The sequence below is a fragment of the Halomonas sp. A3H3 genome (assembly GCF_000982975.1).
In the GTDB taxonomy this organism is placed as follows: domain Bacteria; phylum Pseudomonadota; class Gammaproteobacteria; order Pseudomonadales; family Halomonadaceae; genus Vreelandella; species Vreelandella titanicae.
Map to the genome: position 1 here is coordinate 4191329 of NZ_HG423343.1, position 115343 is coordinate 4306671.

The 115343-nt window shown below is 53.7% G+C and carries 112 protein-coding genes and 3 pseudogenes (1 of these 115 cut by a window edge); 81 read left to right on the plus strand and 34 right to left on the minus strand.

The genetic code is table 11. From position 1 onward, the window contains the following. Both HALA3H3_RS27455 and HALA3H3_RS18960 read left to right on the plus strand, forming a co-directional pair. On the plus strand, positions 1–220 hold a 220-nt coding region (locus HALA3H3_RS27455; protein WP_238326095.1), incomplete at its 5' end, for a hypothetical protein. A 12-nt stretch (positions 221–232) separates the two neighbouring features. Then, the gene (locus HALA3H3_RS18960; RefSeq protein WP_022523142.1) at positions 233–826 is read left to right on the plus strand and encodes an OmpW/AlkL family protein; all 594 of its coding nucleotides are present in this window, start codon (positions 233–235) and stop codon (positions 824–826) included. Between the two features lie 143 nt (positions 827–969). On the opposite strand, the gene pepQ is transcribed toward HALA3H3_RS18960, so the two are convergent. From pepQ to HALA3H3_RS18995, 7 genes are all read right to left on the minus strand, one after another. After that, positions 970–2268 carry a Xaa-Pro dipeptidase gene (gene pepQ / locus HALA3H3_RS18965; RefSeq protein WP_022523143.1) on the minus strand — a complete coding sequence of 433 codons (1299 nt, stop codon included), beginning with the start codon at positions 2266–2268 and terminating at the stop codon, positions 970–972. 25 nt (positions 2269–2293) lie between these two features. Further along, positions 2294–3205 carry a LysR family transcriptional regulator gene (locus tag HALA3H3_RS18970; RefSeq protein WP_022523144.1) on the minus strand — a complete coding sequence of 304 codons (912 nt, stop codon included), beginning with the start codon at positions 3203–3205 and terminating at the stop codon, positions 2294–2296. A gap of 49 nt (positions 3206–3254) precedes the next feature. After that, on the minus strand, positions 3255–4328 hold the full coding sequence (locus tag HALA3H3_RS18975) for an ABC transporter ATP-binding protein (RefSeq protein ID WP_022523145.1): 1074 nt from the start codon (positions 4326–4328) through the stop codon (positions 3255–3257). Then, positions 4325–5341: an ABC transporter ATP-binding protein gene (locus HALA3H3_RS18980; RefSeq protein WP_009287009.1), complete on the minus strand. Its 1017-nt coding sequence runs from the start codon at positions 5339–5341 to the stop codon at positions 4325–4327. The genes HALA3H3_RS18975 and HALA3H3_RS18980 overlap by 4 nt, the downstream gene beginning before the upstream one ends. A 7-nt stretch (positions 5342–5348) precedes the next feature. Next, positions 5349–6305 (minus strand): ABC transporter permease, encoded by a 957-nt coding sequence (locus tag HALA3H3_RS18985; protein ID WP_022523146.1) that lies wholly within the window; start codon positions 6303–6305, stop codon positions 5349–5351. Further along, on the minus strand, positions 6302–7351 hold the full coding sequence (locus HALA3H3_RS18990; RefSeq protein WP_022523147.1) for an ABC transporter permease: 1050 nt from the start codon (positions 7349–7351) through the stop codon (positions 6302–6304). Before HALA3H3_RS18990 ends, HALA3H3_RS18985 begins: the two co-directional genes overlap by 4 nt. A gap of 189 nt (positions 7352–7540) precedes the next feature. Then, the gene (locus tag HALA3H3_RS18995; RefSeq protein WP_022523148.1) at positions 7541–9121 is read right to left on the minus strand and encodes an ABC transporter substrate-binding protein; all 1581 of its coding nucleotides are present in this window, start codon (positions 9119–9121) and stop codon (positions 7541–7543) included. A 297-nt stretch (positions 9122–9418) separates the two neighbouring features. Here HALA3H3_RS18995 and HALA3H3_RS19000 point away from each other — a divergent pair, with 297 nt between their 5' ends. Continuing rightward, positions 9419–9964: a hypothetical protein gene (locus HALA3H3_RS19000; RefSeq protein ID WP_022523150.1), complete on the plus strand. Its 546-nt coding sequence runs from the start codon at positions 9419–9421 to the stop codon at positions 9962–9964. Positions 9965–10031: 67 nt separating this feature from the next. Here HALA3H3_RS19000 and HALA3H3_RS19005 read toward each other — a convergent pair whose 3' ends face one another. After that, positions 10032–10418: a glutaredoxin family protein gene (locus tag HALA3H3_RS19005; protein WP_022523151.1), complete on the minus strand. Its 387-nt coding sequence runs from the start codon at positions 10416–10418 to the stop codon at positions 10032–10034. Between the two features lie 287 nt (positions 10419–10705). Here HALA3H3_RS19005 and mpl point away from each other — a divergent pair, with 287 nt between their 5' ends. Genes mpl through HALA3H3_RS19020 form a run of 3 tightly spaced genes read left to right on the plus strand, consistent with a single transcriptional unit; the run spans position 10706 to position 13368 of the window. Next, a complete protein-coding gene (gene mpl / locus HALA3H3_RS19010; RefSeq protein ID WP_022523152.1) occupies positions 10706–12100 on the plus strand; it encodes a UDP-N-acetylmuramate:L-alanyl-gamma-D-glutamyl-meso-diaminopimelate ligase in 1395 nt (464 codons plus the stop codon). Next, positions 12097–12741, plus strand: coding sequence for a flavin prenyltransferase UbiX (locus HALA3H3_RS19015; RefSeq protein WP_009287003.1), 645 nt, complete (start codon positions 12097–12099; stop codon positions 12739–12741). The genes mpl and HALA3H3_RS19015 overlap by 4 nt, the downstream gene beginning before the upstream one ends. Positions 12742–12744: 3 nt before the next feature. Then, complete coding sequence (locus tag HALA3H3_RS19020; RefSeq protein ID WP_009287002.1) at positions 12745–13368, plus strand: LysE family translocator; 624 nt, start codon at positions 12745–12747, stop codon at positions 13366–13368. Positions 13369–13386: 18 nt separating this feature from the next. Here the strand turns inward: HALA3H3_RS19020 and HALA3H3_RS19025 are convergent, their stop codons facing one another. Genes HALA3H3_RS19025 through HALA3H3_RS19035 form a run of 3 tightly spaced genes read right to left on the minus strand, consistent with a single transcriptional unit; the run spans position 13387 to position 16608 of the window. Further along, entirely contained in the window at positions 13387–14784 is a 1398-nt protein-coding gene (locus HALA3H3_RS19025) for a bifunctional DedA family/phosphatase PAP2 family protein (protein WP_022523153.1), read from the minus strand. A gap of 43 nt (positions 14785–14827) precedes the next feature. After that, positions 14828–15757 (minus strand): diguanylate cyclase domain-containing protein, encoded by a 930-nt coding sequence (locus HALA3H3_RS19030; protein WP_009287001.1) that lies wholly within the window; start codon positions 15755–15757, stop codon positions 14828–14830. Next, positions 15754–16608, minus strand: coding sequence for a hypothetical protein (locus tag HALA3H3_RS19035; RefSeq protein ID WP_009287000.1), 855 nt, complete (start codon positions 16606–16608; stop codon positions 15754–15756). Before HALA3H3_RS19035 ends, HALA3H3_RS19030 begins: the two co-directional genes overlap by 4 nt. Positions 16609–16806: 198 nt before the next feature. Here HALA3H3_RS19035 and HALA3H3_RS19040 point away from each other — a divergent pair, with 198 nt between their 5' ends. From HALA3H3_RS19040 to lipB, 11 genes are all read left to right on the plus strand, one after another. Then, entirely contained in the window at positions 16807–18114 is a 1308-nt protein-coding gene (locus tag HALA3H3_RS19040) for a glutamate-5-semialdehyde dehydrogenase (RefSeq protein WP_022523154.1), read from the plus strand. 9 nt (positions 18115–18123) lie between these two features. Continuing rightward, positions 18124–18783, plus strand: a complete 660-nt coding sequence (nadD, locus tag HALA3H3_RS19045) for a nicotinate-nucleotide adenylyltransferase (RefSeq protein ID WP_022523155.1) — start codon at positions 18124–18126, stop codon at positions 18781–18783. Positions 18784–18861: 78 nt separating this feature from the next. Next, complete coding sequence (rsfS, locus tag HALA3H3_RS19050; RefSeq protein ID WP_022523156.1) at positions 18862–19248, plus strand: ribosome silencing factor; 387 nt, start codon at positions 18862–18864, stop codon at positions 19246–19248. Next, positions 19245–19712 (plus strand): 23S rRNA (pseudouridine(1915)-N(3))-methyltransferase RlmH, encoded by a 468-nt coding sequence (gene rlmH, locus HALA3H3_RS19055; RefSeq protein ID WP_009286999.1) that lies wholly within the window; start codon positions 19245–19247, stop codon positions 19710–19712. The genes rsfS and rlmH overlap by 4 nt, the downstream gene beginning before the upstream one ends. Positions 19713–19800: 88 nt before the next feature. Continuing rightward, on the plus strand, positions 19801–21708 hold the full coding sequence (gene mrdA / locus HALA3H3_RS19060) for a penicillin-binding protein 2 (RefSeq protein ID WP_022523157.1): 1908 nt from the start codon (positions 19801–19803) through the stop codon (positions 21706–21708). 3 nt (positions 21709–21711) lie between these two features. Then, complete coding sequence (gene rodA, locus HALA3H3_RS19065) at positions 21712–22872, plus strand: rod shape-determining protein RodA (RefSeq protein WP_022523158.1); 1161 nt, start codon at positions 21712–21714, stop codon at positions 22870–22872. 78 nt (positions 22873–22950) lie between these two features. Further along, entirely contained in the window at positions 22951–24012 is a 1062-nt protein-coding gene (mltB, locus tag HALA3H3_RS19070) for a lytic murein transglycosylase B (RefSeq protein WP_009286996.1), read from the plus strand. Continuing rightward, on the plus strand, positions 24009–25025 hold the full coding sequence (locus HALA3H3_RS19075) for a septal ring lytic transglycosylase RlpA family protein (protein WP_022523159.1): 1017 nt from the start codon (positions 24009–24011) through the stop codon (positions 25023–25025). Before mltB ends, HALA3H3_RS19075 begins: the two co-directional genes overlap by 4 nt. Before the next feature lie 96 nt (positions 25026–25121). Next, positions 25122–26336 carry a D-alanyl-D-alanine carboxypeptidase family protein gene (locus HALA3H3_RS19080; RefSeq protein ID WP_022523160.1) on the plus strand — a complete coding sequence of 405 codons (1215 nt, stop codon included), beginning with the start codon at positions 25122–25124 and terminating at the stop codon, positions 26334–26336. Between the two features lie 95 nt (positions 26337–26431). After that, the gene (locus HALA3H3_RS19085) at positions 26432–26740 is read left to right on the plus strand and encodes an HP0495 family protein (RefSeq protein ID WP_022523161.1); all 309 of its coding nucleotides are present in this window, start codon (positions 26432–26434) and stop codon (positions 26738–26740) included. A gap of 2 nt (positions 26741–26742) precedes the next feature. Then, on the plus strand, positions 26743–27405 hold the full coding sequence (gene lipB / locus HALA3H3_RS19090; RefSeq protein WP_022523162.1) for a lipoyl(octanoyl) transferase LipB: 663 nt from the start codon (positions 26743–26745) through the stop codon (positions 27403–27405). A gap of 112 nt (positions 27406–27517) precedes the next feature. Here lipB and lipA read toward each other — a convergent pair whose 3' ends face one another. Next, on the minus strand, positions 27518–28582 hold the full coding sequence (lipA, locus tag HALA3H3_RS19095; RefSeq protein WP_022523163.1) for a lipoyl synthase: 1065 nt from the start codon (positions 28580–28582) through the stop codon (positions 27518–27520). Between the two features lie 178 nt (positions 28583–28760). Further along, on the minus strand, positions 28761–29747 hold the full coding sequence (locus HALA3H3_RS19100; protein WP_022523164.1) for a LysR family transcriptional regulator: 987 nt from the start codon (positions 29745–29747) through the stop codon (positions 28761–28763). Between the two features lie 235 nt (positions 29748–29982). Here HALA3H3_RS19100 and HALA3H3_RS19105 point away from each other — a divergent pair, with 235 nt between their 5' ends. The 6 genes from HALA3H3_RS19105 (at position 29983) to HALA3H3_RS19130 (ending at position 37715) form a co-directional block, all read left to right on the plus strand. Continuing rightward, complete coding sequence (locus HALA3H3_RS19105) at positions 29983–32526, plus strand: DUF3141 domain-containing protein (protein ID WP_022523165.1); 2544 nt, start codon at positions 29983–29985, stop codon at positions 32524–32526. 314 nt (positions 32527–32840) lie between these two features. Continuing rightward, a complete protein-coding gene (gene topA, locus HALA3H3_RS19110; protein ID WP_022523166.1) occupies positions 32841–35468 on the plus strand; it encodes a type I DNA topoisomerase in 2628 nt (875 codons plus the stop codon). Next, positions 35465–35926 carry a DUF6586 family protein gene (locus HALA3H3_RS19115; protein WP_022523167.1) on the plus strand — a complete coding sequence of 154 codons (462 nt, stop codon included), beginning with the start codon at positions 35465–35467 and terminating at the stop codon, positions 35924–35926. The genes topA and HALA3H3_RS19115 overlap by 4 nt, the downstream gene beginning before the upstream one ends. 46 nt (positions 35927–35972) lie before the next feature. After that, positions 35973–36437 carry a ferritin family protein gene (locus HALA3H3_RS19120; protein ID WP_022523168.1) on the plus strand — a complete coding sequence of 155 codons (465 nt, stop codon included), beginning with the start codon at positions 35973–35975 and terminating at the stop codon, positions 36435–36437. 154 nt (positions 36438–36591) lie between these two features. Beyond that, complete coding sequence (locus HALA3H3_RS19125; protein ID WP_022523169.1) at positions 36592–37221, plus strand: L,D-transpeptidase family protein; 630 nt, start codon at positions 36592–36594, stop codon at positions 37219–37221. A 230-nt stretch (positions 37222–37451) separates the two neighbouring features. Then, positions 37452–37715 (plus strand): Lpp/OprI family alanine-zipper lipoprotein, encoded by a 264-nt coding sequence (locus HALA3H3_RS19130; protein WP_022523170.1) that lies wholly within the window; start codon positions 37452–37454, stop codon positions 37713–37715. Between the two features lie 177 nt (positions 37716–37892). Here the strand turns inward: HALA3H3_RS19130 and HALA3H3_RS19135 are convergent, their stop codons facing one another. Then, a complete protein-coding gene (locus HALA3H3_RS19135; RefSeq protein ID WP_022523171.1) occupies positions 37893–39062 on the minus strand; it encodes a L,D-transpeptidase family protein in 1170 nt (389 codons plus the stop codon). A gap of 111 nt (positions 39063–39173) precedes the next feature. After that, complete coding sequence (gene mfd / locus HALA3H3_RS19140) at positions 39174–42623, minus strand: transcription-repair coupling factor (RefSeq protein ID WP_022523172.1); 3450 nt, start codon at positions 42621–42623, stop codon at positions 39174–39176. Between the two features lie 231 nt (positions 42624–42854). Between mfd and HALA3H3_RS19145 the strand changes: the two genes are divergently transcribed. From HALA3H3_RS19145 to sthA, 9 genes are all read left to right on the plus strand, one after another. Then, complete coding sequence (locus HALA3H3_RS19145) at positions 42855–44309, plus strand: glyceraldehyde-3-phosphate dehydrogenase (protein ID WP_022523173.1); 1455 nt, start codon at positions 42855–42857, stop codon at positions 44307–44309. Positions 44310–44615: 306 nt separating this feature from the next. Further along, a complete protein-coding gene (locus HALA3H3_RS19150) occupies positions 44616–45965 on the plus strand; it encodes a Na(+)-translocating NADH-quinone reductase subunit A (RefSeq protein ID WP_022523174.1) in 1350 nt (449 codons plus the stop codon). 2 nt (positions 45966–45967) lie between these two features. Next, positions 45968–47191, plus strand: a complete 1224-nt coding sequence (locus HALA3H3_RS19155) for an NADH:ubiquinone reductase (Na(+)-transporting) subunit B (RefSeq protein WP_022523175.1) — start codon at positions 45968–45970, stop codon at positions 47189–47191. Further along, positions 47191–48012, plus strand: coding sequence for a Na(+)-translocating NADH-quinone reductase subunit C (locus HALA3H3_RS19160; RefSeq protein WP_009286986.1), 822 nt, complete (start codon positions 47191–47193; stop codon positions 48010–48012). Before HALA3H3_RS19155 ends, HALA3H3_RS19160 begins: the two co-directional genes overlap by 1 nt. Before the next feature lie 2 nt (positions 48013–48014). Further along, positions 48015–48683, plus strand: coding sequence for an NADH:ubiquinone reductase (Na(+)-transporting) subunit D (locus HALA3H3_RS19165; RefSeq protein ID WP_009286985.1), 669 nt, complete (start codon positions 48015–48017; stop codon positions 48681–48683). 1 nt (position 48684) lies between these two features. After that, complete coding sequence (nqrE, locus tag HALA3H3_RS19170) at positions 48685–49302, plus strand: NADH:ubiquinone reductase (Na(+)-transporting) subunit E (RefSeq protein WP_009286984.1); 618 nt, start codon at positions 48685–48687, stop codon at positions 49300–49302. Between the two features lie 72 nt (positions 49303–49374). Next, the gene (gene nqrF / locus HALA3H3_RS19175; protein WP_009286983.1) at positions 49375–50607 is read left to right on the plus strand and encodes an NADH:ubiquinone reductase (Na(+)-transporting) subunit F; all 1233 of its coding nucleotides are present in this window, start codon (positions 49375–49377) and stop codon (positions 50605–50607) included. 232 nt (positions 50608–50839) lie between these two features. Beyond that, positions 50840–51094, plus strand: a complete 255-nt coding sequence (nqrM, locus tag HALA3H3_RS19180) for a (Na+)-NQR maturation NqrM (protein WP_022523176.1) — start codon at positions 50840–50842, stop codon at positions 51092–51094. A 60-nt stretch (positions 51095–51154) separates the two neighbouring features. Beyond that, positions 51155–52546 carry a Si-specific NAD(P)(+) transhydrogenase gene (sthA, locus tag HALA3H3_RS19185; RefSeq protein WP_009286982.1) on the plus strand — a complete coding sequence of 464 codons (1392 nt, stop codon included), beginning with the start codon at positions 51155–51157 and terminating at the stop codon, positions 52544–52546. A 63-nt stretch (positions 52547–52609) separates the two neighbouring features. On the opposite strand, the gene HALA3H3_RS19190 is transcribed toward sthA, so the two are convergent. The 6 genes from HALA3H3_RS19190 to leuS form a co-directional block, all read right to left on the minus strand. Continuing rightward, positions 52610–53815: a GGDEF domain-containing protein gene (locus tag HALA3H3_RS19190; protein ID WP_022523177.1), complete on the minus strand. Its 1206-nt coding sequence runs from the start codon at positions 53813–53815 to the stop codon at positions 52610–52612. A 288-nt stretch (positions 53816–54103) separates the two neighbouring features. Next, positions 54104–55042, minus strand: coding sequence for a PA2778 family cysteine peptidase (locus HALA3H3_RS19195; protein ID WP_022523178.1), 939 nt, complete (start codon positions 55040–55042; stop codon positions 54104–54106). Between the two features lie 13 nt (positions 55043–55055). Beyond that, entirely contained in the window at positions 55056–55454 is a 399-nt protein-coding gene (locus tag HALA3H3_RS19200) for a PA2779 family protein (RefSeq protein WP_009286979.1), read from the minus strand. A gap of 86 nt (positions 55455–55540) precedes the next feature. Further along, positions 55541–56608: a DNA polymerase III subunit delta gene (holA, locus tag HALA3H3_RS19205; RefSeq protein ID WP_022523179.1), complete on the minus strand. Its 1068-nt coding sequence runs from the start codon at positions 56606–56608 to the stop codon at positions 55541–55543. Beyond that, entirely contained in the window at positions 56605–57099 is a 495-nt protein-coding gene (locus tag HALA3H3_RS19210) for an LPS-assembly lipoprotein LptE (protein ID WP_009286977.1), read from the minus strand. Before HALA3H3_RS19210 ends, holA begins: the two co-directional genes overlap by 4 nt. After that, entirely contained in the window at positions 57096–59681 is a 2586-nt protein-coding gene (gene leuS / locus HALA3H3_RS19215) for a leucine--tRNA ligase (protein WP_022523180.1), read from the minus strand. Before leuS ends, HALA3H3_RS19210 begins: the two co-directional genes overlap by 4 nt. 161 nt (positions 59682–59842) lie before the next feature. Here leuS and HALA3H3_RS19220 point away from each other — a divergent pair, with 161 nt between their 5' ends. Continuing rightward, on the plus strand, positions 59843–60364 hold the full coding sequence (locus HALA3H3_RS19220; RefSeq protein ID WP_009286975.1) for a zinc ribbon-containing protein: 522 nt from the start codon (positions 59843–59845) through the stop codon (positions 60362–60364). Between the two features lie 4 nt (positions 60365–60368). Here the strand turns inward: HALA3H3_RS19220 and HALA3H3_RS19225 are convergent, their stop codons facing one another. The 3 genes from HALA3H3_RS19225 to HALA3H3_RS26755 all read right to left on the minus strand — a co-directional run bounded on the left by HALA3H3_RS19225 (position 60369) and on the right by HALA3H3_RS26755 (position 63015). Beyond that, the gene (locus HALA3H3_RS19225) at positions 60369–61682 is read right to left on the minus strand and encodes a hypothetical protein (RefSeq protein WP_022523181.1); all 1314 of its coding nucleotides are present in this window, start codon (positions 61680–61682) and stop codon (positions 60369–60371) included. Between the two features lie 369 nt (positions 61683–62051). Further along, positions 62052–62141, minus strand: a complete 90-nt coding sequence (locus HALA3H3_RS27670) for a hypothetical protein (protein ID WP_272946853.1) — start codon at positions 62139–62141, stop codon at positions 62052–62054. 316 nt (positions 62142–62457) lie between these two features. Beyond that, positions 62458–63015 (minus strand): phage integrase N-terminal SAM-like domain-containing protein, encoded by a 558-nt coding sequence (locus HALA3H3_RS26755; protein WP_022523182.1) that lies wholly within the window; start codon positions 63013–63015, stop codon positions 62458–62460. 310 nt (positions 63016–63325) lie between these two features. Between HALA3H3_RS26755 and HALA3H3_RS19235 the strand changes: the two genes are divergently transcribed. From HALA3H3_RS19235 to HALA3H3_RS19260, 5 genes and pseudogenes are all read left to right on the plus strand, one after another. Then, a complete protein-coding gene (locus HALA3H3_RS19235; RefSeq protein WP_022523183.1) occupies positions 63326–64183 on the plus strand; it encodes a tyrosine-type recombinase/integrase in 858 nt (285 codons plus the stop codon). Next, positions 64176–65329 (plus strand): annotated as a pseudogene (locus HALA3H3_RS27985) (IS91 family transposase). Before HALA3H3_RS19235 ends, HALA3H3_RS27985 begins: the two are co-directional and overlap by 8 nt. Before the next feature lie 332 nt (positions 65330–65661). After that, on the plus strand, positions 65662–65976 hold the full coding sequence (locus HALA3H3_RS19245; RefSeq protein WP_022523186.1) for a hypothetical protein: 315 nt from the start codon (positions 65662–65664) through the stop codon (positions 65974–65976). A 104-nt stretch (positions 65977–66080) separates the two neighbouring features. Continuing rightward, on the plus strand, positions 66081–66677 hold the full coding sequence (locus tag HALA3H3_RS19250) for a hypothetical protein (protein ID WP_022523187.1): 597 nt from the start codon (positions 66081–66083) through the stop codon (positions 66675–66677). Positions 66678–67128: 451 nt separating this feature from the next. Continuing rightward, positions 67129–67935 (plus strand): S1 family peptidase, encoded by an 807-nt coding sequence (locus HALA3H3_RS19260; RefSeq protein ID WP_053857044.1) that lies wholly within the window; start codon positions 67129–67131, stop codon positions 67933–67935. Between the two features lie 468 nt (positions 67936–68403). On the opposite strand, the pseudogene HALA3H3_RS19265 reads toward HALA3H3_RS19260, so the two are convergent. Next, positions 68404–69438: pseudogene (locus HALA3H3_RS19265) on the minus strand (IS110 family RNA-guided transposase). A gap of 180 nt (positions 69439–69618) precedes the next feature. Between HALA3H3_RS19265 and HALA3H3_RS19270 the strand changes: the two are divergent. The 5 genes and pseudogenes from HALA3H3_RS19270 (at position 69619) to HALA3H3_RS27685 (ending at position 72906) form a co-directional block, all read left to right on the plus strand. Continuing rightward, positions 69619–70572: a hypothetical protein gene (locus HALA3H3_RS19270; RefSeq protein WP_022523194.1), complete on the plus strand. Its 954-nt coding sequence runs from the start codon at positions 69619–69621 to the stop codon at positions 70570–70572. A 94-nt stretch (positions 70573–70666) separates the two neighbouring features. Beyond that, positions 70667–70897: a hypothetical protein gene (locus HALA3H3_RS19275; RefSeq protein ID WP_022523195.1), complete on the plus strand. Its 231-nt coding sequence runs from the start codon at positions 70667–70669 to the stop codon at positions 70895–70897. Between the two features lie 308 nt (positions 70898–71205). Then, positions 71206–71714, plus strand: a pseudogene (locus tag HALA3H3_RS28005) (transposase); the annotation flags it as partial. 480 nt (positions 71715–72194) lie between these two features. Then, positions 72195–72635 carry a stringent starvation protein B gene (locus HALA3H3_RS19285; RefSeq protein WP_022523197.1) on the plus strand — a complete coding sequence of 147 codons (441 nt, stop codon included), beginning with the start codon at positions 72195–72197 and terminating at the stop codon, positions 72633–72635. A 142-nt stretch (positions 72636–72777) separates the two neighbouring features. Next, on the plus strand, positions 72778–72906 hold the full coding sequence (locus tag HALA3H3_RS27685) for a hypothetical protein (protein WP_258955966.1): 129 nt from the start codon (positions 72778–72780) through the stop codon (positions 72904–72906). 104 nt (positions 72907–73010) lie between these two features. Here HALA3H3_RS27685 and rlmF read toward each other — a convergent pair whose 3' ends face one another. Further along, positions 73011–73955, minus strand: a complete 945-nt coding sequence (gene rlmF, locus HALA3H3_RS19290) for a 23S rRNA (adenine(1618)-N(6))-methyltransferase RlmF (protein ID WP_022523199.1) — start codon at positions 73953–73955, stop codon at positions 73011–73013. Positions 73956–74466: 511 nt separating this feature from the next. Here rlmF and HALA3H3_RS19295 point away from each other — a divergent pair. The 13 genes from HALA3H3_RS19295 (at position 74467) to HALA3H3_RS19350 (ending at position 82147) form a co-directional block, all read left to right on the plus strand. Beyond that, the gene (locus HALA3H3_RS19295) at positions 74467–74874 is read left to right on the plus strand and encodes a VOC family protein (RefSeq protein WP_022523201.1); all 408 of its coding nucleotides are present in this window, start codon (positions 74467–74469) and stop codon (positions 74872–74874) included. Positions 74875–75026: 152 nt separating this feature from the next. Then, complete coding sequence (locus HALA3H3_RS19300; protein WP_022523202.1) at positions 75027–75773, plus strand: DUF899 domain-containing protein; 747 nt, start codon at positions 75027–75029, stop codon at positions 75771–75773. Positions 75774–76171: 398 nt separating this feature from the next. Beyond that, a complete protein-coding gene (locus HALA3H3_RS19305) occupies positions 76172–76627 on the plus strand; it encodes a GFA family protein (RefSeq protein WP_053857045.1) in 456 nt (151 codons plus the stop codon). Beyond that, positions 76608–76904: a DUF1993 family protein gene (locus HALA3H3_RS26330; protein ID WP_199105099.1), complete on the plus strand. Its 297-nt coding sequence runs from the start codon at positions 76608–76610 to the stop codon at positions 76902–76904. Before HALA3H3_RS19305 ends, HALA3H3_RS26330 begins: the two co-directional genes overlap by 20 nt. Positions 76905–76976: 72 nt before the next feature. Next, the gene (locus HALA3H3_RS19315) at positions 76977–77306 is read left to right on the plus strand and encodes a DHCW motif cupin fold protein (protein ID WP_022523204.1); all 330 of its coding nucleotides are present in this window, start codon (positions 76977–76979) and stop codon (positions 77304–77306) included. A 65-nt stretch (positions 77307–77371) separates the two neighbouring features. After that, positions 77372–77992, plus strand: a complete 621-nt coding sequence (locus HALA3H3_RS19320; protein ID WP_022523205.1) for a SagB/ThcOx family dehydrogenase — start codon at positions 77372–77374, stop codon at positions 77990–77992. A 17-nt stretch (positions 77993–78009) separates the two neighbouring features. Continuing rightward, complete coding sequence (locus HALA3H3_RS19325) at positions 78010–78624, plus strand: LysE family translocator (protein ID WP_053857046.1); 615 nt, start codon at positions 78010–78012, stop codon at positions 78622–78624. Positions 78625–78789: 165 nt separating this feature from the next. Next, complete coding sequence (locus tag HALA3H3_RS19330; RefSeq protein ID WP_022523207.1) at positions 78790–79386, plus strand: GNAT family N-acetyltransferase; 597 nt, start codon at positions 78790–78792, stop codon at positions 79384–79386. 124 nt (positions 79387–79510) lie between these two features. Beyond that, the gene (locus HALA3H3_RS19335; protein WP_022523208.1) at positions 79511–79888 is read left to right on the plus strand and encodes a hypothetical protein; all 378 of its coding nucleotides are present in this window, start codon (positions 79511–79513) and stop codon (positions 79886–79888) included. Between the two features lie 115 nt (positions 79889–80003). Beyond that, positions 80004–80627, plus strand: a complete 624-nt coding sequence (locus HALA3H3_RS19340; protein WP_022523209.1) for a peptidase E — start codon at positions 80004–80006, stop codon at positions 80625–80627. Between the two features lie 110 nt (positions 80628–80737). Beyond that, positions 80738–80869, plus strand: coding sequence for a hypothetical protein (locus HALA3H3_RS27690; RefSeq protein WP_258955965.1), 132 nt, complete (start codon positions 80738–80740; stop codon positions 80867–80869). 144 nt (positions 80870–81013) lie between these two features. Next, on the plus strand, positions 81014–81436 hold the full coding sequence (locus HALA3H3_RS19345; protein ID WP_022523210.1) for a GFA family protein: 423 nt from the start codon (positions 81014–81016) through the stop codon (positions 81434–81436). A 165-nt stretch (positions 81437–81601) separates the two neighbouring features. After that, positions 81602–82147 carry a macro domain-containing protein gene (locus HALA3H3_RS19350; RefSeq protein ID WP_022523211.1) on the plus strand — a complete coding sequence of 182 codons (546 nt, stop codon included), beginning with the start codon at positions 81602–81604 and terminating at the stop codon, positions 82145–82147. A 113-nt stretch (positions 82148–82260) separates the two neighbouring features. Here the strand turns inward: HALA3H3_RS19350 and HALA3H3_RS19355 are convergent, their stop codons facing one another. Beyond that, on the minus strand, positions 82261–83163 hold the full coding sequence (locus HALA3H3_RS19355; protein WP_022523212.1) for a LysR family transcriptional regulator: 903 nt from the start codon (positions 83161–83163) through the stop codon (positions 82261–82263). Positions 83164–83321: 158 nt separating this feature from the next. On the opposite strand from HALA3H3_RS19355, the gene leuC reads away from it, so the two are divergent. The 15 genes from leuC to HALA3H3_RS19430 all read left to right on the plus strand — a co-directional run bounded on the left by leuC (position 83322) and on the right by HALA3H3_RS19430 (position 100289). After that, positions 83322–84773, plus strand: coding sequence for a 3-isopropylmalate dehydratase large subunit (gene leuC / locus HALA3H3_RS19360; RefSeq protein WP_022523213.1), 1452 nt, complete (start codon positions 83322–83324; stop codon positions 84771–84773). A 3-nt stretch (positions 84774–84776) separates the two neighbouring features. Further along, positions 84777–85424 carry a 3-isopropylmalate dehydratase small subunit gene (gene leuD / locus HALA3H3_RS19365; protein WP_009286958.1) on the plus strand — a complete coding sequence of 216 codons (648 nt, stop codon included), beginning with the start codon at positions 84777–84779 and terminating at the stop codon, positions 85422–85424. A gap of 99 nt (positions 85425–85523) precedes the next feature. Next, on the plus strand, positions 85524–86603 hold the full coding sequence (gene leuB / locus HALA3H3_RS19370; RefSeq protein ID WP_022523214.1) for a 3-isopropylmalate dehydrogenase: 1080 nt from the start codon (positions 85524–85526) through the stop codon (positions 86601–86603). A gap of 213 nt (positions 86604–86816) precedes the next feature. Beyond that, entirely contained in the window at positions 86817–87929 is a 1113-nt protein-coding gene (gene asd, locus HALA3H3_RS19375; RefSeq protein ID WP_022523215.1) for an aspartate-semialdehyde dehydrogenase, read from the plus strand. Positions 87930–88109: 180 nt separating this feature from the next. Further along, the gene (locus HALA3H3_RS19380) at positions 88110–89930 is read left to right on the plus strand and encodes a type IV pilus assembly protein FimV (protein WP_022523216.1); all 1821 of its coding nucleotides are present in this window, start codon (positions 88110–88112) and stop codon (positions 89928–89930) included. 9 nt (positions 89931–89939) lie between these two features. After that, positions 89940–90878, plus strand: coding sequence for a tRNA pseudouridine(38-40) synthase TruA (truA, locus tag HALA3H3_RS19385; protein WP_022523217.1), 939 nt, complete (start codon positions 89940–89942; stop codon positions 90876–90878). Beyond that, complete coding sequence (locus tag HALA3H3_RS19390) at positions 90875–91513, plus strand: phosphoribosylanthranilate isomerase (protein WP_022523218.1); 639 nt, start codon at positions 90875–90877, stop codon at positions 91511–91513. The genes truA and HALA3H3_RS19390 overlap by 4 nt, the downstream gene beginning before the upstream one ends. A gap of 190 nt (positions 91514–91703) precedes the next feature. Next, positions 91704–92891: a tryptophan synthase subunit beta gene (gene trpB, locus HALA3H3_RS19395; protein ID WP_170834129.1), complete on the plus strand. Its 1188-nt coding sequence runs from the start codon at positions 91704–91706 to the stop codon at positions 92889–92891. A 24-nt stretch (positions 92892–92915) separates the two neighbouring features. Then, positions 92916–93719, plus strand: coding sequence for a tryptophan synthase subunit alpha (gene trpA / locus HALA3H3_RS19400; protein ID WP_022523220.1), 804 nt, complete (start codon positions 92916–92918; stop codon positions 93717–93719). A gap of 94 nt (positions 93720–93813) precedes the next feature. Next, on the plus strand, positions 93814–94833 hold the full coding sequence (accD, locus tag HALA3H3_RS19405; protein ID WP_022523221.1) for an acetyl-CoA carboxylase, carboxyltransferase subunit beta: 1020 nt from the start codon (positions 93814–93816) through the stop codon (positions 94831–94833). Beyond that, complete coding sequence (gene folC / locus HALA3H3_RS19410; RefSeq protein WP_022523222.1) at positions 94811–96169, plus strand: bifunctional tetrahydrofolate synthase/dihydrofolate synthase; 1359 nt, start codon at positions 94811–94813, stop codon at positions 96167–96169. Before accD ends, folC begins: the two co-directional genes overlap by 23 nt. Further along, on the plus strand, positions 96156–96878 hold the full coding sequence (locus HALA3H3_RS19415; protein WP_027957478.1) for an SPOR domain-containing protein: 723 nt from the start codon (positions 96156–96158) through the stop codon (positions 96876–96878). Before folC ends, HALA3H3_RS19415 begins: the two co-directional genes overlap by 14 nt. Before the next feature lie 3 nt (positions 96879–96881). Continuing rightward, entirely contained in the window at positions 96882–97457 is a 576-nt protein-coding gene (locus HALA3H3_RS19420) for a CvpA family protein (RefSeq protein ID WP_009286953.1), read from the plus strand. Between the two features lie 87 nt (positions 97458–97544). Further along, positions 97545–99065 carry an amidophosphoribosyltransferase gene (gene purF / locus HALA3H3_RS19425; protein WP_009286952.1) on the plus strand — a complete coding sequence of 507 codons (1521 nt, stop codon included), beginning with the start codon at positions 97545–97547 and terminating at the stop codon, positions 99063–99065. A gap of 12 nt (positions 99066–99077) precedes the next feature. Further along, positions 99078–100289 carry an O-succinylhomoserine sulfhydrylase gene (locus HALA3H3_RS19430; protein ID WP_022523224.1) on the plus strand — a complete coding sequence of 404 codons (1212 nt, stop codon included), beginning with the start codon at positions 99078–99080 and terminating at the stop codon, positions 100287–100289. A 113-nt stretch (positions 100290–100402) separates the two neighbouring features. Here the strand turns inward: HALA3H3_RS19430 and HALA3H3_RS19435 are convergent, their stop codons facing one another. Then, a complete protein-coding gene (locus HALA3H3_RS19435; RefSeq protein WP_022523225.1) occupies positions 100403–100681 on the minus strand; it encodes a hypothetical protein in 279 nt (92 codons plus the stop codon). A 353-nt stretch (positions 100682–101034) separates the two neighbouring features. Here HALA3H3_RS19435 and HALA3H3_RS19440 point away from each other — a divergent pair, with 353 nt between their 5' ends. The 3 genes from HALA3H3_RS19440 to HALA3H3_RS19450 all read left to right on the plus strand — a co-directional run bounded on the left by HALA3H3_RS19440 (position 101035) and on the right by HALA3H3_RS19450 (position 103713). Then, positions 101035–101592 (plus strand): cytochrome b, encoded by a 558-nt coding sequence (locus tag HALA3H3_RS19440; RefSeq protein ID WP_022523226.1) that lies wholly within the window; start codon positions 101035–101037, stop codon positions 101590–101592. Positions 101593–101700: 108 nt separating this feature from the next. Continuing rightward, positions 101701–102285 (plus strand): YceI family protein, encoded by a 585-nt coding sequence (locus HALA3H3_RS19445; protein WP_022523227.1) that lies wholly within the window; start codon positions 101701–101703, stop codon positions 102283–102285. 93 nt (positions 102286–102378) lie between these two features. Then, on the plus strand, positions 102379–103713 hold the full coding sequence (locus HALA3H3_RS19450) for an MATE family efflux transporter (protein WP_039859217.1): 1335 nt from the start codon (positions 102379–102381) through the stop codon (positions 103711–103713). Here HALA3H3_RS19450 and HALA3H3_RS19455 read toward each other — a convergent pair. The 4 genes from HALA3H3_RS19455 to HALA3H3_RS19470 all read right to left on the minus strand — a co-directional run bounded on the left by HALA3H3_RS19455 (position 103710) and on the right by HALA3H3_RS19470 (position 107794). After that, on the minus strand, positions 103710–105194 hold the full coding sequence (locus tag HALA3H3_RS19455) for a hypothetical protein (RefSeq protein WP_022523229.1): 1485 nt from the start codon (positions 105192–105194) through the stop codon (positions 103710–103712). The genes HALA3H3_RS19450 and HALA3H3_RS19455 overlap by 4 nt on opposite strands. A gap of 137 nt (positions 105195–105331) precedes the next feature. Further along, positions 105332–106522 carry an amino acid aminotransferase gene (locus HALA3H3_RS19460; protein WP_009286948.1) on the minus strand — a complete coding sequence of 397 codons (1191 nt, stop codon included), beginning with the start codon at positions 106520–106522 and terminating at the stop codon, positions 105332–105334. Beyond that, positions 106523–106861 carry a 4a-hydroxytetrahydrobiopterin dehydratase gene (locus HALA3H3_RS19465; protein ID WP_022523230.1) on the minus strand — a complete coding sequence of 113 codons (339 nt, stop codon included), beginning with the start codon at positions 106859–106861 and terminating at the stop codon, positions 106523–106525. A 30-nt stretch (positions 106862–106891) separates the two neighbouring features. Beyond that, positions 106892–107794, minus strand: a complete 903-nt coding sequence (locus tag HALA3H3_RS19470; protein ID WP_022523231.1) for a GGDEF domain-containing protein — start codon at positions 107792–107794, stop codon at positions 106892–106894. 243 nt (positions 107795–108037) lie between these two features. Here HALA3H3_RS19470 and cobA point away from each other — a divergent pair, with 243 nt between their 5' ends. The 4 genes from cobA (at position 108038) to dcd (ending at position 111786) form a co-directional block, all read left to right on the plus strand. Then, positions 108038–108859 carry a uroporphyrinogen-III C-methyltransferase gene (cobA, locus tag HALA3H3_RS19475; RefSeq protein ID WP_051430467.1) on the plus strand — a complete coding sequence of 274 codons (822 nt, stop codon included), beginning with the start codon at positions 108038–108040 and terminating at the stop codon, positions 108857–108859. Positions 108860–109063: 204 nt separating this feature from the next. After that, positions 109064–110233, plus strand: coding sequence for a coiled-coil domain-containing protein (locus HALA3H3_RS19480; RefSeq protein ID WP_022523233.1), 1170 nt, complete (start codon positions 109064–109066; stop codon positions 110231–110233). A 174-nt stretch (positions 110234–110407) separates the two neighbouring features. After that, a complete protein-coding gene (gene apbC, locus HALA3H3_RS19485; RefSeq protein WP_009286945.1) occupies positions 110408–111208 on the plus strand; it encodes an iron-sulfur cluster carrier protein ApbC in 801 nt (266 codons plus the stop codon). Between the two features lie 11 nt (positions 111209–111219). Beyond that, positions 111220–111786 carry a dCTP deaminase gene (dcd, locus tag HALA3H3_RS19490; RefSeq protein WP_009286944.1) on the plus strand — a complete coding sequence of 189 codons (567 nt, stop codon included), beginning with the start codon at positions 111220–111222 and terminating at the stop codon, positions 111784–111786. An 83-nt stretch (positions 111787–111869) separates the two neighbouring features. Here dcd and purN read toward each other — a convergent pair whose 3' ends face one another. Then, entirely contained in the window at positions 111870–112625 is a 756-nt protein-coding gene (gene purN, locus HALA3H3_RS19495; RefSeq protein ID WP_009286943.1) for a phosphoribosylglycinamide formyltransferase, read from the minus strand. Then, positions 112622–113689 carry a phosphoribosylformylglycinamidine cyclo-ligase gene (gene purM, locus HALA3H3_RS19500; RefSeq protein WP_022523235.1) on the minus strand — a complete coding sequence of 356 codons (1068 nt, stop codon included), beginning with the start codon at positions 113687–113689 and terminating at the stop codon, positions 112622–112624. Before purM ends, purN begins: the two co-directional genes overlap by 4 nt. Here purM and HALA3H3_RS27695 point away from each other — a divergent pair. The 3 genes from HALA3H3_RS27695 to hda all read left to right on the plus strand — a co-directional run. Beyond that, a complete protein-coding gene (locus tag HALA3H3_RS27695; protein WP_255200381.1) occupies positions 113688–113810 on the plus strand; it encodes a hypothetical protein in 123 nt (40 codons plus the stop codon). The genes purM and HALA3H3_RS27695 overlap by 2 nt on opposite strands. Positions 113811–113973: 163 nt before the next feature. After that, complete coding sequence (locus tag HALA3H3_RS19505) at positions 113974–115104, plus strand: AI-2E family transporter (protein ID WP_009286941.1); 1131 nt, start codon at positions 113974–113976, stop codon at positions 115102–115104. Further along, positions 115101–115343, plus strand: the 5' portion of a protein-coding gene (gene hda / locus HALA3H3_RS19510; RefSeq protein WP_009286940.1) for a DnaA regulatory inactivator Hda. 465 nt of this gene lie beyond the right edge of the window; 243 of the gene's 708 nt are visible here — the first part of the coding sequence; its start codon is at positions 115101–115103; the stop codon falls past the right edge of the window. Before HALA3H3_RS19505 ends, hda begins: the two co-directional genes overlap by 4 nt.

A 115343-nucleotide genomic window follows, 5' to 3' on the forward strand; every position in this document is an offset into this window, starting at 1 on the left:
GTGTGGCAGGGGACCGGTCAGCCATGCTGACCGCCCCTATGCCGATATGCCCGGATTTTATGCCAGAGCTCACCACATAGGAAAAACTATCAGGGCGCAGTTTCTTATAACAATATTTTACAAGCAATTTGGAAACAGTGTTCTTATACTATATTCTGTACAGGTAAGTTGGATAGCAAGTACCGCAATCCCCAAGCGCAAGGAACTGCGCGCTGCATAGAGGACGACCCTGATGAGTAATATGAAATTGATTTCTGCCGCTGTAATCACTGCTGGTTTCGCACTGGCAAGCCAAGCGGCTCTCGCTTACAACGCTGGTGACGCATTCGTCCGTGGCGGCGTTGCCCAAACGGATACGGGTTCAGGTAACGGTAACGTAGCAGGTGACTCACTAAGCGTTGATGAAGCTCGTGGATTAACCTACGGCGTGGGCTATCTGTTTACTGACAAAGTGGGCATTGAGCTCAATAGCTCTGAAGAATTTGAGCACGACTTGAGCGTTAGCGGTGTCGACGCGGGTAGCATTGACCGCCTGCCGATCAACCTGCTGGTCAACTACTACCCGTTAGGTGGTTTGGATTCACGTGTACAGCCTTACGTGGGTGCTGGCCTTAACTACACCCATTTTTCCAGCGAGCCCAGTGGTCTAAGCGTCGATGAGAGCTATGGCGCGATCGGCCAAGTAGGCGTGGATCTGGCCGTTACTGATAACGTTATGCTCAATGGTTACGCAAGCTACGCTGACGTGAACGCAGACATCAACGTCGGTGGTGAAGTTGACATCGAACCCGTCACCATTGGCGGTGGTGTTACTTATCGCTTCTAAGTTTTACTAGATTTTAGCTTTGCCTAGATTTTAGCTTTGCCTAGATTTTAGCTTGGCTAAGTCTTCTGAAATATTACTACGCCCGGCCTTGAGCCGGGCGTAGTGCGTTGTAGAGTGTCGATTAGCGCAACGTTATAGAGGGCTTATGGCGTTAAGTTATCAAAGCCGCTTTCTGTCACTGCTACGTTATCTTCGATACGAATACCGCCACAGGGGGCGAGTTGGTCGACCAACCGCCAGTTAATGGGCAGTGAGGTGTTGCGCAGCGGGTCGAGCAGCATTGCGATAAAATAGAGCCCAGGCTCAATGGTAACGACCATACCAGGGCGCAGCGTGCGCGTAAGCCGTAGCGCTGGGTGCTGCTCTGGCGCGGGGGCGGGTGTGCCATTCGGGTGGCGTAACCCGGCCACATCATGCACTTGAAGGCCCAGCGAGTGGCCCAGTCCATGAGGGCAAAATGCCCGGGTTACACCCTCGACAACCGCTTGTTCTGCTGTGCCTTTAAACAGATCATTAGCCACCAATATTTCACCCAGGTGGTGATGCATCTGCTCGTGGAGTGCTAAAAAGTTAACGCCTGGGGCTACGCCTTTGACTAACTCATCTTTCAGCCCATGCATGGCGGTGACCAGTTCGCTAAACGCGATGGGTGCATCAGGGCCAGCGTAGGTGCGGGTAATATCAGCGCAGTAACCACGAAAGCGGCGACCCGCATCGACTAGCAGGCTATAGCGCTGTTTAGGTGCGTTCAGGTCGTAGTGTTGATAATGCAGCACGCCAGCATGCTCATTTAAACCAATAATATTTTGGTAAGGCACGTTTGATTCGCGCTGACGACTCGCTGCTAAGTACGCCAACTGAATATCCAACTCACCGGATGCGCCAATAAAGGCGGCCTGGGACGCCTGATGGCCCGCTATCGCTAAGCGGTTGGCTTCACGGATACAGGCGATCTCATAGGGTGTTTTAAACAGCCGTAATTCATCAAGGGCATGGACTATTTGCTCAGGGTGATGCTCTGCTTTTAGCGCCTGCTGGATGTTGGTGGCAAGACGCTCAATATCGCCAATGACGGCGGCATTCCCCGAAAGCGGTGGGGTGGTTTTCTCGCTGCATAAGTGGATATCAAACGCGTCTACCCAGGGCTCTTCGGGAAGGTGAGTAGGCAAGTGCCAAAAATCGGCGGGCGCATACAAGTACAGCTGCGGGCGCTTTTCTGGCTGAATAATCAACCAGCTATGCTGCACATCAGCTAAACCCACCCAGTGCATAAAATGCCCGTAAGTTTGAAAAGGGGGCGCGTGGTCATCAGCAAAGTGTACGCTGGTATGACCACTGTAAATCGCCAGACTATCAAACCCGTGGTCGGTCAAAATATCTGAATAAGCACGCTGCAGGTGCGCTAGATGCTCACGTTGCAGATTGAATAGGGTGGTTGACATACAAATGCGTCCTTTATCAATTCGTTCATACGCGTGGTGGCGCGAGTTCGCTCCAGAGGCTATCCAGCTCCGCGTGGCGATGATTTTGATGACGGTATAGCCGTAGCTCCATAGGCACATCCCAGCGACTATCGCCCGCTCTTACCAGCGTGCCTTGAGCAAGCTCTGCTGCGACGTTGCGCTCTGGCAGCCAGCTCATGCCGTAGCCAAGTAGCACCAGCTCTTTAATACCCGCCGCGTAGAGGTTTTCACTCTGCGCGGTTAAATAGGTGGTTTGGGGGAGCCTGGCTAGGTGTGCTTTCACCGCAGACCCCAACAACCCACGCTTGGGGTAGGCAAGCCACGGCAGTGGTTGATGGCGTGACCCAGGCAGCAGGGCGCGTGGTTCTCCCTCTGGGGTTAACCCGGTCACTGGAATCAGCCTTTCATGACCAATCACACGATAATTACAGGCGCTGGTGTCGATCTCCAGATCGCAGCGCCCAATCGGCCAGTAACAGATAGCCAGGTCGCACTCGGCACGCGCCAAGGCTTGAAAGTAGTCATTGGCCACCCAGCCGGTCGCCCGCAAATAGGGCTGTACGCGATCTTGCCACCCTGTCGCCGATAGCCACTCCGGCAAGAAGTGCGGCAACAGGCTCTGCGGTGCTGCGACCATGATGCGCCGCTGCTGGCCAGCGTTAATTTCGCGCACCCGGTCACGGGTCAGCCGCACCCGGTCGGTTACCTGTTCGCACAGGGTCAGAAACTCCTCCCCGGCCGGGGTGAGCGAAAGTGGCAGCGTTTGGCGATTAATCAGCGTTACGCCCATCTCCTCCTCGAGCAGTTTTATCCGCCGGGAGAAGGTGGGCTGGGTAACGTTTTGATCATCTGCTGCGCGTGAGAAGTGCCGCGTTCTGGCCAGGGCGATAAAGTCTTCTAGCCAGCGAATTTCCATGCTCTACCTCTCAGCACCTGGGGTCGCTGTGTCGAATATGACACCCGCTTCATAGGCGCCCCTCCTCAACAGCGTGGCACGCCACACGGGTTCCGTCATCCTGTGTTTGCAGCACGGGAATTTCTTGCTTACAGCGCGCATTGGCGTGGGGGCAGCGGCCATGAAACACGCAGCCGCTAGGCAGGTTAACCGGGGTCGGTACTTCGCCGGTGAGACGGATATGCTGGGGGCGGTCATCCTTCAAGCGTGGAATCGCCGAGAGCAGCGCCTGTGTATAGGGGTGGCGCGGCTTATCAAACAGCGTCGCCGTGGTGGCAACTTCACACACTGTGCCTAAGTACATCACCGCTACGCGGGTGCCAAAGTGCTCCACGACGGCTAGGTCGTGGGTAATGAACAGATAGGTTAGGTTGCGCTCTTGCTGGGCTTCCATCAGCAGGTTGAGTACCTGGGCTTGAATCGAGACATCCAGCGCAGAAATAGGCTCATCGGCAACGATAAACTCAGGGTCGACGGCCAAAGCGCGGGCAATGGCGATACGCTGACGCTGACCGCCTGAGAATTCGTGACCAAAGCGCTTGCCCCAGTCGGGGTCGATGCCCACCGAACGCATTACCTCTTCAACTTTTTGGAGAATCTGCGGCCGTTTCCAGTCAGGGTGGTGCAGGCGTAGCGGCTCTTCAAGTGTTTGCTGAATGGTCATGCGTGGGTTGAGCGACGCATAAGGGTTCTGGAAAATCATCTGCATCCGCTTGCGATACGGCAGCAGTTGGCGCGAGCTTAAGTTATCGATGCGCTTGCCGTCGTAGCGAATTTCACCCTCTGTTGGGGTCAGTAGCCCCATGACGGTACGCGCCACTGTGGACTTACCGCAGCCGGACTCGCCAACCACGCACAGGGCTTCGCCGCGCTTGATATCCAGATTCACACCATTAATGGCATGCACGTGCTCTTGGTGGCGAACCAGCTTGCCGCCCTTGAAGCGCAGCTGATCGAGGAAATCTCCAGAGAGCGAGAAGCGTTTTTTCAAGTCGCGAATCTGCAGCAGCGAATCAGCGCTCTCTTCGTTCTGACGGGGAGTAGAATTATGGCTTTCCGTTATGGCCTCAGCGTGCGCACTCATGAGGTTTCCTCCTTCAAACGGCGATCTTCGAGCATTTCAGCCACCATATGACACGCCACACGGCAGTTGCCGGATTCGACGAATTCAGGCACCTGCTGCGTACAGGCCGGGCGGGGCTGGCCATCGGCACGATTGATAAAATCGCAGCGCGGATGAAACGCGCAGCCGCTGGGCAGGTTAGAGAGTGACGGCATGCTGCCGCGAATCTGATTGAGCTTTTCACCCGGCGTTGCCATCTGCGGCAGGGCGTTGATCAACCCCTGGGTGTAAGGGTGCTGCGGGTCGTTGATAATCTCCCGCGTTGGCCCTTGCTCAATGACTCGGCCAGCGTACATGACCAGCATGCGCTGGGTGACCTGGCTGACCACACCCAGGTCGTGGGTGATCAGAATAAGCCCCACATTGTGCTGCTCGCAGAGGTCAAGCAGCAGCGCCATGATCTCGGCTTGAATGGTCACGTCGAGCGCCGTAGTGGGCTCGTCGGCAATGATAATATCCGGGTCGAGGAGCAGCGCAATGGCGATAATAATCCGCTGGCGCATACCGCCTGAAAGCTCGTGAGGGTACTGATCCAGACGCGTTTCAGGTGAAGGGATTTGCACCTGCTGGAGTTTGTCCAGGGCGATCGCACGAGCCTCTTTGGAGGAGATACGTCGGTGCGCTTTTAAGCACTCGACCATCTGCTCGCCAATGGAGAGCACCGGGTTCAGCGTCATCATTGGGTCTTGGAAGATCATCGAGACGCGGTTGCCACGTACCTTACGCAGGCCGCGCTCAGACATGCGGTTAAGCACCTGACCGTCAAACGTCACCGTGCCGCCGGCGATAAAGCCCGGTTTGGCAATCAAGTTGAGCAGCGAAAACGCGGCAACCGATTTGCCTGCGCCGGACTCACCGACAATACCCAGGCGTTCACCGCGCTCAAGGCTGAAACAGATATCGCGCAGGGCGTGTACTTCGCCCTGGCGCAGCGCAAAGCGTACATCGAGGTTGTTGACTTCAAGTAGTGCCATGGTGTCCTCAGCCTTTATAGAGTCGTGGGTTCATGACATCACGCAGCCAATCGCCGAGTAGATTGATCGACAGCACCAGCACCACCAGAACTGCGCCCGGGATCAAGGTGATCCACCAGGAGCCGGACTGAATGTAGTCAAAGCCCGATTTGATTAGTGAGCCAAGCGAGGGGTGGGTCTCTGGCATCCCCAGGCCCAGAAACGACAGCGCCGCTTCAGAGATAATCGCGTTGGCAATCTGCACGGTAGAGATAACGAAGATTGGAGACATGGTGTTAGGCAGCACGTGGCGGAACATAATCCGTTTGCTGCGTAGGCCCATCACGCGGGCGGCGTCAACGTACTCTTTGTTTTTCTCTGCCAGCACTGAGGCGCGCACGGTGCGGGCATACTGGGGCCATTCGGCCAGGCCGATAATCAGGATCAGCATCATCACCGCGTACTGGCTATAGAAAGCGCTGCCCATGGTCGCTTTGACCAAAGCGCCCACCACGATAGCGACCATTAGTGTCGAGAAGGAGAGCTGAATGTCTGCCAAGCGCATCAATATCGTATCGACACGACCGCCCAGGTAGCCCGCCATTAGGCCAAAGGTGACCCCTATCAGCGCCTGTAAAATAACCGCACCGAAACCAATCAGCAGCGAGACACGGGTGCCATATAGCACAACTGACCACAAATCGCGCCCCTGGGCGTCGGTGCCCAAGGCGAAACGGTCATCGGCGCCATCAATCCAGAAGGGCGGCAGTTCAGATGACATAATGTCGATTTGAGAGAGGTCGTAAGGGTTCGTGGGCGCCAGCAGCGGTGAGGCAAAGGCAGCGATGACCATGCAAATAAACACGGCCAAGCAGAGCTGGGCGGTATAATCGCGTTTGAAGCTGTACCACATGTAGGAGTCGCGCAGACGTTCCCAGCGGCTGGGTGAAGCGCTCGCTTGGGAGGAATTGTTTGTGGTGCTCATGCGGGCTTCCCAGTCAGTTTAACGGTGGGGTTCACCAGACCGTAGATCAGATCCACAATCGTATTGGTGACCACAAAAATAACGCCGACAATCATCAGGTAGGTCACAATCAGCGGAATATCGGCGCGGTTTATAGCATCCAAAAACATCAAGCCCATGCCAGGCCATTGGAAAACGGTCTCGGTCAAAATGGTGTAGGCCACCATGGTGCCGATCTGCACGCCCCCCACGGTAATAACGGGCAGCATGGTGTTTTTGAGCGCGTGAACGAAATAAACCCGGCGCATAGAGATCCCTTTCGCGCGGGCATACTTCACGTACTCCGATTGCATGACTTCCATCATTTCGGCACGAATCAGGCGGATAAACAGCGGTAGCATAATCGAGGCCAATGAGACCGCCGGTAATACGAGATGCTGTAAACCGTTCCAAGTCGCCAGGTTGGTATCCCAGTGACCCACCACGTTAACGAGGTCATAGCCACGGCCGAAGGAAGGCATATTGCCTTCGGTGGAGAAGAAGTCGTTTAGCCATGCGCCCCAGCCGGTACTTTCTGGGAACAGCGTGACGGTGACGCCGATGGCGAAGATTTGAATCAGTACGATCGCGGTCAAGAACACCGGAATCGAAATGCCGACAATCGACACACCCATAAAAAGGCGTGAAATCGGTGAGCGCGGTTTGATGGCGCTATAGACCCCAATGGGGACTGAAAACAGCACAATAATCAGCGTCGCGGCAAATACCAGCTCCAGGGTGGCGGGTAAATGGCGAGCAATTACTTCTAACGCCGGTTCGCGATAAAAGTAGGAGTAGCCGAAATCGCCTTGAACGGCGTTTTTAGCAAAACGAACGTACTGCACCAGGAAGGGGTCATTGAGGCCTAAACGCTCGCGAATTGCTTCACGCTCGCTTTCCGGCACTGACTGGCCAACCATCTGCTGTACGGGGTCACCCAGGTTATCCTGAATGGCGAAGGCCAGCACGCTGATGACAAACATCACCAAAATTGCGTGCATCAGCCGCTTGATTAAAAAGGCAATCATGGCGTACGCCACCTATGTGAAGGGTTCATCAAAGGAAGTGGGGGCATGTTATGCAGAGTTCTCTCAGCCTAGAACCGCCATACAAAAGGCTTCGCCCCCTAAACGCTTAGGGAGCGAAGCATCCTTGCGGTTAATGCATAAGTGACTCTTTTGATTTAATGCAAGGCACTTAATCAGCGGTGTTAATGCTTAGTCATCGCTGCGATTAATCACTAAGTCACCCAGGTAGGGGAAGTCAATAGCGTTGACTATTGGCTCTGCTTCAACGCCGTCTGCCGCGGCATAAGCCAGGTTCTGCCAATGCAACATGATAAAACCAGTGTCTTCATAGAGCATCGCTTCGGCTTCACGCAGCATTTCATTGCGCTTTTCTAGGTCGGTTTCGCTATCCGCTTCGGTTACCAGTGCGTCGATCTCTTCGTTGCAGTAGCCACCGTAGTTGTACTGGCCAGCACCCGTCTCTTCATCAAAGCAGAAGGTTAGATACTGGAAGAAGTTAGCGGTATCTTCGGTATCCGCGTGCCAGCCGATCATCGCCATATCGGACTGGCGGGTATCGTATTCCGGCCAGTACTGCGCCAGGGGCATGGTACGCAGGCCAACGTCAATATTGATTTGCGCCAGCATGTTGGCGACCGCTTGGGCGATCTGGGCATCGTTAACGTAACGGTTATTAGGGGCAATCATTTCAACACTGAAGCCGTCTTCGTAGCCCGCCTCGGCCATTAGCTCTTTGGCGCGCTCAATGTCGTAGCGCGGCGTTAAGTCCGGGTTATGGCCTGAGTAACCCTCAGGTGAGAATTGCCCCGCTGGGTTAGCAAATCCACGCATTAAACGGTCGGCAATGGCTTCCTGATTAATCGCTAAATCAACCGCTTGGCGAACGCGGGCATCCTGGAAGGCTTCAACGCGATCTTCGTTCATCTGGAAGCCAATGATACGCGTGCCGTCAATCTCAATGAGATTAACGCCATCTGCTTCACTTACGCGATCCAAGTCATTGGGTGGTACGGCATCAATAAAATCGACGCCGCCGGAGAGCAGAGCAGCTACTCGTGAAGCGTTTTCAGCGATGGGCGTCAGCACGATGTCGGTAACGTTGCCTTCGCTTTCAGTATCCCAGTAATCTTCAAAGCGTTTGAAGTCAACGCGTACGCCTTGGCGGCGGTCGGTGACGATAAACGGGCCAGTACCGGAAACATTGCGCGAAGCATAGGAGTTGCCAGCTTTGACGATTTCAGCTTTGTCGCTGCCTTCGTCGGTTTCGCCGCTATAGAATTTGCTATCCATCGGGAAGATGTAGGTAGCTAGGTTGAGTAGCAGCGGGTAAGGTTCGCTGGTGACGATCTCAACGGTGTAGTCGTCAACGGCTTCGGCGCTGGCCACTGGCTCAAAAATAGCGCGATAGTCAGGGCTCTCTTTCAGACGCTCAATGGTCCAAACCACATCTTCGGCGGTGAATTCGTTGCCGGAGTGGAAGGTAACGCCTTCGCGCAAGGTCATGCGCATGGTGGTTTCGTCGACCTGTTCCCACTCGGTGGCTAAGCGCGGTTCAAACTCAAAATCTTTTGTCCAGCGTACCAGCGGGTCAAACGCTAGGTGAGAGAAGCGCAGCATGCCGCCAGAAAGCTGCTCATGGATATCGAGGGTTTCAGGGTCGGCAGCGTAGCCAATGCGTAGCGTTTCAGCGCTTGCGGCCATCGGCAGTAACGTTGTACCCGCAAACACTGCACCAATAACGGAAGCCAGTAAGGTTTTTTTGAGCGTCATTATCGTTCCCTTAGGTCATTGTTTATTGTTCGTTTTACCGCCGCTTTCTTGGCTAGAAGCAGCCTTCCCGCCAGGAAAGCGTCAGTAAAACAGACACGGTCAGTTGGTAAGCCTATTTACAACACAAGCGTACAACCTAGGCTTACAACATAGAGAGTGCCTATCGCGTCATACAATCGAAATAATGACAGGCATCATTCGTCTACTGAATGATGTGGCTAATAGCGGTATGCTGAAGGCTTGTTTTAAGACGAAAGTAGTAAGCGAAAAGCGACACATAATAGGGCGGAAAATCTTATGTGGAAAAAAATTGGGATAGCGTTGATGGGGGGTTGGCTACCTATCACTGGTTTTGCCACTGAGCCTGTGGGGCAAAGTCCTCCTCAAGGTGGCTCTGAGCGCGCGGCGCCTGAAATAGCAGGGTCGTTGGATGATGAGTTGCGGGAGTGGTTTATTTTACACCATGGTAATGACTCAAATGCCTCATTCGTAGAGCTAGGCGACGATATCAATATTGATATCGCTGGCTCTGTTGACGATGAGAAGTGGGACGGCGAGGAGGCGCTCTCTATTAGCCTGACCGTGAACGAAGGGCAGTTGATCAATGCAGTGGTTATTTATTCCATTGGGGCTTCTATTGCCCCGCCGCTGTTCACCTCTGAAGGGGGGGAAGTAGTAGTAACACTGACTCACTATGACCGTACCAGCCAAACGGTTCGCGTAGCTGGGAAAATTGAGGGGGCGCTGGGACTGCAAGTCGAGCTAGGTGAACCGCCAAGCCAGGAAGAGGGCATTGAGATCGACGTGGTGTTCGATGTAGAGGCGCAAAAAGTAGAGTTCTAATGCCTAGGTCGACGTTTGCCGACCTGGTGACAAGACCTCAGTGGCTATCCATGTCCATCAAAAGCGCTTAACCGAACTGCTGGTGCAGCCAGGCATTAATAGTGTCAGATTCGTACATCCACTCTTCACGCCCATCGTCGTGGGTGATTCTCAAGCAGGGCACTTTGACTTTGCCACCCCCTTCCAAGAGCGCCTGCTTATGGGCAGGATCAAGTTGAGCATCACGTACCTCAATGTTTAAACCCAGCCGCGCTATCTCTTTGCGCACCTTGATGCAGAAAGGGCAGGTGCGAAATTGGTACAGCGCAAGGTTCTGGCACGCTTGATCCACCTTGGCTTGCTCTTCAGGCGTACGCTCTACTGACTTAGGCGTGGAAAGCTTCTCGGAAATCAGCATGACCGGGGCGAGCACCAAGCGAAGACCACGAAAGAAATAGCGAATTAAAATGCGCATCGAAAAAGGCTCCTGTGCTGAGATGTTGGCTTACATCAGCGTGACAAATGGGAAGAAAGGGATCGTCATCATTAGTAAACAGTGGCCGCATCCTGCAACAACTAAAGGGATTTGTCACTTGAGTGGTGCTTTGTCAGCGTTTATGGCGATGAATAGATGAGCAAATAGCCTCAACATGCTAGGCTGCTTAGCTATTTTTTAAACCGGTTTTTAAACCGGTGGCTATTTTTACGCCATTTTTTGGCTTTTAGTAAATTGGTTTACGGGCGATTAACGGGGCGAGAGCCATGCATCTGCATATTATGGGTATCTGCGGCACCTTTATGGGTAGCCTGGCACTGCTGGCGCGTGAAATGGGGCACCAGGTGAGTGGCTCCGATCAGAATGTTTACCCACCCATGAGCACCCAGTTGGTTGATGCGGGCATCACCTTAATGGAGGGCTACCACGCCGAGCATCTGTCACCAGCGCCGGATCTTGTCGTGGTGGGCAATGCCTTGTCACGGGGCAATGAAGAGGTTGAAGCGTTACTCAATAGCGGCCTGCCGTATACCTCGGGGGCGCAGTGGTTGGCGGAGCACGTGCTGCCCGGCCGACGCGTCATTGCCGTGGCAGGTACCCATGGTAAAACCACCACCGCCAGCGTATTAGCCTGGCTTTTAGAGAGTGCCGGCTTAGCGCCGGGGTTTTTAATCGGTGGCGTGCCACGTAATTTTGGCGTATCGGCGCGTTTGGGTGATCCGCAGGCGCCGTTCGTGGTGGAAGCTGATGAGTACGACACGGCTTTCTTCGATAAACGTTCCAAATTTGTTCATTATCGTCCGCATATCGCCATCCTCAACAATCTTGAGTTTGACCACGCCGATATCTTCCCCGACTTGGCAGCCATCGAGCGCCAGTTCCATCACCTGGTGCGCACCGTGCCTAGTCGTGGCCACTTATTAGTTGCTGATGAGCAGCCTGCCCTTGAACGTGTGCTGAGCCAGGGCACCTGGACGCCGGTAGCGCATTTTGGCGATCAGGCCGCGAGCGAATGGCAGCTTAAACTAGAGCGCGCCGACGCCAGTCGCTTCCAGGTGATTTATAGCGGTGGCGAGCCCGGCCTGGATGAAGACGGAGTCGTTGAGTGGGCGCTTACCGGCGAGCATAACGCACGCAATGCGCTGGCAGCGCTGGCAGCGGCGCATTTGTGTGGGGTTGATCTAGCCCGTGGCTGTGCGGCGCTGGCGCGTTTTGAAACGCCCAGGAGGCGTCAGGAAGTGCGTGGTGAAATCAATGGCATTCAGGTGATCGATGATTTCGCCCACCACCCCACGGCGATTGCCGCGACGCTCAAAGGTCTACGTGCGGCCACCACGAAAGGACGCCTGCTGGCGGTCATCGAGCCGCGCTCCAATACCATGCGTTTAGGTGCTCTGCGCGAGCGGTTACTCGAGAGCGTGGCTGACGCTGATGGCGTTTTTTGGTTTCAGCCCGCCGGGCTCGACTGGTCGATGGACGAGCTGGTTGCCACGCAAGGTGCGCATGCCCAGCTGTTTAGCGATATTGATACGCTGGTGGCAGCAGTGGTCACTCAAGCGTCACCGTTGGATCGCATTGTGGTGATGTCCAACGGTGGCTTTGAGGGCGTGCATGAACGCTTGCTCGCCGCATTAGCCGCAGCCAAGGAGGGGAATGCGTGACAGATAGAGCCGACGCATCGTTCAAAAAACCGATTACCGTGGCACTCACCGGCGCATCCGGGGCTCAATACGGTTTGCGCTTGATCGATGTACTAGTCGCCGCAGGCCATGAAGTGTGGGTCATGATTTCGAAAGCTGCGCACATGGTCATCGCCACAGAAACAGATATTGAGCTACCCGCCCAGCCCCAGCGTTTAGCCGAGGCGCTGAGTGAGCGCAGTGGGGCACAGCCTGGTCAGATCCGCTGCTTTGGCCGCGAAGACTGGATGGCGCCGGTGGCATCAGGCTCTGGCGCGCCCTCCACCATGGTGGTGTGCCCGTGCTCTACCGGCACGCTTTCTGCCGTCGCAACGGGGGCTAGCAATAACCTGATTGAGCGGGCGGCGGACGTGGCGATTAAAGAGCGCCGAACGTTGGTGCTGGTGCCACGAGAAAGCCCGTTTTCGCCGATTCACCTAGAGCACATGCTGACATTGAGTCGCTTGGGAGTGGTCATCTTACCGGCAGCCCCAGGATTTTATCACTGTCCACAAACCATTGATGATCTGATTGATTTTATTGTCGCGCGTATTCTTAACCAGTTGGGAATCGAGCATTCGCTGGTGCCTCGCTGGGGAGAGGTTGGAGATAAGGATGAGTGATCTATGATGTCGTGGGCCACGCTGTCGGTTTTTGTGCCAACGTTTCTGTTTGTCTCGCTGACCCCAGGTATGTGCATGACCCTCGCCATGGTGCTGGGCATGACCCAAGGCGTTAAACGCACGCTGTGGATGATGGTGGGCGAGCTGCTGGGCGTTGGTTTAGTGGCTGCCGCCGCAGGCGCGGGGGTAGCTGCGTTGATGCTGCGTCAGCCAGAGCTGTTTGTGCTGTTTAAGTGGGTGGGCGGCGCTTACCTGGGTTATTTGGGTATTATGATGTGGCGTTCCCGTGGGCGCATGGCGATTCCCAGCGAGCTGGATGCGGGTCCACCCGCTAGCCCCCTGCAGTTAGCCATGCAAGGGTTTGTTACCGCGGTGGCAAACCCGAAAGGGTGGGCATTTTTTATGGTGCTGCTGCCGCCTTTTTTGGATAGTAGTCGCCCACTGCCGGGGCAGCTCAGCCTGCTGATAGCGGTCATTTTGACCATTGAGTTTGTCAGCATGCTGGTCTATGCCACCGGCGGCAAAACGCTACGCAATGTGCTCGGTAAAAGCGGCAATGTCCGGCTCCTGAATCGCATCGCCGGAACACTGATGATTGGGGTAGGCCTGTGGCTTGCCTTGGGGTAAAGCGGTGTCGATTTAAAGCTAAACCGGTGGGAATAAGCCGACGCGAGCGCTGATAAGCACTAGCGATGCCAGGCTGAGCAGAAGCCACGGGCAGGGTCGCATCGACGGGCGCGACTGCTGCTGCCAATGAAGTAGCGTGAGTGCGCAAACGACCAAGCCGAGTAGCGCGCCTCCCACCAGATCACTGAACCAGTGCACGCCCACCACCAGTCTTGATAGCGCCATGGGCAGCGCAAGCGCTAGTGCTATCCAGTACACCCAAAAGCGTTTTTGACGGGGTATCTCGGCCGCAACGAACGCCGCTGTAAGGCCAACGAGCACCACGGCGGTGGAAGTGTGGGCGCTGGGGTAGGAGAACGAGCCCATTAAGTAGTCCGGTGTCTCTGGGCGAGCACGACCAAACAGCCCTTTGCCTACTGTGTTTAGCAAGGCGACGCTGGCAAAGGCGCCACTCCAGTGCAGTAAAGCCTCCCATCTCTTGCTCACCAGCATCCATGCTGCCCAAGGCAGTGTTAAAGCGATAATGCCTAGGGTGTCGCCAATGCGTGCAAAAACATTCCCCGCTCGGTACAAAACATCGCTTTGCAGCCAGGAGAACAGTTGCTGAATGAACAGATCAATCTCAAGCGGTTCATGGTGGGCGATGACCAGCAGTGTCCAGCCAGACAGACTGCCTAGCGCTATGACCAGTAACAGTAGTGAAGCCAAGGGGACATCGCCGGTTTGACTCATGGCCAGCCATGGCCTGCGTAGTAGCGGCATACGGCGAACGCTGACAGCAATAGCCCGGTAAAGTCGCCCATGCCGTGTCGCTTGATGCCGACCCCAGGAGAAAATCACCGCGAGCACGACAATGATCGCTGCGAGGATAAGCAGCGCAGCCTCTATGCCTGGCGGTAGATTCAAATGGTGCTGCCAGGTACGCCCCAACAAATATCCGGGCAGTATATAGGCAGGCGCCCACAGTGCTGCAGAAGTGACGTTAGCCCAAATAAAGGTGCGTGGTGGCATACGCATCATGCCTGCTACCAAGGGAATAATCGGTCGCACTGGACCGACAAAGCGGCCGATAAACACTGACCAAATGCCATAGCGCTCAAAGAACCGTGCCCCGCGGCCCAACCATTCGGGATGCAGGGAAAGGGGCCATCTCTGAGTGACCTGCTCGTGATGTTTAAAGCCCAGCGAAAAACTGACGCCGTCGCCTAAAATAGCGCCTATGAAGGCAGCACCGATTAACCATGCCAAGCCAAGATCCTGATGTCCCGCCAGGGAGGCTGCGGTAGTGATTAACACCACGCCCGGCACCAGCAGCCCGATCAAGGCAAGTGATTCTACTAATGAAATCGCCAGCACCAGACAGACGATCAACGCAGGCGATGGCGTTAATGAGTGGAGCAGATCGGCTAGCGGCAAGGAGAGTACTCCAGCGTCAGATAAGAGACATTGAAAAGGCAGACTAGAGGTTGGCGAGGGCGGCGCCGCGGGTTTCCAGGCGCTTTACATAGTGTGCAAAGTGCTCGGTGCGACTGGGTAAGCAGGCGGCAATGCGCGCTTCCAGTTGACCGGTTTCTACCAGTACACGCTGTGAAAGAGCTCTTTGTAAACGCTCGCGTACCAACAGAGCGCCGCTTTCACTAGTGTCAGGTAGAACCAGCCAAAAAGTGGCGCTGTCCGCGCGCCCCAGCACATCATGATCGCGACAACGGCTATTCACTTCACCGCATAGCGCTCCCAGCAGCGCCGTTTGCGCACGATGGCCAAACTGCTCTGCTGCCATATCCAACTGCGGTAAATGCAGTACCAGCACTGCCAGTTGCTGATTGAGCATGGCAGCGCGCTGGAACTCGCTGTGTAAGCGCTCTTTTAGCGTGTCCATGTGGAAAGCTTCACAGTCGCTGTCGTTGGGGTCGGTAGCTCTTAAGAGTGCACGGCGACGAGCATGCTCCCAGCGGGGGAGGGCAAGTAACAGTGTTAAAGCAGCATAGCCCACGATAATCGCCGGTGGCGCAGAGGCGACCGAAGGAAGCAGCCACCACAATGGCCCAATGGCAATATTAATCAGCATTGCGGCCCATAGCGGTAGCAGTAAAAACGCGGCGGTAATCGGCAGGCCTAACCATAGAGGTGATACCTGCGGCTGAAAATAGAAAGCGCCGAGCACTACCGAGTAGGTACTGCAGAGTAAAATAATGCGCGGCAGGTAGCTTTTCACGCCCTGCCCTATATGCATTAGCAGGGCGGCCATTAGCAGCAGGGTCATAAAGGTGGGAATCAGCAGGTCGCGGTAGTCACCCATGGCATACAGCCATAGCGCGTAGCCCACCATCAACGCGATACTGGAAGTATAAGCCAGGGTCATTAATCGTTTGGGGAGGTGCTCGATCATACCGTCTCCCGCACCCGCTCAGCCGGAAGTTTGCTGATCTCAAACACCGAAAGCGTTGCCGGTTCGATATCGATTAATTCAAGGTGTTCACTGGTAATATTGTCGGGTAAGTCGGCGAGTAGTAGGCTGCGTCGTTGAGCGGCTTCTCTAGGTGAGCGGGCAAGAATGAGTGTCACCAGCGTTGTGCTGCTTAAGCGGTAAACGTTTTCAAAATCATAGGTTAATTCGCACAGCTTTTGCGCCATTGGCCACAGTTGGTGGCGTTTTACGTGCAGAATAAACAGTTCCGCATGAACGCCTTCACGCTCGCAGCGCGTTTGTTCACGGGCGATATCGCGCAGCAACTGCTCACCGGCCCAAAGGTTAAGGCCGGGAATCAGTCGCAGGCGTTGGCGAATGGAGCCGTTCATATCAATAAGCTGCTGTGCTCTGGATAAGGCCAGCAGACCAAGCACCAGCAGTGAACAAATCAGCAGCACAAGCGCTGACGCCTCCAATTGAGGTGCTACCATTACAGCGCTAATCAGTGCAGCGCTGAGGTTAAAAGCGGCGACCCCATTGTTTTGGGGCAGCATCAGCATTGCGGCCCACGCCCAGATTAAAATGCCGTGTCGTTCTGGAGCAGTGGCAATTAAACCCAATAGCAGTGCACCCGGTACAATTTGCCATGGCAATCCTCGCGAACGACGGTGGCTAAAATCAAGCATCAGTGCGGTGATGAGTAACCAGCCGACTGATAGCCACAGCACTAGGGCAGCAGCAGGGGGTGTAGCGGGTGTCCATAGTGCCAAAGCGACGGCAGCAGCTAAAAGATTGGCACGTAGCAGGCGGATTTTGTACTTGCTTTGCATGGTGACTTACTATTCATCCTGAATGACCAGATGTATCTCATCAAGTAAAGTAATTGTAGGATAATAAATGTACGCGAGACATATTAGTGCCTTAATCGTCCCCAGTATAACGATGAAATGACGTAACATAAGCAAAACATGTAAAACGCGATACATGGTTAATTAAAAAATTAAAGTATCCTTCCGTACGGAGACACTATGAGCGCTTCAACACCGTTCCAAGACGAGGCCCATCAGCACTTAATTGCCGGGAATGTGCCCGCCTACATGCAGGCCTTGGGGCAAGCGGCGCGCCGTGCCGCCAGTGAACTGCGGCGGGCGGATACCGGGTTGAAAAACCGTGCGCTAATGGCTATGGCGCAGCGCTTGACCGAGGCGCGAGCCAAAATACTGGATGCCAACACCGAGGATTTACAGCGTGGCCGCGAGAACGGTTTGGAAAGCGCGCTGCTGGATCGCTTAGCTCTGAACGACGCGCGTATCGACGCCATGATTGAAGGGCTACAGCAGGTAGCGGGCTTGCCTGACCCGGTGGGTGAAATTGGCGATATGCGTTATCGGCCTAGCGGCATCCAAGTGGGCAAAATGCGCGTCCCGCTGGGCGTCATCGGAATTATTTACGAGTCGCGCCCAAATGTAACCCTGGAAGCCGCCAGCCTATGTTTGAAGTCGGGCAACGCCTGTATTTTGCGCGGCGGGTCGGAAGCCAGCCAGTCAAATGCCGCCATTAGCGCCTGTATCCAAACGGGGTTAGCTGATGTAGGCCTGCCAGCGGGTAGTGTGCAGGTAGTCGCCACCACTGATCGCGCGGCGGTGGGTGAAATGATTAGCATGCCGGAATATGTCGACGTGATTATCCCCCGCGGTGGAAAGTCGTTGATTGAGCGTATCAGCCGTGATGCCCGCGTACCGGTTATCAAACATCTCGACGGTGTTTGTCATGTGTATATCGATACCACCGCTGATCCCGCCAAAGCGCTAGCCATCGCCGTCAATGCGAAAACTCATCGCTACGGCACCTGTAACACCATGGAAACGTTGCTGGTTGATGCGCCGATTGCTGACCTGCTGCTGCCGGAACTGGCCCGCGCTTATGCCGAACATGAAGTTGAACTGCGTGGCTGCCAGCGTACGCAGGCATTGTTGCCACAGGCGGCAGCTGCTGAAGAAGCCGATTGGTATGCCGAGTATTTGGCCCCCGTGCTGGCAATCAAAGTGGTCGATGGTATCGATGAAGCGATTGCCCATATTGAACAGTACGGCTCTCACCACACTGATGCGATTGTCACCCAGGATTATTCACTCGCACGCCGCTTTATGGCGGAAGTCGACTCCAGTTCGGTGATTGTGAATGCCTCTACCCGGTTTGCCGATGGTTTTGAGTACGGGCTTGGCGCTGAGATCGGAATTTCAACCGATAAGCTTCACGCCCGTGGGCCTGTCGGTTTGGAAGGGCTAACCACTCAGAAATACGTCGTATTTGGCGATGGCCAGGTGCGTGAATAGGGTGGTGGCATGAGTCAAACGGAGCAGCGTATCGGCATGTTGGGCGGCACCTTTGACCCTGTTCATCTGGGGCATTTGCGCAGCGCGGTAGAGTTGCATGAGGCGCTGTCGCTTGATCGGCTACATATGATACCGGCTCAACAGCCACCGCTACGTGGGCGACCCCAAGTCTCGGCGAAACAGAGATTGGCGTTATTAGAAGCGGGTATCGGTGCGACACCTGGGCTGATCGCCGATGACCGCGAGCTGCGCCGTGACGGCCCCTCTTATAGCGTCGATACACTGGCTGAGCTGCGTGGGGAAGTTGGCGAACAGGCCCGTCTGGTGATGGCGATTGGTTTTGATGCCTTTTTGCGGCTCGCCCAGTGGCACCAGCCGGAGCGCTTGTTTGAGTTTGCTCATCTAGTGGTGATTGCCAGACCGGGCTATGACGATCCGTTACCGGCATCATTAATGGAACTGGTAGCGCATCGCAGAGTCGATAGCGTAGACGCATTGATGCAGCGGCCTTGCGGCGGCTATCTGCCATTGGAACTGCCATCACTGATGGCGATCTCGGCGACGTATATCCGCGAGCGTTTGGAGGCCGGGAAAAGCGTGCGCTATTTACTGCCAGAAGCCGTTGAATTGGCCATTACGCAGGACGGACTTTATCGACAACGCGAATAGCGCTGGCAGTCATCAAAGAAGCCGTTACAATGGCCGGCTTTATTGACCGATTAACCAATAAGGTTGTCTTTAGGAGTCATGCACATCGATACATTGAAAAATCTAGCGGTTGACGCGCTAGAAGAACTGAAAGCACGTGACATTACACAGTTGGATGTTGCCAAATTAACCGAGGTTACCGACCTCATGCTGATTGCCAGTGGCACTTCGACCCGCCATGTGGCTGCCCTGGCGCAAAACGTCGTGGAAAAAGCCAAGGCTGCAGGGCTTGGCCCGCTGGGCGTTGAAGGTGGCGATAACGCCGATTGGGTACTGGTCGACCTGGGGGATGTCGTTGTCCACGTGATGATGCCCGAGGCACGCACCCTGTATGACTTAGAGCGGCTGTGGGCCGATCTGCCCAGCGACTCGGGTGCCATTGGCGACTCTCTTGAGCGCTTCCAAGAGCGAGCCGGCATGTCATGAAGATCCGGCTGTTAGCGGTAGGAAGCAAAATGCCTGGCTGGGTAGAAGAGGGCGTCAATACTTACCGCAAGCGGCTACCGAGAGATTTTAATCTCGAGATAGAAGAAATTGCCCTCGGTCAGCGTGGCAAAAATGCAGATATCGCGAAGGCGCGTGCCCAAGAGGCGCAGCGAATTCGCGACAAGTTGCGTGGCGACGAGTATCTAGTCGCGCTGGAAGTCAAAGGTAAGCCTTGGACCACCGAACAGTTAGCGCAAGAAGCCGATGCCTGGCGCATGGCCGGGCGAGATATTGTCCTGCTTGTGGGGGGGCCAGACGGTCTCGAGCCCTCGCTCTCTGCGACGGCTGACAAAACCTGGTCGATCTCCCCGCTGACGCTGCCTCACCCGCTGGTGCGGATTATGCTGGCCGAGCAGCTCTACCGTGCCTGGACACTACTGGTAGGTCACCCTTATCACCGCTGACGGCTAACTGAGATGGTGAGCGATCACTGTTATGGACTGCTGCGCCTTTTGTTTGATTTGATTGTTTGATTTGAGAGTCATCGTTACCATGCTCAAGCGCCCCAACACGCTAAAAAACTCCGAGCAAGAACTGCGTATTTTTCGTGTTAGAGCGCTACTCGCGGTGTTAGTAGTTTTTACGCTTGCAGGCTTGCTAACGAGTCGCTTGGTTTATTTGCAGATCGTCCAGCATGATATGTACAGCACGCGCTCCGAAAACAACCGGGTTCGCGTCGAGCCGCTGCCGCCGAACCGCGGTTTGATCTATGACCGTAACGGGGTGCTGCTGGCTGAAAACCGTCCCACCTACAACCTCACGCTGGTTCGCGAGCGTGTCGATAACCTAGATGAAACCCTAGCACTATTGGTCGACCTGCTTGAACTGCCTGAAGAGGAGATCGAGGCGTTCAATGTGCGTTCACGCCAACGCCAGCGTCCTTTCCAGCCAGCCCTCCTTACCAGTGACTTAAGCGAAGCACAAATTGCCCGTTTGGCGGTTAATCGTCATCGTCTGCCTGGAGTCGAAATAGAGGCTCAGCCGCTGCGCTACTATCCCGATGCCGAAATCATGGCACACACACTGGGCTACGTTGGGCGGATTAACGCCGAAGAGATGGAAACCCTGGACGCGGGTCGCTACGCAGGGACTCATTTTATCGGTAAGACGGGGGTTGAGCGTTTTTACGAAGAGGAGCTGCACGGTCAGGCAGGCTTGCGCAAAGTTGAGACAAACGCTCGCGGGCGAGTCTTGCGGGAGCTTGGGCGAACCGATCCGGTGCCTGGTAAGAACCTAACCCTAACCCTGGATAAGTCGCTGCAAACACTGGCTTACGAATTGCTGGATGGTCGTCGTGGCTCCATTGTGGCTATCGTGCCGGGCACTGGTGAGATCCTCGCCATGGTATCGACACCGGGTTTTGACAGTAACCAGTTTGTCACCGGTATTGATGTTGCGTCTTATCGCGCTTTGCAGCAAGACCTTGATCTCCCTCTGTTTAACCGCGCGACTCGCGGTCACTATCCTCCCGGCTCTACGATTAAGCCCTTTCTAGCGCTCGCGGGTTTGGTGGAAGGGGTAATCACTCCAGACAGCACCATAAACGACCCTGGTTACTACCAATTGCCTAATGATTCCCGACGCTATCGCAACTGGCTGCGTTGGGGGCACGGGCGGGTCGATTTAGAACGAGCTTTAGCGGTATCTAATAACACCTATTTTTATACCCTTGCGCACGATTTAGGCATTGATGACTTACATGATCAAATGAGTAATTTTGGCTTTGGCCGGCGTGTAGCCCATGACGTTCAGGGAGAGAGTGGTGCTTTGATGCCTTCGCGAGATTGGAAGCGTGGCCGCTTTAACCAGCCCTGGTATCCCGGGGAAACCCTCTCGGTGGGGATTGGACAAGGCTATTGGCAGGTAACACCTCTCCAGCTAGCCAGTGCTACGGCAACGCTGGCCAATCGGGGCCATTGGGTGAAACCAAGGCTGGCCCGACAGATTGGTGATACCCCTGTGCCGCGTGATCTGCCGGATACGTTAGATGATATTGTGCTCGCCAATGATAGCTGGTGGGATCGTGTATTCAGCGGCATGGAAAAGGTGGTTAGTGGCACGGAAGGCACTGCCCGGCGAACCGGTGTGGGCCTTGAGTACCGCATGGGCGGCAAATCAGGCACCGCACAAGTATTTTCGCTGGGGCAGGATCAGCGCTACAACGCCGATGAGCTGGCCGAACGACTGCGCGACCACGCTCTGTTTGTGGCCTTTGCGCCGTTGGATGACCCCCAGATTGCCGTCTCGGTTATTGTTGAGAATGCCGGTGGTGGCAGTACCCACGCAGCGCATCTGGCCCGTGCAATGACCGATGCCTGGTTACTTGAGGATGAGGCCCCCGACGTAGAGGAAGTGCGTGAAGTGTTGGAAGAAGATGATGCCAATGTGGAGGGAAACTAAGCCATGCCTTGGCATTATATAGCCCGTTCGATGCGTGGCCATCCTGTTCGCCCGCCTGAGAGTGGTATCGCCCGGCGGAAAAGTATCTGGGAGCGAATCCATCTCGACCCTTGGCTGCTAGGTTTGCTATTGCTGCTGATGGGGAGCGGTTTAATCGTTCTTTACAGCGCTTCCGGACAATCTATTGATGCAGTGATTGGCCAAGGCGTGCGTTTTCTTATCGCGCTGGTAGGCATGGTAATTATTGCCCAGTTCTCGCACTCAACCTTTTTGCGCTTTGCTCCATTGGCCTATTGTGTTGGCGTAGCCATGCTGATTGCCGTTGATGTAGTGGGTGATGTGGGCATGGGGGCGAAGCGCTGGCTAGTGATTCCTGGTGTGATACGTTTTCAGCCATCGGAAATGATGAAGTTAGCTGCCCCGTTAATGGTTGCTGCCTATCTAAATCGCTGCGAACTACCGCCCCGCCTGCGCGATATTGTCGTGTGTGGGGTCATTATTGGCGTGCCTGTGGTACTAACCGCGATCCAACCCGATTTGGGTACTTCGCTGCTGGTATCTAGCGCGGCCCTGATTGTCGTGCTACTGGCGGGCTTGTCGTGGCGTTTGATTGGATTTATTACCGCGCTGGGGGCTGCCGCAGTGCCGCTGCTCTGGATGAATATGCATAACTACCAGCGTCAGCGGGTATTGACGTTTCTCAACCCTGAAAGCGATCCGTTGGGGGCAGGCTGGAATATTATTCAGTCGACCACGGCCATAGGTAGTGGAGGGCTATGGGGCAAGGGGTGGCTGCAGGGTACCCAGTCCCAACTAGAGTTTTTACCTGAGCGACACACCGATTTCATCATTGCCGTCCTGGGCGAGGAGTTTGGTTTGGTGGGTATGCTTGTGCTGCTGTTCCTATATCTATTGATTGTCAGCCGAGGTTTGTGGATGGCTAGCTCCGCGCAGGATACCTTTGGGCGTTTGGTGGCAGGCAGCATCATTTTAACTTTTTTTATCTACGTGTTCGTCAATATGGGCATGGTGAGTGGCATTTTGCCCGTGGTGGGGGTGCCGCTGCCATTGGTTAGTTATGGCGGCACCTCTAGCGTGACCTTGTTAGCGGGTTTCGGTATTCTCATGTCGATACATGCGCATCGTCGGTTACTGTCGCGCTAGCGATGCTGTCTGCTTCAGACGCTAATGTTGCTCGGTAATGGATAATTCAGGATTGAATAGCTCAGGAGTGGAGAGCCAATGAACAAGGTTCAAGGGAAGACGAGCAGCTATGTGTTGGCCGCGCTGATGTGCTGGGTGACCCCCATGGCGTTTGCTGATCAGCCTTCACCGCAGGCTCAGTTTGAGACTCCTCACCACTTTGCTCCCCAGCAAAATGCTGACAGCCAAGCGCTGGTGGAAGAGCTGGTCGAGCAAGGGTTGCCGCAAGACTGGTTGGCAGAAGCGCTGGGTCAGGCGAGCTATACCCAAAGCGTATTAGATGCCATGGAAGGAGCTGCTGAGCGGCGTCTGAAGTGGTACGAATATCGTGCTATTTTTCTGACCCAGCAGCGCATTGAAGAGGGCGTGGAGTTCATCGATGCTCATGCCGACGCCTTGGCGCGCGCGGAAAGCACCTATGGTGTGCCCGCTGAAATCATTACCGCTATTATTGGCGTTGAAACTTACTATGGTCGCCATAAAGGCCAGCATCGCGTGCTGGATTCGCTAGCCACACTGGCGTTTCATCATCCGGCAAGGGGGGCTTTTTTTCGCGGTGAGCTAGCGGCCTTTTTACGTATTGCCTACGAACAGCAGGTCGACCCTACCGAGTTGCGCGGTTCCTATGCCGGTGCGATGGGTTACCCGCAGTTTATTCCCACCAGTTATCAAGCCTATGCCGTGGATTTTGATGGCGATGGACGACGTGATCTTTGGGAGAACCCGGTTGATGCGATTGGCAGCGTCGCGAATTACTTTGCCGAGCATAACTGGAAGCCGGGAGCTGATATCTACCACCAGGCCACTGGGCCAGACGTAATGCCCGTAGAGTTACTCCAGGAACTCTCATTTAACCAAACCTCACCTCCTGCGGTGAGCATTGCTCAGTTGGCCACTCATGGGATTGAGCCCAGCGAGCCACTTGATGATAATTTGCCAGTGGTGCCGTTGGCGCTTGAGTTCGCCAATGGAGAGACCCGTTACCGGTTTGGCGAGTATAATTTTTACGTGATTACCCGCTACAACCATAGTCACCTCTATGCCATGGCCGTAGCCGAGTTGGCAGAAGCGATTGCTGAGCTGCACGAGGATGAGGGATGAAGAGCAAATTGAGGATTAGCCAGCGGGCGGTTGGCGCGATTGCCTTACTGGCGCTGGTCAGCGGCTGTGCCAGCAATGACACTCAGCGGGTAGATGCCTCCGGTTCCGCGAATCAAACGGCGGCTCCGGCTTCAACGGCGGCCAACACTAGTGGTGGCCGCTATGCCATGAGTGGTGATGCCTATCCGCTCGAGCCGCCGGATGTTACCAAGGTGCCTGATGCAGAGCCCCGCATCGAGCAGCCTTCCAGAGCGGGCAACCGCTCTAGCTATGAAGTGTGGGGGAAAACCTATCAAGTGCTGCCTGATGCAACGGGTTATGAGAAACGTGGTACGGCCTCCTGGTATGGCGAAAAATTCCATGGCTACGCGACCTCAAACGGTGAAATCTACGACATGTATAAGATGTCGGCGGCACACCGTTCGCTGCCTCTACCCACCTTTGCGCGAGTCACAAACCTGGATAATGGGCGATCGGTCATTGTGCGAGTGAACGACCGTGGCCCCTTCCACAGTGACCGTGAGATCGATCTCTCCTACGCGGCAGCCGCCCGGCTAGGCTTCCTCGACAATGGTACCGGTTCCGTGAAAGTGGAAGCGATCAACCCTGAGCAGTGGCTAGCCGAGCACGGCAAGGGCGGTGGCGGCGCTTCCCCCCAGCCTCGCGTAGCCGAGGCACAGCGGGTTGCTGCAAATGCTTCTTCTATGCCCGTTCCGCCGGCGGCGTCTGCTGCATCTGCGGCTGATCCTTCACCACAGACACAAACAGCGCAGCCGCCAAACGAAGGGGAAGCTGGCGACGCAGTGTATCTGCAGATCGCGGCACTGGGTAATCCGGAAGGCGCTCAGCAGTTGCAGCAGCGTTTACAAGGTGAGCAGCCCCATGCGGTGCGTATTATGAACGACGCTGACGTTTATCGTGTTCAAGTGGGGCCCATCGCTCCGAGCCAAGAACCTCAAGCGCGAGAAACACTGCGCCAAGCAGGGTTCCCCCAGGTCTTTGTTGTGCGATAATTCACCCCCTGTTTATTTCCGGTGGCGCGCCTTACGCGCCGCCGTTTTTTAAAATAAGCTTTTCAAGTAAGCTTTCAAGTAAGTGAGACTGACGTTATGAACGTGTTTACATCCATTGGTCGCTCTGCACGCCTGTGCCTCTTCGCTGCCATGGCGACGGTTGCTGTGCCTGCCAGTGCCCAGCCAACGCCTCAGCCGGTAATTCCGCAGCCGCAAACCATTATCCCTTCAGCCCCTCAGTTAGCGGCAAGTTCGTGGATTCTGATGGATGCTAACAGTGGCCGTATCTTGGCCGAGCATAATTCCGATGAACGTTTGCCACCAGCAAGTTTAACCAAGCTGATGACCGCCTATTTGGTAGAGCGTGAGCTCAATCGTGGCACCATTAAGCTCACTGATATGGTTAATATTAGCGAGAATGCCTGGCGCACCGGCGGCTCGAAAATGTTTATTGAGGTGGGTGATCAGGTTTCGGTGGATGATTTACTCCACGGTATCATAATTGTGTCGGGCAACGATGCCAGTGTCGCCATGGCAGAGCATTTGGCGGGTGGTGAGGTGCCCTTTGCCGATCTGATGAATCAGCATGCCACGCGGTTGGGCATGAATAACACCAACTTCCAGAACGCCACTGGCTTGCCCGCCGACAATCACTACTCAACGGCCCATGACTTGGCGCGTTTATCCCAGCACATTATTAATGATTACCCTGATCACTACGAAATCTACTCCCATCGTACGTTTTCCTATGGCGGTATTGATCAGCCCAACCGCAACCGTTTGCTGTGGCGTGACCCTTCGGTGGATGGCCTGAAAACCGGCTGGACAACGGAGGCGGGGTTCTGTCTGGTGTCTTCAGCTAAGCGTGACGATATGCGCTTGATTTCCGTAGTGATGGGCACCAACTCTGATGAAGCACGCGCTCAAGAAACCCAAAAGCTGCTCAGCTACGGTTTCCGCTTTTTCGAAACCATGAAGCTCTATGAGCGCGGTGCCGTATTGGCAACGCCGCGGGTTTGGGGCGGCGATATCAATGAGCTGCGTGTTGGTGTCGATGAAGAAGTCTTTATGACCCTGCCACGCAACCGCAACGAAGAGCTGCGTGCGCGCCTAAACCTCAATCCAGACCTACAGGCACCGATTGCCATTGGCGACGAGGTTGGTACGCTGGAAGTGCATTTAGGTGATGAAGTGGTCGGTGAGCGCCGCTTAGTGGCGCTGGAAAACATCGAAGAGGGTGGTCTCTTTAAGCGCTTGTTCGATCAGGTGCAGCGCTTCTTTAGTAATCTGATTAGTAATTTTACGGATTGATTATAGACTTACAGCCGGTAGGTTGATGGGTTCTAGCGTATATCTGTGATGAACCCAGTCTTTGTGAAAATCAGTCTTTACGAAATAGGTTTGTTATGAAAAAAGGTGCTCCGGGACTTCGTGATTTGCGCCAACCGGCGGCTCAGGAGCCGCCTAAAATCACTTTCCCATGTGATTACTCGTTAAAAGTTGTCGGCGATGCGGCCGAAGATTTTCCTGCCTGTGTGTGCCAGGTGATTGTGCGCCATGACCCTGACTTCGATGCAACGGCAATGCAGGTGGTCGATAGCCGCAATGGCCGTTTTCAATCGGTACGTGTGGTGATTAGAGCGACCGGAGAGCAGCATATTAAAGAGTTGTTCGACGACCTCAAGGCTACTGGCCGTGTGCATATGGTGGTGTAACCGTGGAAAACACCGTGCCGATTGAGTTGCACGATTTGGGTCACCAAGCCTACCTGCCAGTGTGGGAAGCTATGCGCACGCTAACCGATACACGGGATGCGCAAACCCCTGATCAGTTCTGGTTGGTCGAGCATGACCCGGTGTTTACCCAAGGCCAGGCTGGCAAGCCCGAACACCTGCTGCTGCCCGGCGATATTCCGGTGGTGCACGTTGATCGGGGGGGGCAAGTCACTTATCACGGGCCAGGGCAGGTGGTGCTGTACCCGCTGCTGGATGTACGGCGGGGAAAAATTGGCGTGCGCGATTTAGTCACTGCATTGGAGAATGCCGTGATTGACGTCTTGAGCCACTATGGCGTGAGCGCCCGAGCTTGGCCCGATGCTCCAGGGGTTTATGTGATGACAGAAGCGGGTGAGGCGAAGATTGCCTCACTGGGTCTGCGTATTCGGCGGGGGGCGAGCTTTCACGGCGTGGCGCTGAATGTAAACGGTGACCTGACGCCTTTTTTGCGCATTAACCCCTGCGGCTATGCAGGTATGCCCATGGCGAAGTTGGCTGACCTCGTCTCGTTGCCAGGGGATCATCGGGTGGGTGAGCAGCTGGCCGAGGCGCTAGCTAAACGGCTAAACCGCGAATTGGTCAGTGTCGAGAACACGCCACTGTAAAAATTGGGTCACCTTTATTAAAAAAACGGTTCAAAAAAACGAGGCTTATAAAGCGGGTCTTAAAACCCGCTCCATACATATTAGCAAGCCCCGTAGAACGCTTAATTTAAGCCTATCCTACGTTGAGCGCTGGAATAATATTGGGGTTTGCTTCTTGCTCCTGACCGGGAATCGCGGCAGGTGAGGCGAGCCCCAGATTGTTTTTCTCAAACACGCGATCAGCGCGGTAGCTTGAACGTACCAGCGGGCCAGAGGGCACTTCCATAAAGCCTTTTTCCAGGCCAATCACGCGGTAGCGATCAAACTCTTCAGGCGTTACCCAGCGCTCAACCGACAGGTGATTTTTGGTCGGGCGAAGGTACTGGCCAAGCGTGACAATATCGACGCCGATCTCACGTAAATCATCAAACGTTTGCAAAATCTCTTCGTCGGTTTCACCCAAGCCCAGCATCAGGCTGGTTTTGGTGATGATATCTGGGCGGTAGCGCTTGGCATGAGCAAGGACATCGAGGGTTTTGCGGTAACCTGCCCGCCGGTCACGCACTCGGCCTGTCAGGCGTTCCACGGTCTCCACATTTTGGGCAAATACCTGTAGGCCTGAATCGACGACGCGTTCGATAGCGGCAAGGTCACCATCAAAGTCGGGCGTCAAGGCTTCGACTACCACCTCGGGTGTGCGCGCTTTGATCGCGCGAATGCAGTTGGCGTAGTGGGTTGCGCCGCCATCGTCGAGGTCGTCACGGTCAACTGAAGTCAGTACGATATAACGCAGCCCCATGAGCTCTACAGATTTGGCCGTGTTTTCAGGCTCTTCGTGGTCAAGCCAGCCCTGGGGGTTGCCGGTGTCTACTGCGCAGAACCGACAGGCGCGGGTACATACCGAGCCCATCAGCATGATAGTGGCCGTGCCGTTGCTCCAGCACTCGCCCATATTGGGGCAGTGGGATTCAGCGCAAACAGTGCTTAATCGATGGGTCGCGACGTTTTTCTTGACCGCTTCAAAACGCTCGCCACCTGGAATCTGTGCTCGCAGCCACTTGGGTTTGCGCTCAAGCTCAACAGAAGGGGCCTCTGGCTGCGCTTTGCGCTGCTTCATGCCATCCTTGATCACCGACATGCCATGTTCATTACGGTATTTTTCACCGCTGGACACGCGCTGCGAGGGGTTATTGCTCATAGTGACAGAGCCTCTCTTCTGTGCGGTAGGCCGAAGGCGTAAAAAAGGTTTAACCCTGTTCCAAGCCTGCCTATTGATACCTGGTTAATACGAAGTTTGCTCAATATTTTATCGTGCTAATGATGGCTAATGTAACATATCTCGCTGCCAACAAGACACCGTAAGCCATCACTCGCCTTCAGGAGGGAAGTATCGGCAAACAGGCTACCCCATGGCTGGGTAAGGGGCTGGCGGGCGCCTGAAAGTGACGGCGATAGTCGGGTAAGTGTTCACGGATGAAACTCAAAAATAGCTCGGCGACCGGAGTGGGTAAGCGCTCCCGCGTATAGACCGTGCACCAAGAGCGGTGGATGGGAAAGTCGGGCAACCCCAGCTCAAACAGTAACCCCTGCTCAAGCTCCAGCTGCACCGCCAAACTCGGCAGCACGGCAACACCTAAGTGAGCCATGACGCCCCCTTTAATCGCTTCATTGGTACCTAACTCAATACAGTGGGGAAGGGCGACCTGCTGACTGGCCGCCATCTGCTCAAAAGCGTTGCGTACGCCGGAACCGGGTTCGCGCATTAGCACGTAATGGCGCGCAAAGTCTGCTAAGGAGGGTTGCGGCATCGAAAGTAGCGGATGCTCGGGCCAGACGACGGCGATCAGTTCGTTATCAATAATCGGCATCACTACCAAGCGATCGTCTTCAGGCACCATGGCCATGATAACCAAGTCGTCCTGCTGCTCAGCCAATCGATCGAGTGCCTGGCAGCGATTGCATACCTTTAAGCGGACATGTACTTCGGGATAGTGAGCACGGAAGCGGGCAAGTAAATAAGGCACCACATATTGGGCTGAGGAAACCGCTGCGATGTTGAGTTCGCCGCTTATTTTGCCGTTAATATCCGATAGGTTCATTTCCAGCCGTGACAGTTGGCCAAAAATTTCGCGCGCTGAGTGGGCGAGGGTATCGGCGGCGGGAAGCGTGTGAAGCGTTTTACCCGCATAATTAAACAGAGGCTGACCCAGTGCCAACTCAAGCTGCCGTATTTGCGCGCTGACTGCTGGCTGGGTCAGTCCCAGTTGCTCAGCTGCACGAGAGTAGGAGCGCTGCCGATGCACCGCCTGGAAGACCTGGAGTTGCCGAAATGTTAGGCGATTGAGCAGATTGGGGGATGACATAAAAACCTCGTAGTGAGCACCCTTTAACTAATATCAAAATCAGGCTTCATCGCCAGGGCAAAGCATGCTAACACTGAATCTTTTAGACTGCCTAAACAGGACTTCATTAGTCACATAAGGCGTAATTGCCAGGGTTAAAGATCGACGCCGTGCGCATAGTGGCCTAGACTATATTGCATTGCAGCATCATTGCTTTCGGGTCTGATGCCTGTGCATCAACCCAACGGGAGACCCTATGAACTTTCTTGCTAACCCACTCGCCAAGACTATGTTTCCTGCTAACGCTTTCACTAGCGCATGGTTGAAGCAACAAAATGATTCCACAGCCATACCTGGAAGTGAGGCGATCGCTTCATTATTCGATCCTTTCGGGTTTGGGCGTGCAGCCTTTGGTTACTGGCGCGATAGCATGGAGCGCAGCGTTCTCTATCTGGACGTTATGCGCGAACGCGGTAATCAGTACCTCGAGCATATGGAGCAAACCAAGCCCAATGTGTTGGGGTTCGATACCGAAGTGCTGATGGATGGTCGGACGCTGCCGCGGCCAACCAACTACGAACTGTTGCGTGTGTTGCCCCACGAAGGGACAGAAATTGATCTGCAAAAGCGCCCGTTTGTAGTGGTTGACCCACGTGCGGGGCATGGGCCAGGGATTGGAGGGTTTAAGCCGGACAGTGAGTTGGGCGTGGCGCTTAAAGCGGGGCACCCCTGCTACTTTATTGGTTTTTTACCGTTTCCTGAGCCAGGCCAAACCGTTGAGGATGTGGTCGAGTCGGAGATCGCTTTTTTGCGCCATGTGATTGAGCTGCATCCCGAAACGACTGAAAAACCGATGGTGGTGGGCAATTGCCAGGCGGGCTGGCAGATCATGATGGCGGCTGCCTTGGAGCCTGACGTTTTTGGCCCTATCCTGATTGCTGGCGCGCCACTCTCCTACTGGGCTGGTGAACACGGCAAAGCCCCCATGCGCTATACCGGCGGGATGGCGGGAGGCAGCTGGATTACGGCACTCACCAGTGATATTGGCGACGGCCTGTTTGACGGGGCGTGGCTGGTGCAGAACTTCGAGCGCCTCAACCCGGCTAATACCTACTGGAAAAAGCAGTATCACCTTTACGACAATATCGATACCGAAGCGGGCCGATACCTCGATTTTGAGCGTTGGTGGGGTGGTCACGTCGTATTAGGCGGTGAAGAGATTCAGTATATCGTCGATAATCTATTTGTCGGTAATCGGCTCTCTACCGCGCAGCTGGTCACCCATGATGGCCGCCGAATCGACCTGCGTAATGTGCGTTCGCCGGTGGTTGTGTTCTGTTCGCGTGGGGATGACATTACTCCGCCGCCTCAAGCATTGGGGTGGATTCGTGATTTATATGCAAACACCGATGACATCATTGCCAATGAGCAAACCATCGTCTATTGCCAGCATGATACGACCGGCCATCTAGGTATATTTGTTTCGGGCAGCGTATCGCGCAAAGAGCATACCGAATTCACCGCCAATATGGATTACATCGACGTACTGCCGCCTGGGCTGTACGAAACCTCCATATCTCCGGCAGAGAAGGGTGAAGACGCTGAGCTGTTCGAGCGGGATTATCTGCTCGAATTTATGCCGCGTAACTTTGAAGAGTTAGACCAGGCAGTAATGCACAAGCCAGAGGATGATCGTCGTTTTGCCACCGTGGCGCGGATCTCAGAAATCAATTTGGGGATGTATCGGCTCTTTTTGCAGCCGTGGCTAAAAGCCATCATGACACCGGAGGCTGCCCGCTTGATCCGTCGTATGCACCCTATTCGTTTGGGCTACAAACTGCTTTCTGATCGTAATCCACTTTCGGTGCCGCTACCGGTAATGGCGGAAGCAGTGCGCAAAAATCGTCACCCAGTATCAAAAGATAATCTGTTCAAAACGCTTGAAACCATGGGGTCTGATCAACTGGTCGCCAGCCTCAATGCGATGCGCGATTTGCGGGATAGCAGCACCGAAAAAATGTTTATGGATATCTACGGCCAGCCGCTATTGCAGGCTGCTGTCGGTCTGTATGGCGATGCCCATGTACACCGCCGCCGTCCAGGGGCAGAGCCCGAGCACCGTCGCTTTATTGAACAGCGTCAGGAAGAACTGCGAGAGAAAATTGCTAAGGGCAGTGCCCATGAAGCGGTTATGCGCTCGCTTATCTATGTGCTCGGTGGCGCCCCAGCTACAGATGAGCGTAACTTTAAGCGGCTACGCGCCTCCCGTGCGGAGCTTGAGCCTGGTATCGAACTGAGTGATTTTAAAAACTTGGTGCGCGAGCAGTTCTTTATCTTGAAGCTGGATCGTGAGCAGGCGTTGAATTCGCTGCCTACTTTGCTAGCAGGTAGCAGCAACGATGATGTCGATGGCTATATTAGCCACCTTGAGCATGTGTTTGCCGCCAGCGGCGATCTTTCAGAGCATGCTGCTGAGCGCTTTGCTCAAATTAAAGTGTTGTTTGATAAGGCAAGACCCCGCAAATCGGTAGCGAATAAGCCGGCTGCGAGCAAGCCGACGGCCAGCAAAGCGGCTGCGACAACTAAGCCTGCCGCTAAGCCCAAAGCTGCTACTGCTAAGCTGGCCGAAACGCAAACGACTTCGTCTGCGCCAGTGGCCAAGGAGCAGCCCGTGGTGAATGAGGAGTCTGTGGTTAAGGAGTCATCGTCTAAATCTGCTGCGACTAGCGAGTCGGCCAGTGAGCCGGCGGCTAAACCCACCAGCACTACCAGACGTAAAAAGACGCCGCCTAAACGCTAAATCAGTACATTAGCTCATTGCGCCCCCGCCTATTTGGTGGGGGCGCTTTGTTTGCCTGATTACCTTTTGGGTTGCTGTAATGTCGGTGGCAGTCTAGTGTCTAGCTACTATTTGTCTGAAATATAACCCTGGTTGTCTAAAGTCTATGGATTCTCCCTACGGCTTGGTTGCCACTGGCGCTTAGCTAAGGGCTGGGGTAGGGTAGGCGCATTTTTTCATCCGTATCTTTTTTAACGGGCAGTTTCAGCCCGTCGATACGGCACCGAATTCAGAGCACGCGCTAGACAGTCCGTGCATTAGGAAAGTGGAGCACTATGGGCAAGTCACTGGTCATCGTCGAGTCGCCAGCGAAAGCGAAGACGATTAACAAATATCTCGGCAACGATTTCATCGTGAAGTCGAGCGTGGGCCACATTCGTGACCTGCCGACCAGCGGCTCAGGTAAGGCAGCCTCCGACCCCAAGGAGCGCGCGCGCCAGGCCGCAGCGACACGCAAGATGTCGGCGGAAGAGAAAGAAGAATATAAAAAACGTAAAAGCCAAGATCAGCTGATTCGGCGGATGGGGATTGACCCCAACAACGGCTGGGAAGCCCGCTATGAGGTGCTGCCTGGAAAAGAGAAAGTCGTTGCCGAGCTAAAGAAGCTGGCTGAGAAGGCTGACGCTGTCTACCTCGCAACGGATTTGGATCGCGAAGGGGAAGCCATTGCTTGGCACCTGCGCGAGACCATCGGTGGCGATGACAGCCGTTACAAACGCGTGGTGTTCAACGAAATCACCAAAAACGCGATTCAAGACGCTTTCAAGGCGCCTGGCGCGCTCAATATCCCCCGGGTAGAGGCGCAGCAGGCAAGGCGTTTCCTGGATCGCGTTGTGGGCTTTATGCTTTCGCCTCTACTGTGGGCGAAAGTAGCGCGCGGGCTGTCGGCTGGCCGCGTACAGTCAGTCGCGGTACGTCTAATTGTTGAGCGCGAGCGCGAAATCCGTGCCTTTATTCCTGAAGAGTTTTGGGATGTGCACGCGGATTTGGCCTCTCCTGAGGGTGAACTGGTGCGTTTTGCCCTGGTTCGTCAGGATGGCAAGGCCTTTAAGCCTACCTCCGAAAAAGACACCCTTGCGCGTATTGAGCAGCTTAGAAAAGCCAAGCTGGCGATTACCTCACGGGAAGACAAACCCACCAGTTCAAAGCCCACGGCACCCTTTATTACCTCTACGCTGCAGCAAGCGGCGAGTGGCCGGTTAGGTTTTTCTGTGAAGAAAACCATGACCATGGCTCAGCGCCTCTATGAGGCGGGTTACATCACCTATATGCGTACCGACTCCACCAACTTATCGAAAGATGCGGTTGAGGGTGTGCGTAGCTATATCGGTGAAGAGTTCGGCGAACGCTACCTGCCCGAAGCACCTAATCGTTATAGCAGCAAAGAGAGTGCTCAAGAGGCCCATGAGGCGATTCGCCCTTCCAGTGTCGAGCGTAAGGCTTCCGATCTGGCCGGAATGGAGCGGGATGCCGAGCGTCTCTACGAGCTGATCTGGCGTCAATTTGTGGCCTGCCAAATGACCCCTGCAGAGTACCTTTCAAGCACGCTGAGTGTTGAAGTCGATGGCTACGAGCTACGTGCCAAAGGACGTGTACTGAAGTTTGATGGTTATACCCGGGTGATGAAGCCTAGTGGTAAAAATGAAGATCAGAGCTTACCGGACTTGCCAAAAGGTACGCCTATGGCACTGGAAGCGCTCGATCCTCAGCAGCACTTTACCAAGCCAGCACCACGCTACACCGAAGCAAGCCTGGTCAAAGAGCTTGAAAAGCAGGGCATTGGCCGACCGTCAACCTACGCTTCAATCATCTCAACGATCCAGGATCGCGGCTATGTGAAGCTGGAAAACCGTCGTTTCTATGCCGAAAAGCTGGGCGATATCGTCACCGAGCGGTTGAAAGAGTCCTTCCCTGATTTGATGGACTTCTCGTTCACTGCCCGCATGGAAGATAGTCTGGATGAGGTCGCCGAAGGCGAACGCAACTGGCAGGCGCTGCTGGATGCCTTCTACGAAGAATTCCGTGAAGAGCTGGCCAAGGCTGAGAGCGAAGATGGCATGCGCCCCAATCAGCCGGTGCCAACGGATATCGACTGCCCAAGCTGTGGTCGTCATATGCAAATTCGTACCGCTTCCACCGGGGTTTTCCTGGGTTGTAGTGGCTACAATTTGCCGCCCAAAGAGCGTTGTAAAACCACCATTGACCTGATTCCTGGTGAAGAGGCGGTGGCCGAAGACGCGGGAGAAGAGGCCGAAACCAATGCGCTGCGTGCCAAGCGTCGCTGCCCCAAGTGTGGCACGGCGATGGACAACTACCTAATCGATGAAACGCGTAAGCTGCACATCTGTGGTAACAGCCCCGATTGTGACGGCTACGAAGTTGAAAGCGGCAAATTCAAGATCAAAGGCTACGACGGCCCGATCATCGAGTGCGATAAGTGCGGCTCTGAGATGCAGTTGAAGTCAGGCCGCTTTGGCAAGTATTTTGGCTGTACCAATAGCGAATGTAAAAACACCCGTAAGCTATTGAAAAGCGGCGAAGTGGCGCCGCCAAAAATGGACCCGATCCCGATGCCGGAACTGGCTTGCCAAAAAGTTGACGACCATTACGTGCTGCGTGATGGCGCAAGCGGGCTGTTTTTGGCTGCCAGCAAGTTCCCTAAAAATCGTGAAACACGGCCGCCGCTGGTGAAAGAGCTGAAAGCGCACGCCGATGAGCTGCCCGAAAAGTATCACTTCATTCTTAAAGCGCCGAGTGAAGATCCGGATGGTCGCCCGGCGCAAATCCGCTACTCGCGGAAGAGCAAAGAGCAGTACGTGATGACCGACGAGGAGGGCAAGGCCACAGGCTGGAAAGCCATGTTTGATGCCGGTAAATGGCACGTGGAGGACAAACGCAAGTGAATGCACGGTCACGAACCAACCAGCTGCTCTATCAGGCGGAGCTATTAGTCACCTTGCCCGCGGGAAGTGATGAGCATGCTTCTGCGCGGCAGATGGCGTTGGAAGAGAGTGCGCTGGCGCTTTTTGAGCTGGCGCTTGAGTCGTTACTGCGCGAAGTTACTGAACACGCTCGGCTGTCGGAGCATCGCTGGACTGTATTGCTGGCCCAGGATGGCCCTGCCTTGGCCGAGCTGCAACGTCTGCGCGACTTGAAAGCCCAGCCGGAAAGCTGGCTGAACTGGTTGGAGGGGCAACTTGAGCGCCTACATAGTGACGAAGGTGCTGCGCGGCGCGAAACTCACAACCCCGCTATGATTGCCGTGGGTAATCAGGCCGGTTTGCGCCAGCAGTTACTGGATAATCTTCAGGCGGCCAAGCGTGAAATAGGCGCGCTGCGCGAAACTAGCCTGGAGTGGTAGTGTTTATTGTTATGCATCGCTCAAGTCGTTAAGAAAGGAGATCATGATGCGCTATAACCAGGTGAAAGATTTAATCGAATGGGCGGCGGGTTTTCATGCCCGGATGGCGCGACAGTATAGCGAAGCCGCTGAGGATGCTGAGAATCAGCGCTTAGAGATGGCGTTTAATTACTTGGCCAGCCGTGAGCTAAAAATGAAAACGGGGCTTGAAGATCTCTTCCACGATGGCTCTGACCATTCAGAAGTGCTGGAGTTATGGTTCGATGATTCCAGCGATTTCCCCCAGCCGCCTGAGTTGGATCGCTTGTCGGAACAAACCATCACCGGCTCGATAGAGGATGCGATGAGAACTGCCACATCGTCGCATCAGCGCCTTCAAGCGCTCTACGAGCATCGCGCGGCACGAGCGAAAATTGAGCCTGAAGAGGAGTTTTTCAATGCCCTGGCTCAAGGACATAATTCCGAGATACGCAATATAATGGCGAGTATGGAAGAGTTTCAGGGCGTTTGATGGGGTCTCTACTAGTGGATTATCGGTTACTGCTCTTCGGGGCGTCAGTCGTGTACATGACGAAATTGCTAACGGCGAATGTGGGAATAGGGTATAACAGCCACCAGACGCGCAGAGTCGGTCAATCGCGGGCTAACTTGTTTCGAGAGCTGTCATGTTTTTAGTTAATCGCCGTCGATTTTTAGCCATGGTGTTGAGCTTGCCAGCCGTGGCCAGTGCTGCTGTTACTGCGCCCAGTCAGGATACCGCCACTGATCTCGTAGAAACGATACTGAGTCGCGCTCATGTGCCGCGTCATAGCAACGAACTGTGGGTGCTGGTGGACGATAAAGAGGCCACCCTTAGCGTGTTTCGGGGTAACGCGCTGCTGGAGCGGTTTGCGCCCATATCACTTGGCCGTGCTGGGGCTAAAACCCAACGGGTTCGCGGCGATAATGTGACTCCCATGGGGGAGTTTCATGTCAACCGTTTTAATTACGAAAGCCAGTGGCGTACCTTCATAGGCATTGATTACCCAACCCCAGCGCACGCTAGAATGGCGCTGGAAAAAGGGATTTATACCCAAGCTGATTATGATGACTACTTCGACTACTATCGACGTTATGGTCACCCCCCGCAAAATACCGCACTGGGTGGGGCGATTGGAATTCATGGCCTGGGTAGCGCAGACCCCGATATTCATGGGCGCTATCACTGGACCCAGGGGTGTGTTGCCGTTACCAACGATCAAATCGATCGCCTGGCAGCGCTAGTGGGTGTTGGCACTCGGGTAGTGATCCGTTAAGCTAACGCCGTTGATGGAAGTTCGAGGTTTTAAACAAGTGGCTATAGACAACCGCTGTGGTCTATTATAAAACAGCGTTTGACTTGCGTGCTTTGCAGCACAAGTCACTGAAAAGAACCTGCACCGCAGGTAGACAAATTTAAGCTAAGAACTTATTCTAATTTAAGTGACTAGCCTTACCTTTGTCATACCCTTAACGTAGTACCCAAGGACGACTCAAGGAGAACATTATGACTCTGAAAACTACTCTGAAGATGACTGCTGCTGCCGCTTCTCTGGCAATTCTTGCTGGTTGTGCTTCTACCAGCGCGCTGGAAGAAGTTCGCATGACTGCAGAATCTGCACAGGCTGACGCTGCAGAAGCACGCAGCATGGCTTCACAAGCTATGAACACTGCAAACCAAGCCCAGCGCGACGCGCAGGCTGCTCTGCAGATGTCTGAGCAGAACCGTGAAGAAATGAACCGTATGTTCCAGCGTTCCATGCAGAAGTAATTCTGCTTGGGCTGCTGAGGGAGTCGTCTGACTCTCTCAGCAGCTGCTGGAAGAAAGCTGTAGTTAGTTAATATGCCGTAGTAAGGCGCTGTACGTTAAAGCGTCAGACCAGTAGGTTTTGATACTAGCTACGCAAAAACCCCGCCTTGGCGGGGTTTTTTGTTGCTAGGTGTTCGGTTAAGCGTCTTTATCGTCGTCAGTGGCGGCGCTGAGCTTAAGCTCGTCAATCAGCTCAACAGGCTCTGGTTCTGGCTCGGGAGCCTGAGGGCCATATAGCGCGATAAATTGGCCGTCAGGAGCTTCTACGGCGCGCTGAATCTGATCCGCGTCTATTTCAACGTCACTGCCAGTTAGCTCAGTGACGCGTTCAAGGGCATTAAGCAGTGGCTCAAAGCCTTCCGCGTTCTCTTCCAGCTGTGGGAAAGATTGCACAAACAGCGTGCCATCGGCTGCAAAGCCCGCTTTGAACGGTGCATCCATCAGGTTGACCTGAGTACCGCTAGGCAAACGCTCGTAGAGCGATTTGATATCTTCCGGGTACATGCGGATACAGCCACGGCTAACGCGCATACCGACGCCATCAGGGCGGTTGGTACCGTGAATGAGATAGCTCGGCATGGCCAGCAGAATTGCGTGCTCGCCCAAGGGGTTGTTAGGGCCGGGCGGTACCACGGAAGGCGCTGGTTCGCCGCGTTCGGCTGCTTCGCGACGCATAGATGCCGGTGGAGCCCAGGCGGGGTCTTTAACCTTAACCGTGGTGCGGGTGATGCCTACGGGGGTAGCGAACTCTTCACGCCCCACGCTAACCGGGTAGGTTTCGACGATGCCGGGTTTGTCGGCAGGGTAGTAGTAGAGACGTAGCTCAGAAAGGTTAATGACAACGCCTTCCCGCGGCGCAGGCGGAAGAATGTATTGGGCGGGGATCACCACTTCGGTACCTACGCCAGGTACCCAGAGGCTGACACCCGGGTTGGCCATGCGAATCTCTTCATAGCCAATGTTGTGGCGTCGGGCGATATCGATCAGCGTCTGCTTGGGGTCTTCGACAACGACGGTGTAGCGCTCGCCAATGACATCGCCTTCTTCGGGTAGGCGGAAGTGACCACGGGGTAGCTCATCCTGATCAGCAACCTGAGCGGCGCTATCGACGGCGTCTATGCTGATTTCCTGTGCTTGCGCCTTTGGCGATTCTTCTGAGCTTTCTTGAGTCTGCTGCTCTTGCGCCTGTGTTGGGCTGTCGGCTTGCTCGTTAGCTGGTTGCGCAAAAGCGGGGCTCACCAGGCTAGCGGCGAGTAGCACGGCCAAGCTGGTAGGGCCCCAAAGGGTAAAGGTATTGCGAATGTTCATGATCGTTCCTAATGTGTTAATTCACTGCTGATGCGCGTTGCTGGGCCACTGGGATCAATAAACGGCTGTTGATCAACTGGGCCATGGCTACTGGCAAGTTTGCCCCAAGCTTCACGCCGCCGCTACTTTTTGGTTAAGGGTGCTAAGTAGGTTTTCAAGTTGCTGGAAGCGCTTGTCGACACTTTCCATTGGTAATTCAAACCGTAAGGTGTCAGAGCCATCTAAACGATAGTGCTTTGGTGACGTCTGAATGAGGGTCACCAGGGTTAAGGGATCCACCTGGGTGCTGCTATCAAACAATACTCTACCGCGGCTCTCGCCAGCCTCGATTTTGCTGATTCCCAGTTGCTCGGCACGGTGGCGCAGCTTGGTCTGGCGAATCAGGTTTTTCACCGGGTTGGGCAGCAAGCCAAAGCGGTCGATCAGCTCAACCTGTAACTCTTTAAGTTCGCTATCGCTCTGGGTGTTGGCAATCCGCTTGTACATCACCAGGCGCTGCTGAACATCGTGAATATAATCACTTGGAATCAGCGCAGGCAGGTTGAGGTTGATTTCCACGCCGGTATTGAAGGGGGCATCGATATTGGGCGTTTTACCCGCGCGAATGGCCTTCACCGCTCGATCCAGCATCTCCATATAGAGGGTGTAGCCGATGGTTTCCATCTGGCCGCTCTGTTCATCCCCCAGCAGTTCACCCGCGCCACGGATTTCCATATCGTGGCTGGCCAGGGTAAAGCCAGCGCCTAGATCATCCGAAGCGCTAATTGCTTCCAGACGCTTGATAGCATCACGGGTCATCGCTTTGGGCGGTGGCGTTAATAGGTAGGCGTACGCCTGATGGTGACTACGGCCGACCCGGCCCCGCAGCTGGTGCAGCTGGGCCAAGCCAAATTTATCAGCACGTTCGATAATAATGGTGTTGGCGCTGGGTACATCAATGCCGGTTTCAATGATGGTCGAACACACCAGCACGTTAAAGCGTCGGTGGTAGAAGTCCGACATAATGCGTTCCAGGCTGCGCTCGGGAAGCTGGCCGTGGGCAACCGCTACCCGCGCTTCGGGGATTAGTTCACGAATCTGTTCGGCACTGTTTTCAATGGTTTTGACTTCGTTATGCAGTACATAGACCTGCCCACCACGCAGTATTTCACGTAGCAGGGCTTCCTTGATGATACTGGTGTCGTGCTGCTGAACAAAGGTTTTAACCGACAGACGACGGGCGGGCGGCGTAGCGATAATCGACAGATCACGGATGCCGCTCATGGCCATATTGAGCGTGCGCGGAATAGGGGTCGCGGTCAGCGTCAAAATATCGACTTCGGCACGCAGCGTTTTGAGCTTCTCTTTTTGCGCCACCCCGAAGCGGTGCTCCTCATCGATGATCAGCAGGCCCATTTTGGGCAGCTCAACGCTTTTGGCGAGCAGTTTATGGGTGCCGATGACGATATCCGTTTGGCCGCTTTTAATGCTCTCTAGTGTCTGGGTGACCTCTTTGCCGCTGGTAAAGCGCGAGATCAGGCCAATATTGACGGCGGTGTCAGCAAAGCGGTCACGGAAGTTCTCGAAGTGCTGGCGCGCCAACAACGTAGTGGGCACCAATACCACCACTTGGCGGCCAGACTGTACGGCCAAAAATGCCGCGCGCATGGCCACTTCGGTTTTGCCGAAGCCGACATCGCCGCACACCACGCGATCCATGGGCTGCGGGGAGGTCATATCGCTGATGACCGCTTCAATCGCCGCGTGCTGGTCAGCGGTCTCTTCAAATGGGAAGTTACCCGCAAAACGCAGATACTCCTCGCCTGGCGCCTCATAGACCACCCCTTGCTGGGCTTCCCGGCGGGCGTAGACATCCAGCAGCTCTGCGGCGGTATCGCGAATTTTTTCGGCGGCTTTGCGGCGGGCTTTTTCCCACTGGTCCGAACCGAGCTTATGCAGCGGGGCCAGTTCGTCACCGGCCCCGCTGTAACGGGAGATCATATGCAGGCTGTCGACAGGCACATAAAGCTTGGCACCATCGGCGTAGGAGAGCGCCAGGAACTCATTTGCCTGGCCACCGGCCTCTAAGGTTTCCAGCCCTAAATAGCGGCCCACGCCGTGGGCCTGGTGAACCACTGGCGCACCTTCGCGCAGCTCCGACAAGTGGCGTACTGCAAGCTCATTGTCATCCGTGGCTTTTTCGCGCCGACGGCTCTGACGTACCACGTCACCAAACAGCTCGGTTTCACTAATTACCGCAATACTTGGATTATTTAGCCATAAGCCGCTGTCGACCAAACCTTCCGTAATTGCATAGGTATGATCGCTAGCGAGAAAGTCGTGGAAGCTATCGGTATGCGGAAGCGAGAGCTGAAGTGGCGACAGGATCTCTTCCAGGGCTTCCCGGCGACCCCGCGACTCCGCCACAAACAGCACCCGGGTTTGGGCATGGGAGTGCAAAAATGCTGACAGCTCCGCCAATGGCTGCTTGGCGCGGGCATTAATAGAGAGTGTGGGAAGCGGTGCGGCTTCAGGCTGTTGCGCATGGCGCTGCTCGCTATCCTCGGTTAACTCTATTCGCGGGCAGGCTTTGATTGCCGAGAATACATCGTTGACCGGGAAAAACGCTCGGTGCGGTGGCAGCAGCGGGCGGGTTGGGTCAACGCCCAAGTTTACGTAGCGAGCGTCGATCGACTGCCAGTGCTGCTCGGCGGCAGCAAAAACTCCCGGCAGCAGTGCGACTCGTGTATCGTCGGTCAGGTGGTCAAACAGCGATGCGGTGTGTTCAAAAAACAGTGGTAAATAGTGCTCAAGCCCCGGTGAAGGAATGCCTTTCAACGCATCGTTATAAAGAGGGCATTGCCGCGGATCAACGTCGAACAGGGTTTCAAACTGCTCACGAAAACAGGCAATCGCGCTGCGGCTTAGCGAGTACTCGTGGGCGGGTAGCAATTCTAGCGATTCAAGCTTATCAGTCGAGCGCTGGCTGCCAGGGTCGAAGTGGCGCAGCGAATCGATCTCGTCATCGAACAGATCAATACGGATCGGCTCATCCATACCCATCGCAAACAGGTCAATCAGCGCGCCGCGCATGGCGTATTCGCCGGGCTCATAGACCGTTTCGACAGCGCGATAGCCCGCTCGGGAGAGCGATTCCCGAAACGCTTCGCGATTCAAGCGCTCGCCAGTTTTGAGTGTCATGACCCGCCCGGCAATGTACTCAACCGGGGGCAAGCGCTGCATCAACGTGTTGATCGGCACCAGCACAATGCCGCGCACGCCATCTTGCAGTTGGCGCAGGGTACGCAGTCTCGCCGAGACAATATCCTGATGGGGTGAAAAGCTGTCGTAGGGCAGCGTTTCCCAGTCGGGGAAGGGCAGTACCGGTACGTCGCTATAAAAATAGAGATCTTGTTCAAGACGCTGCGCGCTGGCCGTATTGGGAGTGATCACCAATAGCGGAGCTTTCGCAGCAACGCGGGAGAGTGCCAGCGCAGTCGCGCTACCCGGCGGCGATGTCCAGTAGAGCGTATCGCGAGTCCCTTGGGGCTGGGGCGGTTCGAGCAGAGAGAATGTCGGCATAAGCAAGATATCGTTTTGCGCTGAAACGGAAGGGAGATCATACACGATCACCCGTTTCAGTTAGAGTGCCGCGGCTTAAGGTAGCGGGTTAATCTGTACTGAAAGAGGTTTTGTAGTGAGATTGGCATTTCTGTAATACCCCTACATGTTGTGCGACTATCCAGTCATTGCGACCGCTGCGCTTGCCCCGGATAATACACTCTCCGTTCCCACTACCTGATGAGGCCGCACGTGAGTCAGCAAGCGCTCGAAAACGTTTTTCAAGAATGGCAAGGCAACGAAGCCTTGGCGGAGCAGATGATCCCGTTAGTAGGGCAGCTCTATCGTCAGAATAACGTCGTTGCCACCATGTTCGGGCGTTCACTTATTAAACGGTCGGTCATCCGCATTCTTAAAGACCACCGCTTCGTGCGTAAAATAGAAGGGACTGAGCTCTCCGTTGAGGATACCTACTCTATCGTGAAGGGGATGGTCGCTTTGAACCTTGGCCCCGCCCATGTGGATGTAGGTAAGCTGGCGGTGATGTTCAAGAACCGAGGCGGTGGCGATGTCGAAGCCTTCCTGCGTAAAGAGCTGCAAGAGGTTATTGATGGCTACCAGCCGGGGGCTAGCACCGGTGAGCCGCAAGACGTGGTGCTCTACGGTTTTGGTCGTATTGGTCGTTTACTGGCACGAGTGATGATAGAGAAGGCCGGGGGCGGTAATCTGCTGCGTTTGCGCGCTATTGTGGTGCGTGGCCGTGGCGATGTGGCTAAAGACCTTGAGAAGCGCGCCAGCCTGCTGCGTCGTGACTCAGTACATGGGCCTTTTGACGGCACCATCATGGTCGATGCAGAGGCCCGCACGCTGACGGTCAACGGCAATGTTATTCAGGTTATTTACGCCGATTCGCCCAGTGAGATTGACTACACCGAGTATGATATCGATAACGCGGTGATTGTTGATAATACCGGTATCTGGCGCGATGAAGAGGGCTTGGGCCAGCATCTGCAGTGTAAAGGTGCTGCCAAAGCGCTGCTAACGGCACCGGGTAAAGGCGATATTAAAAACATCGTTTACGGTATTAACCACGAATCCATTGGCGACAGCGATCTCATCGTCTCTGCTGCCTCTTGCACTACCAATGCGATCGTTCCGGTATTGAAGGTACTCAACGACGAGTACGGTGTGGTGAATGGGCATGTGGAAACCGTGCATGCCTATACCAACGACCAGAACTTGATCGACAACTACCATAAAGGTGACCGTCGTGGCCGTAGTGCGGCGCTGAATATGGTATTGACCGAGACAGGAGCAGCCAAGGCCGTATCGAAAGCGCTACCTGAGCTAGAGGGAAAGCTGACCGGCAACGCCATTCGTGTGCCAATCCCTAATGTCTCTATGGCCATTCTCAATCTGACCCTGGATAAAGCGACAGATGCTGTAGCGCTAAATGACTACTTGCGCCGTATGTCGATCGAGTCTGCCTACCAGAAGCAAATTGACTTTGTCGATTCAGCAGAAGTGGTGTCGTCAGACTTTGTGGGCAATCGTCATGCCGGTATCGTGGATGCTAAAGCTACCATCGCCAACGGCCATCATGCGGTCATTTATGTGTGGTATGACAATGAGTTCGGTTATAGCTGCCAGGTTGTACGTATTTTGCAGCAAATGTCTAACGTACGGTTTTTAAAACTTCCTCGCTAGTTAAACTTAGCAAAGCCCGCATGCCGGGTGTTAGAGCTAAGAGAATGCGTTGACGCCACCTTCGGGTGGCGTTTTTTTGGTCTCAATCTCATCTTTTGCCAATGTATATAGCACTTTTGGTGGTCATCAGGGATGTGGTCATTGGACGCGCTTATCTTTATAATACGATGGATTTTTCGGGGTGGTTCAAGTGCTGCTTGGGCCGGACTGGTAACAATCTGAGCAGAAAATAACAATTCGCTGAGCAGAAAATAAGCATTCGAACCCCATACCTTCGTATATCCGATCCAACAACTGGGCGAGACTATGATCGAAGTCAAAAAAGGCCTGGATCTCCCCATCACGGGAGCGCCCGAGCAGCGTATTGAAGATGCGCGGCCTGTGCGCCACGTGGCAATCCTGGGTACCGACTACGTTGGCATGAAGCCGACGATGGAAGTCCAGGAAGGGGATAAGGTCAAACTGGGCCAATTGCTCTTCACCGATAAGAAAATTGATGGTGTGCGCTATACAGCGCCCGCTGCCGGTGAAGTGCTTGCAATAAACCGTGGCGAAAAACGTCGTTTACTGTCTGTCGTAATTAAAGTAGACGAAACTGAGGAAGCGGTCGAATTCGCTGCTCATGATCGTAATGCCTTAGCGCAGCTTGAACGTCAGGTCGTTGTCGACCAACTGGTAGAATCGGGACTCTGGACAGCATTGCGCACTCGTCCTTTCTCGCGCACCCCGGCCATTGATAGCACCCCGGCCGATATTTTTGTAACCGCCGTGGATACCCATCCACTTAGCCCTGACCCTGCGTTGATCATTAACGAGCAGTCGCAGGCATTCGAGGATGGCCTCAAGGTGTTAGCGCGCCTGACCGAGGGCAACGTCTTCTTATGTACGGGCGAAAATGCCTCAGTCCCGGGTGGCGATGTTGACGGCGTAAAAACCGAAAGCTTTGCCGGCCCTCATCCTGCGGGACTTGTCGGCACGCATATTCACTACCTTTCTCCAGTCGCACTGCACAAAAAAGTGTGGCATATCGGCTACCAGGACGTTATTGCGTTCGGTAAGTTGTTTGTAGAAGGGAAGCTGGATATGAACCGTGTGGTTGCCATTGGTGGCCCGCGTGCTGAAAATCCGCGTCTGATTCGTACCCGTGTCGGCGCTAGTACAGATGAACTCCTGACCAACGAAGTCATCAAACCCGAGGACACTCGCGTAATTTCTGGTTCGGTATTCTCTGGCTTTGCCGCTGAAGGTAAGTTGACCTACCTTGGCCGCTTCAGCAATCAAGTGAGTTTGCTGGAAGAGGGCAACAAGCGCACGTTTATGGGTTGGTTGTCTCCTGGTGCTAATCGTCACTCGGTCTTGGGTATTTATATCTCCAAGATTAAGGGGCTCAGCAACTATGCTCCGACGACCTCTACCAATGGTTCCGAGCGTGCTATGGTGCCGGTAGGTGCCTATGAGCAGGTGATGCCGCTAGATATCATGCCGACTCAGCTATTGCGTTCGTTGATCGTGGGCGACATTGAGGTTGCCATGCAGCTTGGGTGTTTGGAGCTGGACGAAGAGGATCTGGCGCTGTGCACGTATGTTTGCCCTGGCAAATACGAATATGGCCCCATCCTGCGTGATAATCTCACCATGATCGAGAAAGAGGCCTGATAATGGGTATTCAACAGACACTCCAAAATATCGAGCCGCATTTCCACAAAGGCGGAAAGTACGAAAAGTTCTATCCGCTGTTTGAAGCGGTAGATACTATTTTTTACACGCCACCGAGCGTGGCTAAAACCACCGCGCATGTGCGTGACGGTATCGATCTTAAACGCATCATGATTACCGTGTGGATGTGTACTTTTCCGGCGATGTTTTTCGGCATGTGGAGCGCTGGTTGGCAGGCCAACACGGCAATTGATGCGGGCTATGCCTCTATGGGAGGCTGGCGCGAAGCGATTATGATGACGCTGTCGTCCGGTCATGATGCGAATAGCCTGTGGGCTAACTTTGTCCTTGGCGCTACCTACTTCCTACCTATCTACCTGGTCACCTTTGTGGTCGGTGGTTTCTGGGAGGTGCTGTTCGCTATCAAGCGCGGTCACGAAGTCAACGAAGGCTTCTTCGTCACTTCCGTACTCTTCGCGCTGGTACTGCCCGCCACCATTCCCCTTTGGCAGGTTGCCTTGGGTATCACCTTTGGTGTGGTGATCGGTAAAGAGATCTTCGGCGGCACGGGTAAAAACTTCTTGAACCCCGCGCTGACCGGTCGTGCATTCCTTTACTTTGCCTATCCCGCGCAAATCTCTGGTGACTCTGTATGGGTTGCCGCTGATGGCTATACTGGTGCGACTGCACTCTCGCTAGCGTTCCAGGACGGTATGTCTGCGTTGACCGACACCTTTAGCTGGTGGGATGCCTTCATCGGTTTTATCCCTGGCTCGATCGGGGAGGTCTCGACACTAGCCATCTTTATCGGCGGCGCTGTGTTGCTGTGGACGGGAATTGCCTCTTGGCGAATCATGCTGGGGGTACTCCTGGGCATGGTGGTGACCAGTACGCTGTTTAATCTAATCGGCTCTGATACCAACCCAATGTTTGCCATGCCGTGGTACTGGCATCTGGTGATCGGCGGTTTCGCTTTCGGTATGGTCTTCATGGCAACCGATCCGGTGTCGGCGTCGATGACCAATCAAGGCCGTCTGCTGTTTGGTGCGCTGATTGGTGTGATGACTGTTTTGATTCGCGTTGTGAACCCGGCTTTCCCGGAAGGCATCATGCTGGCGATTCTGTTCGCTAACCTGTTTGCACCGCTGATTGACCATTTCTTCGTCCAGGCCAACATCAAGCGTCGCGTGAAGCGAACCGCCGTACCGGCCGAGGAGACTGCCTAATGGCACAAGGTAACAACTCCATCAAGAAAGTCCTGATTGTGGCGTTTGCACTGTGTATCGTGTGCTCCGTCATTGTCTCGACCGCGGCGGTCGCCTTGCGACCCATGCAGCAGCTTAACCAGGAACTCGACCGTAAAACCAACATCTTGAACGTTGCCAAGCTTTATGAGCCGGGTATGGACGTTGAAGAGGTGTTTAGCGATGAGATCATCGCACGGGTCGTTGACCTGGATACGGGTGAGTACTCCGATGAGTTCGATCCCGATACCTACGATAGTTTTGAGGCTGCCCGTGACCCGGCCTCGGGTCGCACGCTTTCTGGCGATCAAGACATCGCGGGCCTTTCACGGGTTGAAAACTACGCGACTGTTTATCTGGTCGGCAGTGAAGACGATCCGGAACAGATCGTGTTGCCGATTCGTGGTCAGGGGCTTTGGGGCTTGATGCGTGGCTTCCTGGCCGTAGAGGGTGATGGCAATACTATTGTCAGTATCACCTACTACGAGCACAGTGAAACGCCAGGTTTGGGCGCAGAAGTTAACAACCCGCGCTGGCAAGCCCAGTGGGAAGGCAAGAAAATTTACGATGAAGAGGGCGACCTCTCACCGGAGATTCACCTGACCAAAGGCGGCGCCAGTGACGAATACGAAGTCGATGCGCTATCTGGCGCTACGCTGACCAGTAACGGCGTGACTAATATGCTGCAGTTCTGGTTGAGCGAAGAAGCTTTCGGTCCCTATTTGGCTAAATTCCGCAGTGGCACTGAGCCGGAAGACGCCGAAGAGACCGATACCAACTTCGAAGACGTTGAGGGGGCCTGATCATGGCGGACGTAAATGCAAAAGGCGTTTTAACAGCGCCGATTTTCCAGAACAACCCTATTGCGCTGCAAATTCTGGGGATCTGTTCGGCACTTGCGGTAACCACCAGTATGAGCGTATCGCTCGTTATGGCGCTGGCGGTTATTTTCGTAACGGCATTCTCAAATTTGTTCGTATCGTTGATCAGGAATCATATTCCCTCTTCGATCCGTATCATCGTGCAGATGACCATTATTGCCTCGCTGGTTATCGTGGTTGATCAGATTCTCAAGGCGTATGCCTATGAGATGTCTAAGCAGCTCTCAGTATTTGTGGGTTTGATCATTACTAACTGTATCGTCATGGGCCGCGCTGAAGGCTTTGCGATGTCCAATACGCCGGGCATGTCGTTTTTAGACGGTATTGGTAACGGCCTAGGCTATGGCTTTGTACTCATGGTGGTGGGTTTCTTCCGTGAGCTGCTGGGTTCGGGCAGCGTATTTGGCATTACCATCCTCCAGACCGTGCAAAATGGTGGCTGGTACGTGCCTAACGGCTTGCTATTACTACCGCCTTCAGCGTTCTTTATTATCGGTCTACTGATCTGGGTAATGCGTTCCGTTAACCCTGAGCAAGTAGAAGATAATGAGTTCAAAATGAAGGAAAACACCAAGCCCAAGGAGGCCGTGTAACATGGAACATTATCTGAGTCTTTTTGTTGCCTCGGTGTTTGTTGAAAACATGGCACTGGCCTTCTTCCTGGGGATGTGTACTTTCTTGGCGGTGTCCAAAAAGGTCTCCTCAGCGATTGGCTTGGGCATTGCGGTGATTGTGGTATTGACCGTCACCGTGCCGGTTAACAACCTTGTCTATACCTTCTTGCTACAGGAAGGTGCGCTGACCTGGACCGGTATTAGCGGTGCTGAAAACATCGACCTCTCCTTCCTTGGGTTGCTCTCCTACATCGGTGTCATTGCGGCGCTGGTACAGATCATGGAAATGTTCCTTGATAAGTACGTACCGTCGCTCTACAACGCGCTAGGGGTCTTCCTGCCGCTGATTACCGTTAACTGCGCCATCCTGGGTGGCGTACTGTTCATGGTGGAGCGTAGCTATAACTTTGGCGAAGCCGTGGTCTATGGCTTTGGCGCGGGCACCGGTTGGGCATTGGCCATTGCCGCCCTGGCGGGTATTCGTGAAAAGCTGAAGTACAGCGATGTGCCGGGTGGCCTTCAAGGGCTGGGCATTACTTTCATCACCGTGGGGCTGATGTCGTTGGGCTTTATGTCCTTCTCGGGCATTCAGCTTTAATCGGAGCCGGTTTTTCCCGGCGGTGGCAAACATCGCCGGGTAATAGAAAACCTCCAGCAATAGGAAACCGACATGGTTGATACAACAGTCATCTTGCTCGGTGTTGTCATGTTCACGGTCATCGTTATTAGCTTGACGGCGATCATTCTGGCAGCGCGCAGCAAGCTTGTGAGTAGCGGGGACGTGACCATTGAGGTCAACGGCGACCCTGAGCACACTTTGAAGACCCAGGCCGGTGGTAAGCTGCTAAACACGCTTGCCGCTAACGGCATTTTCCTCTCGTCCGCCTGCGGTGGCGGTGGTTCTTGTGCCCAGTGTAAGTGTCGGGTTGAAGAGGGCGGCGGCTCTATTCTGCCGACTGAAGAGTCGCACTTCACGATGCGTGAGAAGAAAGAGGGCTGGCGCCTCTCTTGTCAGGTACCTGTGAAGCAGGACATGAAAGTCGAAGTGCCTGAAGAAGTCTTTGGGGTGAAGAAGTGGGAATGTGAGGTTATTGCCAACCCCAACGTTGCCACCTTTATCAAAGAGTTAAACCTGAAACTGCCAGAGGGCGAAGAAGTCGCCTTCCGCGCCGGTGGCTATGTACAGCTCGTTGCACCGCCTTACGATATCAAGTTCTCTGATTTTGATATCGACGAGGAGTATCGGGGTGATTGGGAAAAATTTGATATGTTCAAAATTTCCCACAAGAACAACGAGGAAGTGATTCGCGCATACTCCATGGCGAACTACCCAGACGAGAAGGGTATCCTCAAGTTTAACATCCGTATTGCCACGCCGCCTCCCGGCACTGACCATCCGCCTGGCTTGATGTCGACTTATGTCTTCAGCCTTAAAGAGGGCGATAAGGTCACCGTAATGGGACCGTTCGGTGAGTTCTTTGCCCGTGATACTGACGCCGAGATGATCTTTATCGGTGGTGGTGCGGGTATGGCACCGATGCGTAGTCACATCTTCGATCAGTTGAAGCGCTTGAAGTCTGATCGCAAGATTACCTTCTGGTACGGTGCTCGCTCCTGGCGTGAAACCTTCTACAACGAAGAGTACGACCAGTTAGCCGAAGAGTTCCCTAACTTTGAGTGGCACCTGGCGCTATCTGATCCTCAGCCGGAAGATAATTGGGAAGGGCCGACAGGCTTTATCCATAATGTGCTGTACGAAAACTATCTGAAGGATCACCCAGCACCTGAAGATTGCGAGTACTACATGTGTGGGCCGCCGATGATGAACGCCTCGGTTATCAAGTTGTTGCTTGATATGGGCGTTGAGCCGGAAAATATCCTGTTGGATGATTTCGGTGGCTAAACGGTCGGCGTAAGTCGATAGTAGCGTTAAGCGGGGCTGGCCTTTTGGGCTGGCCCCGTTTGTTTATATAACCTTGTGCAGGGAATGACTTATCACCGCGCTGATAAGAGGGGCTTGGCTAAGGTATAATCACTTTAATGATGAATGACCGTGAGGCACTTATCACGACGACTGTTGTCGTCAGGTAAGGCCAATAATTTAAAGCGAAGCAATGTGAAGCGGGGAGGTTGATATGACTATTTGGCTACTGGTATTCGGTTTCATGGCACTGATTATGGGTGCGATGGCCGTGGGCGTCATCATGGGCCGAAAACCAATTGCCGGTTCTTGCGGAGGTTTGAATCAAATCGGCATGAAAGATGGCTGTGATATTTGCGGTGGCAAAGATGAGGTTTGTGAAGAAGAGAACCGCAAGCGCGGAGGTGTGCGCCGCCGTAGCGATGAAAGCCGTGGTGCCGATTTGGGCTATGATGCTACACGTCGCTAACAAGACTGCGTTGTATGCAACGGGATGATTGACCAAAAATAGCAAGGGGACGCAGAGAGCATGGCGGTTCACAATTACGATGTTGTGGTGATCGGTACGGGGCCTGCAGGAGAAAGCGCTGCTATCAACGCTGCAAAGCATGGCAAGCGTGTAGCGATTATTGAGAAGCAGGTTCAGGTAGGTGGCAATTGTACTCACTGGGGTACCATTCCTTCCAAAGCGCTGCGCCATCAGGTGAAACAGATCATGGCGTTCAACACCAACCGTATGTTCCGCGATATTGGTGAGCCGCGCTGGTTCTCCTTCCCCAAAGTGATGGAACGCTCAAGGGGTACCATCGATAAACAGGTAGAGATGCGTACCACCTTCTATGCGCGCAACCGCATTGATCTGTTTCATGGCGTCGCCCGATTTAAAGATGAGCACACCTTGTTGGTGCGTGACCGCCAGGAAGGCATGGAAGAACTGGTGGCGAAGAAAATCGTGATTGCCACTGGTTCTCGCCCTTACCGCCCGGCGGATATTAACTTCCGCCATCCGCGTATTTACTGCTCTGACACCATATTAAGCCTCTCGCATACCCCGCGCACGCTGGTAATTTTTGGCGCCGGGGTGATTGGCTGTGAATATGCATCGATCTTTTCGGGCTTGGGCGTCAAAGTTGATCTCATTAATAACCGTGACAGCCTGCTGTCGTTCCTGGACGATGAGATTAGCGATGCACTCTCCTACCATTTGCGTAAGCACGGTGTGCTGGTTCGCCATAATGAAGAATACGAGAGCGTTGAGGGCGATGAGTCAGGCGTCGTCGTGCGTCTCAAGTCAGGCAAGAAAATTCGCGCTGATGCATTTTTGTGGGCCAATGGGCGAACCGGTAATACCGACAGCTTAGGCCTTGAGAACATTGGCTTAACCGCCAATGGGCGTGGTCAGCTAAGCGTTGATGAGCACTACCGCACTGCGGTTTCCCATATCTACGCAGCGGGCGATGTAATTGGCTGGCCGAGTTTGGCGAGCGCGGCTTACGACCAAGGCTTGAACTCGTGCAATGAGTTGCTCGATAAAGAGTATCGCTTTGTGAGTGATGTACCTACCGGAATCTACACCATCCCTGAGATTAGCTCGTTCGGCCCCAATGAGCGTGAACTTACCGAAGCCAAAGTGCCCTATGAAGTAGGCAAAGCTTTCTTCAAAGATACCGCCAGGGCACAAATTACCGGTGATACTGTGGGTATGCTTAAAATTCTGTTCCACCAAGACACCCTGGAAATACTCGGTATTCATTGTTTTGGCGACCAGGCGTCTGAGATTTTGCATATCGGCCAAGCGATCATGCAGCAAGAGGGCGATGCCAACACGCTCAAGTACTTTGTAAATACCACGTTTAATTACCCGACCATGGCAGAAGCGTACCGGGTGGCTGCGCAGAATGGTTTAAACCGGGTTTTCTAGCCACAGCTTTAGCGAGGGCTTTGTCAGGCGTCTAATCCGAGAAGTTGCCTTTGTCGTAGACGTTTAAGAGTCACTGGATTCGCGAATAAGCGTATGGCCGTAAGCTTGTGGTTTGTTATCAGGTGACGGCTCAGTGGGGGGCAACAGTTTTTCAACGCGGTTGCGCCCCAGTGCTTTAGCTTGATAGAGCGCTTTATCGGCAAACGAATAAAGCTGCTCAAACGTCAGCGAGCCGACTTGGCACGTCGTCACGCCGATGCTAATAGTCGGGTTGGCTTGCTGCTCTATACCGCTCAGCGTATTAACTTCGACCTCTCGGCGCAGCCGATCTGCTACCTGAAGCGCATCATGGGTAGCGGTGTTGGGCATCAATAAACAAAACTCCTCTCCACCAATCCTCGCTAATGTATCCGATGGACGGCTAAGCTCGCGAAGCTGCTTACTGATCTGGCGAAGTACCTCATCGCCGGTTGGGTGCCCGTAGGTATCATTAATTTGCTTGAAGTGATCAAGATCTAACAGCAGCAGGCTAAGCGGTGCTCGATCGCGCTGGGCTTGGGTAAGCGCAGCGGATGCTATATTGACCAAATGGCGCCGGTTATATAGCCCGGTCAGTTCATCGGTTAGCATTAGCTGATGCATGACGTTGCGCTGACGGTGGAGATGAATAACCGCTAGGCAGAGTGTAATTGCAGCGCTGACCATTAACACCAATAGCGCACTCACCGCAATCGAGAGTCGCTGCATCACCAAACGTTGCTGAACAGAGGTGTCGCGCACTTCTTCTAGCAGCTGGTTGTATAGCCAAGCCTGAGCGCCGCCTACCTCCATGGCAACCCGTTGTAACGGATCAATCAGCTCTGGGCGCTGTTGGGCTTGCTGTGACTGCTGGGTTAAGTCTGAAAGGCGATTGTTAAGCTCACTGAAGTGATTATGCAGGTATTCAACGTCCGAGATGAGATATCGGTGGCGTTCAATACTGCTCTGTATGTTATTTAAATGCTGTTTGGAAAGTGAAATAAAATAATCGATGTATTTAATGTGTTCGCTGCTAGGCTGGCGGCTGCCTTCCTCTAATGCGGCCCGTAACTGAGGCGTGGCCTGTTGGGCTAGAACAATATCACTTACTAGCGTGGTGTAATCGGCGCTAGCTTTTTGGCACGCACTGTAAACATAGCTGCCCATTACTGCGGACATAGCGCAAAGAAGGACGGCAAAAATGGATGCTAAGCGCCCACCGGGCTGACGAAGAAAGTGGCGCATCATCATGAGATAATCAGCAAGCAGGCAGTGATGCCGCCCCTCTCTGTATACTGCCGAGCAGGCGAGAGTACGTTTGGTAAAAACACGTAATCATCAAAAGAGTGCTTCCGTTGCAAAGGGCAGTTCTGCATGGCACCTCTCCGTTAATGGGTAGGTAATCCAATGAACAGCTTAAAGACTTCATCCTTATGCAACTTAAGCACTCACCCGCCGAGTCTGCCATCCCACAACTTTACTAATTGCAGGATCATACTTGTGCTCGTTATTATTAATAACGCTGTTAGTGATTGATATTTAATCGTTATTTAGAGAGTTCAAGGCTAAACGCGCTTTTTCCTGCCAGCTCCCTTCAAGCGCAGCCGCTTGCGTTAATGCTTCGCGAGCCGCGTCAGGCGCATCGTTTTGCAATAGTAAAAGGCCCAGATTTAGCCATGCGGCCCCCATCTTTTCATCTAGCTCGGTTGCCCGTTCAAACGCCTTGCGTGCGTTGTCGGGTTGTTGATCTGCGTAAAGCGCATTGCCTAACGCAAACTGCCCCATAGCGTTAGTGGGATGGCGTTTTGCAAACGCTTGCCAGCTTGAAAGCGTGGCGCGTGGCCCATGGGCCTCTTCGTAGGCGCTAAGCGCTTCTAAGGCGTTGCGGGCAGTAATACCTGTAGGCAAAGTGCCTGGTTCGGCCACCACAAATCCCCAGCGCTCAGTGCGTGCCCAAGTGGCATCGAAACGGCTGAACGACATGGTATGGCGCTCAATCTCGCCGCTGCGCAGAATAAGCGTTTCACTGGGCAAATCGTAACCAATGGCCACAGCGTAGTGCCACATTGGATAAATCGGCAGCGACAAATTCTGCATAACGACCACCGGGTCGCCCGCTGCCAAATGGTTTAATAGGGCGTCCATGGTGCCGCGAATAGGAAACGCGAGCTGCTCATGCCGTCTCACCGTTGCCAGCATTTCTGGCTGCACACTGCCATCGCGTCCGGGCAGAAATACTTGAGGAATCAGCTCCTCAACGTCGGTGTCGACACCCTGGTGATTGAGTACCATTGCCAGCGTGGCAGGGCCGCACTGAAATTCTGTTTGGGCGTAAAACGGTACGCTGGTGATTTCTGTATGGGGCGGTAGGGCTTGATAGGTGCTTTGCAGTAATACCGGATTACGCGCACAGCCGCTGAGCAGTAGCAGCATAATAAAAACGCCCGCAAAGCGGGCGTTGGAAAACAGGTAGGTCATGAGCGGCCTTGTATTAGCGAGTAAACGGGTAAACGTCGGTTAGGCCGAGAATGTCGGTTACCAGCAAAATAATGAAAACGGCAAATAAAGCGCCTACAACGCCGGCACCGGCTGGCAGTTGCTCAAGCTGATCAGCCATTTGCTGTGCTTCAGCATCACTGAGTGATGCAACGCGAGCCTCGACTTCGTCCAGATCAACACCCTGTTTTACCAGCTGATCTTGCACATCGGCGCGGGCCAGGATCTCGTTAATCCGTTCGCGATCAGCGCCAGCACGGTCAGCTGCCAAAACAGATTGGGTGGAGACTAAATCCATTGATTGGGGCGCAGTGGGTGCAGCGGCAACGGGTAAGCTGGTAATAACCAGCGCTGCAATCAGTAGGGTAGAGAGGTAAGCACGCAATGTTTTCATCGTCTTCTTCCTTATAGACTAGTCGGGGTGGTAAGGAATGAGTATAGAAACAAATGGTTTGATTTTTAAGCGTAATATGCAAAGTGCTAATTATTTGCACTAATGCGATAGGTCCAGGCGGATTCTGAGAGCAGTCCACGGCCCCCGGCCATGGTCATGGCCAGATCGTGTAGGCCGGGCCATAGCGGTACAGTTGCCGCGCCCTTGACGGCTAAATCGAGCCGCTGGGCCATTAATAGCAATTTATGTAGTCGTTTCATGGGCAGGCGGCCAATGGCTTTCTGGTAAGCGGGGCGGCGCTTATCAAAAATCATCGGCTTTTGGGTTTTGCAGGCGTGCTCAAAACTCTGCCCTTGATCCAGGTGCTGATGCAGCGAGAGTAGCGTGCGTAGCTCTCGGCTAAGTGCCCACAGCACGATAGGCGCCTCAACGCCTTCACTGCGTAAGCCATTCACAATGCGCGAAGCGCGGCTGGGTTCGCCTTTCAGGCAGGCATCGGCCAAATTGAAGACATCAAAGCGGGTGCTGTCTTCTACTCCCTGGGCAATACTTTCCACGTTCAAGCGGGTGCCTTGGGGGTGAATCAGTGCCAGCTTTTGCAACTCTTGGTCAGCGGCCAAAAGATTGCCTTCGGTGCGCTCTCCCAGCAGGCGAGCGGCTTCCAGATCAATTTGTAGACCGTGCAATGAAGCACGATCCCGTAGCCAGTAGCCCAAGCGGGAAGCGTCCACGGGCCACACGGGAACAAACAAGCCGTGCTTATCCAGCGCTTTGAACCAAGCGCTTTTTTGCTGCTTGGCATCAAGCTTGCCCATACCAATGAGCAGAACGTCATCGCTGTTATCCAGAGTTTCGGCGTACTGCGCTAACGCTTTGCTGCCTTCTTGCCCTAACTTGTGATTGCCTAAGCGCAACTCCAGTAGCTTGCTGGTCGCAAACAGCGAGAGGTTGCTCGACATTTCCATCAAGCGACCCCAGGCAAAATTGGGCTCGACATCGAGTACTTCACGCTCCTCGACACCACCCCGGCGAGCTGCGGCCCTTACAGCATCGCAGGCGTCGCGATGCTGTAAGGGCTCATCCCCCGCTACGATCACTACGCGGGGTAGCTTTTTTGCTAACGCAGCGGGTAGCTGATCAGCAAATACCTTCACTGCATGCCCTCAACGTAAGTAAGGCGCTCAATGATTTGCTGAGACAACTGGCGTGCAAGCGTCTGTTCTGCTTCCATCATGAGCGTTTCGCGGTTAAGCAGGTCGTCATCGCTAACGCGAATGCGGGTATCCGTCGACAGCGTTTCATTATTGATGTGGTAGGCATTCGATGCTCGCTCCTGAACTGAGAGTCTGGCGCTGAGCGTTAGCTCGTGCTCGCGGCTTGCTCTGCCATCACCGCCGAGTCGACGCTCGGTTAAAACAGGCGTGCCCAACGTGACCCTCCAAGGCGCATCAGCGGCGACCTGGGTGCCTAACTGCTGAAGACGTGAGGCGATCTGCTGAGCGACGGCACTGTTGGTGTCGCCTTCTAAAGCAAGGGGGGGCAGCGTAGGCAGCGATTCAGAGCCGCGTAGCCGAAACCCACAGCCGCTGAGCAGCACCGCCGCCGAGGCGGCGATGCTAGCGGTTAAAAATGTGCGTCGGTTCATCCACTCACCACGATATTAACCAGTTTGCCGGGCACTACGATCACTTTACGTACGGTGTTGCCCTCGAGGAAGCGCTGAACGTTTTCATGCTCCATCGCCAGCTTTTCAATAGACGCCTTATCTGCGCTTGCCGGTACTTCAAGTCGAGCACGCAGTTTACCGTTGACCTGTACCACCAGCTCAATGCTGTCGCGGGTAAGGGCGGATTCATCTACTACCGGCCAGGTTGCTTCAATGGCCGGGCCTGAATGGCCAAACGCTTCCCAGAGACTATGGCACAGGTGCGGCGTAATCGGCGAGAGCAGCAATACGCAGGCTTCCAGCGCTTCACGGCTAACCGCCAGGCCAAGTTCGGAGCTATCGTCGAACTTACCGATAGCGTTGGACAGCTCCATCACCGCAGCAATGGCGGTATTGAAAGTGGTGCGGCGGCCAATGTCGTCGCTGGCTTTCTTGATAGTCTCGTGGGTTTTCCGGCGCAGCGTCTTTTGATCGTCGTTAAGTGCATTGACGTCCAGCGTGCCGGGCGTGCCCGCTGCCAAGTGCTCATTGACTTGACGCCATAGGCGCTTCAAGAAGCGGTGCGCGCCCTCTACACCTGAATCCGACCACTCCAGGGACTGCTCGGGGGGGGCGGCAAACATCATAAACAGGCGTACGGTATCGGCACCAAACTTGTCGATCATCGACTGCGGATCAACGCCGTTGTTTTTCGACTTGGACATCTTTTCGATGCCACCCATTTCCACCGGCTCGCCGTCGCTCATAAGGATTGCGCTCAGCGGGCGGCCTTTCTCATCACGCTTCACTTCCACGTCAGCGGGGTTAAACCACTGCTTGCCACCGTTATCAGTGGAGCGGTAGAAGGTTTCCGCAATGACCATGCCTTGGGTCAGAAGCTGCTGGAAGGGCTCGTCGGAATCCACCAAGCCAAAGTCACGCATCAGCTTGTGGAAGAAACGCGCATACAACAGGTGCAGGATGGCGTGCTCGATACCGCCAATGTAGAGGTCAACCGGCAGCCAGTAGTTGGCGCGCTCATCCAGCATTGCTTCGGTGTTATCCGCACAGCAGAAGCGCGCGTAGTACCAAGACGACTCCATAAAGGTGTCGAAGGTGTCGGTTTCGCGCGTCCAGCCATCGCCCAGGTCAGAAAACGCTGGCATCTTCTTCAGCGGCGAGCCCGAGGCGTCTACGGTGACTTCCATGGGTAGCGATACCGGCAGTTCATCATCGGTGAGCGGAACGGTTTGACCTTCCGGGCCGTATTTGACCGGAATTGGCGCGCCCCAGTAACGCTGGCGGGCAACGCCCCAATCGCGCAGGCGGTAGTTGGTTTTGACTTCACCACGACCAAGCTCAGCTAGTTTGGCGGCAATGGCATCAAAGGCTTGTTCAAAATCAAGGCCATCAAATTGACCTGAATTAACCAGCTTGCCGTATTCGGCGTAGGCCGCCTCAGAAACGTCGGCAGGCTGGCCGCTTTCATCGGCGATGACCGGTTTGATGGCAATCCCGTACTTGGTGGCAAATTCCCAATCGCGCTGGTCGTGGCCGGGTACCGCCATCACCGCACCGGTACCAAACTCCATCAGTACAAAGTTAGCCACGTAAACGGGCACTTCATCGCCCGTTAGCGGGTGAACCGCCGTATGCCCGGTGAGCATGCCTTTCTTCTCTTTGGTGGCCATCTCGGCTTCGGAAGTGCCACCCCTGGCGCACTCATCGCAGAAAGCTGCAAGCTCACTGTTCTGCTCCGCCGCCTGCTTGGCCAGCGGGTGGCCAGCGGCAACCGCCACATAAGTAACGCCCAACAGGGTATCCGGGCGGGTGGTGTAAACCGCTAGCGGCTCATTGGCTTGGCCATCAGCGCCTTTAACATCAAAGGTCAGCTCGACACCGCGGGATTTGCCAATCCAGTTGCGCTGCATGGTTTTGACCTGTTCTGGCCACTCCACTTTATCCAGGTCAGCCAGCAGTTCATCGGCGTAATCGGTAATCTTCAAGAACCACAACGGGATCTCTTTACGCTCAACCAAGGCACCAGAGCGCCAGCCGCGACCTTCGATAACTTGCTCATTGGCGAGCACGGTTTGATCCACCGGATCCCAGTTAACCGTCGACATCTTCTTATACACCAAGCCTTTTTCTACCAGCTTGGTGAAGAACCACTGCTCCCAGCGGTAGTAGCTGGTATCGCAGGTGGCGAACTCGCGGCTCCAGTCATAGGCAAAGCCCAATGCCTTCAACTGATTGCGCATGTAATCGATGTTTTGGTAAGTCCACTTGGCAGGCGGCACCTGATTCTGAATGGCGGCGTTTTCTGCGGGCATGCCGAAAGCATCCCAGCCCATGGGCTGCATGACATTTTTACCCTGCATGCGCTGGAAACGGGACACAACGTCGCCGATAGTGTAGTTACGCACGTGGCCCATGTGCAGCTTGCCGCTGGGGTAGGGGAACATGGAGAGGCAGTAGAACTTCTCGCGGTTGGCGTCCTCTACGGCTTTGAAGCACTGATGTTTGTCCCAGTACTGCTGGGCGTCGCGTTCGATATCACGAGGGCTGTAGTGTGCGTCCATCGGTTTATTAATGCCTTGGCGTATTCGCCCAAAAGGGGCGCAAAGTGAATGTTAGATGACATCTGTCAGATAAGTGAGGTCGATTGTATCCTATGCGGGTGTATCCTTGAACGGTAAGCCGATGATAGGTAACTGCACGCGTCGACAAAAGGAGAGGCACCATGAGTGAACAGCAGAATGACAATCGCCTACGCGAAGGCTATGAGCGCTTGCTAGAGCGGATGCAGGGGGGCGCCAATGAGCTAACCTGGGAAAACTTGCAGAAGGATTTGGACGACGCGGTCGAGTTTGAAGCGGAGCTAGAGGAGTACACCAAAGATGAGCTAGCCCTGCTGCGCGCCTGGGTAGAGCGTGACCTGAAAGATATGCGCTACTACATGGCAGATACCGGCAAGCAGGTAGCCAGCTGGCTGGGCATCGACATTGACGGCCTTTCGCGCCGCGTGGCGGAGTCGCTGCTTTCGATTGCTGACCGCAGCGTGGTCGAACGCGAGCGCTTCGAAGAAGATTTAGAAGCTGCCCGCGCTGACTACTGCGAAGGTGAGATGGCGGCGCCTGGCCTAATGGCCTGCACACACTGTGATGCCCAGGTGATGCTGCCTACCGTTGCGCGCCTGGAGCCTTGCCATCAGTGTGGCCATCGCTACTTCTACCGTTTTCCCAATAAAATCATTGAGACCTGATCGATTAGGTAACCAGTAAGCTGACGCCTGCGATCGCCCCTAGCGAGAGCAGGCTCATGACTGCTGCATAGAGCAGGTTATTTTTCATCATGCGGTAGCCGCTCACCCCATAGCGCCCCTGCAGTGACAGGTTGATCCCCGAAAGCGGGCCCACGCTGGTGCCCACTGCCCACGAGGTTAACGCCACAAACGCAAACACGGTCTGTTCTCCGTTCTGCAGGTTCAGTATCGAGGCCAACACCGACACCCCAATAATGGGATGAAGCCCTGCCAGTGCGCTTAGGGTAATCGCTGCAAAGCTAAGCATCGCCTGAGGTGTGCCAAAGCGGGTGAACAGCGTCCAGTCGCTGCCAGCTGCCGCTGTTACCAGGGTTGAAAGACCAATCGTTAATAGCCCCGCGGCTAAAAACAGCGAAATTTCCCCGCGCATGGCGGGTAGCCGCGTGGTGGTGTGCTGGCGAATGCGTCGCAGGGTAAAACGGGGCCCATGGGGTAGGTTGCTCAATACCGCCACGCTGGGCAGCAGAAAGGTAATAATGCTGACAATGGTAAGGGCAGGGGTGAGCACAAAGTGAAAAAGCATCACCAACGCTGCCATACCCACTGGCATAAACAGGCTACGTGGCGCCAGGGAATAGCCATCCACCTCGCTGAGATCAAACCGGCGCCGAAGTTCCAGCGTGGTTAATAGCCCTGACAGCATCGCCATGGGAAAGCCCACCACGGCAATTTGCGCGTACTCAACGTCGGGCACCAGCGCAATCACCACGCCCATGGAGGCAAAAAACGGCGACCACAGCGCCGCGCTGCTCAGCCCACGGTTAAGCGCCAACAGCTGCGGCGTAGTGAGCGGCCCACGCCGGGATAGCTTATCGCCCACCATAAACACGGTAGAGAGATTTAAAATCGTGCCCAGAAAGTGCACTCCCAGCCAGGTACGTAAAATACCCCCCGCCCCAGTCACTCGGCTGCCTGTCGCGCCCTTGTTGCCTTGCTTCCCAATCAGCGAAATAAAACTAACGCCCACCAGCATCGCCGCCACAAACGAATTGCCCTGCAACATAGCGGGCCAATCCACCTCGGCGCCATACACAAACCGCGCCACCAGCAGCATGCCAGCGCCCAGCGCAATCAGCACGCCCGCCTGTATACGCGAACGCTTAGGAATATCCCGCCACAGCAACACAACTGCCACCCACAGCAAATAGCTCACCGCATTCGCAGTGCTCAACCAACTGGTAAAACCGATAATTTGTGCGATAAGCCCAAGCAAAATCAGCACGCCCGCCAAGCGCTGCCGAGAAGTCGTCTCTTGCATGCCAACCCCTTAATAGTGAATTAGCAGGCTAATAGGATTTGCAAAGGAAGGCCAGCGGCAACGAGTTATGAGGCAAGAGCATTTTGTACACTGGCACCATTACTTGCGTAGCCACATTTCGTAGCGCGTGGTAACGAATCTGCGAGGAACGAGCAAATGAGGCACCCGCGGGAGCATCGCGAAGCGATGCCAGATCCATGCAACTAACGAGCCGTTGCCCTCAGAGAGGAAACACTTTTTTTCATCGATACGTGACCTAATCCAAATTTATGAATAAGGTATGATTAATTAGTCAGATTCGGTCGCAGCTGGAGCGTTTTATCGTAATCTAGGTGCGCCTTGGCGGTAGCGTGGTTTCGTTTAAGCTCATTAGCCTAAAGGGCAGCGCACACCTGCAAATTCCTTCCCTATTACATGCGTATAAATTTGCGTTGTCTCGATACTTTTGTGGCCTAGCAATTCTTGTACTGTGCGAATGTCCGTGCTTGGGCTCAGTCATTGGGTAGCGAAACTGTGCCGTAAGGTATGGCAAGAGCCAGGACGTGGCAATGATGCAGATTTCATCGCCTGCTTCACGGCCTTTTGCACAGCCGATGAATGAATATGGTGAAGAACGACGTTCCCGGCATCATCACAGCAAGGGCGGCTGGCAGGAAACAGCCATTGCCAACCTAGGGAAATGCCGGCGTTTGGGTACTTACGATCCAGAGCATGAGGTAAAGTTACTGGTACGCGACCACGTGCTAGCCGATAGGCAAGTTGCCGTTCAGCCGACTCAATTTGCGCCTCTAATGCGGGAAGACAGACAGCGGGTTAAAGTGGTTCGGTCTTTATCACCTTTCCCTGCCCTGACGGTGATGATATGGCGTTCGGTATCAATATCTCTTACGCGCAAACGACACGTTTCGATGAGTCTCAGTCCTGAGCCATACATCAGGGTTGCCATCAAATTCATAGGCCCAGACAATTGATTTAATACGCGCATAACCTCTTCGTGAGAAAGCACGACAGGTAATCGACGCGGGCGTTTAGCTCGTGAAAAGGTACCAATATCACCTAATGGCATATCAAGGATATGGCGATACAGAAATACTAAAGCATTAAGCGCTTGGTTTTGTGTAGCTGCAGCCACATATCGCTCTACGGCAAGGTGCTCCAGAAAAGCCTGCACTTCAGAAGGGCCCATACTGGCAGGGTGACGCACCCCATGATAACGAATGAAGTAACGTATCCAGTAACAGTATGTTTTTTCAGTACGCGGGCTATAGCGCTTTACCCGCATAACAGCTTTCACACGATCCATTAGTTTAGGAGGCCTGCTTTGCATATCCATTTGGTTTCTATCTCCTGATGGTGGATATGCATACAGTATTATTGGGATTTGCAAAATGCGCAAGAATGCGAATTCTGCAAATAGAGTCTAATTGATATTAATTTAATTTAAAATCATGTGGTTATGCACGAAAAGGTAGGCTACATTTGCTAAGTAAACATGCTGGCACGTTCATCCAATCATAGGACGCGCCGTCTAATACCTGTTGAACTAAACCGCTTCGCGGTAGCTGTCGACGAACCACGTTTTTTGCCTCATCGGGCCACACTGTTTATTGACCCACGTGGGTCATACAACAGGAGTGACGACGATGACTGCCTTGCGACAGAAGATGATCGCGGCCATGCGTCAGCGTGGCTTTGCGCAACGTACCCACAACACCTACCTGATGGTGGTCACTGAACTAGCACGTTATTTCCACCGCCCGCTAGACACGTTGAGTACCGACGACCTGCAACACTTCTTTAATCACCTGGTTCAGGAGCGTGGTTTGTCCGCCGCCAGTTGCCGTGTCTATCTGCACGGCGTGCGGTTCCTGTATTTGCACGTGTTGCAGTGGCCTTCGTTTGATGTGCCGCTCACCGTCCCCAAAAAACCGCAGCGGATTCCAGAACTGCTGACCCGCGACGAGGTTCGGCGGATCCTGGCCGCCTGCCAAAACGCCAAGCATCGCATGATGCTCGAACTGTGCTACGGCTGCGGATTGCGTGTAACCGAGGTCTGCCACCTGCGAGTTAGTGACATCGACAGCCAGCGTTACCAACTCCGTGTGACGCAGGGCAAGGGCGGCAAGGATCGTATGGTGTTACTACCCGTGACCCTGCTTGATCGCTTGCGCGATTACTGGCGCGCCTATCGGCCAGTCACATGGCTGTTCCCGAGCGCTCTGTTTCCCGATCAAGCCCTACACGCCAGTGCGCCACAGAAGGCCTTTACCCAAGCCAAGCGCCTGGCCGGGATCGAGCGGGTCGGTGGCATCCATAGTCTGCGCCATGCCCATGCCACCCATGTTCTGGAGCAAGGCCTGCCCGTCCATCAGCTCCAGCGACTACTGGGCCACCGTAACCTCCAGTCGACGATGCGCTACCTGCACTGGCTACCGAGCCAGCAAGGGGGAGATCAGTGTCATATTGACCTGGTGGCCGCCTTGGAGGTGAGCCATGACTAAGGCCGCTACCTTGCAACAGGCATTGACCCGCTTTCTCGACCCAACCGGTCTTGATCGCCAGCGCCAACGGGTGTGTACCCATCTGCTGGCCTGCCGAACGGAGGCGATGGGCGGGATGGTCTTACAGTGCTCCGACTGCGCTCATGTACAGCCACGCTACTTTGGCTGTCGTGATCGTCACTGCCCACAGTGTCAAGGCCGCGCCATGGAGCAATGGGCCGAGCGTCAGCAGGCCAATATCCTGCCGGTGCGCTATTACCACGTCGTATTCACGTTGCCGCATAGCCTTAATGGCTGGGTTCAGCTTCATCCCGAGGTGATTCACCGGTTGCTGTTCCAGAGTGCTTGGCAGACGTTACGCACGTTTGGGCGCGATCCCAAACGCCTTGACGGCGAGATGGGGATGATCGCTGTACTTCACACCTGGGGCCAGAACCTGAGCCAGCATGTGCATCTACACAGTTTGGTTCCAGGCGGTGCCTTAGGTGATGATGGCCGCTGGCGTAGGGCACATAGAGCAACTACTTGTTCCCGGTGCGGGCCTTGTCACGCCACTTTCGCGGGCACATGGTGAGCGCTCTGCGCAAGGCCGCCCATGCAGGCGATCTCCACCGGGTAAACCGGCCCGGAGATGTCGATGCTCAACTGAACACGCTGATGGCCACTGACTGGGTGGTTTACAGCAAGGACTGCCTTGAACACACTCATACGGTAGTTCGCTACTTGGCGCGCTACACGCGCCAGATCGCCATCAGCAACGCGCGTATCCTGGCCGTCGATGAGCACCAGGTGACCCTACGCTACAAGGACTATCGCGACCATGACCGACACAAGTCGCTCATCCTCAATGGCGAGGAGTTCGTACGCCGCTTCCTGCTTCACGTCCTGCCCAAAGGACTGATGCGGGTGCGTCACTACGGTTTTCTGGCCAATCGCTGCCGTCGGCAACGTCTGATGCAGGTTCGTCGAGCGCTAGCGGTGGTTGAGCAAGCACCGGATGCCGATATGGCTGCCAGCGATGCGGAGCTGGCCTACACCTGTCCACATTGCAAGCAACCCACATTGCGGATGATCGGGACGCTCACACCCCAGCGCCACACCTACGATCAACCGTCTAATCATAAGGATCAACACTATCGAGCATGATGTAACGCCCTACGACGACAACCGACTTGGCTAACCGGCTCGCTAGCGGGTCATGGATAAGCTCGTCCCGATGATGGATTTTAGCCATCAGGCGCGCTACATTGGGTTAAATTAGATTTGGAAGTGCTGAAATGATGGCGAAACTCACGATCAGAGCGCGTTACCCCAGACATGCCAATGCACGGCCTGGTACCTCAGGCTACCTGTCAGTCAGTACAATCCCCTATTAAGTAGCTGCCTGATGGACGCGCCTTAGTCCAACAGGCATTTATCCGCCATGCTCCGCACGGCGAATAAATGCCTGTTGGGCTAATGAGACATGAGGTGAATAAATGAAAATGATTCTTTCCTTGCTTGCGGTTGCTTTTTTCCTCCACGGCTGTGCTACGGGGGAGAGAATGCAAACCGTCAGCGAAGGCATGTCCAAGGAGGAAGTCGTATCCCAGCTGGGAGAGCCGGATGGTTACAGACGTAATGGAGACTACGAGGCCTTGCAGTATACAAACCGGCTTATTAGCGGATGGTCGTGGGATCGTACGGACTACACCGTAATTCTTGAAAACGGAAGGGTTGTTGAGTATGGCCCTGGCGAGGTGCGTGAGAGAGATTCGGGTACCGGCACACTGATATTGGTACCTGTCAGGTAGATGAATTATGGTGGCGACGAGAGCCTAACAGTTGACGTCCGTTGGGCAATGCTCCTGTATCGAGCTGGTGAGCTTCATTGTTGAGCCGTTTGAGCGAGATCCGCATGCACGAAGTTGACTGGGCAGCACTGGCCGAAGAAATCAAAAAGAACCATCGGCCACACGCGGGTTATTTCTCGTGGGAGTCGGATCGCGCGATGGCCGAGTTTGGCGTTCTTGATGAGTTTGCGAACGCGCTGGCGAATCAGGGAACTCTGTTCTTTTATGGGGCACGCCATCGCGGCGAAGGCGAAGATCCGCCAGATTGTGACGCCCATGCTGGAGATGGAACGCGTATCGAAATTGAGATAACGGAGCTAGTTGATGGTCCATCCATCGAGGCTGCGCGCCTCGGCCAGCCTTATGATTGGAAGGACTGGAAGGGGGCGCTGCTCCCAGCCCTAGAAAAGCTGGTCCGTCGCAAGGATAAGTCTCGATCCATCAAGGGTGGGCCGTACTCGCAATACATTCTGGTGATCTTCTCCGACGAGCCTTGGCTTGAGCGAGATTGCCTTGAGCACAGCATCGCGCAGCATACATTCGACGCGACTCAGCTCATAACCAGGGCGTTCTTGCTCCTGTCTTACGATCCGTTCATACAGCGGTATCCATGTTATGAACTGCGGCTGTACCCCAACAAGCCGCTCCAGCCGACGCGCTAAAGCGCGCGGCTGAGCTATATCGTTATGGGTCTTGAGAGCCATGGGAAAGAAGCTGCCACCGGACCAACTAAAGCTATATGAAAGGATTGATGAAATCCTATTTTATAAGTGGGACCCAATAGGAATTTCTGATACCAATTGGGCGAGGGATGAGTATCAGTCGTACCTTCCCAAAGTGTTCAGCATGGCCATGGAGTCCCAATCGACAGCGCAAATTGCGGAGTATCTGACCTTGGTTACCACGGAAAGCATGGGGCTTTCAGAGGCACGGGGCCATGATACAGCCATTGCCAAGTTGATAATGGGAGTAAAGGAATCGTTGGGACTTTAGTGCAATGAGCAGATCAACCCATAACTAGGCCAATCACGGCGACAGCTTTTTCGTTGCGGCTTCGCCTCCACTACAAAGCTGCGCGTGTTGGCAGCGTTATGCGCTGAAGAAGATTCAATAATGTACAAAGACTTATACGAAAAAATACAGAAATGTTGTGGATACGTGACTGTATTTCTTGATGACGAAGTCATAAGCGAAGGCACGTGCTTCACGTTCACTCCTGAGGGCGAAGTTATCACAGCTGCTCATGTTGTGACCGGCAGGGTGCCGATACGCCATGAGGATTACTCGGATCCAAACGCAAAGATATTCGTCAAGTTTTCGGGGCGACCAGTATTGGAATATCGAGTTTCATTCTGCAGCTTGGGCATCCGGAGTGAGGCATTTACTGAAGATATCCAGCTAGACATTGCGGCCCTCGCACCAAAGCAGAGACAAGAAACACAGTTTCCGTATCTGCCAGCAAGTCTTACGCCGCCCCATTTGGGGCAGCGAGTATTCCTTGCAGGTTTTTCTGACGACCTGGTTCTTCCCTTCAATCTGGACAGAATCGCTGACAGGTCGTACCCGGGGATGGAAGGATTTTTCGCAGCAATGAGAAATGGCTATATGGCCGACATGATGGGACCGCTAATAAAGCATGCTCTAGTCGGTAACCATAGACGGATCCACGCGAGCAATAGCGTTGAGCATATCAATGTCGAGGCAGACCTTTTTTACTTGGACAGCGGTGTTAATAGCGGCGCCAGTGGAGGGCCTGTCGTAAATGAAAGCGGTGAGGCCATAGGTGTTATTTCTCAAAGGGCTGTAACAAGTGCAAGCCAAGAGTCTGCGCCGAACCTCAAAGTCCCGTCAGGCGCGACAATGGCTATATCATTGCACCCAATGGAAACAGTCCGTTTACTGATGGCGAGAAAGGCATAACACCTATGAGCCTTCTGCCTGTCAATAAGCCGCAGTATTTTTTATTGGCCGTGTAAGCGGTCAATATCAAGTCCCTGAGCCAGTGATCCTACTTCATCTGTCATCGTTGGCGGTTGGTGGCTTACAGCAAACACCTATTGAGGCTCTCTAACGTGGTGGTTACCACTGCCAAACCGGGTTGCTCCTTGCAGGTGGGTCTGGGGCACTAGACATTCATCGGTTAACCAGCATCTGTCCTATTCAAAAAGCGGGTTACTCTACAGTCCCAGTTAGTTTCAGGTTCAGCGCCGGTGTAAGCCCACTCGCTCAGGGTGTTGATGCACGCCAGCAGGATGGATAATCAAAGCGACGGGCTTCGAGTTGGGTGTAGAAGTCGGGGTTCAGATCTCAAAATCAGTCAGCAGACACCCTGTTTCAGCACACTCCATGATGATCCAGTTAGACGTTGATCATCATCCTGCTGCGTGACTAACTCGTTAAAAAGCGTTGTTCATCAAATACCTTTTCGTTCTTTAACATGAAATAGACCGCACGCCCCAGCTTGTGGGCCAGAGCCGATAAGGCTTTGGCTTTCCCCATGCGTTTCTGGAAGCGTTGCAACAGCTTTTGTGCACCTGGATTACCGCGCAGATAAAGCACCGCAGCCCCAGAAAAAGCCCACTTTAGATGGGCATTACCAATCTTGTTGCCCTGGGTGCCATAGGTCTTACCGGCCGATTCGGCTTTGCACTTGATCAGTCGGGAATAGGAGACAAACTTCTGGACAGATTCAAAACGTCGAATATCACCCACTTCATACAGAATGGTGAGGGCCAGAATACGGCCAACGCCGGGAATGGTGGTTAAGAAGTGGTAGTAGGTCGGCTGATGCTTTTTGGCCTGCTTTTCCAATAGCCATTCCACCTGGCTTAGTTCCCGGTGTTAGCACTCTAAAACGGCCATATCTAGATCGATATTGCGCTGAACGAGCGGGTCATCAAAGGTTCTGCCCAATTGTTCTCTGGCACTGACATTTTTTAAATTGACCTTGTTGGGTGGCAGGTTGTACTGACTCGTTGTGTTGACAACATGAGCTTTGAGATCAGCGCCGTGGCGAACGAGCCCAGTTCGCCGGCGAAGCAGGTCACGGGTAGCTCGCATGCTGCGTGGGTAGACATAAGCGAGGGGAAAATTACCGCCTCGAATAAGCGCCGCGATTTTGTAAGAATCCACGCGGTCATTCTTGGTTTTACCGCCATGGATGGCCTTCATATAAAGGGCATGACCGAGAATGAAAGCAATGCCCTGGTCTTCACAGAAATCAGCGATCCAGTACCAGCAGTGCATGCATTCGGCGCCGATGACCAGACCGTCCGTAAGGTTCGATCAGATGGAGCAGAGGTTCTGGTTTGGCTGGATATGCAGAAGGGTTTCGCCCTGCTGATCCAGTATGCAGACATACAGGCTACGGGCATGCAGATCAATTTCACAGTAGTGACGATGAGTGCTATTGTAAAAATTCATTGAGTCTTCTCCTGTTAGGTTTGGTCGCCTTTTCAGCTTAGCCAAACGGGCTGAGCTGGGGGAGAAGGCTCAATGAGTATCAATGCATTCAAGCCGACGCCGCTTCGCGGCGCGGCTTAATTCCGGCGTTAGGGCTAAACTGGCTTTGCGTCAGCCAAAGGATGTTAAAGGAAGATTGAGATGCAAAACATGAAAAAATACTTTGGGTTTGAAGTGAAGGTCTCTAATTTTCTTCATCCTGAAGATTTCTCTATCATTAAGGATAATGTTATTAGTTTTGCTAATTCAGAAGGTTTGGATCTTGATCAATATCGTATATATCTTCATCAGCTAGTAATCTTAGCAAATGAATCACATTTCGGATTGGGTGGAGGTTTACCTGCAAGGGTTGAAAATGTGTTATTAAAATTTTCGGTCAACTATAAACAAAAAAGAGATGGAGATATTATTTTTAAAAATAATCTTCTTGAAGAGATGAAAGGGATTAAATCGTATACCCTTCCTCATGAAATTTGTTACACAATTCCTCCCGCTTATTTTCTTGACAAACAACAATTTCAGAACGCAATAGTAACGTTTGTTAGTAACTCCCTTCGTCGCGAAGATTTTAAAAAAATAAAAGTCTGTGTTTCAGCTAACGCTACTGAAGCATTTAGGCCACTTATAAAAAGTAATCTTGCGGCGGAATCAATAACTAATCTGGATCTTCCTTTAAATAAGGGAGTGAATTTTGACAGCGAAATAACATTAAAGCTTCAAGGAGAATTAGGAGAAATTAAAATGCCAGAAGATGATTCAAAAACAACCAATATTTTTAATATACAACAAGCGGGCGCAGTATCCGCATCGGGTCAAATAACGACTAATAATAATTTGAATCAACAGCAGCAAGGCATTCCCTCTGATCACGTCATCAAGGAAATGAAGCATCTTCAAACCCTACTTGATAAGGAAGGGTACCCTGAGTCAAGAAAAAATGAAGTGGAGGCACTAACAGAAGCAATTCAATTGGCTGATTCAAAAAGTGAATTTATACCAAAACTTAAAGAGGCTGGTAGCTGGTTGGCTGATAAAGCCGAAAAAGTAGGTGTTTCTCTAGTAGCAGCAGCTATAAAAGGTCAGCTAGGCTTGTAAATAAGGCCCTAACAAACGCATGTTGCCGGACTGGTTTTCCGCTGTGCTCCAAACCAGCCGCAAATGCGGGCGTTATGCTTCATGGAGGTAACGAATGGACAAAGATCAATTTGTTGCGATTCTTAACAGGAATGGAACCCTTCATGACAAAGACCTGGAAGGGATCGAGTTTAATTGGAGAGCAGAAAATGAAGCCGCTCTATCTGTAAGTGCAGCAATGCCGGGTATAGGTTTTCTTTCTGTTAAGCAGCGACTCAATGCTTTTTTTGCTGCATGCCGTCATTTCGACAAACTCATTGACGAAAGAGGTTTAACTGAAGAATAGGCTCAATTGGGGTTAAGTATTTTAAGGCTAATAAATAGTAAATTTCAAAAGGCAGTTGTCATGTTTGAAACACGGTTTAACAGGCTCGATACAGCTGCTCATGCTGATATGCCAAGAACTGCACGGCAGTACCTTGCTGGAATCCAATATATTGGCTACTAAAAATCAAAAGCATAACAAAGCCATCGATTTGACCGCTTTACACTGCGCTCCAAACGGCAAATTATGGCGAGCGTTGAGTCTGTAGAAAAACCCCGCTGACGGCTAAGTTTTGGTAGGATCGAGAAAACAGACGAGGAGTGGTCAGCATGCCGCGCTTCAAGGCTTATAACTACGATCAGAACGCCATGCAACTACCAGGATCAGCTCCAGCCAGGCACCTTTGAACACGCGGTGCACTACCTGATCGAGCACAAGCTCGACTTATCCGTTTTCCATCCCAAGTACCGCAACGATGCGACCGGTCGGCTGGCCTATGATCCGGCCATTCTGCTGAAGATCATCCTGTTTGCCTACTCCAAAGGCATCACCTCCAGCCGCGAGATGCAGTGGTGCTGCGAGACTACTATTATTTTCAAAGCTCTTACCTGCGATACCGTGCCCCACTTCACCACACTGGCCAGCTTTGTCAGTCGCCATGCCGATGAGATTGAAGCGCTGTTCGAACAAGTGCTGCTGGTGTGCCATGAACAGGGCTTGCTGGGTAACGAACTCTTTGCCATTGACGGCTGCAAGATGTCCTCCGATGCCTCTAAGGAATGGTCGGGTACGTTCAAAGAATTGGGCGAGAAGCGGGAGAAATTGAGAGGCTTGATTCGGTATCACCTAATGGAATACTACGCGCGTGACGAAGCCGAAACGGAAGCTGATCTGGACCGGGGCATTCGCCGAGCCAAGATGACCACCAGTAAAGGCACGATTCAAGGTTATAACGGTTTGGCTACGGTGGATAAGAAACATCAGATCATCATTGACGCTCAGGCCTTTGATGAAGGGCAGGAACACCAAACTTTGCAGCTCGTAATGAGAACGGTCGAATCCCGTTTTAAGAAGCTAGGTATGGCGGAAAGCATCTACCAGAAAGGCACCATCGTCACTGCAGATATCGGCTTTGCCAATCCAATGTGGCCAACAGTTAGTCATCAGCGGCGGCACGGCGAACCAATGTCGAAGTAAGTGTATTAAGAAAATCGGCCAACGTTATGGTCGAAAAATATATTAAAGCAGCAGGCGGTAGTGGTAGCTCGAAATTGGGTTTTTCTACAGCCTTGTTATGTGAAAAGTGGAATAACTAACAGTGACTGAACAAACGAATAATCCGTATGAGAGACCAAAGCTCAATCTTATATCAAGAATCAAGCTGGGACTTTCTTGGTTCGAACGAAGAAAATATAATAAAATCGTTGAAGTCGAACCACAATCAGAAGATATGGCTGCGTTTCAAAAACTTTATAAAGACATATATGAGTTGGGGAATACGTTGCACATCCGTGTGGATGCTACTAGAAATGGAGTTGAGGTTCCTGAGCCATACGTTCAGGATGGAAAAATAGTTCTGGATATCTCGCCGAGGGCAATAGCCAAGTTTCAATGGGTCTCGGATGGACTAAAATTTAGTGCCGCATTCGGCGGGAAAGCTAGAAATGTCCAAGTTCCCTTCGCAAGCGTGCTCTCCATATACAACCTTGAAACGCAGCTTGGCGTTGAAATCGATCCCAGCGAAGAGCCTGGTCAATAGCCACATTAGCTACCTAACAATCAGCCGCACCGGATACATTTCCGTTGTCACCTTTGGTGCATAGGGCCGCACAAAGACAGTCATCAAAAATTTGCTCGGTGAGCCGGGCGTTAAGGCTGTCCCCCCACTGACGGCTAAAAGTATGGCAGGACAAGAAGTGGTCAGCATGCCGTGCTTCAAGCTCGTGAACCACGATAAAAACACCATGGTGGTGATCAACTACCAAGATCAGCTCCACCCCGATCCTTTGAACATTCAGCGTATTATTTAATCGAGCACAAGCTAGGTTTGCCGTTTTCCATTCCGAGCAATGTGCTTATAGCAGAGTAATGTCACGGCAGGCTTCGCATAATAGAGCGCCACCTCGGGTACGGTTCAGATAAATGTCCAGGCCAATACCCTCGTAACCTTCTTTCCCTGCTTCATCTCTATTTCCCGAATATCAACGGCACCGAGCTTACGAATCAACTTCTTTGCAGGCTTAACATTGTCGGCTTTCGAAACCAGGCTGCTAAACCAGCGGCATTGAGTTGAATACACTTGGCTTTCTCTTATTAGCTTTTTAAGAAACAGCTGTTCGCCTCCCTTACACCAAAGCTCTGCCTCCAGCCCACCAAAATTCAGAACGGGAGTGTTGGTTTTTGCTTTTTGTTCACCGCGACTACGAGCAAGGTTATTGAGTTTACGCTGGCTACCTTTAAGTGCTTCATCGAGCGAGGCGTGGAAGGGGGGGTTGCATACGCTGACGTCAAAAAACTCCTCATCTTGAATGATCCCTTCAAAAATATGGTTTTTATCGTGCTGCGTGCGCAGCGTGAAGCGATCTTTGAGCTTGGGGTTGTTAGTAATAATTGTGGCGACGTTCTCAAGCGATTGAGGGTTAATGTCACTACCAACACACTGCCAGCCGTAAATTTGGCAGGCCAGTAGCGGGTAGATGCCATTGGCTCCCGTCCCTATATCGAGCAGCTTGATGCTGGGCCGTTCATGACCAAGCCCACACTCCAATAAATCCGCCATGTAATGAATATAGTCGGCTCTGCTTGGGATGGGAGGGCAAAGTGAGCCCTCTGGAATATCCCAATCGACGATGTTGTAGTGGCGGTTTAATAACGCGGCGTTGAGCGTTTTTACTGCCAGTGGGTCTGCAAAATCGATGGATAGTTCGCCATGAGCGTTCGGTTTCACATGGGGGGCTAGTGCTGGGTGGCTTTTTACGAGAGCAGGGAAGTCATAGCCTTGGTTGTGTAGATTCTTCGGGTGCAGGCCTTTGCGAACAGGCTTGGCTCGGCTATTTTCACTTCGATGGAGGGTGTTCACAGTAGTTGGCCTGAGGCTGGGCGTTCAATAGTAGAGTGGGTTTGGGTTAGTCCGGGATTATAACCTCAATGGTGATGTTGAGTACCTTGACCAAGTGCAGGCAGATAATTTCACAATTACTTCCGAACACCGTGTCCAACCCAAGCAATCCCAGCTCGACGCAATCTCTTCAGCCAAGCGGAACGGAAGTTGGGTTACCCAAGGCGGGCAAAAAAACGATCCTGAGCTATCGATTCAGGATGCTAACGGGAATACCGTAATCGCTGGGCAGGGATATACCATTACCGAATCATCCCAAGGGCCGGTGATGGCATTTGCAGAAACCTGGGAATGGGATGGCACTGCTTGGCGGGTTGTCAGTCTGCGTTACAGCGTTGCCCAAAACTAATATTAGCAAGGCACTATAGTACGCTGACGGTAGCTACCAGACGCTCTTTTTTATGGTGGCTTCGCCTAAATTGCAAGGGCGCTAAACTCAGCGTTAAGTGTATCAATTGGATCGGAGGCATACATGAAGTCCATTACGACCTCGCTAATGTTTGTCGGAGAGCAAGTCGGGAAGGCCGAAGAGGCCATCAAGTTCTATACCTCACTATTCCCTGGTTCAGCGATCATCGATATTCAGCGCTACCAAGCGGGTGAGAATGAACCAGAGGGTTCCATCAAGTTGGCTCGCTTTACAATAAATGATACTGATTTTCTGGCGCTAGATAGCCATCTTGATCACCAATTCACTTTCACGCCATCGATGTCATTATATGTGGAGTGTGAATCTACAAGCGAAATTGAAAAGGTTTTTCATGCCTTAGCTGAAGGTGGCGCCAGGCTAATGCCTTTGGATAACTACGGTTTCAGTAAGCAGTTTGGGTGGTTAAAGGATAGGTACGGCGTTTCTTGGCAGCTCAACCTGTCGAACTAAGGCCCCGATGCATCAATACTTCACCAAGCGCATCGTCATTAAATGCGTCGGTGTTGTCGATTTTGATCAGTGGCGAACGACTACTCTTTGCAAACGCATTATTCCGGTGCTGCAAGCCGGAGCAGCGCTGAATCTACGCGAGGATGTTCGTCATGAGCCAGTTTGAATCACCGAGAGTTGTCTCCAAAGAAGAGTGGCTTCAGGCACGCAAAGCCCACCTAAAGAACGAGAAAGCGCTCACCCGTATGCGCGACCTGGTCGCCCGTGAGCGGCGTGAGTTGCCATGGGTCAAAATGGAGAAGGAATACGTCTTCGACACGCTGGAAGGTGAGAAGACGCTTGCCGAGCTATTTGGCACAAACAGTCAACTGATTATTCACCATTTCATGTTCGGCCCTGATTGGAACGCGGGCTGCCCGAGCTGCTCGCTGGAAGCGGATCATGCCGAGGGCGCCATCGTCCACCTCGCCAATCATGATGTCAGTTACGTTCGTGTATCCCGCGCCCCGCTGGAAAAGCTGGAAGCCTACCGCAGGCGCATGGACTGGACAGCCCAGTGGGTGTCCTCCCTGGGCAGCGATTTCAATTTTGATTTTCAGGTCTCTTTCGCTCTAGAGGCGCTTGAGGCTGGTCGGCTCTACTATAATTATCAAGCTATCGAGGATCCGAAATACTTCAGCGAAGAACTGCCCGGCCTTAGCGTTTTCTACAGGGACGAGAGCGGGGCAGTATTCCACACTTACTCCAGCTACGCCCGTGGCAATGAGGAGGTTATTGGCGCTTTCGTTTATCTCGACATCACGCCGAAGGGTCGCAACGAGAAGGAAATCATGGATTGGGTTCGGCGCCACGATGAGTATGACGCGAGCCCGGCAAACGTGAGTTGTCACTCCTGCTGATGATCTCAGCCTGCCGTATGTAGACAGCATGGCACTCGACCACAACAACCCGATTCAGCGGACAAAGTTGAGGCTGCGGCCGGTGAAGGTCTGTCTATCTCGCTTGGTTATGTCGATGCGCATCTGACAAATCTCAGTACCTGCGGCCCCAGTTTTCGAACTGATGTTGTCGGACAAACTGATGGCTTTTGGGTGCATGTTGATTTCGATGTGCGAAGTGGTTGATTCTAATGAATTGCCCGCGGCAGACTGTCCGGAAAGTAAATTAAAAAAGTAGGGAATATGAGATAGATCGAAATTCGCTAGAGCCTTGTCACATGTCCTGCAGTGGTTTGCGGCTAAGTCCCAGGCTAGGAATGGATAAGGCTCTAAAATATTGAACTTGGAGATAAAACATAGTGAACAGTGCGCCTGATAACATTAAAGGTCGATGTCGTTGTGGGCAGGTTGAGTTTGAGGTTAGCGCAAAGCCCATGATCACAATGGCTTGTCACTGCACAGGCTGCCAGCAAATGACCTCAAGCGCGTTTAGCCTTAGCTCGCTATTTTCTAGCGCTGCCTTTTCGATCACATCTGGAGAGCCTGTTATCGGAGGGCTTCACGGTAATACACGCCACTTTTTCTGTGGGCATTGCATGAGCTGGCTATTCACGCGTCCTGAAGGCATGGATGACTTTGTTAATGTGCGCCCAACGTTGCTAGAGAATTCTCGAACCTATAAGCCATTCATTGAAACTTACACGGATGAAAAGCTGGAGTGGGCGATTACTGGTGCAGAGCATAGTTTCGTTAAGTTTCCACCACAGGAGAAATTCCCAGAATTACTCCAGGAGTATGCGCAAAAACAAGGATAAATGCAGTATTGAAGAATGTGGTTCAGCACACATCAATCGGCTGCAGCGGAGCAATTCACGCTGCACTTCAATCACCCATGAGCACAAGCACCTGGAATTGGGCGGCGGAATATACGCAGACCTAACAGGCGAGGAGTATGTCGCGGATTTCTTGCTGCCCAACTTCTACTTTCACCTGGTCACGACTTACTCGATATTGCGCAGTGTCGGAGTGCCTATTGGTAAAAAAGATTATATGCTTCACCTGATGCCAAAAGTGAAACAAAGTGCAATCTAACCAGCGCTTCGAACTGATTACTGCGCGCTTCTACGCTGCTCAAGCTCCGTCATGTGCTTATGGAGAAGTAATTTGAACATTACAGATTTACCTTTCGGGGTCACGGATTGGTCTGAAATTGAGAGGACTGAGTACTCCGGAGAATACGGTGTTGCTTATTGGAAGACTCGAAATTTCGGGGATATCCGGGTTCGTATGGTTGAGTACAGTCCTGGCTATCTGGCGGATCATTGGTGTGCTAAAGGGCACATATTGCTCTGCCTCGAAGGTGAGCTTCATACTGAGCTAGATGATGGTCGTTGTTTTTTTCTCACACCTGGTTCGAGCTATCAAGTTGCCGACAATGCTGAACTTCATCGTTCTTCGACGGAGCAGGGAGCTAAGTTGTTCGTCGTCGATTAGCATCGCATAATCACTGTTATGTGTTATGTGTTATGTGTTATGTGTTATGGATAGGGAGTAAACGTATGGTCTTCGACTTACCTGCACCAGAGCAGCAAGACTCCAAGTCATTGGTTGGCAGTATTGCGGCTCGGCGCAGCGTGAGGGAGTACACGAATGCACTGCTCCCTATCGGTGTTTTGTCTCAATTGCTTTGGTCGGCCCAGGGCGTAACAGGGCCGGATACAAAAAGAGCAACGCCATCGGCAGGTGGATTATACCCGCTGCACCTAAAAATTTTGGTGCAGCGGGTATCGGAACTTGAGCCCGGTATCTATGAGTATCAGGCTGATAACCATTCGTTAAAGTTAATTGGGAACCGTGTTCCGGAAGGGGCAGTGCAAGTGCTAGGGATTGGCGATCAGCCATGGTTGGAAGAAGCGGCTCTCATCATCGGAGTTACCGCGAAACTTGGAGAGGCCGTTCGGCACTTTGAAGCTCAGCCACCCCAGGGAGAGCGCGGCGCTCGCTATGTATATATGGAAACTGGTGCTCTAGCACAAAATGTCCATCTTCAGAGTACTGCTCTCGGAGTTGGTTGTGTTCTAGTGGCAGGTTTCGACGATCCAAGGGTGAAGGAAGTATTGAGATTGCCTGCGGACTTGGATCCTACTGCGCTGCTTTGCATTGGGCAGCGGCGTACCTGATAGAGGAGTCGTCATTCATGTTCTCTGCTGAATTCTTGCTTACCTCGTTGGTTGTCGTACTTATTCCAGGCACAGGTGTTATCTTTACCGTTTCCATTGGCTTAATGTATGGGCGTCTGGCAAGCCTCTATGCTTCTCTCGGTTGTACACTTGGTATTGTGCCGCACCTACTGGCTACTGTTCTGGGCCTTGCGGCCATCATGCATACGAGCGCGATAGCATTTCAGCTGCTCAAGTATGCGGGTGTCGCGTATCTTCTTTACCTTGCCGTTGTTACTTGGCGTGATCGAAGCGCTTTCTCTGTTCATGAGGTGAAGCGAAAGGGGGATGCCGTTTCGCTTATGAGCAAAGCGTTCCTGCTGAATATCCTCAACCCCAAGCTGACCATTTTCTTCTTGGCCTTCTTGCCGCAGTTCGTTGCAACTGACGCCCAGTCATCATTAGGACAATTGTTCGGGCTGAGCGCTATTTTCATGGCGATGACATTTGTTGTCTTCGTCATCTACGGGCAGCTTGCCCATGCGTTTAGAGCAGCCGTTATTGAGTCACCGAAGATTCAGAGTTGGTTGCGCAGAAGCTTCTCAGCAGCGTTCGCGGGACTAGGCTTACAGCTCGCTCTGACTGAGCGGTAAGGCTTAACGTACAATCGTGCTAAATAAAGAGGGTGTGTTCTGGTTCAGCTCATCCCAGTGTTTGGCCTCTTTGGTTAATAAAAACGTCAATGCGACCTGGCTGCTGTTTACGCTCATCGTTTAGCTTCTCCCTTGACCGCCTACAGAAGATATTTGAGTACACATATGGCCTTTATTGAACCCGTCACCCTATCTGCGCGCGGCGTAAAAATCGTGCCGCTTACACTCAACCACGAAGCCGGTCTGCGCGCTGCCGCAGCGGACGGGGAGCTATGGAACCTGCGCATTACATCGGTACCAGCGCCTGACGAGACGCACCGCTATATTGATACTGCTTTGAAAGCCCGAGAGGAAGGCCACCGCTTTGCCTTTACCGTCATTGAAGAGGCCAGTGGTACGGTGCTTGGCTCTACGAGTTACCATGATATTTTGCCTGATGTAAAAAGAGTGGAAATTGGCTACACGTGGTACGCCAAGCGAGTGCAGCACACGCATGTCAACACCACTTGCAAGCTGCTGCTATTGACACACGCTTTCGAGACGCTGGGATGTAATGTAGTCGGCTGGCGTACTGACAACTTCAATTTTGCCAGTCAGCGTGCAATTGAGCGACTAGGCGCGAAAAAGGACGGCGTGATCCGTGGCAACGTGTTGCGCCGAGACGGTACTATTCGCGATACGGTGATGTATAGCCTGCACAAGGGCGAATGGTCAGAGGTGCGTGCGCATCTCGACTATCTGTTGAGCCGACCCCGTGCGTAGTGAGGAAAGCGTCGTGGCTTAGTTGATTAAGGCTTTGTAGTGTCGCTATATGCATGCTTAAACGCCATACAAGCATGACTGGATCCGTTTATTCAGGTGTTATGGCACGTGTTGAGGAGGTGGTATGTCGTTCGAAGAGTTACGGTCTGAAGTGCATAAAACTTACATGGAATACTATGTTGCTGGATTTAAGAGCAACGACGTAACGCTGATCGATAAAATGGTCAAATATCCAATCGCATATATTAAAAATGGCTCGGTGACAATGTGTGATTCCTATCCGATAGATCCCAAAAGCCTTAAAAAAGAAAAGAGTTGGGATCATTCTGTCGACTGGAAGTTTGAGGTGTCAGCTGTCAATGATAGTGAGGCTCATGCAGTTGCCTCTGCTGTCAGATGCAGAAAAGATGGTTCAAAAATTGAGAGTGTTCATGGGTTCTATGCTTTTACCAAGACGGCCGATGGATGGAAAATGTATGCCGTTGCGGATACTACCTTTTGATCATAACAATGCGCAGCAGTGCGCGGCTTGCAGCCAATGTGGGTCTTTTACAGAGCATCGCTTTGCTTCAAATTAAGTTTCTAGAGTCACAGTTTTCAGGTAATAAGGATCGTTAATGAAGAAAATGTTTCTAACTTCATCGTTTGCGGATGTGGCGGATCTATTTTTAAAATTTACCGGAGGGAAATGCGCTGGCAAAACGGCTACCTTCATTCCCACGGCGAGCCTCGTGGAAGAGGTGAGGTTTTATGTGTCCGCTGGCAAGGAAGCCCTCGAAAAGCTGGGTGTTATGGTTGATAAACTTGAAATTTCAACGGCGTCTAAAGATGAAATAGAGAGAAAGCTTCAAAAAAATGATTATATCTATATCACTGGTGGAAACACTTTCTTTTTACTTCAAGAGCTAAAAAGAACAGGTGCAGATAAAGCCATAATAGAACAAATAAATTCAGGGAAGATGTATATAGGTGAGTCAGCCGGTTCTATTGTTGTGTCGCGCGATATTGAGTATGTGAAGGACATGGATGATTTCACGGCAGCACCTAACGTAGGCTCTTTTTCCTCGCTAGGTCTCGTTGATTTTTATCCAGTCCCACACCATGCCAACTTTCCATTCAAAGAATCCGTTGAGAGCATCATCTCCAGTTATAAAGAGAAAATAGACCTTTGTCCAATTAGTAATACACAAGCAATTATCGTAAATGATAATAAGTTTGAAGTATGGCCTGACGAGGCTTAACAAATCTTAATAAAGCGAAACAGCACGTGGCTTGCAGCCTCCGAGCGCTTCTAAACTCGCGCCTTAGTGCTTGGCATTATAAGTATCCATCTGGCTAAAAGGAGCCGTAAGTGTTTGAGGTAAAAGCAACCCAACATGTGCTGGTGGTTAACGATCTTGAGAAGACCGAGAGTTACTTTCTCGACAAACGTTTGACGCAGCGGGCCTATACCCCCTCCACCAAGCCCTGGCTCAACGTTTAAACCATTGATCCAACAAACTAGCTGTGCGCCCATGCCTTAAATGGAGAGTCTAATTTTGAGCTATCTTGGTGGGTGTTGCTAAGAAACCTCGTAGCTATTTTGGCTTTTGACGGTTAAACACGATCAGAACTGAAGGAGAGACACATGGTAACCAACACAGAGCTTCATGGGGCTTGTCTTTGCGGGATTGTCAGCGTCACCGTTACCACCAAAAGCAACCATGTCGGCGTTTGTCACTGCTCGATGTGCAGGAAGTGGGGTGGGGGGCCGCTGTTTGCGGTGGAGTTTGCCGGTGATGTGGATTTTAACGGCTCGGAGCATATAACTACCTTCAGTTCCTCAGAGTGGGCTGAGCGTGGTTTCTGCCAACAGTGTGGCACCCACCTCTTCTATCGCTTAAAGCAGGGTGGGCATTACGCGCTTCCCGTTGGCCTTCTTGATAGCGCGGATGATTGGAAAATAACCGAACAGATATTTATCGACCAAAAGCCCCCTTACTATTCACTAGCAGAAAAAACCAAGCAACTGACGGGGGAAGAAGTGTTTGCTCAATTTGGGGAGCAGTAGAGGCTCAGTTCATGGTACACCAATTCCACTCTCTTACTAATGCTGGCTTGAACCGGAGCTTGGGTTTGCCAAAATGAGGGTTATAACCGGCATCACTTGACTTGGCAAGGAGAGAGCCTTCATCAGCGGGCGCTACGTAATGTGTGGTAATCGACGGGGGAGCTTATGAGCGACAAGAGCAGAATCAGCTTGCAGTGCGTGGTGGGCGATATCGCTCGACAGTCCGATGTAGATGCCGTGGTTAATGCCGCCAATGCACAATTGAGAACCGGTGGGGGCGTTGCCGGGGCACTTCATCGCGCTGCTGGGTCCGGCCTGGCCGAAGAGGGGCAGTCAATGGCGCCCATCAACCCGGGCCAAGCGGTACTCACCGGCGGTCATAATCTGCCCAACCGCTGGGTGATTCACTGCCTGGGCCCGGTATACGGCGTCGACAAGCCGGAGGATCAACTGCTGGCGGACTGTTACCGCAATGCGCTGAAACTGGCCGACGAGCACGGTATTGAACGGCTTGCTTTCCCGGCACTGTCTACCGGTGCTTTCGGCTACCCGGCGGAAGAAGCCGCTCAGGTGTGTGCGGCTACCCTCGAAGCCATACTGCCCAGCTTGCATAAAGTGCGCCTGATCCGCTTTGTGCTGTTCGACGAAGCAGCCCGGCATACCCTCCACCAAGCTCTGGCTCAACGCTTAACCATTGATCCAGTAGACTAGCTGTAGCGCCAATTGTTTAGCTGACGCATGCATGAGAGCTGAGTGGAGGCTGCTGCTTCTGCTTAGTAGGGGGCAGCTTTAGCACCGCTGCGCTGCCGCGGGTGCACTTGAGCTTATTTTATAGCACTATCACGCCGCGTATTCTCCAGCTCCTCAATCATTCGGCGCGCTGCATTAGAAAGCGTTCGATTGGTATGCACCAAATAGCCCAGCGGTCGGTAAATAGGCGGGGTGTCTACCTTTAGCTCTACCAGTTCGCTGTCGATCATCTTTTCCGGCAGCAGGCTCCAGCCTAATCCTACGCTGCACATCATTTTTAGCGTTTCTAAATAGTTGGTCGCCATGCTTACAGGCAATTGAAGACCAGCTTCGTTAAAACGTTTCGCAATAAGTGACCCTGTAAAGGTCTTCGCCCCCGGCATTACGCAGTTGAATTCACACAGGTCGGCCAATGACCGGAGGCTTTGAGGTGCCGGGTCTTGGTTGGCAAGTGGGTGGTCAATCGCACAGGTAAAACAGAGCCGATCACGCCAGAGCTCTACGACCTGCAGTTGTTCATGAGGGTGGGGGGCGAGAGTCACCACCGCCATTTCCAGAGTGCCATCCAGCACCCCCAGGTAAGCCTGCTCAGAATCCAGAAAGTGCAGGTCGAGTTCGACTTCCGGATGGCGCTGGGTGTACCGCTTTAATAGTGGTGGTAAGCGGTGCAGGCCAATATGGTGGCTGGTGGCCAGGGTAAGCTTGCCACCCACTTGGCCAGACAGGTTGGCTAGTGCCCGGCGGCTGTCCTCAACGGTAAACAGGATGCGCCTCGCTTGGGGCAGTAAGACATTACCGGCTTCGGTTAGCGCAATACGCCGACCAATGCGGTCAAACAGCCGTGCACCTACCTGAGACTCCAAGGTAGCGATGCGTTTGCTAACGGCGGGCTGGGTAAGATAAAGCTGCTCCGCTGCGCGAGAGAAACTTTGCGTATCGGCGACAGCCAGAAAGGCTTGTAGGCTTTGGGTATCCACTTACGAATCCTTGATTAAGCATTCCTGTTTGGAATCTAATCTATGAATAACATGAATTGCTTTTATGCGCGAGTCGCGTAACACTTGTGCTATCGACATATAAGCAGCACGAAGAGGCTGCGTTACCGAACTAGCAGGGCACCGCCCAGGAGAGCCACATGTCAGGTCAAACCCTTTACGACAAACTCTGGAATCAGCACTTGGTTAAACAGCGTGATGACGGCACCGCGTTGATCTATATCGACCGCCAGCTGCTTCACGAAGTGACCTCGCCTCAAGCGTTTGAAGGCCTGCGTTTAGCTAATCGTAAGCCGTGGCGTTTGGATGCCAACTTGGCTACGCCCGACCATAACGTGCCGACAACCATTAAAGAGCGCGCCGAGGGCAACAGCGGTATTAAAGACCCGGTGTCGCTGATTCAGGTGCAAACCCTGGACGATAACTGCCTTGAGTACGGCATCGAAGAGTTCAAAATCAACGATCCGCGTCAGGGCATCGTGCACGTGGTCGGCCCAGAGCAGGGCGCAACGCTGCCGGGTATGACCGTGGTATGCGGCGACTCCCATACCGCTACCCACGGTGCCTTTGGCGCCTTGGCCCACGGTATCGGTACCTCGGAAGTTGAGCACGTAATGGCGACCCAGTGTTTGCTGGCGCAAAAAATGAAGAATATGCAGGTGCGCGTGGAAGGTGAGCTGGGCCTGGGCGTGACTGCTAAAGACGTGGTGCTGGCGATTATTGGCAAGATCGGCACCGCTGGCGGCACCGGCTATGCCATTGAATTTGCCGGTAGCGCGATTGCTTCGCTCTCTATGGAAGGGCGCATGACCGTATGTAACATGGCTATTGAGGCGGGCGCACGAGTAGGTTTGATCGCCGTGGACGACACCACGATTGATTACCTTGCCAAGCGTCCTTTCGCGCCCACGGCAGAGCAGTGGGAAGCCGCCGTGGCGGACTGGCGCAATCTGGTGTCTGACGACGATGCGCAGTTCGATAAAGTGGTTACTTTGCAGGCTAAAGAGATCGAGCCACAGGTGAGCTGGGGCACCAGCCCGGAAATGGTCACCGGTATTTCCGGCCAAGTGCCCGATCCCAGCGCTGCGCTGGATGAAACCGTTCAGCGCAGCCACACTCGTGCCTTAGAGTACATGGGCCTTCACGCCAATCAGAAAATCACTGATATCAAGCTGGATAAAATCTTTATCGGCTCCTGCACCAACTCGCGTATTGAAGATTTACGTGAAGCCGCCAAAGTCGCCAAGGGCAAAAAGGTAGCTGATTCCATCAAGCTGGCCATGGTGGTGCCGGGTTCTGGCTTGGTGAAGCGCCAAGCTGAAGCGGAAGGTTTGGATAAGATCTTTATTGAAGCAGGCTTTGAGTGGCGCGAGCCGGGCTGCTCCATGTGTTTGGCCATGAACGCGGATAAGCTGGGTGCCGGTGAACACTGCGCCTCTACTTCTAACCGAAACTTTGAAGGGCGCCAGGGTTACGGTGGCCGCACGCACTTGGTCAGTCCAGCCATGGCAGCGGCAGCGGCGATTGCCGGTCACTTTGTTGATGTTCGCAGCTTGCCCGCTAACGACGCCACTCACGCTCAGGAGGCCTAAACCATGAAAAAATTTGAACGTTTTGAAGGCGTGGTAGCACCCCTTGACCGCGCCAACGTCGACACCGACTTGATTATCCCGAAGCAGTTTTTGAAGTCGATCAAGCGCACCGGCTTTGGCGTTAACCTGTTTGACGAACTGCGTTACTTGGATGAAGGCCAGCCGGGGCAGGACTGCTCACAGCGCCCGCTGAACCCTGATTTCGTCTTGAACCAGCCGCGTTTCAAAGGCGCGGAAGTGCTACTTGCTCGGCGCAATTTTGGCTGCGGCAGCTCTCGTGAACACGCGCCTTGGGCGCTGGAAGATTTCGGTTTCAAGGTAGTGATTGCGCCTAGCTTTGCCGATATCTTCTACAACAACTCGTTCAAGAACGGCATTTTGCTGATTACCTTCCCAGAAGACGTAATAGATCGCCTGTTTGCCGAGGTGGATGCCAATGAAGGCTACCAGTTGGATGTGGACTTGGAGAACCAGCGGGTCATTACCCCGAGCGGTGAGATTTTAGAGTTTGAAGTGGATGAGTTCCGCAAACACTGCCTGCTGGAAGGGCTGGACGATATTGGTCTGACGCTAAAAGACGAAGACGCCATTCGTGCTTTTGAGCAGAAGCATAAAGCTGCGCGCCCCTGGTTGTTCCGGCAGTCTGCCTAAACGCTTTCCAGTTTTCACAGTAAGTTTGATAGCGCGTTGCAACCCCATTGCAATGCGCAAAGCGGCCAAAGTCGCTCGATAACATGTTAAGGAATCAGCATGACGCATAAAGTTTTATTGCTGCCGGGTGATGGTATTGGCCCCGAGATTGCCGCACAGGCGGCACGCTTGTTGAAGGCGTGCCAGGAAGCGGGCTTGGATATTGAAGTAGAAGAGGCGCTGGTGGGCGGCTCTGCCTATGATGTCCACGGCGAGCCTCTGCCCGCAGAAACCCTGGAAAAAGCTAAAGCAGCCAGTGCGATTTTGTTGGGCGCAGTGGGTGGCCCCAAGTGGGACAAAATTGAAGATCTCTCCAAGCGTCCGGAAAAAGGCCTGCTGGGGCTGCGTAAAAACCTTGGATTGTTCGGCAATCTGCGCCCGGCAATGCTCTACCCGCAGTTGGCCAGCGCCTCTAGCCTGAAGCCAGAACTGGTGGCCGGGCTGGATATTATGATCGTTCGCGAACTCACCGGCGGCATTTACTTCGGCCAGCCCCGTGGCATTGAAGTACGAAATGGCGAGCGGGTCGGTTTTAACACCTATATTTATTCTGAAAGCGAAATTGAGCGCATTGGCCGCGTCGCCTTTGAAATGGCCCAGAAGCGTGGCAAGAAACTTTGCTCAGTAGATAAAGCTAACGTGCTGGAAGTGACCATCTTGTGGCGTGAAGTGATGGAGCGTTTAGCGCCGGAATACCCGGACGTTGAGCTTTCCCATATGTACGTCGATAACGCCGCCATGCAGCTGGTGCGCGCACCCAAGCAGTTTGACGTGGTGGTGACTGGCAATATGTTTGGCGACATTCTTTCCGACGCTGCCGCTATGCTGACCGGCTCCATCGGTATGCTGCCTTCTGCTTCGCTAAACGAAAGCGGGCAGGGCATGTACGAGCCATGCCACGGTAGCGCGCCGGATATTGCCGGCCAGAACGTGGCTAACCCGCTGGCCATGATGCTTTCGGTGGCCATGATGTTGCGCTACTCATTAAACGAGCAGGCCATGGCAGAGCGCATTGAAGCCGCCGTCGGCAGCGTGCTGGATGACGGCCTGCGCACTGCGGATATTGCCTCTGAAGGTATGCAGACCATTGGCACCGACGCTATGGGCGATGCGGTATTGGCGGCGTTTGCTAAGCAGTAAAGTATTGGTAATGCGTCTGTGTTAAGGGCGCCTGGGGCAGGCCGTAGAGGGGGTCATTTGCCATGGATGGCAAATGTAGCGCCCAGGGATGGGTTCACAGCGCCCCCTCATAGGCCTGTCGCAGGGGTAGCCCTTAACCTATCTCCTGGTTTCAAAATCACCGTAAAGAAGTGTGTATAATGTGAGTACTCATTCTTTGCAGGAGGACTTCATATGTTGAAAGTCGGTTTCGTGGGATGGCGTGGCATGGTGGGCTCAGTGCTGATGCAGCGCATGCAGGAAGATGGTGATTTCAACGGCATCGAGCCGGTGTTCTTCACCACCTCCCAGGTAGGCCAGCCCGGCCCCGACATCGGTGTCGACGTACCTCCGCTGAAAGATGCCTTTGATATTGAAGCGCTCAAAGCGTTGGATGTTGTTGTCACCTGCCAGGGCGGTGACTACACCAAGCCAGTTTATAAAGATCTTCGCAGCGCAGGTTGGAAGGGCTACTGGATTGACGCCGCCAGTACCCTGCGCATGGAAGATGAAGCGACGATCGTGCTGGATCCAGTCAACCGCAAGGTTATCGACGACCAGCTAGCCAAGGGCGCTAAAACCTTTGTGGGCGGCAACTGTACCGTGAGCCTAATGCTGATGGGCTTGGGCGGTCTGTTTGAAGCCGATATGGTCGAGTGGATGACCTCCATGACCTACCAGGCGGCTTCTGGTTCGGGCGCTAAGCACATGCGCGAGCTGCTCAACCAAATGGGCCAACTGCGCGACAGCGTCGGCGAAGAGCTAAAAGATCCGTCAAGCGCGATTCTGGATATCGACCGCAAAGTAACGGCTGCCATGCGCAGCGGTGACTTCCCGACCGATAACTTTGCCGCACCGCTGGCAGGTAGCTTGCTGCCGTGGATCGATACCAAGCTAGATAACGGCCAGAGCCGCGAAGAGTGGAAGGGCAGCGTTGAGACCAATAAGATTCTCGGGCTCGACAACAACCCGATCCCCATCGATGGCCTGTGTGTGCGTATCGGCGCGATGCGCTCGCACAGCCAGGCGTTCACTATCAAGCTGAAGCATGATGTGCCGTTGGATGAGATCGAAGATCGCATCGCCAAGCACAACGAGTGGGTCAAGCTGATTCCTAACGATAAAGACGCCACCATTGCTGGTCTAACGCCTGCGGCTGCCACTGGCACGCTGCAAGTGCCGGTTGGGCGCCTGCGTAAACTGCAAATGGGCGGTGAATACCTCTCGGCATTTAGCGTGGGTGACCAGTTGCTGTGGGGCGCCGCAGAGCCGCTGAAGCGTATGTTGAAGATTCTTCGCGAACAGTAATTGTTTATTGTTGTACGCCAGTCGAAAACGGGAAGCTGTTCGCAGCTTCCCGTTTTTTTTTTCGGCTAGTCATCTTGATAGTGGGAATAACGCCGTTATTTCGTTAAGTTATGACAAGAAAACTTAGTAAAATTATCTGGCATCAGTCGTTAAAAGTAAGTAGGTGATCAGGGAACATTCATGAAAAAATCACTGGCATGGATTACATGGCTCTCGTTGAGTGCAGTAAGTCCGGTTGCGCTGGCCGTTGGTTTTGGGCAGGCGAGTGTCAGCTCATATCTGGATGCGCCTTTAGATGCTTCGATCCCTCTGCTCGAAAGCAGTGATTACGCCCTCGACGAGATTCATATCAGCGTTGCCGAGCCACCAGCCTTTGCCTCAGCAGGCCTTGAGTGGACGCCATTAGCGGCCAGCGTGCGCGTCCAGATTCAAGAGCAGCAGGGGCGCCGGCAGGTACGCTTAAGCTCTGATAAAACGATCCAGGAGCCCTGGCTTGATTTGCTGTTAACGGTGGAGTTGCCAGACGGGCAGCAGTTTCGTGACATAACACTACTGTTTGATCCCCAAGGCTATGCTCAGAATCAAGCGCTTGCTCAAAATGCTGCCCCCAGCTCGTCAGCAGTAAGCAGTGTCGTCACGCCTCCGCTTGCTCAGCCCAGTTCGACGTCGCCATCGAGTGCCTATGTGGGTAGCGGCGATACCCTATGGAGCGTTGCCGAGCGTATTAAACCTGACGAGGTGAGCGTACAGCAGATGATGCTGGCGCTGCTGGAGGCCAACTCTGAGGTCTTTCCATCGGGCAATATAAATGACATGCGTGCAGAGCAAACACTTCGGGTGCCTAATTCTGAACGCATTCTGGCGCGCTCTCACGGTGATGCCGATGCTGCTATCAAAGCGATGAATGAAGCCTGGCAGCAACGCCGCAATGGCTCATTGCAAACAGTAATGCTACCGAAGGTTGAAGTCGCCACGCCTGTTTCTGCTGCCTCCATAGCCGCCGACCAAGCTGGGGTTGAAGAAGAAGTCGACGAGCCTGAAGCAATAACGCGTTCGGAGCTGACCGAGCAACTGCACCTAAGCCAAGCGACATTACAGCAGGTTCGTGAAGAGCGTGAGTTGATGCGCGCTGAGCTTGATGAGCTGCGTGGTGAGGTTGCCTCCCTAACGCAGGCGCTAAGCGATACGTTGGCTGCTCAAGAGCCACCTTCAGCGCCACTCATTGCTAGCATGGATGAGACGAAGAGCCCGGGTGTGGCTGGCTTAATTGAGCGCTACCAGTGGACGTTGGCTTTGGCCGCCATCACACTGCTGCTAGTGCTGTTGGCATGGTTACGTAAGCGCCGAGAGGAGACCTGGGAAGACATTCCGCTGGCTGAACCCGTGGTTAAGCCAGCGGCTTCGCCTCGCGTAGACCCCAAGGCTGAGAACGATGCTCTTGCCACTAACGCCGCGTCGACATTAGATACTGATCAGTGGCTGGTCGACGATCAAGGGCAGACGCCATCGCAAGACGACCCCCTTCGCTATGAAAAAAGCCAGGCATCGGGACTCGCTGAGCAGGGGCGTCAGCGGAGGCTGAAGCTATACGCTGTTTCCGCTGACCATTCTCAAAATGTCTCTTTAGCACCGCCGCCGAGTTCTACGCCCATGAGCCAACTGCTAGCTTCTATCCGTGCCGGTATGCCTGCCTCTGAGCCTGCGGCTGCTAATGCTCATGTGCAGCAAACCGACAAGCCTTCTGAAACAGCTGAGGACCCAGACCATCGCTTTATCGATTACCACCCGCCGATCTTAAACAGCGCTTCGCCCACCCATGATGGTCAGCGCACCGAGACCCCAATGCAGCCCACGGTGGAGTTCTTCAGTGAGTCGCATGCCGCACCGGTGCCTCCCGCGAAACAGCCATGTAGGCCAGTTGAAGAGGAGTGGGAAATTGAAGAGGTAGCATTCAAGCCGCGAGGCCTGGATAATAGCGATCCTTCAAAATCTTCAAAATGATGTGGCTTGATGACGCTGTTCTATCACTTCGATGAGAAAATTCCGCTTACCGGCCGCTTGGCAATGGGGATCGAGTACGACGGTACCCGCTACTGCGGTTTTCAGCGCTTAAACCACGCCGCATCGGTTCAGGCATCGTTAGAGGATGCGCTGTCCAAGGTGGCCAATGAGCCTATCCGGGTGAATGCCAGTGGGCGCACCGATTCGGGGGTGCATGCGACCCGTCAGATCGTCCACTTTGACCCGCCGGTAGGGCGCTCCGAAAAAGCCTGGATCTTTGGCGCTAATACCCATTTGCCCCGCGATGTTGCTGTACGCTGGGTGAAACCAGTGGGCGATGACTTTCATTCACGCCTATGCGCCCTGGGGCGCCGCTACCGCTACGTGCTGTTGAACCAGATCAGCCGCCCTGTATTGGAGCGGGCCAATGTGACCTGGTGCCGTGACCCGTTAGACGCCGATGCCATGCACCGGGCCGCCCAGGCGCTGGTAGGCGAGCACGATTTTTCCAGCTTCCGTGCCGCTGGGTGTCAGTCCAAAACCCCCTGGCGACATATGCACTTTGTGGACGTAAAGCGCTACGGCCAGTTGGTGATGATCGATATTCAAGGCAACGCGTTCTTACACCACATGATTCGCAACATTGCCGGGGCCCTGGTGAGCGTCGGGCGTGGTGCCCAGGATGAAGCTTATATTGGTGAACTTTTAGCGCTTAAAAACCGTCGCAAAGGGGATGTGACGGCACCCGCCTGCGGGCTGCATTTTGTCGATTCGGTCTACGATGAGCGCTTTGATCTGCCTAAAGAGCCGTTGGGGCCGCATCTGCTCTCATTTACTGGAGAGTGGACGGGAGAGCGCGAGCTTCCTGATACGCCACGGGTGGCCTATCGACGCAATCGCTCGTTGTGTAACCCGGCAGCTACCCCTAAACAGGAGGCGTCGTCATGAGTGCTGCTCCGCAAACCCGCACCCGAATCAAGTTCTGTGGTTTTACGCGTGGTGAGGATATTGATCTCGCCGTGGCGCTGGGCGTGGATGCCTTGGGTTTCGTTATGTGGCCAAAAAGTGCGCGCAGCGTGAATATCGAACAACTGGCGGCGCTCTCTGCCCGTGTGCCTGCCTTTGTGACCCGTGTGGGGCTGTTTGTCGACCAGCCTGCTGAGCTCATTGAGCAGTGCTTGCCTTATCTCGATATGCTTCAGTTTCATGGCAATGAAACGCCCGATGATTGCCAGCGCTTTTTGCTACCCTGGATGAAAGCGCTGCGCATGCGCGATGAGATAGATCTTACCCATGAGGCAGAGCGCTATCATCATGCTCAGGCGCTGCTGCTAGACGCGTATCGACCGGGGACGCCGGGGGGAACGGGGGAGACCTTTGATTGGTCTAGAATTCCCGCAAATCTTGCAAAACCTGTTATCCTCGCCGGTGGGCTGAGTGCTGATAACATTGCTGACGCTGTGCGTCAGGTAGCGCCTTATGCAGTGGATGTGTCCGGTGGTATTGAAGCCTCTCACGGCTGTAAAGATGCTGACAAAATGGCGTCTTTCGTGCGTCATGTGGCGTTAGCCGACACCCACTAGCGTTCCCCGCATAAGTTTATGTAAGCCTAGTTTTTGTGTAATTTATGCGTATTGCTTATGGGTATTTTATCGAGCTACGTGTTTACGTCGATTCATTTATTGTTTGCCTGCTCTGGCGATCTTGTGAGGTATCCCTGTGACTGTTTCTGCGACGCCTACACCAAAAACCAAGTTCAGCGATCTGACCCGAATGCCGGATGCCCGTGGTCATTTTGGCCCTTACGGCGGTCGGTTTGTGTCAGAAACCCTGAGCTTTGCGTTGGAAGAGTTGGAGAAGACGTACTTAAGCCTGCGTGATGACCCCGACTTTCAGGCCGAGTTTGACTACGATCTTGCCCACTATGTGGGACGTCCATCGCCGCTCTACCACGCCAAACGCTGGTCGGCGAGTCTTGGGGGCGCACAGATTTGGTTGAAACGGGAAGATCTGAATCATACCGGCGCTCACAAGGTAAACAACACCATTGGTCAGGCACTGCTGGCCAAAAAAACCGGCAAACCACGCATTATCGCTGAAACCGGGGCGGGCCAGCATGGCGTTGCCTCGGCGACCGTTGCTGCTCGCCTAGGGCTTGAGTGCGACGTGTATATGGGGGCTGAAGACGTACAGCGCCAAAAGCTTAACGTTTACCGTATGCGCCTACTGGGCGCTCGGGTCATTCCGGTAGAGTCCGGTACCCGCACCCTCAAAGACGCCATGAACGAAGCGCTGCGTGACTGGGTCACCAACGTTGACAACACCTTCTATATCATCGGTACCGTGGCGGGCCCGCACCCTTATCCGCTGCTGGTGCGCGATTTCAACGCGGTGGTGGGGCGTGAAGCGCGCCGCCAGTCGCTGGAGCAGATCGGCCGTCTTCCCGATGCGCTGATTGCCTGCGTGGGCGGTGGCTCTAATGCTTTGGGTCTGTTCTACCCCTTTGTGGAAGATGACGACGTGGCCATGTATGGCGTGGAGGCCGGTGGCGATGGCGTCGAAACCGGCCGCCACGCGGCGCCGCTGTCATCCAATGCGCCGCGCGGCGTGCTCCACGGTAATCGCACCTACTTAATGTCAGATGAAGCCGGGCAGGTGTCGGATACGCACTCTATTTCAGCTGGCCTGGATTATCCTGGCGTAGGCCCCGAACACGCGCTTTGGAAAGACGTGGGTCGGGTCTCCTATGTGGCCGCTAACGATAAAGAAGTGCTCGAAGCGTTTCGCGAGCTGACCCACATGGAAGGCATTATGCCGGCCCTTGAGTCGGCCCATGCGCTGGCCCATGCCAAGGTATTGGCGCCTACCATGCGTCCTGACCAGCATATTGTGGTCAACCTCTCCGGGCGTGGCGACAAAGACATCATGACCGTTGCTAAGATTGATGGCATCGAATTTTAAGGTCAGCTTTTTTTAAGGGCGAGCATGAACCGTATTGATCAGCGTTTCAGTGAACTTAAGCAGCAGGGCCGCAAGGCCCTGATTCCTTACATCACCGCAGGTGATCCAGCACCTCAGTACACCGTTGGTTTTATGCATGCTTTGGTGGAAGCAGGCGCCGATGTGATTGAGCTAGGCGTGCCTTTTTCCGACCCCATGGCGGATGGCCCGGTGATTCAAAAAGCCTGTGAGCGTGCGTTAAAGCAGGGCACACGGCTGGTCGACCTTATGCAGATGGTCAAAGAGTTCCGCCAAACCGATACCACCACACCGGTTGTGTTGATGGGCTACTTGAATCCGATTGAGCGAATTGGCTACGAAAACTTTGCCGATCAAGCTGCCAGCGTGGGCGTTGATGGTGTGCTGATAGTGGATATGCCGCCTGAAGAGGCCGAAGAGATTGGGCCACTGCTGAAATCGCGAGATTTAGCGGCGATTTTTTTGGTTGCGCCTACCACTTCTAACCAGCGTGCCGCTACAATATGCGCCCATGGCGAGGGCTACCTCTACTACGTTTCGCTGAAAGGCGTGACCGGTGCCGCCACCCTGAACGCAGACGATGTGGCCGAGCACTTGGCGCCGCTGCGGGGGATGACCGATTTACCGCTATGTGTTGGTTTCGGTATCCGCGATGGCGTGACGGCCGCTGAAGTAGCTAAAGTCGCCGATGGTGTGATTGTAGGTAGCGCTTTGGTTAACCGCATCGCTGAAAGTGTCGATGCGCCGGAAACCATTGCGGGCCAGTTGAAAAGTGTATTAGCAGAGATGCGTACGGCGATGGATCCCTAAAGCGAATTGCTTTATCGCCTATACTGAATAGATTCACGACACTCATCGAGCCTGGTTCTGCCAGGCGTTGACGTATAACGGAAGCCTTTTTGATATGAGCTGGTTAGACAAGATCGTACCCTCCATGGGTCGCATCCAGCGTAAAGACCGTCGCGCTAGCGTGCCCGACGGCCTCTGGCGTAAATGTCCCAAGTGCGAAGCGGTTCTCTACCTCCCTGAGCTAGAGAAACATAACAGCGTCTGTCCCAAGTGCGATCACCATCTGCGCTTGACGGCACGCAAACGCTTGGACTGGTTCTTGGATAAAGCAGAACGCGAAGAGATCGCGGCGGAAATCGAACCCAATGATCGGTTGAAGTTTCGCGACTCTAAAAAATACAAAGACCGCCTGACTGCGGCGCAAAAAGATACTGGCGAGAAAGATGCGCTGGTCGCTATGCGCGGTGAGTTGGATGGTCTTCCGGTCGTTGCCGTTGCCTTTGAGTTCACCTTTATGGGCGGCTCAATGGGGGCAGTGGTCGGCGAGAAATTTGTTCGCGCCGCTACCGTGGCGCTGGAAGAGAACATCCCGCTAGTGTGCTTTGCCGCCTCCGGTGGGGCACGTATGCAGGAAGCGCTCTTCTCGTTGATGCAGATGGCTAAAACATCCGCCGCGCTTGAAAAGCTCAAACAAGCGGGTGTGCCGTATATTTCTGTGCTTACGGATCCGGTCTTTGGCGGTGTTTCAGCCTCACTAGCCATGTTGGGTGACTTGAATATTGCCGAACCCAATGCCTTGATTGGTTTTGCAGGCCCCAGGGTCATCGAGCAAACGGTGCGTGAAACCTTGCCAGAAGGGTTCCAGCGCAGCGAGTTTCTGCTTGAGCACGGTACCGTCGACATGATCGTTCATCGTCATGAAATGCGTGCCCGCGTGGGTAGTGTGCTGCGTAAGTTAACCCACCACGACGCAACGCCGGTGAGTTCGACCAATCCTGATGATGCTGAGGTCGTTGAGCCTATCGTTGAGGAAGATAGCTTGGCGGAAACCGCTGACGTAACGTTCGAGAAAGTTGAGGCGCCTAAGAAGGACACCGCTTTCGTTAAGAGTGATGACCATTCGCGCAATGCCTGACTCTCTGCAGACACCTTCTTTGCCGCTCTACTCTTTGCAACAGTGGCTCCAGCATTTGGAAACGCTGCATCCGGTAGGGATTGATATGGGCCTGGAGCGGGTCTCGCAGGTGGCTAAACGGATGGGGCTGCTTTCAAGCCCCATCGCCCCCCGCGTTATTACGGTAGCAGGCACCAACGGCAAGGGCTCAACCCTTGCCATGATTGATAGCGTTGCCCGTGCCCATGGTTGGCGAGTGGGTACCTACACTTCTCCCCATTTATTGCGCTACAACGAGCGCGTTAAAATCGATGATCAGGAAGCCGACGACCAACTGCTGGTGCAAGGCTTTGAGCGGGTTGAGCAGGCACGATTGCAGGGCAGTGAAATCAGCCTGACCTATTTTGAAGCGGGGACACTGTGCGGACTGTGGTGCTTGGCCAATGCAAAGCTTGATCTTGCGGTGCTAGAAGTGGGGCTGGGTGGTCGCCTTGATGCAGTCAATATTATTGATGCGGATGTGGCCATTGTTACCACTATTGCTCAGGATCACGCTAACTTTTTAGGCACCGATTTAGCCCAGATTGGGCGTGAAAAAGCCGGTATTTTTCGTGCCAATCGTCCCGCCGTGCTAGGTAGCCAAACGTTACCTTCCAGTGTCGCTGAATGTGCTCAGGTGCTGGCGGCGCCTATGTTTTGTTTGGGCCAGCAATTTGCCCATCAGACGATGGCTTCTGAGCCTTCGCAATGGCGCTGGCAGGGGCAGCATCCGGATGGTCAACGCATTGTTATTGACGAGCTTCCCGAGCCGGGGCTGCCTATCGATAACGCCGCCACTGCTTTGCAGGCGCTTGTGCTTGCAGGGCTTGGGTTGGAAGCGGCGCGCGTGCAAGCTGCGTTGAGTTCTGTGCAGTTGCCGGGGCGGCTGCAATGGATTGGGCCTTGGTGCCTGGATGTAGGTCATAATCCTCATGCTGCCGAGTATGTCGTTCGCCATTTGCCGCAACCTCCGGAAGGTGGTCGGCAGTGGGGCCTTATTGGCATGTTGAATGATAAGGATATTGACGGTGTCATACAGACGTTAGCGTCTCGCATTAGTGATTGGGTGTGCGTGTCGTTGAGCGGAGAGCGAGGTTGCCAGGCAAGCGAGTTGTCGCAACGTATTATAGCTCAGGGAGGGCGGGTGCATTTTAGTGCTGATTCGCCGCAAGCAGGCGTCGATTGGCTCGCTAACATGTTAACGCCCAATGATCGTGTCTTGGCCACCGGGTCGTTCTTTACAGTAGCGGCACTGTTAGCTCGGCCACTGCCAACAGGCGCTGCGTCGCTTGATGGAGACGGAAATGAAATACGGTAAAACGGAACGCATTAGCGGTATTGTGATTCTGCTCGCGCTACTGGCGATCTTTGTGCCGTGGCTAATGAGTGACCCCGCACCAAGGGAAGAACGTCCCCAGCCGAACTTTGTGATCGAGCAGCCCGTTGAAGTGGAGCGCCGTGACGTTCCTGCACCGGAAAGGCCTTCAACCATCGGCGAGCCGTCTCTATCGTCAGCGCCCCGTAATGAAGAGGGCGATGTGCCTATTGACGTCGATCCGAGGTTGCCGGAAACCGATCAAATTACTGCTGCTAATCAGTCGCCCTCGAGTCCCGAGGCGGCGGGATCCAGTGAACCGGATGAAGAGCCGGCGACCTCCGATAGCGACCCTATTGCTGACCTGATTGCCAGCAATAGTGGCAGCGGTCAAAACAGCAGTGAAGGCTCTTCACAGGGCTCTTCACAACGTTCATCGCAAAGCTCCTCATCTAGCTCATCCACCCCCTCAGCAAGTGCTCAGGGAGAGTGGGCGGTGCAAGTCGGCAGCTTTGGAGAGCCCGGTAATGCGCAGCGCCTTAGCGAGCAGCTTTCGGGTGAAGGGTTTACTGTTTATCAGCGTGAGCGCGATAACAATATGACCACTGTCTTTGTGGGCCCTTATGCCACTTCTGAGGAGGGGGAGTCTGCCATGTCCTCGATTAAAGAGCGGGCCAATGTGCAGGGCCTGCTTGTTCGGGTAAGAGACTAAACGATGGCATTAACCTGGATTGATGCGGTGTTCTTGGCCGTGCTGGCGCTATCAATGCTAGCCGGATTCGTCCGGGGATTTGTTCGCGAGGCATTGGGGTTGGCCGCCTGGGTCGTTGCCTTAATGGTTGCCCGAGTCCTCGCCGAACCGGTGGCCGAACTGATGAGCGGGTTTATCGATAGCTTTGATGCCCGCCTAGTGCTCGCTTTTATACTGGTGATCTTTGCCGTTATTTTGCTTTGCGGCATAGTCATTCGCTTGGTGCATGCGGCGATTGAGTGGGTAGGCATGGGGCTTTTGAACCGTGTGGCGGGGGCCGCTTTTGGTGTTGCTCGTGGGGCGGTTATTTTGCTTATTGCTACCGTGCTGATTACCCTCACACCGCTGGCTGAACTGCAGGCGTGGCAACAAGCCGAGCTGCGACCGACCTTTATTCAACTGCGCGATTGGGCGGTGAGCCAGTTAGATCAGTGGGATCGTGAGCTGCCTGAGGCGCCATCGTCGCTGCGCGACATCTCTCTACCTGAACTGCGTCTGCCTAGTGCGACGGAGCGTGAGGTTATCCCGGCAGGTGATTGACCTGCTACTGAAGTCGATTCTACGAACGTTCGGGCTTTCTTAGGTATGTGACTTAGGTAAGCCATGGCATTAAGCGAGGTAACGTGAATGTGCGGTATAGTGGGCCTTCTGGGCAAGCAGGCGGTAAATCAGGGAATCTACGATGCCCTGACCGTACTTCAGCATCGTGGCCAGGACGCTGCCGGCATGATGACATGGAGCGAGGGACGCTTCCTACTGCGCAAGAGTAACGGCTTGGTACGTGATGTATTTCACACCCGTCATATGGCCCGCCTAAAAGGTAACCTAGGCATTGGTCACGTGCGTTACCCGACGGCAGGCTCTTCAAGTGAAGCTGAGTCACAGCCGTTCTATGTTAACTCTCCTTACGGCATTGCGCTGGCGCATAACGGTAACCTGACCAACTCTGAGCAGTTGAAGCAGGAGCTGTTCTCTACCGATCTGCGTCACATCAACACCAGCTCCGATTCTGAAGTGCTGCTTAACGTCTTCGCTCACGAGCTGGGCAAGCAGGGTTTGCACCTGGAAGCGGAAGATATCTTCGACGCCGTGCGTCGTGTTCACCGTCGCTGCAAGGGTGGTTATGCCGCTGTCGCGATTATTAATGGCTTTGGCATGGTGGCATTTCGTGACCCCTTCGGTATTCGCCCCGTGGTGTTTGGTACCCGCGAAGAGGAGAACGGGCAGGCGGTGATGATCGCCTCCGAATCCGTCGCCTTGGATGTGGGCGGTTTTGAACTGGAGCGTGACCTATCGCCTGGTGAAGCCATCTTTGTCGACATCGAAGGCAATATTCACACCCAGGTATGTGCTGACCGCCCCGAGCTACGTTCGTGTATCTTTGAGCACGTTTATCTAGCGCGTCCCGATTCACTGTTGGACGGCGCCTATGTTTACGGCACCCGTATGCAGATGGGTCGCAAGCTGGGGGATCGCATTCTCAACGAGTGGCCGGATCACGATATCGACGTGGTCATCCCGATCCCTGATACGTCGCGTACCTCCGCCCTTGAAATGGCGCAGCACCTCGGGGTGACCTACCGCGAAGGGTTCATGAAGAACCGCTATATTGGCCGTACCTTTATTATGCCGGGGCAAACTCAGCGTAAAAAATCGGTACGCCAAAAGCTCAATGCGATAGACGTTGAGTTTAAAGGCAAAAACGTTTTGTTGGTGGACGACTCCATTGTGCGCGGCACGACCTGTAAGCAGATCATTCAAATGGCCCGCGATGCCGGGGCACGCAAGGTCTATTTTGCCTCGGCGGCGCCCCCGGTACGTTTCCCCAACGTGTATGGCATCGATATGCCTGCAGCGTCTGAGCTGATTGCTCATGGCCGCAGCGAAGAGGAAGTAGGGGATTTGATTGGCGCTGACCGTATCTTCTATCAAAACCTAGAGGATCTAAAAGCGGCCTGCCGCGAAGTGAACCCGGAAATGGAAGAGTTTGATTGCTCGGTGTTTGACGGCAATTACGTGACTGGTGATATCGACGACGCCTACCTGGCCGCCTTGGAAGCTAGCCGTAATGATTCCGCCAAGGATCAAAGTGCCGGTGATCATGCCCTGGTCGATATGCACAATCAGGACGATGACCTGGACGATTAGGAGAGAAGTCTTATGCATGATGATAATCATCAGGAAGACGGTCACCAGGATGAGTGGTCATTAGAGACGCTGGCTATCCGTGCGGGCCATCAGCGTACCTTCGAGCAGGAACACTCGGAGCCTATTTTTCCGACCTCAAGCTTTGTCTACGAAAGCGCTGCAGAAGCGGCGCGTAAATTTGGTGGGCAGGAGCCGGGCAACGTCTACTCGCGCTTTACCAACCCGACAGTGCATACCTTTGAGCGCCGCCTGGCGGCCCTTGAAGGTGGCGAGCGTTGTGTGGCCACCAGCTCGGGTATGTCCGCTATTCTCTCCACTGCGCTGGCACTGCTTTCCGCAGGGGACGAGATTGTGGCCTCCCGGTCGCTATTTGGCTCGACGGTTAGTCTGTTCGATAAGTATCTAGGTAAGCTGGGTATTACCACGCGCTATGTGGAACTTTCCAGCGTTGCTGCCTGGGAAGCGGCGATTACTCCCAAAACGCGGCTACTGTTTGCCGAAACGCCCTCAAATCCACTGTCAGAAATTGCCGATATTTCGGCCCTGTCTGCGTTGGCAAAACGTCACGATGCGCTACTGGCGATAGATAACTGCTTCCTTACCCCGGCACTTCAGCAGCCCTTGGCGTTAGGTGCTGACTTGGTTATTCACTCAGCGACCAAGTATTTGGACGGCCAAGGCCGTGCAGTTGGTGGTGCCGTGGTAGGTAGTCATGCGCTGCTTGAGGAAGTGTTCGGCGTGGTGCGCACCTGCGGGCCTTGCTTGAGCCCCTTCAATGCGTGGATTTTTACCAAGGGCCTGGAAACCCTGTCGCTGCGTATGAAAGCTCACTGTGAAAACGCCTTGACCCTGGCGCGTTGGCTGGATGCCCACCCGGCGGTTAAGCATGTGTTTTATAGCGGCCTGGAGAATCATCCTCAGCACGCTTTGGCTAAACAGCAGCAGAAAGGGTTTGGCGCGGTGCTGGGTTTTGAAGTGAAAGGAGGACAAGAGGGTGCGTGGCAGGTGATCGATGCAACCCGAATGCTTTCGATAACAGGGAATTTGGGTGACGTTAAATCCACTATTACTCATCCGGCCACCACTACCCATGGGCGTTTGTCTGATGCTCAGAAAGAAGCGGCGGGTATTGCGCCAGGGCTGATCCGCGTGGCGGTAGGGCTTGAGAGTCAGCAGGATATCCAGCGCGATCTTGCTCGTGGACTGGATGTTCTGGCTGGCTAGTTGATGTTAAGCAATCCTACACAGTCACGAAAACCCACCTTTGAAGGTGGGTTTTTCGTACTTTTGAAACCTAATGGGTCATATGCTGTGCAAACAAAGCCCCCTTATTTGTTTCAAGAAGCGTTGCGGTGAGGCAGGTCTGACAGCGCAACCTGATCTTCATTGCTGGAAGAGTGATTGATGTGAGAGCTCGGAGCAACAACGGTGTTGTTCTTTGCATCGCCGTTGACCAAAGGCAAATCAGCTGGTGTCAGGTGCACGCTGTCAGTGCTGTAATTCGCTGAAGAGCTAGGCTGAATAATCTGGTTAAGCTCGCCAGATCCCTGTTCAGCTAGAACGGCAGTAGAAGTCAATGTCATGGCAATAGCGGTGATAAGGGTCATTTTTTTCATGATTGGCGCTCTCTAATAGAAAGTTTATGTACCGTTTTTCGGTCATTGCTGGATGTCCTTTAGGACATACATTAATAGTAAGCGTGCAAACAAAATTATAAAATTGGTTATATTTGCTTTTTTTGTTCGATTTTATAGAATGGATTGGCTTTGTCTTTTTAGAAAGACGAACTGCGTAAAAATTGTTACCTGGTTATTCAATGGTTTTTACGAATGAAATATCCTGCTTTTTTCAGCGGTTTTTATTAGCTTCTAGCGGTAAGGTTCTGGGCGTGGACGAATAGCGTAATCCAAGATCTGATAAGCGCGTTGGCTAAGTTGAAGCAGCCATAGATAAAATGAGGAATAGCACAATGTGGCGTAACAGTCGCAACGGTTGGGGATTGATTAGTATTCTGTTTCATTGGCTAAGCGCGCTGGCCATTATTGGTCTGTTTGCACTGGGCTGGTGGATGACTGACCTGGGCTATTATGACCCTTGGTATAATCAGGGGCCGTGGGTACACCGCTCGATTGGCATCTTGCTATTGTTTGCTACCTTTGCGCGTTTGGTATGGCGCTTCGTACAGCCGACGCCCTACGCCGAGGGGAGTCGATTAGAAACTATTGCTGCCCATCTCGGTCATATTGCGCTCTATGTGCTTCTAATAGTCGTTATGGTGAGCGGTTATTTAATTTCTACTGCTGATGGACGTGGTATTAGTGTGTTTGGTTGGTTTGAGGTGCCGGCGTTGCTATATGACTTGCCCAATCAGGCAAGCCAGGCGGGCACCGTACACTGGTACAGCGCCCTGGCGTTGATGATCCTGGCAGCGGGCCACGCCCTTGCTGCTGTTAAGCACCATTGGTTAGGTCGGCATAAAACCTTGGTACGCATGTTAAACCCAGCGCATAGCCAAGCTGGCAATTAAAACGCACCAAGTTAATGACGTTGTCTGTATACACGTTTTTCTAAACACTGCGGGTAAGATAATTGACTGCCCGCGGTGCCTATTAAGTAAAGCAAGGAGCAATTCAATATGTTCAAGAAGACAGCATTTGCATCCGCGATCGCCGCTGTAGCGCTGGTACCTTTGAGCCAAGCGCAGGCAGCTGATTATCAGATTGATACCGAAGGTCAGCACGCTTTTGTCCAGTTTAAAATTTCACATCTGGGCTTCTCCTACATTCTCGGCAGCTTTGAAGAGTTCGATGGTCAGTTTGCCTATGATCCTGAAGATCTCGACGCGTCTTCTGCTGAAATCGAAGTGCAGGTTGATAGCCTGACCAGCAATCACGCCGAGCGTGATCGCCATATCTTGAGCGAAGATTTCCTTAATGCCGGTGAGTTCCCTACCGCCACATTTAGCTCCACAGGCTTTGAATCAACGGGTGAAAATGAAGGCGTCTTGACTGGTGATCTGACCCTGCATGGCGAAACCCAAGAGATTGAAATGCCGGTTACACTGATGGGTGAGGGTGATGACCCTTGGGGTAACTACCGTGCTGGTTTCGAAGGCAGCACTACGCTGACGTTGAGTGATTACGGAATCGACATGAGCGATTTTCCAGAATCCATGCATGAGCTTGAGCTGTACGTCACGTTTGAAGGTATTCGTCAGTAAAGAGTACTTTTAGTTAAGCGCCATCACTCCGCGAGGGGTGGTGGCGTTTTTGCGTTTAAGGCGAATAAAAGGAGAGTTGGCTTGGCAATTGTGATGCAGCAACGCGAGTTGGCGATAACCCTATGGCGGCAAACCTGGCCAATGGCCATCGGGGTGTTGGCGCTATTGGGTTTTCAACTTGTTGATAGCGCCTTTATTGCCCGTTTGGGTACCGCACAGCTAGCGGCGCAGTCGTTCACCTTTCCGCTGTCATTTCTGATTATCGGCATTCAAGTGGGTATGGGTATCGCCATTGCGGCACTTATTTCCCGGGCGCTCGGCGCAGGGGAAGGGGAGCGAGCGAGGCGCTTGAGCAGCCTGGTATTAATGGCAGGTGGCGGAGTGATTGGTCTGTTGGCGTTTGCCTTGTGGGTGTTCCATGTGCCCGTTTTTCAGCTCCTTGGCGCCGATGAAACGACGCTTTCCTATATCCATATTTACTGGGGGCCGCAACTGTTGTCCGCCTGGCTGGGAGCACTGCTCTATTTCAGCTACAGCATTTTCCGTGCCCATGGCGATACCCGTTTACCAGGTAAAATGATGGTTCTCAGTAGTGTTGTGAACCTGGTGCTCGATCCACTACTGATTTTTGGTGTCGGCGATTGGGAGGGTTGGGGATTGCCCGGTGCTGCCTGGGCAACTGCAATTGCCTTCTCAGTGGGTCTGTTGGTCACTACACGTAAACTGCTCAAACGCCAGTGGGCATCGCAGCAAGGCCTATGGCTAGAGGCGAGGCAGTCGTGGCGACCGTTTACTGGCATTGCCGCCCCTGCGATGGTCAGCCAACTGATGCCGCCCTTGGCTGCGATGCTGGCAATCTCAGTGGTGGCGGGTCTGGGTGAAAGTGAAGTAGCGGCCTGGGGGTTGGCGAGCCGTTTGGAAACGCTTTCCCTGATGGTTATTCTGGCTATGACCATGTCGCTACCGCCGTGGTTAGGACGCTGCTATGGTGCCGGAGATTGGGGGCAAATTCAGCAGCTTATGCGTTTGGCGGTAAAGGTCGCGCTGGTTTGGCAGCTTAGTCTGGGAGTGCTACTGGCCCTGGGGGCTCCCTGGCTAGCCATGGCCTTAGCAGGCAATCCAGAGGTACAAAACGAGCTGACCCTGCTGATTCGCTTTCTGCTGCCAAGCTACGCAGCGCTGGGCGTTTGTATGTTAGTGGTTTCGGCGGGCAATGCTCTAGGTTGGCCGCTGCGAGCGATGCTGCTATCCAGCGCACGGCTGTTTATCTGCTATTTGCCCTGCCTGTGGTTAGGTTCACAGTTCTTCGGTTGGTGGGGGCTGGCGGCGGGCGCCGCCGTAGGCAACCTGCTGGCAGGCTTGATGGCGTGGCAAGTCATGCGGCGCATTCTTTCCCGCCCGCATCGGCAGGCGGGATTCGTTAATTAACGCAGGCGCCCAGCTTCCTGAAAGGAGAAGTAGATAAACAGCAGCGCCATCCCTAAGTAGCCCATCACGAACTCTGGGGCAGCATTGAATGACAGTTCGGGGGCGTGCATCAGCCCAACGAAGGAAAAGCCCGCGGCAATGGCAGCGAAGGCGGCCGCGCGTCGGAACTGGTGATCAATCACCGATACCGTCATAGCGCCCAACAGAATGGCCATAAACATAGCCCCTTGGCCCATCACCACAATGGCACTGGATATATCGGTGACGACCTCACCAGCCCCGCGGTTAAAGCGCGTCATCACGTAGTTGGCGAAGTAGGGTAGCATGGCCAACGCCACGGCAGGATAGTAGCGTGTGTCGTTGGACTGAAACGCGGTGGCAATCATCGACATACCGACAAAGACCAAAATCGGTGCGACCACTGAAACGGGAATGATTGCGGCTAGGGCAGCGATTAAGCCGAACATGGTAGCCAGCGCATATACCGCGCCGTTGAGAAGGCTGTAGCCCCGGCCTGCGCCCATCCACTTGGCCCCTACGGTGGCAATATAGACCGTGGTAGGAAAGACGCCGCCAAACAGCGCGCCAATCATGGTGCCTGCGCCATCAACCGCCTGACACTCCCGCACATCGTACTTATCGCCTGCGGCCTCCATCGCCTCGACGTTGTTCATCGTCTCAATGGCGTTATAGAGCGTAATCGGCAGCACCACGGTGAGTACCGCCAGCATACTGGTCAGCAGTAATCCCAGCCCTTCAAACCAGGATAGGTTGGGAAGTAATGGATAAAAGCCCAAGTGCGTGAACGCATCGCTAAAGCGCTCGGTGCCGGCGTCGCCAATCAAATAGGCCATGGTGGTGCCGACGATAATGGCGAATAGTGAGGTGGGGAGTTTAAACGGCATACTCACTCGTGCGACCAGCCCAACAATAATGATCGCTAGCACCAGTAAACCAATAATCGGCATTTCCAGCGTTTTGAACAGCATTTCACCGGCGATAAACGTCAGTGCGACACCCGCAACGGCGCCCAGCATGGCAGCGCGCGGTAGGTGGTACTGCACCCAGCGGCCAATTATGCTGATTGCGGCTTCGATGGCGCCGCTGATAAAGCAGGCGGCGACGGCTACTTTCCAGGCCATTTCTGCATCACCGGTGAGCTGTTTGGCGGGTAGCAGTACGCCGAATAGAAATACAAACATAACCGGCGTTGAGATACCGTAAGAGAGCGCCGTTACATCGGCACGGTTCTCTTTGCGGGCCAGTCTTGCCGCGCTCCAGGCATAGTAGAAATTACCGACCATTACCGCTACTGCCGCGCCTGGCAGCACCTGCCCATAGACAATGGAAGAGGGGAATCCCATGCCCAGCATGGTGATGGCAATAATGACAAAGTTGGCAATATTGTTTTGGAACAGGGCGAAGAACGCGTCGGTGTCTTCTTTTTTGTACCAGGGGTAGTGGGTGCTGGCAGCCGCCATGTTAGGCCTCTTGATTATGGTGTGTTGTATACAAGGCAACGCTGAGTGTGCCGAAGTGTTGACTAATCGGTCAAGTATTCAGCACACAAAAACGCCCAGGTAGGCCTGGGCGTTTGTAGTGCGGCAATGCTTGCTAGCTAGTCGTTGACAGCGGCAATCGCTTTGGCCAGGTAGGGCAGGTTCTCATGGGAGAAGCCCGCTACGTTAGCGCGACCCGAGCGTACCATGTAGATGCCAAACTCATCGCGCAACCGATCTACCTGTTCCGGCGTTAAGCCTGTGTAGGAGAACATACCGCGCTGTTCAGCTACGCAGGCGTACTTCTCGTCCAGGCCATAGGGTTTCAGTGCTTCAACGAAATCGCGACGAAGAGTATTGATACGGTCACGCATTTCGGTGAGCTCTTCACGCCATAGCGCAGTCAGCTCAGGGTCGTGGAGAATCTCGCTGACGATAGCGCCGCCGTGTGCAGGCGGGTTTGAGTAGTTTTCCCGTGCCACGATCGCGACCTGTGAGCGAATGTTGTCCATCTGCTCGCTGTCTTTTGCCACCATGATCAAGCAGCCGGTACGCTCACAATAAATACCGAAGTTCTTGGAGCAGGAGCTGGTGATGATCGCTTCGTCGAGGTTTTCCGCCAGTAAGCGAACGCCGTAAGCATCCTCGTCCAGCCCTTCGCCAAAGCCCTGATAGGCAAAGTCGATCAGCGGCAGCAGCTTGCGCTCACGGACGATCTCTAATACTTCCTGCCACTGGTCGTGGGAAAGGTCAAACCCGGTCGGGTTATGGCAGCAGGCGTGGAGTACGACTACATCGCCTTCTGGAATGCTTTTTAGCGCTGTACGCATACCGTCGAAGTCGAGACGGTTGTCGGGGTCAACGTAGGGGTACTTGTGCAGCTCAATACCCGCGGCGGTAAAAATACCGTGGTGGTTGGGCCATGTTGGGTCGCTTACCCAGATACCTTTGCCCGGCAACTGAGTGGAAATGAAGTCGGCTGCTAGGCGCAGGGCGCCGGTGCCGCCAGGCGACTGGGTAGCGCTGGCACGGTTGGCTTTGAGTACCGGTGACTCAGCACCGAAAACCATGGGAAGTACTACTTCACCATAGCTGGGCGCGCCGTGAGAACCGATATAGGTTTTCGTCGTTTCATTCTTGAGCAGGCGAGCTTCTGCTTCCTTAACGGCGCGCATTACCGGCGTATTGCCTTGGGTATCGCGGTAAACACCAACACCTAAATCCACCTTTTGCGGATTGGTATCTTTCTTGAAAGCTTCGATCAGCCCGAGAATGGCATCTCCTGGGACTCGCTCAATATGCTCAAACATTTATTCGGCTACCTCGTCGGTTCTGGCGGCAAGAATGAAGTCATTAAGATGCAGGCCTTTAATAGCGTGAGACCACCACGTGACGGTGGCTTTGCCCCACTCGGTCACGATAACGGGGTGATGGCCAGCCTGCTCTGCAATATCGCCAACGCCTTGGGTAAATGCCAATGCGCTGGCAAAGTCACGGAATTTAAAACTTCGCGACAGCTTCATGATGCCATCGTGCTCGACAATCTGCCACTGGCTGAGGCTTTTTAGCCGCTCTTGGGCTTCATCTTTACTTAAAGGTTGAGCATCTTTGCTGCACGGTTCACAAATGGCGTCGGCTAGCCTTGTCATTGTTTGGCTCCTGCAATTGAGTATGCTTTATCAGCGTAGATGGCAAACGCAGTCACGACCAACGTCTTTGGCGCTATACAGCGCCTGGTCGGCCCGCTCGATCAGACTCGTGAGGGGTTCGCCACAGCGATATTCGGCAACCCCAATACTCAGCGTCACTTGGCCTGGCCCCATACCGAAGTCGCGTACACTGATAGCCTGGCGTAAGCGGTCGGCAAGTGCATGGCATTGCTGCAGCGGAGTAAGCGGCAGCACGACCATAAACTCTTCTCCTCCCAACCGAGCCACCATGTCTTCGCAACGCAGCAGCGACTGGGCGTAGGTTGCCAACTGTTTAAGCACATCATCCCCGTGCAGATGTCCCCAGCGATCATTAAGCCGCTTAAAGTGATCAATATCGATCATCATGATGGAGAGCGGTGTGCCGTGGCGGGCGCTAAGCGATGCAACATGGGTTAAGTGCATCATGAGCTTGCGCCGATTGGGGAGTTGAGTCAGGGGGTCTGTATCGCATAGTTTGCGCAGCCGCTGCTCTTCGCTGACTTGATCGCTAATATCCATCATTATGCCGTTCCACTGCACGCCATCGACGACGGGCTTTGGTTTGGCGCTAACCGCAATCCAGTGTGGTTTGTCTTGTGGAAACGGTAGCCTAAAGCGTGTGGTGAGAGGCAACATCCAGCGGGCTGAGCGTTCGATAGCGGACATTATCTTGGGGTGGTCGTTGCCGGTCAGTTGCTCAACTAGCTGCCCTGCATTTTCGGCGAGCAGTTCCCGGTCAATATGTTTGAGAGCCACGCCGCCGCCCTCCAAGTAGGGGAACCGCATATGGCCATTGCGCGCGCGATGAAACTGAAAGATAACGCCTGGTATGTGGGGTACGAGGTGGTCTGCACTGACTCGCTCTGGTGCGTCTATATCATTCACGGGCATGCGTGAATCTCCAAACATATGCCAATTTAAATTCGATCGTGAAGATTAGCCCTAAATACGTAATCAGGATGTAAGCCATTGCAGACAAAATGGCTATTATCTATATTTTTTTAGAATATATATGTTCTATTTATATATATTCGATTGCATTATAAGCAATAGACAAGGTGTTATTGGCATTTAGTGGTAAAATTAATTACTTTTTTGCATATTAAAAAACTTTTTTATTCCTGGGGTGGATTCTTGGAAGCAGGACGAGAGCAAACGGCTCAGCCATACGGCTTGGTAAGTCTAGTGGGCGCGGGCCCTGGCGACCCGGAGTTATTGACGCTAAAAGCGTATAAGCGACTGCAGTCCGCTGAAGTGGTGCTGTACGACCGCTTGGTTAGCGGTGAAATAGTCGCCTTTATACCGCCACAGGCGCAGCGATTTTATGTGGGTAAAGCACGCTCTCTGCACAGCGTCCCTCAAGAGGGGATTAATCAAGCGCTTGTAAAGTGGGCTCAGCAGGGTAAGCGTGTCGTGCGCCTTAAAGGTGGTGATCCGTTTATTTTTGGCCGGGGCGGAGAGGAGCTTGAGGCGCTGGTGGCAGCACAAGTGAGCGTGGAAGTCATCCCAGGGGTGACGGCGGCATCAGGCTGCGCGGCGTATGCGGGCATTCCTTTGACCCATCGCGACCATGCCCAGTCGGTGCGTTTCATCACCGGGCATTTACAGCAGGGGGAGTGTGAGCTTGATTGGGATGCGTTAGCGCGGCCTGGGCAAACCTTGGTGTTTTATATGGGGCTGGGCACCGTAAAGGTGATCAGCCAGGCGCTGGTTAAGCATGGTTTAGCGCCAGACACACCGCTGGCGCTGATTGAACAGGGCACGACCCGCCGACAGCGTACCCACGTGGGGACGTTATCTGGATTACCAGATACTTTCTTGGCGGGCCACATTAAACCGCCTACGCTGCTAATAGTGGGCAGCGTAGTGTCACTGCATACCACACTGGATTGGTTTGATGCGCTGAGCGGAGAGGCCTCTGGTTTTCATGAGGGAAAGCATCCTCCTTCTGGCTAAAATAATAATCGTTCCTGCTTGTCTTGTAACGCAGTAGCAACATTTGTACACGATTTTGCAAACAGACTGGCTAGATACAGTGAGCTGTGTATGCTGAAGGGGGAGAGCATTCACGGTTAGCGCATTACCTATGTACTTGATCATCGCGCAACTGATTGTTGTTAGCTTGGACAAACGTTAGCTAAGACCATAGAGGAACGCATAATGTCGGAAGCAAACCACTCGGATCACCAGTCGCCTGCCAACAAGCCAGAACCGGCTAAAAAGTCGGACATGAAAACCCTCTTTCAAGATAACCGGGTAAAAGCGATTGCTGGTATCGCCGCCATTGCCGTTATCTGGGCCATTATGGCGCAGTCTAATGCAGGTTCTCGCCAGGATCGTGTCAATAGCTTAGAAGAGCAGCTCGCCAGCGCTGAGCAGGAAAATAGCCAAATGAGCCAGCGCATTAGCGAAATTGAGGAAGCTGAAACCAATTTAGCCGCGCTGCAAGAGGAGATGGCGTCCCTTGAGGCTCAACAGCAAGAGGCCAGCTCGTCGCTTGAGAGTGCCCAAGCCAATGTCAGCGATGTGCAGTCGCGTTTAGAAGAGCTTGAGTCCGAGCGCGATGCGCTGGAAGAAGAAATTGCCTCTCTTAATGAGCAGGTAGAGAGCGCTGAAAGCGAGATGACTGCGTTGCGCGAAGAGCGTGATCAAATCACCAGCACTCGGGATGAGGCGGAAAGTGCCCTCCAGCAAGTAGAAGAAGCGCGTTCTAGTGCTGAAGAAGCCCGCCAGGAGGCTGAGGCTGCCCGTCAGGAAGCGGAGCAGCAGCGTCAGCAAGCGATCGAAGAGCTGGGCAATACCGAAGATGAGTTGTCCTCGCTGGAAGATCAGATTAGCCAGTCAAATGAACAGCTAAGTGGCTTAGAAGAGGAAATTTCGAGTGTCCAGAGCGAGCTTGGTGAGCTAAAAAATGAGCGTGACTCACTCACCAGCGAACGCGATGAGCTGCAAAGTGATGTTGATTCGCTAACGGCGCTGCGCGAAGAAGAAGAGCAGAGCTTGAGTCAGGTGCGCAGTGAGCTGGATGACGTCATGGTTGCCCTGGATATTGGGCGTGAAGAAGTGGCCAGCGTTGAGAGTGATATCGAAAAGCGTGAAAGCCAGCTAGAGCGTTTAGAGAGCCAGTTAAGTGAATGGCGCGATGAGCTGTCGACGTTAGACAGCCGTTTGGCCGATGCAGAAGAGTCAGCGGGTGAGGCTGCATCATCTTCCCCGAGCAGCTCTTCTGATAGCTCGTCGAATGGGGGCTCGTCAGATGGGAACTCTTCAAGTGAGAGTGCCAATGACAGTGATGGTGGCAGTGAAGAGTCGCAGCAAAACGCTGGCTAATAAGTGGCGGGATAGTAATGCTGTAACGCACCTTTCGCGTTAGAAAAGTAAGGGCGGATGTCGGGGAACCGGCATCCGCCCACTTGTTGTTGGTTTATGATTTTGGCTGTGAGGCGTATCATTCACTCAACGTTAATTCAGTTATTAAGAGCTTAAAACGAGGAGTGCCATTGAATGGATGGGGTTAAACATATTATTGCAGTGGCATCGGGCAAGGGAGGCGTGGGAAAATCCACCGTCACCGTGAATTTGGCATTAGCGCTGGCAGCACAGGGCTATCGCGTGGGTGTCCTGGATGCGGATATCTATGGACCCAGCCAGGCACAAATGCTCGGTGTTAAAGAGGGTACGCGCCCCCAGGCGGCAAGTAATGACAAATTCCTTCCGCTCCAGGCCCATGGCATTCAGGCCATGTCGATGGCATTTATGGTCAATACCCGTGAGCCAATGGTGTGGCGCGGGCCGATGGTAGTGGGCGCGTTTCAGCAGATGCTGACGCAAACCCAATGGGATAATCTCGATTTTCTATTGATCGACATGCCCCCAGGTACTGGCGATATCCAACTGACCCTGGCCCAGAAAGTGCCGGTGGCAGGGGCGGTGATTGTGACCACCCCACAGGATATTGCGCTGTTAGATGCCCGTAAAGGGATCGAAATGTTCCGCAAGGTCAACGTGCCGGTGCTTGGCGTGGTGGAAAATATGAGCCTCTACCACTGCGAAAAGTGCGGCCATGAAGCGGCTATTTTCGGCACAGGTGGTGGCGATAATATCGCCCAGGAGTACGATACCCAAGTGCTTGGACGCCTGCCGCTGACGCTCTCCATCCGAGAGCTGACAGATTCGGGACGCCCGAGTGTGGTATCCGAACCTGACGGGGCGGTGAGTCAAACCTTTGCGACTATTGCCCAAAAAGTCGCTGAAGCGGTTAGCGCGAATCAAGGCGACGGCCCAACTATTTCCTTTAGTGAGTGATAACGACATAAATGAGTATCAAATCTGATAATTGGATTCGTCGCATGGCCAAAAGCGACGCGATGATTGAGCCGTTTGAAGCCGAGCAAGTGCGCTACGTGAACGAACAGCGCGTGATTTCCTACGGCACCTCAAGCTACGGTTACGATGTGCGCTGCTCAGACGAATTCAAAGTCTTCACCAATATTCACTCAGCGATTGTTGATCCCAAAGCGTTTGACGCGAACAGCTTCGTCGATATTAAAGGCGATGTCTGTATTATTCCGCCGAACTCTTTTGCGCTGGCGCGCACGGTGGAGTATTTCCGTATTCCCCGTAACGTGCTGACTATTTGCCTGGGGAAATCCACCTACGCGCGCTGCGGCATTATTGTCAACGTGACGCCGCTGGAGCCCGAGTGGGAGGGCCACGTTACGCTGGAATTCTCTAACACCACCAACCTGCCGGCAAAAATCTACGCTCATGAGGGCGTCGCCCAGATGTTGTTCTTAGAGTCCGACGAAGTATGCGAAACCTCGTATAAAGACCGGGGCGGAAAGTATATGGGGCAGCGTGGGGTAACCTTGCCGCGTACCTAGTTATACGAAGTACATTGCTACAAAAAAGCGCCTTACGGCAAAAACGTAAGGCGCTTTTCAATGCTTATGATGACGTTTTCATGCTAATCCTGCGACTCTTCGTCGAGCTCCTCATCAAGCTCTTCTGCAGCATCAGCGTGGGAAAGCCGCATACCGTGTTCCGGTAGCAGATGACCGTCCATTTTGGCGCCTTCGGCACTGAACTGCAGCCTGCCTTCCAAAAACCACTGCACTGCAATCGGGTAGATTAGGTGTTCCCGGGAGCGAACCTTCTCTTGCAGTGTTTCAGCCGTGTCGTCCGCGTTGACCAGCAGCTCCGCTTGCAGTACCACTGGGCCACCGTCTAGCTCTTCGGTGACGAAGTGAACGCTACAGCCGTGGCTGGCAACACCGTCTGCCAGGGCGCGGGCGTGAGTGTTGAGCCCTTGGTAGTCTGGCAGCAATGAAGGATGGATATTCAGCATACGGCCCAGGAAGCGCTGCACAAAGCGAGGCGTCAAAATGCGCATAAAGCCCGCCAGTACAATCAGATCCGGCTCGTGACGCTCAATGACTTTGATCAAGGCGCCGTCGTAGGCTTCGCGACTATCATACTCCCTGTGGGGGAGGGCAACCGCTTCAATGCCCGCTTCGTGTGCGCGTTTCAAACCATAGGCGTCAGCAATATTGGAAATCACTGCGACAATCTCACCGCCGCCTAAGCGGTCGTGGGACTGAGCATCAATCAGCGCCTGAAGATTGCTACCGCTGCCAGAGATAAGCACGACAATGCGGCGTGCACCGAGAGGCTCTGGTGTTACGTCTTTAATGGTATCGCTCTGGTAGTCCGTATTGGTCATGCCGAGAGGTTCTCCAAAATAACGGCGTCCCCTTGGCGTTCAACGATCTGCCCTAGACGATAAACGGATTCGCCTTCGGCTTCCAGGTGAGCCATTGCCTGTTTTGCTTGATGCTGCGGCACCACAACGACCATCCCAATACCGCAATTGAGCACGCGGTGCATTTCAGTTTCATTCACGTTTCCATTGGCCTGTAGCCAATCAAACACGGCTGGTCGCTGCCAACTGGCAATATCAATATGCGCAGCGAGGTTGTCCGGCAGTACGCGAGGAATGTTTTCAAGCAAACCGCCACCGGTGATGTGTGATAACGCATGCACGGCAATCTCGCTACCGCGCATCAAGGAGAGCAGTGATTTGACATAGATACGGGTGGGGGCCATCAGCGCATCGCCAAGGGTTTTACCGTCGATGTCGGTCTCTAGCGAAGCGTCACTGACCTCAAGGATTTTACGAATCAATGAGTAGCCGTTGGAGTGTGGCCCGGATGAGGCAAGTCCCAATATGACATCGCCTTCGGCCACTTTGCTGCCATCTAAAATATTTGCTTTTTCAACCACGCCCACGCAAAAGCCCGCTAAATCGTAGTCGCTGCCTTCGTACATGCCCGGCATTTCGGCGGTTTCGCCGCCTACCAGGGCGCAGCCAGCCAATTCGCAACCAGCGCCAATGCCGGTGACAACGTCAGCAGCAATATCCACATCGAGCTTACCCGTGGCATAGTAGTCAAGAAATAGCAGCGGTTCGGCGCCAGCCACGATAAGGTCGTTGACACACATGGCGACCAAATCAATACCAATGGTGTCGTGCTTGCCAAGATCCATTGCCAGGCGCAGCTTGGTGCCGACGCCATCGGTACCTGAGACGAGCACGGGCTGCCGATAGCCCGCGGGGATCTCGCATAGCGCGCCAAAGCCGCCAAGCCCGCCCATGACTTCGGGGCGAGTCGTGCGTTTGGCAACGTGTTTAATGCGGTCAACAAGGGCGTTACCGGCATCGATATCGACGCCTGCATCCTTATAGCTGAGGGAAGGAGTAGCCGAAGAAGAAGAGGTCTCGGTCATGACAGATCCTGTGAAGCAAATAGCGGTGCTGGTAGTGCTGGCGAATTGGCCAGTGCTGGGCTTAACTTTGGCGGATTGTAACACTCAGCGACGCTGGCCGCACCGCCGTCGCGCAGGATGAAAAGCAGACGCGCGACTTTCGTTCATTTGCGGCATAGTAGTGGCGGATGAAAGTTAGTAGTGGCGAGTGAAAGTTAGTAGTGATAAGTAAAGTGTGTCGTGATCAGTGCCATAGAAACGATAAGTGATATTTAGCGGATTACATCCACGTTTGAGAGGGAACTATGCGGAATTCTTGGTGGGGCGTCCTATTTTTGGTGGTAATAGGCGGTTTAATTTATTTGTTAGACGCGGCGCTGATGCCTTTTATTGCTGGGATGATTCTCGCTTACTTAGCTGACCCGCTGGCTAACCGTTTCCAGCGCTGGGGCATGAATCGGCCGTTCGCGGTGAGCAGCGTGTTTTTAGTACTGTTGGTCGTCCTCGTGGCGAGCCTGTTGATATTGATCCCGCTGCTTGTTCAGCAGCTTAAACAGCTGGGCGAAGCTATTCCGGGTATCTTCAATTGGGTAGAAAATACGCTTGCTCCTCAGGTACAAGAGTGGACAGGTTATGACTTGACCGCGGAGTTAACCAACGCGCGCGAGACGCTGGTCGAAAACTGGCGCGATGCTGGTGGCTACCTAGCCCAGGCGCTAGGCCAAATTGGCCGCTCCGGTATGGCGTTTGCCTCTTGGATCACCTATGTGGCACTTATTCCTGTGGTGACCTTCTATTTGCTTTTGGACTGGAACCGCCTGCTGACCAATATTGCCAATCTCGTGCCACGCCAGTGGGCGGATGATACCTTCCGATTGGCGCGTCGCTGTGATGAAGTGTTGTCATCGTTTCTACGCGGCCAGCTGCTGGTAATGCTCTGTTTAGGGATTATTTATGCGGTGGGCTTAACGTTGATGGGGCTCAACTTTGGCCTATTGATCGGCTTTGTGTCCGGACTGGTGAGCATTGTCCCGTTCCTGGGTTTTATTGTCGGCTTGGTGATTGCCCTTGTTGTGGCGCTGTTCCAGTACGCCACCTGGTGGGCGGTGTTAGGCGTTATCCTGGTGTTTAGTATTGGCCAAATGGCCGAGAGTGTGATTCTCCAGCCTAAATTGTTGGGCGATAAGATTGGCCTGCATCCGGTCGCGGTTATCTTCGCCGTGCTGGCGGGGGGGAATCTGTTTGGCCTAACAGGGGTGTTGTTGGCTCTGCCTGTTGCCGCGGTGATTCTAGTGCTGCTAAAAGAAGTAAAAGTTCGCTATCAGCATAGCGAGTTATACGACGAACAAAATACTGATAAACATACGCCAATCATTGAGGTCAGCTCTTCACATAACGATGAGCTGGGCCATCATGATGGACGGGAGTCACCATGAGCCGAGCACCGGCACAGCTTCCCTTGGGAATTGGTCTGCGTGATGACGCGACCTTTGATAATTATTATGTGGCGCGTGCAAATACGCCGCTGGTAGAACACCTTACCCAGCAGCTTACCCCGGAGGGGGAGCAGTTCCTCTATCTGTGGGGCGCGCCAGGGGTAGGGCGTAGCCATCTTTTACAGGCGGCGTGTCATGCGGCGTCCGATGCAGATAAACGAGCACTGTATCTCCCCCTG

Coding starts and splice junctions, on each gene's coding strand:
- HALA3H3_RS18960 (WP_022523142.1), top strand. CDS start 233: ATGAGTAATATGAAATTGATTTCTGCCGCTGTAATCACTGCTGGTTTC.
- pepQ (WP_022523143.1), bottom strand. CDS start 2,268: ATGTCAACCACCCTATTCAATCTGCAACGTGAGCATCTAGCGCACCTG.
- HALA3H3_RS18970 (WP_022523144.1), bottom strand. CDS start 3,205: ATGGAAATTCGCTGGCTAGAAGACTTTATCGCCCTGGCCAGAACGCGG.
- HALA3H3_RS18975 (WP_022523145.1), bottom strand. CDS start 4,328: ATGAGTGCGCACGCTGAGGCCATAACGGAAAGCCATAATTCTACTCCC.
- HALA3H3_RS18980 (WP_009287009.1), bottom strand. CDS start 5,341: ATGGCACTACTTGAAGTCAACAACCTCGATGTACGCTTTGCGCTGCGC.
- HALA3H3_RS18985 (WP_022523146.1), bottom strand. CDS start 6,305: ATGAGCACCACAAACAATTCCTCCCAAGCGAGCGCTTCACCCAGCCGC.
- HALA3H3_RS18990 (WP_022523147.1), bottom strand. CDS start 7,351: ATGATTGCCTTTTTAATCAAGCGGCTGATGCACGCAATTTTGGTGATG.
- HALA3H3_RS18995 (WP_022523148.1), bottom strand. CDS start 9,121: ATGACGCTCAAAAAAACCTTACTGGCTTCCGTTATTGGTGCAGTGTTT.
- HALA3H3_RS19000 (WP_022523150.1), top strand. CDS start 9,419: ATGTGGAAAAAAATTGGGATAGCGTTGATGGGGGGTTGGCTACCTATC.
- HALA3H3_RS19005 (WP_022523151.1), bottom strand. CDS start 10,418: ATGCGCATTTTAATTCGCTATTTCTTTCGTGGTCTTCGCTTGGTGCTC.
- mpl (WP_022523152.1), top strand. CDS start 10,706: ATGCATCTGCATATTATGGGTATCTGCGGCACCTTTATGGGTAGCCTG.
- HALA3H3_RS19020 (WP_009287002.1), top strand. CDS start 12,745: ATGATGTCGTGGGCCACGCTGTCGGTTTTTGTGCCAACGTTTCTGTTT.
- HALA3H3_RS19030 (WP_009287001.1), bottom strand. CDS start 15,757: ATGATCGAGCACCTCCCCAAACGATTAATGACCCTGGCTTATACTTCC.
- HALA3H3_RS19035 (WP_009287000.1), bottom strand. CDS start 16,608: ATGCAAAGCAAGTACAAAATCCGCCTGCTACGTGCCAATCTTTTAGCT.
- HALA3H3_RS19040 (WP_022523154.1), top strand. CDS start 16,807: ATGAGCGCTTCAACACCGTTCCAAGACGAGGCCCATCAGCACTTAATT.
- nadD (WP_022523155.1), top strand. CDS start 18,124: ATGAGTCAAACGGAGCAGCGTATCGGCATGTTGGGCGGCACCTTTGAC.
- rsfS (WP_022523156.1), top strand. CDS start 18,862: ATGCACATCGATACATTGAAAAATCTAGCGGTTGACGCGCTAGAAGAA.
- rlmH (WP_009286999.1), top strand. CDS start 19,245: ATGAAGATCCGGCTGTTAGCGGTAGGAAGCAAAATGCCTGGCTGGGTA.
- mrdA (WP_022523157.1), top strand. CDS start 19,801: ATGCTCAAGCGCCCCAACACGCTAAAAAACTCCGAGCAAGAACTGCGT.
- rodA (WP_022523158.1), top strand. CDS start 21,712: ATGCCTTGGCATTATATAGCCCGTTCGATGCGTGGCCATCCTGTTCGC.
- mltB (WP_009286996.1), top strand. CDS start 22,951: ATGAACAAGGTTCAAGGGAAGACGAGCAGCTATGTGTTGGCCGCGCTG.
- HALA3H3_RS19075 (WP_022523159.1), top strand. CDS start 24,009: ATGAAGAGCAAATTGAGGATTAGCCAGCGGGCGGTTGGCGCGATTGCC.
- HALA3H3_RS19080 (WP_022523160.1), top strand. CDS start 25,122: ATGAACGTGTTTACATCCATTGGTCGCTCTGCACGCCTGTGCCTCTTC.
- HALA3H3_RS19085 (WP_022523161.1), top strand. CDS start 26,432: ATGAAAAAAGGTGCTCCGGGACTTCGTGATTTGCGCCAACCGGCGGCT.
- lipA (WP_022523163.1), bottom strand. CDS start 28,582: ATGAGCAATAACCCCTCGCAGCGCGTGTCCAGCGGTGAAAAATACCGT.
- HALA3H3_RS19100 (WP_022523164.1), bottom strand. CDS start 29,747: ATGTCATCCCCCAATCTGCTCAATCGCCTAACATTTCGGCAACTCCAG.
- HALA3H3_RS19105 (WP_022523165.1), top strand. CDS start 29,983: ATGAACTTTCTTGCTAACCCACTCGCCAAGACTATGTTTCCTGCTAAC.
- topA (WP_022523166.1), top strand. CDS start 32,841: ATGGGCAAGTCACTGGTCATCGTCGAGTCGCCAGCGAAAGCGAAGACG.
- HALA3H3_RS19120 (WP_022523168.1), top strand. CDS start 35,973: ATGCGCTATAACCAGGTGAAAGATTTAATCGAATGGGCGGCGGGTTTT.
- HALA3H3_RS19125 (WP_022523169.1), top strand. CDS start 36,592: ATGTTTTTAGTTAATCGCCGTCGATTTTTAGCCATGGTGTTGAGCTTG.
- HALA3H3_RS19130 (WP_022523170.1), top strand. CDS start 37,452: ATGACTCTGAAAACTACTCTGAAGATGACTGCTGCTGCCGCTTCTCTG.
- HALA3H3_RS19135 (WP_022523171.1), bottom strand. CDS start 39,062: ATGAACATTCGCAATACCTTTACCCTTTGGGGCCCTACCAGCTTGGCC.
- mfd (WP_022523172.1), bottom strand. CDS start 42,623: ATGCCGACATTCTCTCTGCTCGAACCGCCCCAGCCCCAAGGGACTCGC.
- HALA3H3_RS19150 (WP_022523174.1), top strand. CDS start 44,616: ATGATCGAAGTCAAAAAAGGCCTGGATCTCCCCATCACGGGAGCGCCC.
- HALA3H3_RS19155 (WP_022523175.1), top strand. CDS start 45,968: ATGGGTATTCAACAGACACTCCAAAATATCGAGCCGCATTTCCACAAA.
- HALA3H3_RS19160 (WP_009286986.1), top strand. CDS start 47,191: ATGGCACAAGGTAACAACTCCATCAAGAAAGTCCTGATTGTGGCGTTT.
- HALA3H3_RS19165 (WP_009286985.1), top strand. CDS start 48,015: ATGGCGGACGTAAATGCAAAAGGCGTTTTAACAGCGCCGATTTTCCAG.
- nqrE (WP_009286984.1), top strand. CDS start 48,685: ATGGAACATTATCTGAGTCTTTTTGTTGCCTCGGTGTTTGTTGAAAAC.
- nqrF (WP_009286983.1), top strand. CDS start 49,375: ATGGTTGATACAACAGTCATCTTGCTCGGTGTTGTCATGTTCACGGTC.
- nqrM (WP_022523176.1), top strand. CDS start 50,840: ATGACTATTTGGCTACTGGTATTCGGTTTCATGGCACTGATTATGGGT.
- sthA (WP_009286982.1), top strand. CDS start 51,155: ATGGCGGTTCACAATTACGATGTTGTGGTGATCGGTACGGGGCCTGCA.
- HALA3H3_RS19190 (WP_022523177.1), bottom strand. CDS start 53,815: ATGATGATGCGCCACTTTCTTCGTCAGCCCGGTGGGCGCTTAGCATCC.
- HALA3H3_RS19195 (WP_022523178.1), bottom strand. CDS start 55,042: ATGACCTACCTGTTTTCCAACGCCCGCTTTGCGGGCGTTTTTATTATG.
- HALA3H3_RS19200 (WP_009286979.1), bottom strand. CDS start 55,454: ATGAAAACATTGCGTGCTTACCTCTCTACCCTACTGATTGCAGCGCTG.
- HALA3H3_RS19210 (WP_009286977.1), bottom strand. CDS start 57,099: ATGAACCGACGCACATTTTTAACCGCTAGCATCGCCGCCTCGGCGGCG.
- leuS (WP_022523180.1), bottom strand. CDS start 59,681: ATGGACGCACACTACAGCCCTCGTGATATCGAACGCGACGCCCAGCAG.
- HALA3H3_RS19220 (WP_009286975.1), top strand. CDS start 59,843: ATGAGTGAACAGCAGAATGACAATCGCCTACGCGAAGGCTATGAGCGC.
- HALA3H3_RS19225 (WP_022523181.1), bottom strand. CDS start 61,682: ATGCAAGAGACGACTTCTCGGCAGCGCTTGGCGGGCGTGCTGATTTTG.
- HALA3H3_RS26755 (WP_022523182.1), bottom strand. CDS start 63,015: ATGGATATGCAAAGCAGGCCTCCTAAACTAATGGATCGTGTGAAAGCT.
- HALA3H3_RS19235 (WP_022523183.1), top strand. CDS start 63,326: ATGACTGCCTTGCGACAGAAGATGATCGCGGCCATGCGTCAGCGTGGC.
- HALA3H3_RS19245 (WP_022523186.1), top strand. CDS start 65,662: ATGAAAATGATTCTTTCCTTGCTTGCGGTTGCTTTTTTCCTCCACGGC.
- HALA3H3_RS19250 (WP_022523187.1), top strand. CDS start 66,081: ATGCACGAAGTTGACTGGGCAGCACTGGCCGAAGAAATCAAAAAGAAC.
- HALA3H3_RS19260 (WP_053857044.1), top strand. CDS start 67,129: ATGTACAAAGACTTATACGAAAAAATACAGAAATGTTGTGGATACGTG.
- HALA3H3_RS19270 (WP_022523194.1), top strand. CDS start 69,619: ATGCAAAACATGAAAAAATACTTTGGGTTTGAAGTGAAGGTCTCTAAT.
- HALA3H3_RS19275 (WP_022523195.1), top strand. CDS start 70,667: ATGGACAAAGATCAATTTGTTGCGATTCTTAACAGGAATGGAACCCTT.
- HALA3H3_RS27685 (WP_258955966.1), top strand. CDS start 72,778: ATGGCAGGACAAGAAGTGGTCAGCATGCCGTGCTTCAAGCTCGTGAAC.
- HALA3H3_RS19295 (WP_022523201.1), top strand. CDS start 74,467: ATGAAGTCCATTACGACCTCGCTAATGTTTGTCGGAGAGCAAGTCGGG.
- HALA3H3_RS19300 (WP_022523202.1), top strand. CDS start 75,027: ATGAGCCAGTTTGAATCACCGAGAGTTGTCTCCAAAGAAGAGTGGCTT.
- HALA3H3_RS26330 (WP_199105099.1), top strand. CDS start 76,608: ATGCGCAAAAACAAGGATAAATGCAGTATTGAAGAATGTGGTTCAGCA.
- HALA3H3_RS19320 (WP_022523205.1), top strand. CDS start 77,372: ATGGTCTTCGACTTACCTGCACCAGAGCAGCAAGACTCCAAGTCATTG.
- HALA3H3_RS19325 (WP_053857046.1), top strand. CDS start 78,010: ATGTTCTCTGCTGAATTCTTGCTTACCTCGTTGGTTGTCGTACTTATT.
- HALA3H3_RS19330 (WP_022523207.1), top strand. CDS start 78,790: ATGGCCTTTATTGAACCCGTCACCCTATCTGCGCGCGGCGTAAAAATC.
- HALA3H3_RS19335 (WP_022523208.1), top strand. CDS start 79,511: ATGTCGTTCGAAGAGTTACGGTCTGAAGTGCATAAAACTTACATGGAA.
- HALA3H3_RS19340 (WP_022523209.1), top strand. CDS start 80,004: ATGAAGAAAATGTTTCTAACTTCATCGTTTGCGGATGTGGCGGATCTA.
- HALA3H3_RS19345 (WP_022523210.1), top strand. CDS start 81,014: ATGGTAACCAACACAGAGCTTCATGGGGCTTGTCTTTGCGGGATTGTC.
- HALA3H3_RS19350 (WP_022523211.1), top strand. CDS start 81,602: ATGAGCGACAAGAGCAGAATCAGCTTGCAGTGCGTGGTGGGCGATATC.
- leuC (WP_022523213.1), top strand. CDS start 83,322: ATGTCAGGTCAAACCCTTTACGACAAACTCTGGAATCAGCACTTGGTT.
- leuD (WP_009286958.1), top strand. CDS start 84,777: ATGAAAAAATTTGAACGTTTTGAAGGCGTGGTAGCACCCCTTGACCGC.
- leuB (WP_022523214.1), top strand. CDS start 85,524: ATGACGCATAAAGTTTTATTGCTGCCGGGTGATGGTATTGGCCCCGAG.
- asd (WP_022523215.1), top strand. CDS start 86,817: ATGTTGAAAGTCGGTTTCGTGGGATGGCGTGGCATGGTGGGCTCAGTG.
- HALA3H3_RS19380 (WP_022523216.1), top strand. CDS start 88,110: ATGAAAAAATCACTGGCATGGATTACATGGCTCTCGTTGAGTGCAGTA.
- truA (WP_022523217.1), top strand. CDS start 89,940: ATGACGCTGTTCTATCACTTCGATGAGAAAATTCCGCTTACCGGCCGC.
- HALA3H3_RS19390 (WP_022523218.1), top strand. CDS start 90,875: ATGAGTGCTGCTCCGCAAACCCGCACCCGAATCAAGTTCTGTGGTTTT.
- trpB (WP_170834129.1), top strand. CDS start 91,704: ATGCCGGATGCCCGTGGTCATTTTGGCCCTTACGGCGGTCGGTTTGTG.
- trpA (WP_022523220.1), top strand. CDS start 92,916: ATGAACCGTATTGATCAGCGTTTCAGTGAACTTAAGCAGCAGGGCCGC.
- accD (WP_022523221.1), top strand. CDS start 93,814: ATGAGCTGGTTAGACAAGATCGTACCCTCCATGGGTCGCATCCAGCGT.
- folC (WP_022523222.1), top strand. CDS start 94,811: ATGACCATTCGCGCAATGCCTGACTCTCTGCAGACACCTTCTTTGCCG.
- HALA3H3_RS19415 (WP_027957478.1), top strand. CDS start 96,156: ATGAAATACGGTAAAACGGAACGCATTAGCGGTATTGTGATTCTGCTC.
- HALA3H3_RS19420 (WP_009286953.1), top strand. CDS start 96,882: ATGGCATTAACCTGGATTGATGCGGTGTTCTTGGCCGTGCTGGCGCTA.
- purF (WP_009286952.1), top strand. CDS start 97,545: ATGTGCGGTATAGTGGGCCTTCTGGGCAAGCAGGCGGTAAATCAGGGA.
- HALA3H3_RS19430 (WP_022523224.1), top strand. CDS start 99,078: ATGCATGATGATAATCATCAGGAAGACGGTCACCAGGATGAGTGGTCA.
- HALA3H3_RS19435 (WP_022523225.1), bottom strand. CDS start 100,681: ATGAAAAAAATGACCCTTATCACCGCTATTGCCATGACATTGACTTCT.
- HALA3H3_RS19440 (WP_022523226.1), top strand. CDS start 101,035: ATGTGGCGTAACAGTCGCAACGGTTGGGGATTGATTAGTATTCTGTTT.
- HALA3H3_RS19445 (WP_022523227.1), top strand. CDS start 101,701: ATGTTCAAGAAGACAGCATTTGCATCCGCGATCGCCGCTGTAGCGCTG.
- HALA3H3_RS19450 (WP_039859217.1), top strand. CDS start 102,379: ATGCAGCAACGCGAGTTGGCGATAACCCTATGGCGGCAAACCTGGCCA.
- HALA3H3_RS19455 (WP_022523229.1), bottom strand. CDS start 105,194: ATGGCGGCTGCCAGCACCCACTACCCCTGGTACAAAAAAGAAGACACC.
- HALA3H3_RS19460 (WP_009286948.1), bottom strand. CDS start 106,522: ATGTTTGAGCATATTGAGCGAGTCCCAGGAGATGCCATTCTCGGGCTG.
- HALA3H3_RS19465 (WP_022523230.1), bottom strand. CDS start 106,861: ATGACAAGGCTAGCCGACGCCATTTGTGAACCGTGCAGCAAAGATGCT.
- HALA3H3_RS19470 (WP_022523231.1), bottom strand. CDS start 107,794: ATGCCCGTGAATGATATAGACGCACCAGAGCGAGTCAGTGCAGACCAC.
- HALA3H3_RS19480 (WP_022523233.1), top strand. CDS start 109,064: ATGTCGGAAGCAAACCACTCGGATCACCAGTCGCCTGCCAACAAGCCA.
- apbC (WP_009286945.1), top strand. CDS start 110,408: ATGGATGGGGTTAAACATATTATTGCAGTGGCATCGGGCAAGGGAGGC.
- dcd (WP_009286944.1), top strand. CDS start 111,220: ATGAGTATCAAATCTGATAATTGGATTCGTCGCATGGCCAAAAGCGAC.
- purN (WP_009286943.1), bottom strand. CDS start 112,625: ATGACCAATACGGACTACCAGAGCGATACCATTAAAGACGTAACACCA.
- HALA3H3_RS27695 (WP_255200381.1), top strand. CDS start 113,688: ATGACAGATCCTGTGAAGCAAATAGCGGTGCTGGTAGTGCTGGCGAAT.
- purM (WP_022523235.1), bottom strand. CDS start 113,689: ATGACCGAGACCTCTTCTTCTTCGGCTACTCCTTCCCTCAGCTATAAG.
- HALA3H3_RS19505 (WP_009286941.1), top strand. CDS start 113,974: ATGCGGAATTCTTGGTGGGGCGTCCTATTTTTGGTGGTAATAGGCGGT.